97 protein-coding genes, 1 other RNA gene, 15 pseudogenes and 1 riboswitch (2 of these 114 running past the window's edge) are annotated in these 112,339 nt (G+C 64.6%); of the genes and pseudogenes, 58 read left to right on the plus strand and 55 right to left on the minus strand.

All coding sequences use genetic code 11. The features are described from left to right. Nucleotides 1-508, plus strand: a pseudogene (locus ACTGJ9_RS14630) (cation:proton antiporter domain-containing protein) (it extends 1,758 nt beyond the left edge of the window). Here ACTGJ9_RS14630 and ACTGJ9_RS14635 read toward each other — a convergent pair. Together ACTGJ9_RS14635 and ACTGJ9_RS14640 are read right to left on the minus strand one after the other, a co-directional pair. Then, nucleotides 505-3,663 carry an efflux RND transporter permease subunit gene (locus ACTGJ9_RS14635; RefSeq protein WP_456677614.1) on the minus strand — a complete coding sequence of 1,053 codons (3,159 nt, stop codon included), beginning with the start codon at nt 3,661-3,663 and terminating at the stop codon, nt 505-507. The pseudogene ACTGJ9_RS14630 and the gene ACTGJ9_RS14635 overlap by 4 nt on opposite strands. Before the next feature lie 11 nt (nt 3,664-3,674). Continuing rightward, entirely contained in the window at nt 3,675-4,868 is a 1,194-nt protein-coding gene (locus ACTGJ9_RS14640; protein WP_456677615.1) for an efflux RND transporter periplasmic adaptor subunit, read from the minus strand. Nucleotides 4,869-5,128: 260 nt separating this feature from the next. On the opposite strand from ACTGJ9_RS14640, the gene ACTGJ9_RS14645 reads away from it, so the two are divergent. From ACTGJ9_RS14645 to ACTGJ9_RS14670, 6 genes are all read left to right on the plus strand, one after another. Next, nucleotides 5,129-5,920, plus strand: coding sequence for an ABC transporter substrate-binding protein (locus ACTGJ9_RS14645; protein WP_456677616.1), 792 nt, complete (start codon nt 5,129-5,131; stop codon nt 5,918-5,920). A 66-nt stretch (nt 5,921-5,986) separates the two neighbouring features. After that, nucleotides 5,987-6,673 (plus strand): hypothetical protein, encoded by a 687-nt coding sequence (locus ACTGJ9_RS14650; protein ID WP_456677617.1) that lies wholly within the window; start codon nt 5,987-5,989, stop codon nt 6,671-6,673. Next, the gene (locus ACTGJ9_RS14655) at nt 6,661-7,212 is read left to right on the plus strand and encodes a dienelactone hydrolase family protein (protein WP_456677618.1); all 552 of its coding nucleotides are present in this window, start codon (nt 6,661-6,663) and stop codon (nt 7,210-7,212) included. Before ACTGJ9_RS14650 ends, ACTGJ9_RS14655 begins: the two co-directional genes overlap by 13 nt. A gap of 135 nt (nt 7,213-7,347) precedes the next feature. After that, the gene (locus tag ACTGJ9_RS14660; RefSeq protein ID WP_456677619.1) at nt 7,348-7,935 is read left to right on the plus strand and encodes an alkaline phosphatase family protein; all 588 of its coding nucleotides are present in this window, start codon (nt 7,348-7,350) and stop codon (nt 7,933-7,935) included. Continuing rightward, nucleotides 7,872-9,062, plus strand: coding sequence for a phospholipase C (locus ACTGJ9_RS14665; RefSeq protein WP_456677620.1), 1,191 nt, complete (start codon nt 7,872-7,874; stop codon nt 9,060-9,062). The genes ACTGJ9_RS14660 and ACTGJ9_RS14665 overlap by 64 nt, the downstream gene beginning before the upstream one ends. Before the next feature lie 17 nt (nt 9,063-9,079). Further along, nucleotides 9,080-10,453: a cytochrome-c peroxidase gene (locus ACTGJ9_RS14670; protein WP_456677621.1), complete on the plus strand. Its 1,374-nt coding sequence runs from the start codon at nt 9,080-9,082 to the stop codon at nt 10,451-10,453. Here the strand turns inward: ACTGJ9_RS14670 and ACTGJ9_RS14675 are convergent. Continuing rightward, a complete protein-coding gene (locus tag ACTGJ9_RS14675; protein WP_456677622.1) occupies nt 10,440-11,513 on the minus strand; it encodes a hypothetical protein in 1,074 nt (357 codons plus the stop codon). The two genes, ACTGJ9_RS14670 and ACTGJ9_RS14675, sit on opposite strands and share 14 nt — an antisense overlap. Before the next feature lie 316 nt (nt 11,514-11,829). Between ACTGJ9_RS14675 and ACTGJ9_RS14680 the strand changes: the two genes are divergently transcribed. Further along, entirely contained in the window at nt 11,830-13,392 is a 1,563-nt protein-coding gene (locus ACTGJ9_RS14680; RefSeq protein ID WP_456677623.1) for a TadE/TadG family type IV pilus assembly protein, read from the plus strand. A gap of 10 nt (nt 13,393-13,402) precedes the next feature. On the opposite strand, the gene ACTGJ9_RS14685 is transcribed toward ACTGJ9_RS14680, so the two are convergent. Both ACTGJ9_RS14685 and ACTGJ9_RS14690 read right to left on the minus strand, forming a co-directional pair. After that, entirely contained in the window at nt 13,403-13,852 is a 450-nt protein-coding gene (locus tag ACTGJ9_RS14685) for a cupin domain-containing protein (protein WP_456677624.1), read from the minus strand. Nucleotides 13,853-14,035: 183 nt separating this feature from the next. Continuing rightward, entirely contained in the window at nt 14,036-15,259 is a 1,224-nt protein-coding gene (locus ACTGJ9_RS14690; protein ID WP_456677625.1) for a polyhydroxyalkanoate depolymerase, read from the minus strand. Nucleotides 15,260-15,437: 178 nt separating this feature from the next. Between ACTGJ9_RS14690 and ACTGJ9_RS14695 the strand changes: the two genes are divergently transcribed. After that, nucleotides 15,438-16,094: a glutathione S-transferase family protein gene (locus ACTGJ9_RS14695; protein WP_456677626.1), complete on the plus strand. Its 657-nt coding sequence runs from the start codon at nt 15,438-15,440 to the stop codon at nt 16,092-16,094. Nucleotides 16,095-16,375: 281 nt separating this feature from the next. Here the strand turns inward: ACTGJ9_RS14695 and ACTGJ9_RS14700 are convergent, their stop codons facing one another. Beyond that, nucleotides 16,376-16,600, minus strand: coding sequence for a hypothetical protein (locus ACTGJ9_RS14700; RefSeq protein WP_456677627.1), 225 nt, complete (start codon nt 16,598-16,600; stop codon nt 16,376-16,378). A 182-nt stretch (nt 16,601-16,782) separates the two neighbouring features. Between ACTGJ9_RS14700 and ACTGJ9_RS14705 the strand changes: the two genes are divergently transcribed. The 6 genes and pseudogenes from ACTGJ9_RS14705 (at nt 16,783) to ACTGJ9_RS14730 (ending at nt 23,674) form a co-directional block, all read left to right on the plus strand. Continuing rightward, nucleotides 16,783-17,130, plus strand: coding sequence for a hypothetical protein (locus ACTGJ9_RS14705; protein WP_456677628.1), 348 nt, complete (start codon nt 16,783-16,785; stop codon nt 17,128-17,130). A gap of 221 nt (nt 17,131-17,351) precedes the next feature. Next, complete coding sequence (locus tag ACTGJ9_RS14710) at nt 17,352-18,185, plus strand: GyrI-like domain-containing protein (RefSeq protein WP_456677629.1); 834 nt, start codon at nt 17,352-17,354, stop codon at nt 18,183-18,185. Nucleotides 18,186-18,320: 135 nt separating this feature from the next. After that, nucleotides 18,321-19,247: an SMP-30/gluconolactonase/LRE family protein gene (locus tag ACTGJ9_RS14715; protein ID WP_456677630.1), complete on the plus strand. Its 927-nt coding sequence runs from the start codon at nt 18,321-18,323 to the stop codon at nt 19,245-19,247. Between the two features lie 197 nt (nt 19,248-19,444). Then, nucleotides 19,445-20,038, plus strand: a complete 594-nt coding sequence (locus ACTGJ9_RS14720; protein ID WP_456677631.1) for a GNAT family N-acetyltransferase — start codon at nt 19,445-19,447, stop codon at nt 20,036-20,038. Between the two features lie 16 nt (nt 20,039-20,054). Further along, nucleotides 20,055-21,700 (plus strand): annotated as a pseudogene (locus ACTGJ9_RS14725) (GMC family oxidoreductase). Nucleotides 21,701-22,510: 810 nt separating this feature from the next. Then, complete coding sequence (locus tag ACTGJ9_RS14730) at nt 22,511-23,674, plus strand: IS110 family RNA-guided transposase (RefSeq protein WP_456675946.1); 1,164 nt, start codon at nt 22,511-22,513, stop codon at nt 23,672-23,674. Nucleotides 23,675-24,371: 697 nt separating this feature from the next. On the opposite strand, the gene ACTGJ9_RS14735 is transcribed toward ACTGJ9_RS14730, so the two are convergent. Next, the gene (locus tag ACTGJ9_RS14735) at nt 24,372-25,214 is read right to left on the minus strand and encodes an AAA family ATPase (protein ID WP_456677632.1); all 843 of its coding nucleotides are present in this window, start codon (nt 25,212-25,214) and stop codon (nt 24,372-24,374) included. A gap of 93 nt (nt 25,215-25,307) precedes the next feature. Further along, the gene (locus ACTGJ9_RS14740; RefSeq protein ID WP_148750602.1) at nt 25,308-25,553 is read right to left on the minus strand and encodes a GlsB/YeaQ/YmgE family stress response membrane protein; all 246 of its coding nucleotides are present in this window, start codon (nt 25,551-25,553) and stop codon (nt 25,308-25,310) included. 123 nt (nt 25,554-25,676) lie between these two features. Between ACTGJ9_RS14740 and ACTGJ9_RS14745 the strand changes: the two are divergent. From ACTGJ9_RS14745 to sseA, 3 genes and pseudogenes are all read left to right on the plus strand, one after another. Then, nucleotides 25,677-26,843: pseudogene (locus tag ACTGJ9_RS14745) on the plus strand (vWA domain-containing protein); the annotation flags it as partial. A 41-nt stretch (nt 26,844-26,884) separates the two neighbouring features. Beyond that, nucleotides 26,885-27,292, plus strand: a pseudogene (locus ACTGJ9_RS14750) (rhodanese-like domain-containing protein); the annotation flags it as partial. Nucleotides 27,293-27,502: 210 nt separating this feature from the next. Continuing rightward, the gene (gene sseA, locus ACTGJ9_RS14755; protein ID WP_456677633.1) at nt 27,503-28,354 is read left to right on the plus strand and encodes a 3-mercaptopyruvate sulfurtransferase; all 852 of its coding nucleotides are present in this window, start codon (nt 27,503-27,505) and stop codon (nt 28,352-28,354) included. A gap of 2 nt (nt 28,355-28,356) precedes the next feature. Here sseA and ACTGJ9_RS14760 read toward each other — a convergent pair whose 3' ends face one another. After that, nucleotides 28,357-29,136, minus strand: coding sequence for a hypothetical protein (locus ACTGJ9_RS14760; protein ID WP_456677634.1), 780 nt, complete (start codon nt 29,134-29,136; stop codon nt 28,357-28,359). A 365-nt stretch (nt 29,137-29,501) separates the two neighbouring features. Here ACTGJ9_RS14760 and ACTGJ9_RS14765 point away from each other — a divergent pair. Beyond that, nucleotides 29,502-30,679: pseudogene (locus ACTGJ9_RS14765) on the plus strand (L,D-transpeptidase). A 144-nt stretch (nt 30,680-30,823) separates the two neighbouring features. Then, entirely contained in the window at nt 30,824-31,792 is a 969-nt protein-coding gene (locus ACTGJ9_RS14770) for an NAD-dependent epimerase/dehydratase family protein (RefSeq protein WP_456677635.1), read from the plus strand. A 4-nt stretch (nt 31,793-31,796) separates the two neighbouring features. On the opposite strand, the gene ACTGJ9_RS14775 is transcribed toward ACTGJ9_RS14770, so the two are convergent. Both ACTGJ9_RS14775 and ACTGJ9_RS14780 read right to left on the minus strand, forming a co-directional pair. After that, the gene (locus tag ACTGJ9_RS14775) at nt 31,797-32,759 is read right to left on the minus strand and encodes a D-2-hydroxyacid dehydrogenase family protein (protein ID WP_456677636.1); all 963 of its coding nucleotides are present in this window, start codon (nt 32,757-32,759) and stop codon (nt 31,797-31,799) included. A 135-nt stretch (nt 32,760-32,894) separates the two neighbouring features. After that, nucleotides 32,895-33,110 (minus strand): hypothetical protein, encoded by a 216-nt coding sequence (locus tag ACTGJ9_RS14780; protein WP_456677637.1) that lies wholly within the window; start codon nt 33,108-33,110, stop codon nt 32,895-32,897. 232 nt (nt 33,111-33,342) lie between these two features. Between ACTGJ9_RS14780 and ettA the strand changes: the two genes are divergently transcribed. Together ettA and ACTGJ9_RS14790 are read left to right on the plus strand one after the other, a co-directional pair. Then, nucleotides 33,343-34,992: an energy-dependent translational throttle protein EttA gene (gene ettA / locus ACTGJ9_RS14785; RefSeq protein WP_456677638.1), complete on the plus strand. Its 1,650-nt coding sequence runs from the start codon at nt 33,343-33,345 to the stop codon at nt 34,990-34,992. Nucleotides 34,993-34,999: 7 nt separating this feature from the next. Further along, nucleotides 35,000-36,226, plus strand: coding sequence for a lytic murein transglycosylase (locus ACTGJ9_RS14790; protein ID WP_456677639.1), 1,227 nt, complete (start codon nt 35,000-35,002; stop codon nt 36,224-36,226). Between the two features lie 83 nt (nt 36,227-36,309). On the opposite strand, the gene ACTGJ9_RS14795 is transcribed toward ACTGJ9_RS14790, so the two are convergent. The 3 genes from ACTGJ9_RS14795 to ACTGJ9_RS14805 form a co-directional block, all read right to left on the minus strand. Continuing rightward, nucleotides 36,310-36,594 (minus strand): hypothetical protein, encoded by a 285-nt coding sequence (locus ACTGJ9_RS14795; protein ID WP_456677640.1) that lies wholly within the window; start codon nt 36,592-36,594, stop codon nt 36,310-36,312. A 240-nt stretch (nt 36,595-36,834) separates the two neighbouring features. Continuing rightward, the gene (locus ACTGJ9_RS14800; protein ID WP_456677641.1) at nt 36,835-37,173 is read right to left on the minus strand and encodes a hypothetical protein; all 339 of its coding nucleotides are present in this window, start codon (nt 37,171-37,173) and stop codon (nt 36,835-36,837) included. 297 nt (nt 37,174-37,470) lie between these two features. Continuing rightward, entirely contained in the window at nt 37,471-37,632 is a 162-nt protein-coding gene (locus tag ACTGJ9_RS14805; RefSeq protein WP_456677642.1) for a hypothetical protein, read from the minus strand. Here ACTGJ9_RS14805 and ACTGJ9_RS14810 point away from each other — a divergent pair. Continuing rightward, nucleotides 37,631-37,903: a (2Fe-2S)-binding protein gene (locus ACTGJ9_RS14810; protein ID WP_456677643.1), complete on the plus strand. Its 273-nt coding sequence runs from the start codon at nt 37,631-37,633 to the stop codon at nt 37,901-37,903. The genes ACTGJ9_RS14805 and ACTGJ9_RS14810 overlap by 2 nt on opposite strands. Before the next feature lie 132 nt (nt 37,904-38,035). Beyond that, complete coding sequence (gene bfr, locus ACTGJ9_RS14815) at nt 38,036-38,524, plus strand: bacterioferritin (RefSeq protein WP_148750586.1); 489 nt, start codon at nt 38,036-38,038, stop codon at nt 38,522-38,524. Between the two features lie 61 nt (nt 38,525-38,585). Here bfr and ACTGJ9_RS14820 read toward each other — a convergent pair whose 3' ends face one another. The 3 genes and pseudogenes from ACTGJ9_RS14820 to ACTGJ9_RS14830 all read right to left on the minus strand — a co-directional run. After that, complete coding sequence (locus ACTGJ9_RS14820; RefSeq protein WP_456678526.1) at nt 38,586-39,188, minus strand: MSMEG_1061 family FMN-dependent PPOX-type flavoprotein; 603 nt, start codon at nt 39,186-39,188, stop codon at nt 38,586-38,588. Nucleotides 39,189-39,264: 76 nt separating this feature from the next. Next, on the minus strand, nt 39,265-39,609 hold the full coding sequence (locus ACTGJ9_RS14825) for a hypothetical protein (protein WP_456677644.1): 345 nt from the start codon (nt 39,607-39,609) through the stop codon (nt 39,265-39,267). A 218-nt stretch (nt 39,610-39,827) separates the two neighbouring features. Next, nucleotides 39,828-40,262 (minus strand): annotated as a pseudogene (locus ACTGJ9_RS14830) (alpha/beta fold hydrolase); the annotation flags it as partial. Nucleotides 40,263-40,389: 127 nt separating this feature from the next. On the opposite strand from ACTGJ9_RS14830, the gene ACTGJ9_RS14835 reads away from it, so the two are divergent. Then, on the plus strand, nt 40,390-40,656 hold the full coding sequence (locus tag ACTGJ9_RS14835) for a DUF2277 domain-containing protein (protein WP_456677645.1): 267 nt from the start codon (nt 40,390-40,392) through the stop codon (nt 40,654-40,656). Between the two features lie 63 nt (nt 40,657-40,719). Here the strand turns inward: ACTGJ9_RS14835 and ACTGJ9_RS14840 are convergent, their stop codons facing one another. The 3 genes from ACTGJ9_RS14840 to ACTGJ9_RS14850 form a co-directional block, all read right to left on the minus strand. Next, entirely contained in the window at nt 40,720-41,235 is a 516-nt protein-coding gene (locus tag ACTGJ9_RS14840) for a collagen-like protein (protein WP_456677646.1), read from the minus strand. 123 nt (nt 41,236-41,358) lie between these two features. Further along, nucleotides 41,359-41,607, minus strand: coding sequence for a helix-turn-helix domain-containing protein (locus tag ACTGJ9_RS14845; RefSeq protein ID WP_456677647.1), 249 nt, complete (start codon nt 41,605-41,607; stop codon nt 41,359-41,361). 201 nt (nt 41,608-41,808) lie between these two features. After that, entirely contained in the window at nt 41,809-42,576 is a 768-nt protein-coding gene (locus ACTGJ9_RS14850; protein WP_456677648.1) for an SDR family NAD(P)-dependent oxidoreductase, read from the minus strand. 111 nt (nt 42,577-42,687) lie between these two features. Here ACTGJ9_RS14850 and ACTGJ9_RS14855 point away from each other — a divergent pair, with 111 nt between their 5' ends. Continuing rightward, nucleotides 42,688-43,173: a J domain-containing protein gene (locus ACTGJ9_RS14855; protein WP_456677649.1), complete on the plus strand. Its 486-nt coding sequence runs from the start codon at nt 42,688-42,690 to the stop codon at nt 43,171-43,173. Between the two features lie 277 nt (nt 43,174-43,450). Here the strand turns inward: ACTGJ9_RS14855 and ACTGJ9_RS14860 are convergent, their stop codons facing one another. From ACTGJ9_RS14860 to ACTGJ9_RS14870, 3 genes are all read right to left on the minus strand, one after another. After that, on the minus strand, nt 43,451-43,702 hold the full coding sequence (locus ACTGJ9_RS14860) for a hypothetical protein (RefSeq protein WP_456677650.1): 252 nt from the start codon (nt 43,700-43,702) through the stop codon (nt 43,451-43,453). A gap of 219 nt (nt 43,703-43,921) precedes the next feature. Then, nucleotides 43,922-44,182, minus strand: a complete 261-nt coding sequence (locus ACTGJ9_RS14865; RefSeq protein ID WP_456677651.1) for a hypothetical protein — start codon at nt 44,180-44,182, stop codon at nt 43,922-43,924. A gap of 119 nt (nt 44,183-44,301) precedes the next feature. Continuing rightward, nucleotides 44,302-44,688 (minus strand): RidA family protein, encoded by a 387-nt coding sequence (locus ACTGJ9_RS14870; protein ID WP_456677652.1) that lies wholly within the window; start codon nt 44,686-44,688, stop codon nt 44,302-44,304. 447 nt (nt 44,689-45,135) lie between these two features. Between ACTGJ9_RS14870 and ACTGJ9_RS14875 the strand changes: the two genes are divergently transcribed. Continuing rightward, nucleotides 45,136-45,570, plus strand: coding sequence for a hypothetical protein (locus ACTGJ9_RS14875; protein ID WP_456677653.1), 435 nt, complete (start codon nt 45,136-45,138; stop codon nt 45,568-45,570). Nucleotides 45,571-45,674: 104 nt separating this feature from the next. Here ACTGJ9_RS14875 and ACTGJ9_RS14880 read toward each other — a convergent pair whose 3' ends face one another. Further along, nucleotides 45,675-46,367 carry a glutathione S-transferase family protein gene (locus tag ACTGJ9_RS14880; RefSeq protein WP_456677654.1) on the minus strand — a complete coding sequence of 231 codons (693 nt, stop codon included), beginning with the start codon at nt 46,365-46,367 and terminating at the stop codon, nt 45,675-45,677. A 10-nt stretch (nt 46,368-46,377) separates the two neighbouring features. Continuing rightward, complete coding sequence (locus ACTGJ9_RS14885) at nt 46,378-46,830, minus strand: hypothetical protein (RefSeq protein WP_456677655.1); 453 nt, start codon at nt 46,828-46,830, stop codon at nt 46,378-46,380. A 275-nt stretch (nt 46,831-47,105) separates the two neighbouring features. Here ACTGJ9_RS14885 and ACTGJ9_RS14890 point away from each other — a divergent pair, with 275 nt between their 5' ends. Further along, nucleotides 47,106-47,834 (plus strand): SDR family oxidoreductase, encoded by a 729-nt coding sequence (locus tag ACTGJ9_RS14890; RefSeq protein ID WP_456677656.1) that lies wholly within the window; start codon nt 47,106-47,108, stop codon nt 47,832-47,834. Nucleotides 47,835-47,957: 123 nt separating this feature from the next. On the opposite strand, the gene ACTGJ9_RS14895 is transcribed toward ACTGJ9_RS14890, so the two are convergent. From ACTGJ9_RS14895 to ACTGJ9_RS14930, 8 genes are all read right to left on the minus strand, one after another. Next, on the minus strand, nt 47,958-48,545 hold the full coding sequence (locus tag ACTGJ9_RS14895) for a mismatch-specific DNA-glycosylase (protein ID WP_456677657.1): 588 nt from the start codon (nt 48,543-48,545) through the stop codon (nt 47,958-47,960). A 48-nt stretch (nt 48,546-48,593) separates the two neighbouring features. After that, the gene (locus ACTGJ9_RS14900; RefSeq protein WP_456677658.1) at nt 48,594-48,884 is read right to left on the minus strand and encodes a hypothetical protein; all 291 of its coding nucleotides are present in this window, start codon (nt 48,882-48,884) and stop codon (nt 48,594-48,596) included. 219 nt (nt 48,885-49,103) lie between these two features. Beyond that, nucleotides 49,104-51,002: a phosphomethylpyrimidine synthase ThiC gene (gene thiC / locus ACTGJ9_RS14905; RefSeq protein WP_456677659.1), complete on the minus strand. Its 1,899-nt coding sequence runs from the start codon at nt 51,000-51,002 to the stop codon at nt 49,104-49,106. A 183-nt stretch (nt 51,003-51,185) separates the two neighbouring features. Next, nucleotides 51,186-51,794 carry a thiamine phosphate synthase gene (locus ACTGJ9_RS14910; protein ID WP_456677660.1) on the minus strand — a complete coding sequence of 203 codons (609 nt, stop codon included), beginning with the start codon at nt 51,792-51,794 and terminating at the stop codon, nt 51,186-51,188. Beyond that, nucleotides 51,781-52,563 carry a thiazole synthase gene (locus ACTGJ9_RS14915; RefSeq protein WP_456677661.1) on the minus strand — a complete coding sequence of 261 codons (783 nt, stop codon included), beginning with the start codon at nt 52,561-52,563 and terminating at the stop codon, nt 51,781-51,783. The genes ACTGJ9_RS14910 and ACTGJ9_RS14915 overlap by 14 nt, the downstream gene beginning before the upstream one ends. 174 nt (nt 52,564-52,737) lie before the next feature. Continuing rightward, complete coding sequence (gene thiS, locus ACTGJ9_RS14920; protein ID WP_456677662.1) at nt 52,738-52,935, minus strand: sulfur carrier protein ThiS; 198 nt, start codon at nt 52,933-52,935, stop codon at nt 52,738-52,740. A 7-nt stretch (nt 52,936-52,942) separates the two neighbouring features. After that, the gene (locus tag ACTGJ9_RS14925) at nt 52,943-53,968 is read right to left on the minus strand and encodes an FAD-dependent oxidoreductase (RefSeq protein ID WP_456677663.1); all 1,026 of its coding nucleotides are present in this window, start codon (nt 53,966-53,968) and stop codon (nt 52,943-52,945) included. Beyond that, a riboswitch (TPP riboswitch) is annotated at nt 53,956-54,083 on the minus strand. It overlaps the preceding gene by 13 nt. Before the next feature lie 54 nt (nt 54,084-54,137). After that, on the minus strand, nt 54,138-54,680 hold the full coding sequence (locus ACTGJ9_RS14930; RefSeq protein ID WP_456677664.1) for a transglycosylase SLT domain-containing protein: 543 nt from the start codon (nt 54,678-54,680) through the stop codon (nt 54,138-54,140). A 236-nt stretch (nt 54,681-54,916) separates the two neighbouring features. On the opposite strand from ACTGJ9_RS14930, the gene ACTGJ9_RS14935 reads away from it, so the two are divergent. Then, nucleotides 54,917-55,147 (plus strand): hypothetical protein, encoded by a 231-nt coding sequence (locus ACTGJ9_RS14935; protein WP_456677665.1) that lies wholly within the window; start codon nt 54,917-54,919, stop codon nt 55,145-55,147. A 2-nt stretch (nt 55,148-55,149) separates the two neighbouring features. Here ACTGJ9_RS14935 and ACTGJ9_RS14940 read toward each other — a convergent pair whose 3' ends face one another. Then, entirely contained in the window at nt 55,150-56,478 is a 1,329-nt protein-coding gene (locus tag ACTGJ9_RS14940) for an ATP-binding protein (RefSeq protein WP_456677666.1), read from the minus strand. 15 nt (nt 56,479-56,493) lie between these two features. After that, on the minus strand, nt 56,494-57,234 hold the full coding sequence (locus ACTGJ9_RS14945; RefSeq protein WP_456677667.1) for a response regulator: 741 nt from the start codon (nt 57,232-57,234) through the stop codon (nt 56,494-56,496). A gap of 180 nt (nt 57,235-57,414) precedes the next feature. On the opposite strand from ACTGJ9_RS14945, the gene ACTGJ9_RS14950 reads away from it, so the two are divergent. Beyond that, complete coding sequence (locus ACTGJ9_RS14950) at nt 57,415-57,987, plus strand: hypothetical protein (protein ID WP_456677668.1); 573 nt, start codon at nt 57,415-57,417, stop codon at nt 57,985-57,987. A gap of 214 nt (nt 57,988-58,201) precedes the next feature. Next, the gene (locus tag ACTGJ9_RS14955; protein ID WP_456677669.1) at nt 58,202-58,729 is read left to right on the plus strand and encodes a PRC-barrel domain-containing protein; all 528 of its coding nucleotides are present in this window, start codon (nt 58,202-58,204) and stop codon (nt 58,727-58,729) included. Between the two features lie 84 nt (nt 58,730-58,813). Here the strand turns inward: ACTGJ9_RS14955 and ACTGJ9_RS14960 are convergent, their stop codons facing one another. From ACTGJ9_RS14960 to ACTGJ9_RS14995, 8 genes and pseudogenes are all read right to left on the minus strand, one after another. After that, nucleotides 58,814-60,022 (minus strand): ABC transporter substrate-binding protein, encoded by a 1,209-nt coding sequence (locus ACTGJ9_RS14960; protein ID WP_456677670.1) that lies wholly within the window; start codon nt 60,020-60,022, stop codon nt 58,814-58,816. Nucleotides 60,023-60,070: 48 nt separating this feature from the next. After that, a complete protein-coding gene (locus ACTGJ9_RS14965) occupies nt 60,071-61,126 on the minus strand; it encodes an ABC transporter permease (protein WP_456677671.1) in 1,056 nt (351 codons plus the stop codon). Then, complete coding sequence (locus ACTGJ9_RS14970) at nt 61,123-62,385, minus strand: ABC transporter permease (protein WP_456677672.1); 1,263 nt, start codon at nt 62,383-62,385, stop codon at nt 61,123-61,125. The genes ACTGJ9_RS14965 and ACTGJ9_RS14970 overlap by 4 nt, the downstream gene beginning before the upstream one ends. A gap of 325 nt (nt 62,386-62,710) precedes the next feature. Next, nucleotides 62,711-63,769 carry an ABC transporter substrate-binding protein gene (locus tag ACTGJ9_RS14975; RefSeq protein WP_456677673.1) on the minus strand — a complete coding sequence of 353 codons (1,059 nt, stop codon included), beginning with the start codon at nt 63,767-63,769 and terminating at the stop codon, nt 62,711-62,713. 64 nt (nt 63,770-63,833) lie between these two features. Beyond that, on the minus strand, nt 63,834-64,943 hold the full coding sequence (locus ACTGJ9_RS14980) for an ABC transporter ATP-binding protein (RefSeq protein WP_456677674.1): 1,110 nt from the start codon (nt 64,941-64,943) through the stop codon (nt 63,834-63,836). A gap of 246 nt (nt 64,944-65,189) precedes the next feature. Beyond that, complete coding sequence (locus ACTGJ9_RS14985; RefSeq protein WP_456677675.1) at nt 65,190-66,758, minus strand: DUF4403 family protein; 1,569 nt, start codon at nt 66,756-66,758, stop codon at nt 65,190-65,192. A 145-nt stretch (nt 66,759-66,903) separates the two neighbouring features. Further along, a pseudogene (locus tag ACTGJ9_RS14990) lies at nt 66,904-67,540 on the minus strand (Vgb family protein). Between the two features lie 28 nt (nt 67,541-67,568). Then, nucleotides 67,569-68,789, minus strand: coding sequence for a helix-turn-helix domain-containing protein (locus tag ACTGJ9_RS14995; protein ID WP_456677676.1), 1,221 nt, complete (start codon nt 68,787-68,789; stop codon nt 67,569-67,571). A 99-nt stretch (nt 68,790-68,888) separates the two neighbouring features. Between ACTGJ9_RS14995 and ACTGJ9_RS15000 the strand changes: the two genes are divergently transcribed. Both ACTGJ9_RS15000 and ACTGJ9_RS15005 read left to right on the plus strand, forming a co-directional pair. After that, nucleotides 68,889-69,674 (plus strand): DUF899 domain-containing protein, encoded by a 786-nt coding sequence (locus ACTGJ9_RS15000; protein WP_456677677.1) that lies wholly within the window; start codon nt 68,889-68,891, stop codon nt 69,672-69,674. Then, nucleotides 69,671-69,928: a hypothetical protein gene (locus ACTGJ9_RS15005; RefSeq protein ID WP_456677678.1), complete on the plus strand. Its 258-nt coding sequence runs from the start codon at nt 69,671-69,673 to the stop codon at nt 69,926-69,928. Before ACTGJ9_RS15000 ends, ACTGJ9_RS15005 begins: the two co-directional genes overlap by 4 nt. A gap of 89 nt (nt 69,929-70,017) precedes the next feature. On the opposite strand, the gene ACTGJ9_RS15010 is transcribed toward ACTGJ9_RS15005, so the two are convergent. Then, nucleotides 70,018-70,722, minus strand: a complete 705-nt coding sequence (locus ACTGJ9_RS15010) for a L,D-transpeptidase (RefSeq protein ID WP_456677679.1) — start codon at nt 70,720-70,722, stop codon at nt 70,018-70,020. Between the two features lie 274 nt (nt 70,723-70,996). Here ACTGJ9_RS15010 and ACTGJ9_RS15015 point away from each other — a divergent pair, with 274 nt between their 5' ends. The 3 genes from ACTGJ9_RS15015 (at nt 70,997) to ACTGJ9_RS15025 (ending at nt 73,666) form a co-directional block, all read left to right on the plus strand. Beyond that, nucleotides 70,997-72,049, plus strand: coding sequence for a glycosyltransferase family 4 protein (locus ACTGJ9_RS15015; RefSeq protein WP_456677680.1), 1,053 nt, complete (start codon nt 70,997-70,999; stop codon nt 72,047-72,049). Between the two features lie 33 nt (nt 72,050-72,082). Continuing rightward, nucleotides 72,083-72,772 (plus strand): methyltransferase domain-containing protein, encoded by a 690-nt coding sequence (locus tag ACTGJ9_RS15020; RefSeq protein WP_456677681.1) that lies wholly within the window; start codon nt 72,083-72,085, stop codon nt 72,770-72,772. A gap of 234 nt (nt 72,773-73,006) precedes the next feature. Then, complete coding sequence (locus tag ACTGJ9_RS15025) at nt 73,007-73,666, plus strand: hypothetical protein (RefSeq protein WP_456677682.1); 660 nt, start codon at nt 73,007-73,009, stop codon at nt 73,664-73,666. 286 nt (nt 73,667-73,952) lie between these two features. Here the strand turns inward: ACTGJ9_RS15025 and ACTGJ9_RS15030 are convergent, their stop codons facing one another. Next, nucleotides 73,953-75,617 (minus strand): aminotransferase class III-fold pyridoxal phosphate-dependent enzyme, encoded by a 1,665-nt coding sequence (locus ACTGJ9_RS15030; RefSeq protein ID WP_456677683.1) that lies wholly within the window; start codon nt 75,615-75,617, stop codon nt 73,953-73,955. A 35-nt stretch (nt 75,618-75,652) separates the two neighbouring features. On the opposite strand from ACTGJ9_RS15030, the pseudogene asd reads away from it, so the two are divergent. Continuing rightward, nucleotides 75,653-76,515 (plus strand): annotated as a pseudogene (asd, locus tag ACTGJ9_RS15035) (archaetidylserine decarboxylase). A gap of 67 nt (nt 76,516-76,582) precedes the next feature. Then, nucleotides 76,583-77,150: pseudogene (locus ACTGJ9_RS15040) on the plus strand (NUDIX hydrolase). 602 nt (nt 77,151-77,752) lie between these two features. On the opposite strand, the gene ACTGJ9_RS15045 reads toward ACTGJ9_RS15040, so the two are convergent. The 3 genes and pseudogenes from ACTGJ9_RS15045 to ACTGJ9_RS15055 form a co-directional block, all read right to left on the minus strand. After that, on the minus strand, nt 77,753-78,916 hold the full coding sequence (locus ACTGJ9_RS15045) for an IS110 family RNA-guided transposase (RefSeq protein ID WP_456673537.1): 1,164 nt from the start codon (nt 78,914-78,916) through the stop codon (nt 77,753-77,755). A 113-nt stretch (nt 78,917-79,029) separates the two neighbouring features. After that, nucleotides 79,030-80,357 (minus strand): annotated as a pseudogene (locus ACTGJ9_RS15050) (FecR domain-containing protein). A gap of 145 nt (nt 80,358-80,502) precedes the next feature. After that, a pseudogene (locus tag ACTGJ9_RS15055) lies at nt 80,503-80,778 on the minus strand (DUF2147 domain-containing protein); the annotation flags it as partial. 156 nt (nt 80,779-80,934) lie between these two features. Here ACTGJ9_RS15055 and ACTGJ9_RS15060 point away from each other — a divergent pair. Beyond that, nucleotides 80,935-82,134 (plus strand): annotated as a pseudogene (locus ACTGJ9_RS15060) (extensin-like domain-containing protein). A 107-nt stretch (nt 82,135-82,241) separates the two neighbouring features. On the opposite strand, the gene ACTGJ9_RS15065 reads toward ACTGJ9_RS15060, so the two are convergent. The 3 genes from ACTGJ9_RS15065 to ACTGJ9_RS15075 are packed head-to-tail and all read right to left on the minus strand — an operon-like array spanning nt 82,242 to nt 84,466. Continuing rightward, nucleotides 82,242-83,435, minus strand: a complete 1,194-nt coding sequence (locus ACTGJ9_RS15065) for a lanthionine synthetase C family protein (RefSeq protein ID WP_456677684.1) — start codon at nt 83,433-83,435, stop codon at nt 82,242-82,244. Beyond that, entirely contained in the window at nt 83,432-83,776 is a 345-nt protein-coding gene (locus ACTGJ9_RS15070; protein ID WP_456677685.1) for a DUF6665 family protein, read from the minus strand. The genes ACTGJ9_RS15065 and ACTGJ9_RS15070 overlap by 4 nt, the downstream gene beginning before the upstream one ends. Nucleotides 83,777-83,830: 54 nt before the next feature. After that, nucleotides 83,831-84,466: a TetR/AcrR family transcriptional regulator gene (locus tag ACTGJ9_RS15075; protein WP_456677686.1), complete on the minus strand. Its 636-nt coding sequence runs from the start codon at nt 84,464-84,466 to the stop codon at nt 83,831-83,833. A 247-nt stretch (nt 84,467-84,713) separates the two neighbouring features. Between ACTGJ9_RS15075 and ACTGJ9_RS15080 the strand changes: the two genes are divergently transcribed. The 4 genes from ACTGJ9_RS15080 (at nt 84,714) to ACTGJ9_RS15095 (ending at nt 91,300) form a co-directional block, all read left to right on the plus strand. Next, on the plus strand, nt 84,714-85,958 hold the full coding sequence (locus tag ACTGJ9_RS15080) for an HlyD family efflux transporter periplasmic adaptor subunit (RefSeq protein WP_456677687.1): 1,245 nt from the start codon (nt 84,714-84,716) through the stop codon (nt 85,956-85,958). Between the two features lie 30 nt (nt 85,959-85,988). Further along, entirely contained in the window at nt 85,989-87,575 is a 1,587-nt protein-coding gene (locus ACTGJ9_RS15085) for a DHA2 family efflux MFS transporter permease subunit (protein WP_456677688.1), read from the plus strand. A 468-nt stretch (nt 87,576-88,043) separates the two neighbouring features. Further along, a complete protein-coding gene (locus ACTGJ9_RS15090) occupies nt 88,044-89,843 on the plus strand; it encodes an ABC transporter ATP-binding protein (protein WP_456677689.1) in 1,800 nt (599 codons plus the stop codon). A 53-nt stretch (nt 89,844-89,896) separates the two neighbouring features. Beyond that, nucleotides 89,897-91,300 (plus strand): MATE family efflux transporter, encoded by a 1,404-nt coding sequence (locus ACTGJ9_RS15095; protein ID WP_456677690.1) that lies wholly within the window; start codon nt 89,897-89,899, stop codon nt 91,298-91,300. 53 nt (nt 91,301-91,353) lie between these two features. Here ACTGJ9_RS15095 and ACTGJ9_RS15100 read toward each other — a convergent pair whose 3' ends face one another. Both ACTGJ9_RS15100 and ACTGJ9_RS15105 read right to left on the minus strand, forming a co-directional pair. Continuing rightward, nucleotides 91,354-92,097 carry a sulfite exporter TauE/SafE family protein gene (locus tag ACTGJ9_RS15100; protein WP_456677691.1) on the minus strand — a complete coding sequence of 248 codons (744 nt, stop codon included), beginning with the start codon at nt 92,095-92,097 and terminating at the stop codon, nt 91,354-91,356. 117 nt (nt 92,098-92,214) lie between these two features. Further along, nucleotides 92,215-93,585: an aminotransferase-like domain-containing protein gene (locus ACTGJ9_RS15105; protein WP_456677692.1), complete on the minus strand. Its 1,371-nt coding sequence runs from the start codon at nt 93,583-93,585 to the stop codon at nt 92,215-92,217. A gap of 79 nt (nt 93,586-93,664) precedes the next feature. Between ACTGJ9_RS15105 and ACTGJ9_RS15110 the strand changes: the two genes are divergently transcribed. Further along, nucleotides 93,665-94,096 carry a DUF983 domain-containing protein gene (locus ACTGJ9_RS15110; RefSeq protein ID WP_456677693.1) on the plus strand — a complete coding sequence of 144 codons (432 nt, stop codon included), beginning with the start codon at nt 93,665-93,667 and terminating at the stop codon, nt 94,094-94,096. A 75-nt stretch (nt 94,097-94,171) separates the two neighbouring features. After that, nucleotides 94,172-94,884: pseudogene (locus ACTGJ9_RS15115) on the plus strand (alpha/beta fold hydrolase). 226 nt (nt 94,885-95,110) lie between these two features. On the opposite strand, the gene rnpB reads toward ACTGJ9_RS15115, so the two are convergent. After that, an RNA gene (rnpB, locus tag ACTGJ9_RS15120) (RNase P RNA component class A) lies at nt 95,111-95,589 on the minus strand. Nucleotides 95,590-95,739: 150 nt separating this feature from the next. Here rnpB and ACTGJ9_RS15125 point away from each other — a divergent pair. The 3 genes and pseudogenes from ACTGJ9_RS15125 to ACTGJ9_RS15135 all read left to right on the plus strand — a co-directional run bounded on the left by ACTGJ9_RS15125 (nt 95,740) and on the right by ACTGJ9_RS15135 (nt 98,874). Beyond that, nucleotides 95,740-96,093 (plus strand): YciI family protein, encoded by a 354-nt coding sequence (locus tag ACTGJ9_RS15125; protein ID WP_456677694.1) that lies wholly within the window; start codon nt 95,740-95,742, stop codon nt 96,091-96,093. Continuing rightward, nucleotides 96,093-97,325, plus strand: coding sequence for an RNA polymerase sigma factor (locus ACTGJ9_RS15130; protein ID WP_456678527.1), 1,233 nt, complete (start codon nt 96,093-96,095; stop codon nt 97,323-97,325). The genes ACTGJ9_RS15125 and ACTGJ9_RS15130 overlap by 1 nt, the downstream gene beginning before the upstream one ends. A 278-nt stretch (nt 97,326-97,603) precedes the next feature. Then, nucleotides 97,604-98,874 (plus strand): annotated as a pseudogene (locus ACTGJ9_RS15135) (IS110 family RNA-guided transposase). A 152-nt stretch (nt 98,875-99,026) separates the two neighbouring features. Here ACTGJ9_RS15135 and ACTGJ9_RS15140 read toward each other — a convergent pair. Then, the gene (locus ACTGJ9_RS15140) at nt 99,027-99,809 is read right to left on the minus strand and encodes an N-acetylmuramoyl-L-alanine amidase (RefSeq protein ID WP_456677695.1); all 783 of its coding nucleotides are present in this window, start codon (nt 99,807-99,809) and stop codon (nt 99,027-99,029) included. Nucleotides 99,810-100,357: 548 nt separating this feature from the next. Between ACTGJ9_RS15140 and rsmH the strand changes: the two genes are divergently transcribed. The 10 genes and pseudogenes from rsmH to ftsW all read left to right on the plus strand — a co-directional run. After that, complete coding sequence (rsmH, locus tag ACTGJ9_RS15145; RefSeq protein WP_456677696.1) at nt 100,358-101,347, plus strand: 16S rRNA (cytosine(1402)-N(4))-methyltransferase RsmH; 990 nt, start codon at nt 100,358-100,360, stop codon at nt 101,345-101,347. 3 nt (nt 101,348-101,350) lie between these two features. Then, entirely contained in the window at nt 101,351-101,743 is a 393-nt protein-coding gene (gene ftsL / locus ACTGJ9_RS15150; protein WP_456677697.1) for a cell division protein FtsL, read from the plus strand. After that, nucleotides 101,740-103,491 carry a peptidoglycan D,D-transpeptidase FtsI family protein gene (locus tag ACTGJ9_RS15155; RefSeq protein ID WP_456677698.1) on the plus strand — a complete coding sequence of 584 codons (1,752 nt, stop codon included), beginning with the start codon at nt 101,740-101,742 and terminating at the stop codon, nt 103,489-103,491. Before ftsL ends, ACTGJ9_RS15155 begins: the two co-directional genes overlap by 4 nt. Before the next feature lie 83 nt (nt 103,492-103,574). Then, nucleotides 103,575-105,047 (plus strand): UDP-N-acetylmuramoyl-L-alanyl-D-glutamate--2,6-diaminopimelate ligase, encoded by a 1,473-nt coding sequence (locus ACTGJ9_RS15160; protein ID WP_456677699.1) that lies wholly within the window; start codon nt 103,575-103,577, stop codon nt 105,045-105,047. Continuing rightward, nucleotides 105,044-106,423, plus strand: a complete 1,380-nt coding sequence (locus ACTGJ9_RS15165; protein WP_456677700.1) for a UDP-N-acetylmuramoyl-tripeptide--D-alanyl-D-alanine ligase — start codon at nt 105,044-105,046, stop codon at nt 106,421-106,423. Before ACTGJ9_RS15160 ends, ACTGJ9_RS15165 begins: the two co-directional genes overlap by 4 nt. Before the next feature lie 185 nt (nt 106,424-106,608). Beyond that, nucleotides 106,609-107,710, plus strand: a pseudogene (mraY, locus tag ACTGJ9_RS15170) (phospho-N-acetylmuramoyl-pentapeptide-transferase). Nucleotides 107,711-107,720: 10 nt separating this feature from the next. Beyond that, complete coding sequence (gene murD, locus ACTGJ9_RS15175; protein ID WP_456677701.1) at nt 107,721-109,118, plus strand: UDP-N-acetylmuramoyl-L-alanine--D-glutamate ligase; 1,398 nt, start codon at nt 107,721-107,723, stop codon at nt 109,116-109,118. Nucleotides 109,119-109,207: 89 nt separating this feature from the next. After that, complete coding sequence (locus ACTGJ9_RS15180) at nt 109,208-109,519, plus strand: hypothetical protein (RefSeq protein WP_456677702.1); 312 nt, start codon at nt 109,208-109,210, stop codon at nt 109,517-109,519. 493 nt (nt 109,520-110,012) lie between these two features. Beyond that, nucleotides 110,013-111,599: a group II intron reverse transcriptase/maturase gene (ltrA, locus tag ACTGJ9_RS15185; protein ID WP_456677703.1), complete on the plus strand. Its 1,587-nt coding sequence runs from the start codon at nt 110,013-110,015 to the stop codon at nt 111,597-111,599. A gap of 48 nt (nt 111,600-111,647) precedes the next feature. Continuing rightward, a protein-coding gene (ftsW, locus tag ACTGJ9_RS15190) for a putative lipid II flippase FtsW (RefSeq protein ID WP_456677704.1) crosses the window boundary here: on the plus strand, nt 111,648-112,339 show its 5' portion. It continues 460 nt past the right edge of the window; 692 of the gene's 1,152 nt are visible here — the first part of the coding sequence; it begins with the start codon at nt 111,648-111,650; its stop codon lies beyond the right edge, outside the window.

Below are 112,339 nucleotides of genomic sequence, written 5' to 3' on the forward strand. Positions count from 1 at the left end.
CGCCGCAAAGTTCGACGGACCGCTCGCGATCGTGGCGGCCAGGGGCAAGCATATGAAGCAGCCGATGCCGGATGCGCTCAACATCCTCGTTCCCGTCTCCGGCAGTGGCGTCTCCAAGCGCGGCGCGGAGGTCGCGGTCGCGCTGACGCAGGCCGGATCTGGCTCGCTGCGCGTGATCTATGTCGCGACGACGCGAGACAAGGGCGCGCAGCGCGGTGCCTCGCGCGGGCTGAACCAGGAGGCCGGCATCCTCAAGGACGCCAGCGATCTCGCCGCCCGCTACGACGTCGACATCACCACCACACTACGCGTGAACCGGGCGCCGGAAGCTGCGATCCTGCGCGAGATCGACACCACCGATGTCGATCTCGTCATCATGGGCGTCGACCGCATCCAGGCCGATCACCTCTCCTTCGGCGGCGTCGCGAACGCCGTGCTCAGGCAGTCGAAAGTGTCGGTCCTGCTGGTCTCGAGCGGCGAAGCGCGGCAGACGCCGAGCGAGGCCTAGGTCTTCATCTCAGCGACCGGCTGCGTCTTCGGCGCCTTCTTCGACGCGCGCCAGTTCTCGAACCGCTGCACCACCACGAAGAAAGCCGGCACGAATAGCACCGCGAGGCAGGTCGAGGCCAGCATGCCCGAGAAGACCGTGATGCCGATCGACTTGCGCGCGCTGGCACCGGCGCCGGTCGCGATCACCAGCGGCACCACGCCAAGGATGAAGGCGAACGAGGTCATCAGGATCGGCCGGAAGCGGGCGCGCGCCGCCTCGATCGCACTTTCCAGCACCGGCTTGCCGTCGCGCCCGTGCAGTTCGAGCCCGACCTCGACGATCAGGATCGCGTTCTTGGCCGAGAGCGCGATCAAGAGGATCAGGCCGATCTGGCAATACAGGTTGTTGTCGATCTTCAAGGCATTGAGGATCAACATGGGCCCGATCAGCGACAGCGGCACGGCGAGGATCACCGAGATCGGCGCGTACCAGCTCTCGTATTGGCCAGCGAGCACGAGATAGACCAGCAACATGGCAAGGCCGAACACCCAGTAGATCTGGTTCGAGACCGCCTTCTCCTGGTACGACATCGCAGTCCATTCGAATCCGGTGCCCGGCGGCAGCGTCTTGTTGCCGATCTCTTCCATCAGCTCCAGTGATTGGCCCGACGAATAGCCCTGCGCCGGCAGGCCGACGATGGTCGAGGACGGATAGAGATTGTAGAGGCTGATCAGCGACGGGCCGGTGACTGGCGTGATGGTGGCAACGGTGCCGATCGGGACCATGTCGCCGTTCTGGTTGCGCACCTGCATATTGGCGATGTCGCGCTCGGTGACGCGGAACGCGGGATCGGCTTGCGTGTAGACCTGGAACACGCGGCCGAACTTGTTGAACTGGTTGACATAGGACGAACCAAGATAGGTCGACAGCGCGGAGAACACCGCGTCCGTCGTGACGTGCAGCGTCTGGGTCTTGACGCGGTCGATCTCGACGTTGAATTGCGGCACCGCCGAGCGGAACGAGGACGAGACGCGCTGCAGCGCGCTCTGGCTCTGGGCGTTAGAGACCATCGCGCCGGTGATGGCCTGCAGCTTGGCGAAATCGCTGTTGCCGTCGCGCAGCTCGACCTGCATCGAGAAGCCGGCGGCGTTGCCGATGCCTTGAATCGGCGGCGGCGGCAGCACCAGCGTGCGCGCCTCCATGATGGTCGCGACCTTGTCGTTCAGGCCGTACACCAGCGAGCGCAGATCCTCACCCGGGCCTTTGCGCGCCTCCCAGTCCTTCAGGATGATGTAGGCGACGCCGGCATTGGCAAGGCTCGCGCTATTGTCGAGCGCGGAGATGCCCGCAATCGTGATCACCTGCTGAACGCCGGGCGTGTCCTTGATGATATCGGCGGCCCTGTCGAGCACCTTCTGGGTTCGCTCCAGCGAGGCGCCGTCGGGCAACTGAACCGCGGCGATCAGATAGCCCTGGTCCTCGATCGGGAGGAAGCCGGTCGGCACCCGGGACAGGCCGTAGCCGCCGATCCCGATCAGCACCAGTGCGATCGCAACCGAAATCGTACTGTTCCTGCACAGCACGCCAATCAGCCGAACGTAGCCGCGCTCGACGCGGTTATAGACGGCATTGAAGCCGCGGTAGAAGAAGTTGCGCTGCTCCGGCGGCACGGTCGGCCGCAGCCAGAGTGCGCACTGGGTCGGCTTCAGCGTCGCTGCGTTGATGGCGGACAGCAGTGCGGTCGCCGCGATCACCAGCGCGAATTGCGAGTAGATGCGGCCCGTCAGGCCGGCGAGAAACGACGCCGGCAGGAACACCGAGATCAGCACCAGCGTGATGCCGACGATCGGCGCGAACAGCTGGTCCATCGCCTTGATCGCGGCGTCGTGGCCGTTCATGCCCTGCTCGATGTTGTGGGCGGCGCCTTCCACGACGACGATGGCGTCGTCGACGACGATGCCGATCGCGAGCACGATCGCAAACAGCGTCGACATGTTGATGGTGAACCCGAGCGCCGCCATCGCGGCGAAGGCGCCGATGATGGTGACCGGCACGGTCGTCGCCGGCACCAGCATCGCGCGCCAGTCCTGCAGGAACACCAGGATCACGACAAGCACCAGCAGGCCGGCCTCGATCAGGGTCATGTAGACCTCGTGCACCGAGGCCTTCACGAACTTGGTGGTGTCGAACGGCGTGTCGTATTTGATGCCTTCCGGGAACCGCTTGGCGAGCTCCGTCATCTTTTTCTCGACGACCTGCTCGACCTCGAGCGCGTTGGCGCCGGGCGACTGGAACACGCCGATGCCGACCGAGGGCTGCTTGTTGAGTGAGAAAATCTGGCTGTAGGTCTGCGCACCCAATTCGACCCAGCCGACGTCGCGCACGCGGGTGACGTCGCCACTCGTGCCGGTCTTGACGATGATGTTCTCGAACTGCGTGGTGTCGTCGAGCCGTCCATTGACGTTGAGCGTGTACTGGAACGCCTGTCCCGGCGGGGTCGGCGGCGCGCCGACCTGGCCGGCCGAGACCTGCTGGCTCTGCTGCTGGATCGCCTGGATGACGTCCTGCGGCACCAATCCGCGCGCTTGCAGTTTGTTCGGATCGAGCCATATCCGCATCGAATACTGCCCGGCGCCGAATACCGTGACGTTGCCGACGCCGGGCAAACGTGAAAGCTCGTCGCGGAGATTGATCGTGGCGTAGTTGCTCAAGTAGAGGCTGTCGAACCGGGAGTCAGGCGAGGTCAGCGTTACGAACAGCAGGATCGAAGTCGATCTCTTCTGGACGGTGACGCCCTGGTTCTGCACGGACGACGGCAGCTGCGACAGCGCGCTGGAGACGCGGTTCTGCACCAGCACCTGCGCGAAGTTGAGATCGGTGCCGATCTTGAACGTCACCGTCAGCGTATAGGTGCCGTCGGAGCCGCTGTAGGACTGCATGTAGAGCATGTCCTCGACGCCGTTGACCTGCTGCTCGATCGGCAGCGCGACGGTGTCGATCACGGTCTTGGCGCTGGCGCCGGGATAGCGTGTCGTCACCTGCACCGTCGGCGGCACCACGTCGGGATATTGCGCGATCGCGAGGTTGAACAGCGCGACGCCGCCGATCAGGATCATCAGGAGCGCGATGACGTTCGAGAGCACCGGCCGCTCGATGAAGAATTTTGAGATCATGACCGGCGCTCCTACTTGGCAGACGCCTGCGGCTGCTCGATCTTGGTCTGCTGCGGGTCAATCTTCTGGCCTGGGATCACGCGCAGAAGTCCCGAAGTGACCACGCGGTCATCCGGCTTCAGGCCGCTCTCGATCACGCGCAGGCCGTTGTCGACGGCGCCGATCTGCACCTTGCGCTGCTCGACTACATTGTCCCTGTTGGCGACCAGGAGATAGCGACCGCCCTGATCGCTGCCGAGCGCGGTGTCGGGGACGAGGAGAGCGTTCTTGTCCTGGTCGAAGGGCACGCGGACGCGGACGAAATAGCCAGGCAACAGCACCCGCTTGTCGTTGGGCACGAGGCCGCGCACGGCAAGCGTGCCGGTTGATGAATTGATGGTCGGCGCGACGTAGTCGAGGTGGCCTTCATGCGGATAGCCGGTCTCGGTCTGGAGGCCGACTTCGATCGGGAATTGCTTGAGGTCGGCGGCGGTCAGCCCGCGGCGCTGAGCCTCTGCCCTGATACGCAGCACGTCCTGTTCGTTCACGGTGAAATTCACCCAGATCGGGTCCATGGCGACGATGGTGGCGAGCTGGGTCGGCGAAGCCACGCCGACAAGCTCGCCGATCGAGACCATATGCGCGCTGACGATGCCATCGAACGGCGCGCTTATCTTGGTATAACTATAATTGAGCTCGGCGATCCCGGTGTTGGCCTGGGCCTGCTGGAGATTGGCTTGGGCGTTGTCTCTGGTCGAGGTCGAGGTATCGAGCGTGGCCTGAGAAACCGCCTGGCGCTGAACCAGATCGACCTGCCGCTTGAAATCGGCTTCAGCTTGTTTGAGAGACGCCTGTGCGCCGGCCTCGGCCGCTTGCGCCTGCTCGAGCTTGAGCTTGTAGGTTTCGGGCTCGATCGTGAATAGCTGGGTGCCCTGCTTGACGAAGGTACCGTCGGTGTAGTCGATGGATTGCAGAAAACCCTGCACGCGAGCCACAAGATCGACGCTCTTGATCGGCGCGGTGTTGCCGGTGGCCTCGACATAGCGCGTGACGGGGCGCTGCACGGGTGTGGCGACGTCCACCTTGGGCGGCGGCGGTGCGACGAAGGTGTTCTTGTCCTCGCAGCCGGCCAGCGCAATCGCGGCCGCCGCGGCAGCCAGCGCCCGCCCGACATGCCTCCATGCGCCACGAGATTGTGCTGAATAGGCGGGATACGCTGAGGTCATTCGGTGGGCCCCGATGGCTGTGTGTCGGTGCGGCAGGCTAACAACAAATAGCCGGCCGCGATACACCATAGCCATGGCAGTCACAGAGCTTGCACTGCGAACAGTCGCGTGGCGTTTGACAGTTTTGTCATGACAAATCGCTTTTCACCGGGCGCATGATCGACCAGAATTGTTTTCAAAGGCAGCGCGACCGGCGCGAAGCTGGCGGACAGACTTCAGGCAAGCGGACAGCACAAGAATAAAAGTGAGGAGAACATGACATGCCAACGCCATTCCGGTCGGCCTGCGGCGGTCTCGCTCTCGCCGCAATGGTCGCCATGCCCGCGCTAGCCGATGGCCTGAAAGACGAGATCGCACCGACCGGCAAGCTGCGGGTCGCGATCGCGATCAGCCCGGCGGGCGGGGCGTTCTGGTCGACCAAGACCGAAGCCGGTTATGCCGGCGTCCCCGTCGATCTCGGCAAGGACATGGCGGCGCAAATCGGCATCCCTGTCGAGTATGTGGTGTACCAGAATTCCGGGCAGATCACCGACGCCGCCGGCGAGGGCAGTTGGGACGTCACCTGGTTGCCGAAAGATCCCGAACGCGAGACCAGGATGATGTTCGGCCCGATCTACGAGGTCGCGGATGCCACCTATATCGTCAAGGCGGGCTCGACCGTCACCGACTTCGCCACGCTCGACCAGCCCGGAATCAAGGTTGCCGCCGTCAACGCGACGACCACAATGCGCGGCGCCGTTGCGCATCTGAAGAATGCGAAGATCACGGGCTATCAGACCTACGACGAAATCTTTGGTCTGCTGAAAAGTGGCGAGATCGACGCCTTCGCGCTGTCGCGCGACCAGCTCAACAAGATGGCGCAGAAGATCCCCGGGACCAGGGTGCTGGATGAGACGTTCAAGAAGACGGTGACGGCCGTTGCAGTCCCGCCCGGCCACAGCCAGTCGCTGGCGTTCGTCACCAAATTCATGACCGAGGCCGTGACGAACGGTACCCTGCGCAAGGCCTATGATAATAACGGACTGAAGGACACGCCGATCCGCACCGAATAGGTTTATCCTTCCGGCCACATTGATTTCGACTGGGCGCACATGCTTGGACGTTGGATTGCAGCCGCGATGGTGTCGCTGGTCTTGATGATGCAGAGCGCTCAAATCCAACCGCTGACGGTCGATCCGGAGTTTGTCGTTCCATTGCCGCCCCGGTTCGACACGGAGCCGCCGGCATCCGACGTGCCGCCCGAGATCGCGCGCTTCCAGGGCGCATGGATCGGGACCTGGCAAGACGACAGGCACATCCTCGTGGTCGAGCGCGTAAGGCCTGACGGGCATGCGGACGTCGTCTTCGCCAGGTCGGACTCGGCCTTCAACGGCATGAATCGCGAATGGTGGCGCGACCAGGCAACGGTCGTGGACGGCGTCCTGACCATGACCGGGTTTCGCATCTTCCGTTATGCCTTTGATGGCCCGGACCGATTGTACATGACGGCCACGCTCAAGAATGGCGCCGTCACCTCCGGAGCGCTGGTCCGCGCGGATCCGAGCGCCTTGCTGCAGGCGACCGGCCGAACGACTGGCCTTGGCCTGGCGCGCGCGTCCGGATTCCGCATCTCAGGCTTCGCACGCCTGATGGCACACGGCCGATCACGCTCGAAGGCACGTTCTACCCGCCGTCGGGCCCGGGGCCGGCACCGCTCGCGATCCTCACTCATGGATCCGACGTCGGTCGGAATCAGCTCAGGTCCTGGTCGTTCTCGACCGAGGCGCATTGGCTGCGCGACAATGGATTCGCGGTGCTGGTGCTGATGCGCCGCGGACGCGGCAGCTCCGAGGGCATCAATGGTGAGGAAAATTTCGGACGCGATCACGACGGCAACCTGATCGACGTCTCCGCCGGTGTCGCCGAGGCCGTCGAGGATCTCGAGTCCGCGATCGCCTATGGCCGCACGCTGCCCGGCGTCAAGCCGGGCAAGGTGTTGCTCGCCGGACAGTCGCGCGGTGGCTTTCTCGCCATGCACTATGCCGGCCTCAAGCCCGGCGAGGTCTTGGGCGTGGTGAATTTCTGCGGCGGCTGGTATCCGTACGGACCGGTGACCACGCCATATTACGCGAATGCCGGTCGCGGCGCGGGCGCCAAAGTCAAGCAACTTTGGCTCTATGCCGACAACGACCGCCTCTACAAGGAAGAGCTGATCCGCGAATATCAGCAGGCGTTCGCCGCGGCTGGCGGCAACGCGCGCTTCGAACTGCTGCACGGCATTCCCGGCGACGGCCATTTGCTGCGGCTCTATCCTGAGCGCTGGCGTGCGGTTGCCGACCAGTACCTCGCCTCACTCGATCGATAGAGACGTCGCGGCTCGCGCGCGCTTGTAAAATTTTTTATTCCAACAGCCGCGCAAAGTGTCTCTTGCGTCAAACTGACACAGCTCTGTCAAATGTGATCGCTAGGGTTGCCCCGTCATTCCTTCAGGGCACACAAAATGAAATCCAGATTTTTGACGACGGCTGCGATTTTCGTGGCCGCGACGACCCTTGCGTGCAGCATTCCGGTGCTCGCAGACGATTTCGGCCGTGATCACGATCGCGGCGGTGACCAGGACGAGCATCATCGCCATCCGCATGACATTCATACGGAAACGCCGATCAAGCATCTCGTGATCATCTTCAACGAGAACCGCTCGTTCGACCATTATTTCGCGACCTATCCGAACGCGGCCAATCCCTCGGGATCGATCCCCTTCGTGCCGAAGCCGCATACGCCCCGGGTCAACAACCTCGCCAACGCCAATTTGCTGGTGAACAACCCGAACAACAATCCGGCCAATGGCACCGGTGCGACGGACCCGTTCCGCCTCGATCGCACCCAGGCCAATACGCGCTCGCAGAACCACTCCTACACGCCCGAGCAGCAGGCCGTCGACAACGGCAAGGAAGACCTGTTTCGAAATTCACCGGCCGCGGCACGGCCGGCGGCGCCGGTGCGTTCGGCACCAACGGTCAGGTCATGGGCTATTTCGATGGCAACACCGTTACGGCGCTTTGGAACTACTCCCAGCATTTCGCCATGAGCGACAACAACTGGACCGACACGTTCGGGCCGTCCACGCCGGGCGTGCTGGAACTCGTCGCCGGCCAGACCAACGGCGTGCGGCCCGTCATCGGCACCACGGCCTCGATCGCCGACGGCCAGGGGGGCCTAACGCTGACCGGCGACACCGATCCGGGCAACGACGCCTGCTCCAGCAAGACCAGCACCATGCTGATGGGCGGCAAGAACATCGGCGACCTGCTCACCGTCGAGCAGATCAGTTGGGGCAGCTTCATGGGTGGCTTCGACCTGACCCTCAAGAATGCCAACGGCACCACCGGTTGCGCCCGCAGCACGTTCTCGACCAACGTCAACGGCACCCTCGTCGATTACATCCCGCACCACGCCTTCTTCCAGTATCACGCCTCCACGGCCAACCCGACCCATGCGCGGCCGAGCTCGGTGCATGCGATCGGCCATACGCATGACCTCAGTGGCAAGGTCGATCCGGCCAACCACAATTACGACCTCGAAGACCTGTATGCCGCGATCAAGGCCGGTAATTTCCCGGCCGTGTCCTACGTCAAGATGCCCGCCTTCCAGGACGGTCATGCCGGCAACTCCGACCCGCTCGACGAGCAAGCCGGCAATGTCGAGCTGATCAACTTCCTCCAGAAGCAGCCGGAGTGGCGCGAGACCGCGGTCATCATCACCTACGACGACTCCGACGGCTGGTACGATCACCAGTACATTGCGCCGAAGAACGCCTCGTATGATGCGACCGCCGATCAGGTCAACGGTCCCGGCCTGTGCGGCCTCGGCCCGACCAAGCAGCCGGCGCCGAACGGTCTCGGCGGCAAGCCGGTCAACGGCCGCTGCGGTCCGGGCACCCGCGTGCCGCTGATCGTGGTCTCGCCCTACGCAAAGACCAACTATGTCAGCCACACCTATACGACCCAGGCTTCGGTGGTTCGCTTCATCGAGGACAACTGGCTGCATGGCCAGCGTCTCGGCGGCGGCTCGTTCGATGCCACCTCCGGATCGATCATGGACCTGTTCGACTTCGACCACGACCACAGCCATGACTTGCGCACCGACGCGCTGTTCCTTGATCCGACCACGGGCACAGCGATGGTCAGCCCGCCGGACGAGCACCACCACCACTAGTCCAACGGGACGTCATCATGAACAGCCGCACTTTGTGGCTCCTCGGCGCCGGCCTGCTCGCCCTGGCCGGCGCCGTCTTTGCAGCCGAGACACAAGGACTTGCAGAGGCGAACCCGGTGGGCACCAACCCGAACCCGGTTCGCCTCATGCGTCCGCCCGTTGCCCCGTTATCCGCGATGGCGCAGCTCGGTAAGGAGATTTTCTACGACGCCTCGCTGTCGTCGTCCGGGGCGCTGTCTTGCGCATCCTGTCATAGCCCGGATCACGCCTATGGTCCCCCCAACGATGGCCCGGTGGTGTTCGGCGGCGCCAATCTGTCGCGGCAAGGCGCACGCGCCGTGCGGTCGTTGACCTATCTCGATCGCCAGCCGAATTTCAGCATCGGTCCCGACAAGGGCGACGACGACAACATCATCGACCTCGCGCAGATGGCTGCGGTCGGCCAGCAGGCCGCACGCACGACCAAGACCGCTGGCGGCACCGGCGCCTCGGCCAACATCGTTCCGCAGGGCGGCCTGTTCTGGGACGGCCGCGCCGACACGCTTCAGGACCAGGCGCTGTTTCCGCTGCTCGACGCCAACGAGATGGACAGCGGCAGCGCGGAGATCGTGGCCGACAAGCTGCGCGGGGCATCTTATGTCAACCGCTTCGTCGAGCTGTTCGGCGCCGGCGTGCTGAGAAACCAGCAGTTGCTGATTGCGGAGGCGATGTTTGCGGTTGCGCGCTACCAGATCGAAGAGCCGAGCTTCCATCCCTACACCAGCAAGTACGATTACTGGCTCGAGGGCAAGGCGCGGTTGTCGGAGAGTGAATTGCGCGGCCTGCAACTGTTCAACGATCCCCAGAAGGCGAATTGCGCCGGCTGCCACACCTCGGCGCCGACCCGCGACGGCCTGCCGCCGATGTTTACCGACCACCAATATGAAGCGCTCGGCGCGCCACGGAATGCCGCGCTCGCGGGCAACAAGGATCCCGGCTATTTCGATCTCGGCGTCTGCGGCCCGCATCGGACCGACATTCCCGAGCAGACGCAATATTGCGGCATGTTCCTGACGCCGACGCTGCGCAACACCGCGACGCGTCACGCCTTCTTCCACAACGGCGTCTTCAGAACCCTCGAGCAGGTGCTCGACTTCTATAATTTCCGCGACACAGATCCGGAGAAGGTGTTTCCGCGCGCAGCCGACGGCACGGTATGGAAGTATGACGACCTGCCTGAAAAATATCACGTCAATGTCGACGTCACCGATCCGCCGTTCGATCGTCACCCCGGCGACAAGCCTGCGATGACCGATCAGGACGAGGCCGACATCATCGCCTTCCTGAAGACGCTGACGGACGGCTACAAGGCGGAGAACCAGGGCGCGTCCAACAGGGCTAGCGCGGTTTGATCTCCGCGTATTTCGCCATCGCCTTCTCGAACTTGCGCTTGAACAGCCACATCGCGCCGAGAATCTCGCGGAAGCTGGCCGAGCTTCGCGCCCGGTCAGTCTTGCCGAAGGCGAAGATGCTGTTGTTGCGTAAGTGCTTCATGATGGTGGAATCGGACACCCGGTAGTTCAGCAGGTCGCCCGACTTGAGTGCTGAGCGTGTTGGTGTCGGGATGATCTGGATCAGCTCGAACAGCTTCATCTGGTCGATCGGATCGGGCAGCGTCTTCACGATCGCCGGGATCTCGGCGAACAGCTCGGCATGCGCGTTCATCAGGCCGTCGCGCACATTGGTCCAGTGATTGAAGCGGCGATCGGTGCCGCGGGATCGCGCCTCCTCCTTGTCGTCACGTGCGTTCAGTGCGGGATCGGCGGCCGCGATCGCACCCTTGATCGCCTCCCATTTGCGCTGGCCGTTACGGTCCTCGGACGGGCCGGTCTGCAGGCTGCCCATATAGGTGTTCGAGCGCGCATTGCGGACGTTCTGCTTGCCGTTGGTTTCGGCAAAGAACAGCCCGAGGCTGATGCGGGCCGCCGCGTCGGCATGAACAGGCGCAAGCCCTTTGGCGCGCGCAATCGCTGCGGCGAGATCGACGACATCCTTGAACGGCGTCGCCGAATTCTGCGCGCTCGCCGGCGGCGCCTCCATGATCTCGAACAGATCAGCATATTCGTCGACCAGCGGCTCGATTGCGGCATCGAAATAGGCCGGCGGAATTTCGAACTTGTTCGGTTTGCCGATCCGCGACGGTACGGCGTCGGTGAGATCCTTGTACGTGCTGATCACCGCGACGCGGGCAAGGTAGAGCGCCTGGCCCGGCAGGTTGGGAAGCGGCTGCTTCGCCTCGATCTGGCGGCGGCGCTCCGCAAGGACCGATTTGAAATCGCCGAGCGCGCGATCGTAGGCGGCTTGCGCCTGCGATTGCGTTGCCGTGAGCGTTTGCGCCCGGCCCGCGGCGGGCGTTGTGACGAGCAACGCAAGCGCAGCGAGCGTGGCAGCAGCATGTCGACCTGGTTCCACGCGGGCTCCATCGCCTATCGATTCGGTATCTCAGGAGATCGTAGGCATCCGCATGCTCGTAGTCGAGAAAGCCTGGCCCCAGATCTCCGTAGAACAACGGATAGGCCGGTTGAGCTTACAGGAGGCTAACCAATCGCCTTTACCCTTCAGTAGGTTCGCATCGGCACTATGGCCGCACCTCACCCGGTAGCGACGCGGGTTCTTTTGCGCGAACTTCGCCCTCTCCGCTACTTCACGTAGTACCAGCAACCAGTTTCATCGCGTCTTTGCAGTTGGTCTCAGTCATTTCATAGCAGATCTTCAAGGGGGCTTGGGCATGCCAGATTTGGGAATCCTCCATTGCATTGGCGCGCTGGTCTCGCGGCTGAAGCGCGACTCCAGCGCCAACGTTGCCGCCCTTTTTGCGATCGCGCTGGTGCCGTTGATCGCCTCGATCGGATGCGCCATTGATTACAGCATGGCGACGCGCATCAAGGCCAAGCTGCAGGGGTCGGCGGATTCGGCGGGCGTGGCCTCGATCTCGGTCAACTCGGCCGGCTACAACGCGGCGATGACGATGACGTCGAACGGGTCCGTTAGCGCCGGCGTCACGGAAGCGAATAACATCTTCTACGGAAATGCTGCGACGTACTCCAGCAGCTACACCAATCTGAGTGTGACAAGCACGGTCACCAAGACCGGCAACAAGCTCGCGTCGAACGTGCAGTTCAGCGCGGACGTGCCTGTCACCTTCATGCAGATCCTCGGCTACAGGAAGTTGACCGTGACCGGCAGCTCGTCCTCGTCCACGACACTGCCGCTGTATCTCGATTTTTACCTGACGCTGGATGTCTCGGGCTCGATGGGTCTGCCCTCGACCACGGCGGAAGCCCAGCGCATGCAGTCGATCAGTCCGGACAATTACCGGCAATATCCGACAGGCTGCACGCTCGCCTGCCATTTCTCGCCGCAGAACAGCGCCTGCACGGATTCGGGAACGCAGGGCTATCCCACCAACAATTACTGCCTCGGCTATGCGATCTCGCGCGTCAGCCAGAGCGGGTACAAGGGCCTGCTCACCAAGAAGACGTCCAACCCCATGGGGGTTCAGTTGCCGTCGTCGATCGTCTCCGGACTTCCGAACTCGCTTTATTCCAATTTGGCGACGGTGGCGAACTGTCCGACGGATGGAACCGATTCCTGCATTCAGTTGCGGCTGGACGCGGTCGGCTATGCCGTGAACCAGCTGTTCGTCACGGCGAACAGCAGCCAGAAGGTGGCGAACCAATTCCGCATCGGTCTCTATCCCTTCATCCGCTACCTCTATTCGTACTTTCCGTTGACCAGCAGCATCAACGGGTCGACGACCAATCCTTCGACCATCAACTATGCGGCCGCAGATCTCGCGACCCTGCTCGATACCAATACCAATACAGATCTCGGTTCAGGCGGCACGCATATCGACAACGCGCTGTCCGGCGTGAATACGCTGATCACGAGCGTGGGTAACGGCAGCGCATGGAACAACACGCTTCCCTACGTCTTTCTCGTGACCGATGGCGCGCAGGACCCGCAGGTGAAGGGCGTTCCGAACGGATCCTGGTCGGGCAGCAATCATGCCACGACAATTGATCCGGCCACCTCATGTACGCCGCTGAAGAACCGCGGCATCATCATCTCGGTGCTCTATATTCCTTATCAGAAGATCAATCCGGTCAATACGTCCTTTGCCGGCGACGAGGATGACTACGCCAACTGGAACATCCCGAACATTCCGGCGAGCCTGCAGAACTGCGCTTCGCCGGGCTTCTTCTACACCGCCAACACGCCGGCCGACATCACGGCGGCGTTGAACGCGATGTTCAATCATGCGGTCTCCGAGGCCCGCATCACCAATTGATATCCCGGCCCTAGTCGTTGGCCTCGGGCGGCAGGAAGTCGACCTCGTGCTGGGCCGAGATACGCACGACCTCGGCGGGGTCAGTCAGGTTGTGGAGCTGATTGAACAGCGCCTCCAGCCTTTGCATCGGCGAGACCCAGAACAGCGCGCGGGCGGGCTTGTCGGATTTGTTGAAATAGCCGTGCGGAATGCCGCGCGGCAGACGCACGAGATCGCCGGCATGGGCCTTGACCCATTGACCGTCGAGCTTGAGGTCGAGCGTGCCTTCCTGCACCAGGATGAACTCGTCCTGGGTCGGATGGATGTGCACCGGCACGAACTGGCCGGGCTCGCTGTTGGTCTCGAACGCGAAGGTGGACTCGGTGACGGCCTTGGGGAAATAGACCTGGCCCAGGATGTTCCAGGTCTTGCCGCCAAAACCCGTGCCGTTCGCGGTAATGCCTTTTTCGAGTGACGTCATGGCTCGCCTCCATTGGGACTTCCGATTGTATCGGAGTGTTGCCCAGGCCCAGTGCGGAGTCCATCCGCGCCGGCGGTCGCGGTCGGATGCATTTTTCAGCAAGAGCTCTTCGATCTCGGCCTCTGCCGAATGGGAATCGGGTCGCCTGCCGCGTCGATGGCGGTGTCGAGCGAGCGGTGCACCTCACGAATTCACGTACACGAAATCGCGCAGCAGCGGATAGATCTCGTTATTCCAGCGTTTGCCCGAGAACACGCCGTAATGGCCGACGCCGGCCTGCATGTGATGCACCCGGCGATAGGCGCGCACGCCGGTGCAGAGGTCCTGGGCGGCGAGCGTCTGGCCGATCGAGCAGATGTCGTCCTTCTCGCCCTCGACCGTCATCAGCCCCATGCGGCCGACGGCCCTGGTGTCCACGGGACGGCCGCGATGCATCAGCTTGCCCTGCGGCAGCAGGTGCTCCTGGAACACGTCGCGCACGGTCTCGATGTAGAACTCGGCCGGCAGGTCCATCACCGCGAAGTATTCGTCGTAGAAGGTCTTGATGCTCGCCGCCTTCTCCTTCTCGCCCTTGGCGATGTGGTTGGCGAGATCCATGTGCTGCTTGATGTGACGCTCCAGGTTCATCGAGACGAAAGCGGTGAGCTGCACGAAGCCGGGATAGACTTTCCGGAGCGCCCCGCGGCACTGCACCGGCACGTAGTTGATCAGGTTCTGCTCGAACCATTCGATCGGCTTGCTCTTGGCGAAGTCGTTGACCTTGGTCGGCTGGATCCGCGTGTCGATCGGCCCGGCCATCAGCGTCAGCGTCGCAGGCCGTGACGGATGATTGCCCTCGCACATGATCGCGGCGGCCGCGAGCGCCGAGACCGACGGCTGGCAGATCGCGACCATATGCGGGCGCGGGCCCAATTGCCCCAGGAAATCGATCAGATGCTCGGTGTAGTCGTCGAACCCGAAGCGGCCCTCGCTGCGCGGAATGTCGCGCGGATTGTGCCAGTCGGTGATGTAGACGTCGTGGTCCTGCAGCAAAGTCTTCACGGTGCCGCGCAGCAGCGTGGCGAAATGGCCGGACATCGGCGCGACCAGCAGCATGCGCGGCTGCTCGGTCACCCCGTCCTTCCTGAAGTGCAGCAGCGAGCCGAACGGCGTCGCGTAGGCGATCTCCTCGGTGATGCCGACTTCGCGATTGCCGACCATCACGCGGTCGATGCCGTAGGCCGGGCGGTGATAGGTGAGGGTGGAGCGCGAGATCAGCTCCAGCGCTGCCGAGAGCCGGCCGACGACCTGATCGGACACGCCCTGCGGCACCAGATTGAGGAAGTTGAGCGCGGACGAGGCGCCCGCCCGCCACGGCGCCGTCAGGTCCATCTGGTTCTGAAAAGCCTGATAATATATCGACATCATACTGAAGCGCCCACCTGTCCGATGGTGCCATGCAATATCGGAGCCAGAAGCGCGTTGGGTCGCCCTTAAAACTGGCACGTCGCTTGCTGCTCATTTCGCAGGAAGCACAGGTGACGAGCACGCCCAGGCCGGGCGGCGTGCAAGTCACTGCAAGTCAAAGGCGTGAGGGAAGGGCCCCATGGCGAACGCGACACTGACCATCAGCAGCAAGAACTACTCGTCCTGGTCACTGCGTGGCTGGCTGCTGACGAAGTTTTCGGGGCTTGATTTCGAGGAGATCGTCACCGCGCCCGACGATGCATCGGCGCGCGCCGAAATCCTGCTGCTGTCGTCCTCGATTCTGGTGCCGTGCCTGCGCCACGACGGCGCAACCGTCTGGGATACGCTCGCGATTGCCGAATATCTCAACGAGGCGATGCCGGACGCCGGGCTCTTGCCCGCCGATCGCGTCCAGCGCGCGCATTGCCGCTCGATCTGCGGCGAAATCCATTCCGGCTTCACGACGCTGCGCGCGTCGCTGCCGGTCAATCTGAAGGGACACTTCCCCGGCTTCAAGATCTGGTCGCGCGCGCAGGCCGACATCGACCGGGTCTGGTTCATCTGGCGCGACTGCCTGGCGAAATCCGGCGGCCCGTTCCTGTTCGGCGAGACCCGCACCATGGCGGATGCGATGTACGCCCCCGTGGTGACGCGCTTCGTCACCTATGACGTCAAGCTCGAGCCGCGGCTGAAGGCCTATGCCGATACCATCATGGCGATGCCCGAGATGAAGGAATGGATCGCGGCAGCGAAGGAAGAGCCGGCGGAGATCGAGGAGCTCGAGGTCGAATATTAGGCAGGCGCCGCACCGCTCTGCCTGTTTCCGGGGCGGCGGCCGCCAACGTCCTCGCCGACCCCTATGCCTTTGCCATCATTAACCTTTGGCGCCGATAATGGGTGATCGGCAGCGGTCGCGTCGCGCAGATATTGTGCGTCCCGGGAAATTCGTGCCGACATCTAGCCGTGAACAGCCGCGTACGGCGCCAAACGGCTGATTCGGACGCCATTCGTTCGGGCCGCGTTCCGTTCGTTAAGGCTGAGCGCGGCCCCGTTGCATTTTGAGACAGACAGGCGCCGTCAGGCCACGCCCGAATGCTTCATGCGCGGCATGCGCCAGCCGATGACGGTGGCTTCTACCGGGACGCCGGCCGCGTCGTTCTGCCAGCGGCCCTCGACATAGCGGCAGGCGAACGGCAATTGATACGTTCCACTGTGGTCCTCACACAACACTTCGACCGGCAGGCCAGCCGGCGGCTCTCCGGCGCCATCGAATTCCGCGAGACGTCTATCGCGCGTTGCCATTCCGAAAATCTCCCTAATCAAAGCCGCGGAAAGAGCGCCCACTTCTTCCGCGCGCGGTTCACTGCTCCCCGCCCGAGGGAACAACCCAACCTCAACGCGAGAATGCGGTACGAGTGTGGTAGCTTCGGGAAGGCGCGCTCAATCGGCGCACTTTGCCGTGATTAATTTGGTGAGGAACCGGAATGCCGCGCACGCTCGCCGCCGCTTGTTTCGCCATGTTATCGCTCGTCGGACATACGCAGGCGCGGGCGCAGGACGTCCCCGGCATCGAGATCTGCACGGTCGAGAAGACCATGGAGCGGCGCACGAGCTGTCTCCAGAGCAATGTCGATTTTCTCCAGAAGACCATCACCAAGCTCAATCTCGATCATCAGCAAAAAATAGATGCCGCCAACCGCCAGATCGATGCGCTGAAGGTGACCCTCGCCGGCTTGCAGAAGACCATCGGCGATCTTCAGGCGGCCCAGGTGAAGCAGGCCGAGGATGTGAAGAAGAAGCAGGATGCGCCGGCAGCGAAGGATGCGAAGTAGGTGGTGTCGCGTCCCGGACGCGGCGCGGCATGAAATGACGCGACGCAGAGCCGGGACCCAGGGGCCACGAGATCGCGGCAAGATAGGCCCCGGCTTGGCAGCGCACCACGCCGCGAAGCGCGGCGCGTTGCACTGCATCCGGGGCACGAGAGCAATCCTGATCAAGCGCAGCGGAGACGGCTGACGCATCATCACCCCGCTTCGAACGAGAGTCGCAACCCATGAACCCAGCCCAGCGCGCGCTCTGGTACATCGAGAGCCATCTGGCCGAGCCGATGACGCTCGACGAGATCGCCGAAATGGCTGGCGTGTCGCGGTTCCACATGGTGCGTGCGTTTGCCGCAGCCACCGGTCTGCCGGTGATGCGCTACGTGCGCGCACGGCGGCTGAGTGAGGCGGCGCGCAGTCTTGCCAAGGGCGCGCCGGACATTCTGTCGCTGGCGCTGGAGGCGGATTACGGCTCGCACGAAGCATTCACCCGCGCGTTCCGCGACCAGTTCGGCACCACACCCGAAGCGGTGCGGGCGGCGACGTGCGTCAACCAGCTCAAGCTTCAGGAGCCGATCCTCATGGAGTCCACCATGCTCGACAACCTCACAGCCCCACGTTTCGAAACCGCAAAGGCCTTCCTCGTCGCCGGCCTCGCCGAGCGCATCACCTGCGACAACGGCGCCGTCATTCCTGGCCTGTGGCAGCGTTTCCATCAGGAGGTTGCCGGCATTCCCGCGCGCATCGGGAACGTCGCCTACGGCGTTTGCTGCAACGGCGACGATTCCGGCAATTTCGATTATATCGCCGGCGTCGAGGTTGCCGACTTCTCCGATCTGCCGCGCGGGCTTGGCCGCATCCGCATTCCCGAGCAGCGCTATGCCGTGTTCACCCACACCGACCACGTCGCCGCGATCCGCCGCACCGTCAACACGATCTGGAATCAATGGCTGCCGGCCTCGGGCCTGAAGGCCGCGGACGCGCCGAACTTCGAGCGCTACGACGAGAAGTTCGATCCCGTGACCGGTAACGGCGGCTTCGAGATCTGGGTGCCCGTAAGAGAGTAGCGCTGCAACGCTGGCATACCATCCCGCTTGCTTGGCAAGGGGAGCCTACTTTGTCATAACGGCCGGCAAATCTTGCGTGCGAGGCCCGTGCCGGACATCCCGCGCAAGCCATAACAAGCAGCCGGGAGGGTCTCCATGTCCAACGTCCGCGTTCTCGCCACCGACCTCGAATTTCCGGAAGGGCCGGTCGTGATGCCGGATGGTTCGGTGGTGCTGGTGGAAATCCGCGGCCAGCGCCTGACCCGGATTTATCCCGACGGGCGCAAGGAGATCGTTGCGAAAGTGCCGGGCGGGCCGAACGGCGCGGCGCTCGGCCCCGACGGCAAGATCTACATCTGCAACAATGGCGGCTTCTCCTGGATCCCGACCCGCAACATGATCATGCCGGGCCCGCAGCCGGACGATTACCTCGGCGGCTCGATCCAGCGCGTCGACCTGCAAACCGGCAAGATCGAAACCGTCGTGACCAAATGCGGCGAGCATGATCTGCGCGGGCCGAACGATCTCGTGTTCGACAAGCACGGCGGCCTGTGGTTCTCGGACCTCGGCAAGCGTCGCGCGCGCGAGATGGATGTCGGCGGCATGTATTACCTCAAGCCCGGCATGAAGGAGATCGTCGAGGTCGTGCACGGCGTGCTGCCCGCCAACGGCATCGGGCTGTCGCCGGACGAAAACACCGTCTACATCGCAGAAACGCCGACGGGCCGGCTCTGGGCCTATGAGCTCTCGGAGCCCGGCACGCTCAAGCCTCGCGACGTGATCTATCGCGGCGAGCGGGGCAAGCCGATCTGCGGCCTCGGCGGCTACCAGATGTTCGACTCGCTTGCGGTGGAAGCGGGCGGCAATGTCTGTGTCGCCACGCTTGTCTCCGGCTGCATTTCGGTGATCGCGCCTGACGGCACCCTGGTCGAGCAGGTCCCGACCGGCGATCGCGTCACCACCAACATCGCCTTCGGCGGCCCCGAGCTCAAGACCGCCTACATCACGCTTTCAGGCAAAGGCGAACTGGTTGCCATGGACTGGCCGCGCGGCGGTTTGCCGTTGAATTTTTTGAATAAGTGAGCCAAGCCGTTATTGCAGGCGAGGCAAAGCAATCAGCAGACCCTCACCCTGAGGAGCGCGCCCTTCGCGCGTCTCGAAGGGCGAGGCCACCAGCCGGGCCTTCATCCTTCGAGACGCGCGTTCCGCGCTCCTCAGGATGAGGGACTAACAGTCTGGAGTGCCTCGCTGCGCTCGCAATAGCAAAGGAGAAAGTCCCAATGCCCTGGCCTGATCCCATCACCCTGCGTGGACAGCACGCCCGTCTCGAGCCGCTGTCGAAAGAGCATCGCGAGGGGCTGGTCGAGGCCGTGAACGACGGCGAGCTCTACACGATCTGGTACACCGCGATCCCGACGCCGGAGAACGTGGCCAAGGAGATCGACCGCCGCTTGGGCCTGCAGGCCGCGGGCTCGATGCTGCCGTTCACGGTGTTCGACGCCGGCGGCAAGATCGTCGGCCAGACCACCTACATGAACATCGATGCCGCCAACCGCCGCGTCGAGATCGGCTCGACCTGGTATGGCAAGAGCGCGCAGCGCGGCCCGCTCAACACCCAGTGCAAACTGCTGCTGCTCAGCCACGCCTTCGAAACCCTGGACTGCATTGCGGTGGAATTCCGCACGCATTTCTTCAACCACCAGAGCCGCCGCGCCATCGAGCGGCTGGGCGCCAAGCAGGACGGCATTCTGCGCAGCCACCAGGTCGCGCCGAACGGCACGTTGCGCGACACCGTCGTGTACAGCATCACCGCGGCGGAATGGCCGACGGTGAAGGCGCATCTCGAATATCAACTGAACGACAAGCCGCGCTAAAGGCGGCCGAGGCACCATGGATAGATTTGACTATGTGATCATCGGCGCGGGCTCCGCCGGCTGCGTGCTCACCAGCCGGCTCAGCGAAGATCCCAACACCAGCGTCTGCGTACTCGAGGCAGGTCCGAGCGACTGGCATCCTTACATCCATCTGCCGGCGGGTTTCATCAAGACCTTCCACATGAAGAGCATCAACTGGGCCTACCAGCAGGAGGTCGGGCCCTACACTGGCGGGCGCAGCATCTACGCGCCGCGCGGCAAGACGCTCGGCGGCTCGTCCTCGATCAACGGCCATATCTACAATCGCGGCCAGCGGATGGATTTCGACACCTGGGCGCAGATGGGCAATCGCGGCTGGGGCTATGCCGACGTGCTGCCCTATTTCCGGCGGCTCGAAAAGCGGGTCGGCGAGGGCGAGGACACCTATCGCGGCCGTGAAGGTAACCTCATCGTCACGACGATGAACTGGCGCGATCCGCTCTGCGAATCGTTCATGGAGGGCGCGGTCTCGCTCGGCATCCCGCGCAACCCCGATTACAACGGCGCGAAGCAGGAAGGCGTCTCCTACTGCCAACGCACCATCGACAAGGGCCTGCGCGTCTCCGGCTCGACCGCCTTCCTCAAGCCGGCGATGAAGCGGCCCAACGTGCATGTGCGCACGCATGCGCACGCCACCGAGATCATCTTTGAAGGCAAGCGCGCCGTCGGCGTGCGCTACATCAAGGGCGGCCGTGGCGGCACGCCGGTCGAGGTGCGCGCCAACAAGGAAGTGATCCTGTCGGGCGGGACCTACAACTCCCCGCAACTGCTTCAGCTCTCCGGCATCGGTTCGCCGGACCTGTTGCAGGCCCATGGCATCCAGGTGCGTCACGCATTGCCGGTTGGCGAAGGGCTGCAAGATCACTACGCCCCGCGCACGGTAGCGCGCGTAAAAGACATCAAGACCATCAACGAGCTTCGCCGCGGCTTCTCGCTGTGGATCGAGGCGCTGAAATGGGCGACCGCGCGCCGCGGCCTGCTCTCGCTGTCGCCGACCATGGTCTATTGCTTCTGGCATTCCGGCGAGAGCGCCGATAGTTCCGACTTGCAGCTCACTTTCACGCCGGCGAGCTACAAGGAAGGCGTGCAGGGCCAGCTCGAGGACGAGCCCGGCATGACGGTGGCGTCATGGCAGCAGCGTCCCGAGAGCCGCGGCTATGTCCGCATCCGCTCGGCCGATCCGTTCGCGCCGCCGATCATCCAGACCAACTACCTCGATGCCGAACTCGACCGCCGCGTCATCGTCGGCGGCATGAAGCTCGCGCGGCGCCTTTGAAGTCCGCGCCGTTGTCGCCCTATTACGCCTACGAGGATTTCCCGGGCCCGAACATCAACACCGACGACGAGTTCCTGGCCGCCGCCACCGAACGCGGCACCACCACCTTCCACCCTGGCTGCACCTGCCGCATGGGCCCGGCGGATTCCACCTGGGCGGTGGTCGACGACCAGCTTCGTGTCCACGGGCTCCAGGGCTTGCGCGTGATCGACGCCTCGGTGATGCCGCGCATGATCTCGGCGAACTTAAATGCCTCGACCATGATGATCGCCGACCGCGCCTCCGACCTGATCCGCGGCAAGGCGCCCATGGAAGCTGCGCGCGTGCCGGATACGGCGGTGGCGTGAGAACACGTCCTCGTAGCGGCAGGTGGGCATAGGCGTAAAGCGCCGTGCCCACCGTCGCTCCGCACTTGGATTTAACCCGTCGGGCAAAACACCCGCTACCCCGTCAATCTCTCTCCATAAAAATATTCCACTTTACCGAAATTCGGAATTGCGGCATAAGTCGAAACAGCCCGGCCCGATGAAGAGGGGCGGTTCGCGAGTCGTTCGAAACGCGGGCCGGGTTGCGGTGGACGCGGCGGCGTCGTGCGCGAGAGGCTAGGGGCGGGGCGGATTGCTCTCCGTGAGCCCGAGACTTCGTGCGGACGAGCGGCGCTGTGTGCGTACGGCAAAACCGTGTGGTCCTGGCCGTCGTTGCCACGGTCAAGCCTTGGCGGATGCGGCATTGGCGTCAACCGGCGCGATGTCGGCGACGTCTGCGAGGGCGAGGGAGGCCAGAACGAACTCGGCTCCCGGGAGAGCACGGCATAGGCCGTCCAACCACTGCGCAGGGAAGGCCGTGTGTTTGGCTTCACCTGTATGCCGCTGTGCAATTTCCTATTGCGCTACATGCGCACAGCGGACCGTGGGTGCCAGCCGGCACCCGGCCTTCCCTGCGCCCTCTTTCTTTGCGGGGCGACGGAGACAGCAAAGCTCGGGCGAAATGCGTCGCGAGAATGCGAAGATGTGTCTGCGATTCAAAGTGCGAACCGGAACAGCGAAGCTGTTGCCTCATACTCCGTCATTGCGAGCGCAGCGAAGATTCCATGGGGAGTGGATAGCAGCCAAGTCTGAGGCCAGACTGAGGTTGCTGAAACACTCAACCTGGAGACAATGATGTTGCTCGATCATCCTTCCGACGGACTGGCCGCTATCCGCACGCAGTTTGGCGCAATTTTCGTGTCATTGGAACTGAGCCGCTCGACATGGCTGGTGACCTCGCTGTCGCCCGGCAAGGGCGAGAAGATGTCGAAGCGCAGCGTGGAGGCCGGCGATCTTGCGGAACTCTTGAAGCTGTTTGCGGAGCTGAAGCGCAAGGCACAGGCGCGAACGGGTGAGAGCTATCCGATCATCACGATCCAGGAGGCGGGGCTGGACGGGTTCTGGCTGCACCGCGCCTTGCAGCAGGAAGGCATCGAGAGCCACGTGGTCGATCCGGCCTCGATTGCGACGCCGCGCCGGCGCAGGCGGGCCAAGACGGATCGGCTCGATGGCGAGACGCTGTTGCGGGCGCTTCTGGCCTATAAGCGCGGCGAGCCGCGGGTCTGCGCGATGGTGGTGGCGCCCTCTCCGGAAGCGGAGGACCGCCGCAGGCTTTGCCGCGAGCGGCGGACATTGATCGCCGAGCGGATCGAGCATGTGAACCGGATCAAGGGCGTTCTGTTCGCGCAAGGGATATTCGGCGACGTGCCGCTGCGGCGCGATCGACGGGCACGGCTCGAAGCCTTGCGGACCGGAGATGGGCGCATGCTGCCGGCGCATCTGAAGGCCCAGATCAGCCGCGAGCTCGATCGTCTCGAACTGCTGCTCGACCAGATCGCGGCGGTGGAGCGCGAGCAGGAGGCGTTGCTGGTCGTGAGCAAGCCAGCCGGGGAGAAGGCGGATCCCGTCACGATGCTGCTCGCCCTGAAGAGCATGGGCCCGAACTTCGCGGCCGTTCTCTGGACGGAGGCGTTCTGGCGGCAATTCGCCAACCGCCGTCAGGTTGCGTCCTATGCCGGTCTTGCGGCCACGCCATGGCGGAGCGGCGGCATCGAGCGCGAACAAGGGGTGTCGAAGGCCGGCAATCCGCGGCTGAGGACCACGATGATCCAGCTCGCCTGGTTGTGGATACGCCACCAGCCTCAATCGGCGCTGACCCAGTGGTTCAAGGCCAACAGCCAGCGCGGCCGCAAGCGCACGATCGTGGCGCTGGCCCGCAAGCTGCTCGTGGCCTTGTGGAAGTACGTGACCGCCGGCGTCGTGATCGAGGGAGCCGTGATGAAGACCGTCGCCTGATGCAACGCTTCCCGCAGCCTTAAAACCAATCAGCCGAGGAACGATCAGCCTCGGCCGATCCGGGGTGGACGAACCGATGGATTGCATGGCTTCAAACGCCGCAACGAAGAATGGTCCCGCCCTCTCGAGCCTGCCCGCCGCAAGCGGAATGTTGGTGCAGTCGCTACCGCGCGACGACCGGATGTGAGTTTGATCTGGCACGCAAAACCAGATTGTCAAAACCGGCTCGACCCTGAGATCGCTGAACCATAAGGAGGAGTTCGCCCGCGGCCTCCCGACCACACAAGCCTGATGGCGTGCTCGATCACGTCAAGGTCAAGCCGCTGCGCGGCGGCTCTAACGAGCCGACCTTGACGCGATCTCCGCGCGCCATCCGAAACATCCCGCGGTCGGGACGAAGAGCTGGCCTGCAATCGAACAAAGAGCTGAACAACCGCCTTGACACACCTAATCCCCATGTGAGCAATCCAGAATCCGTCCGCGCAGAGATTCTGGATTGCTTCGCTGCGCTCGCAATGACGAGCTGAGAGAGCGGTGCGTCACACCTCGCTCTCGTGCCCCGGACGCAGCGCAGCGCTTCTTCAGCGGTGCTCTGCAGAGCCGGGGCCCATATCTCCGAGCAATCCGTGTCGTCTCCTGGCTCCCGGCTCTACGCAGCAACGCTTGGGCGTTGCAGCGCATCCGGGACACGAGAAACTCACACTTCCCGTCTGCTCAGAAACGCCAGCCGCTCGAACAGATGCACGTCCTGCTCGTTCTTCAGCAGCGCGCCGTGCAGCGGCGGAATCAGTTTGCGCGGGTCGCGCTCGCGCAGTTGCTCGACGCTCATGTCTTCGTTGAGCAGCAGCTTGAGCCAGTCGAGCAGCTCCGAGGTCGAGGGCTTCTTCTTCAGGCCGGGCACCTCGCGGACCTCGAAGAAGATGCGCAGCGCTTCCTCGACCAGGCGCTTCTTGATACCGGGAAAGTGGACGTCGACGATGCGGCCCATCGTGTCGGCGTCGGGGAACTTGATATAATGGAAGAAGCAGCGGCGCAGGAAAGCGTCGGGCAGCTCCTTCTCGTTGTTGGAGGTGATCATCATGATCGGTCGCTGCTTCGCCTTGATCGTCTCGCCGGTCTCGTAGACGTGGAATTCCATCCGGTCGAGCTCGAGCAGCAAATCGTTCGGGAATTCGATGTCGGCCTTGTCGATCTCGTCGATCAGCAGGACCGGGCGCTGCTCGGCCGCGAAGGCATCCCACAGCTTGCCGCGCTTGATGTAGTTCTTGATATCGGAGACTCTGCTACCGCCGAGCTGGCTGTCGCGCAGGCGCGACACCGCGTCGTATTCGTAGAGGCCCTGCTGCGCCTTGGTGGTGGACTTGATGTGCCAGGTCAGAAGCGGCGCGTTCAGCGCTTTCGCCACTTCCTCCGCCAGCACCGTCTTGCCGGTGCCGGGCTCGCCCTTGATGAGCAGCGGGCGCTCCAGCACGATCGAGGCATTGACGGCGACCTTGAGATCGTCGGTCGCAACATAGTCCTTGGTGCCGGTAAATTTCATCGCGCGTCCTTGTTGGTCGTCGTCCCAGGCATCGCCCTGGTCCAACAAACGGAACGGCCGCTCATGGCGGCCGTTCCTGGTTCGGTCAGGCTTTCAGACCCGTTTTATCAGCGAAAGGATGACGAGCACAATCACTGCGCCGACTGTGGCGTCAATGATGGCGCCCAGCGTGCCCGTGGCCAGCGCGATGCCGAGTTGGGGCAGCACCCAGCCCGCCACCAGCGCGCCGATGATGCCGACGACGATGTTGCCGATCAGCCCAAATCCCGCCCCGTGGACAATTTTTCCGGCAAGCCAGCCGGCGATCGCGCCAATGATGAGCGCTGCGAGAATACCCATTGCAAACGTCCCCAAAACAACCCTGAGAGGCGGTCAATTCTAGAGCAAAAAGCCCACCGGTCCAGCGTGCAGCGCCGGTCTCGGCCCCTTGACGTTCGCCCCCCGACGGGCAATCTGTCACCCATGTTCCTGCAATTCTTTACGTCTCTGCGCGATGCGCAGGTCCCCGTGACGCTGCGCGAATACCTCACGCTGATCGAGGCGCTCGACGCTGATCTGTCGGACTATTCGGTCGAGAATTTCTACTATCTGTCGCGCACCTCATTGGTGAAGGACGAGCGCAACCTCGACAAGTTCGACCGCGTCTTCGGCACGGTGTTCAAGGGGCTGGAGAGCCTGCTCGACGCCATGGAGAAGGCCGAGATCCCCGAGGAGTGGCTGAAGAAGCTTGCCGAGAAATACCTCTCCGAGGAAGAGAAGAAGCAGATTGAGGCCATGGGCTGGGACAAGCTCATGGAGACCTTGAAGAAGCGGCTCGAGGAGCAGAAGGGCCGGCACCAGGGCGGCTCGAAATGGATCGGCACCGCCGGCACCTCGCCTTTCGGCGCGCACGGTTACAATCCCGAGGGCGTTCGTATCGGCCAGGAGAAGAACCGCAACAACCGTGCCGTGAAGGTGTGGGACAAGCGCGAGTTCAAAGACCTCGACGGCAATGTCGAGCTCGGCATCCGCAACATCAAGGTGGCGCTGCGGCGCCTGCGCAAGTTCGCGCGCACCGGTGCGCCGGACGAACTCGATCTCGATACCACCATTCGCGAGACCGCCAATCACGGCTATCTCGACGTTCACATGCGCCCCGAGCGGCGCAATGCGGTGAAGCTCTTGGTGTTCTTCGATATCGGCGGCTCCATGGATCTGCATATCGAGCAGGTCGAGGAGCTGTTCTCGGCGGCGAAGAGCGAGTTCAAGCACATGGAGTATTTCTACTTCCACAACTGCCTCTATGAAGGCGTGTGGAAGCAGAACAAGCGCCGCTTCACCGACCGCACGCCGACCTGGGACGTGCTGCACAAATATCCGCACGACTACAAGGTCGTGTTCGTCGGCGACGCCTCGATGTCGCCTTACGAGATCATGGTGCCCGGCGGCTCGGTCGAGCACGTCAACGAGGAGCCCGGCTCGGTCTGGCTCGACCGCATCATCCGCACCTATCCGCACACGGTGTGGCTGAATCCGGTCGCGCAGAAGCACTGGGACTATTCGGAATCGACCACCATCATCAAACGCATCTTCGCCAACCGCATGTTCCCGATCACGATCGAAGGACTTGAAGGAGCGATGAAGGAATTGACGCACCAGTTGCACGCGCGGCCGACAAGAGGGAGAACCACATGCCCCAAAACATCACCCGCGGCATCAAGGCGCTGATCGACGAGGCCAATGCCGAGATCGAGACGCTCAACGCCAAGGACGCCATCGAGATCTCGAAGAACGGCGAGGTCGTCATCGTCGACATCCGCGACCCCCGCGAGATCGAGCGCGACGGCCGCATCCCCGGCGCGTTCTCCTGCACGCGCGGCATGCTCGAGTTCTGGATCGATCCGCAGAGCCCCTACGCAAAGCCGATCTTCCAGGAAGACAAGAAGTTCGTCTTCCACTGCGCCGGTGGCCTGCGCTCCGCCCTCGCGGCCAAGACCGCAAAGGACATGGGCCTGAAGCCGGTCGCCCACATCGCCGGCGGCTACGCCGCCTGGCGCGACGCCGGTGGCCCGACGGAGCAGTGGGAGCCGAAGAAGAAGGGTGTGAGGTGCTTCGCATGGTTCGGATCTCCGGCGTCATTCCCCACGAAGGCGGGGAATCCAGTACGCCGCGGCCTCTCGGCTCAATCACAACCGCCTCTGGAATACTCGATCGCCCGGTCAAGCCGGGCGATGACAGCGGAGTTTGACGCGCGCCGCTTCAATCTCGCTCGTGCTGCGCACGCCCCGGAATGACAAGGAAAATGCCGCATGACCACCGACCCCCTCGTCTCCACCGAATGGCTCGCCGTCCACATCAAGGACCCCAACGTCAAGGTGCTCGACGCCAGCTTCAAGCTGCCGGGCGTGCTGCCGCTGCCGAAGGATGACTATCTCGCCGCGCATCTGCCGGGGGCCGCGTTCTTCGACGTCGATGCGGTCTCGGATCATTCCAATCCACTGCCGCACATGTATCCGAGCGCCGAACAGTTCGGCCGTGATATCGGCAATCTCGGTATCTCCAATGCCGATACCGTCGTGCTCTACGATGCCGGCGGCTGGGTCGCCGCACCGCGCGCATGGTGGATGTTCCTGACTTTCGGCCACAGCAATGTCCGCATCCTCAATGGTGGTCTGAAGAAGTGGCGCGCCGAGGGGCGTCCGGTCGAGAGCGGCGAGGTGAAGCCGAAGCCGGCAAGCTTCAAGGCGAGTTACGATCCCAAGCGCGTGCGCAGCATGCAGCAGCTGATCGCCAATATCGAAAGCCGCACCGAGCAGGTGATCGACGCCCGTGCCGCCGATCGTTTCGAAGGCCGCGCCCCCGAACCGCGCGCGGGCATCCGCTCCGGTCATATTCCCGGTGCGCGCAACGTGCCTTACAATCAGCTGTTCGATGCCGCGACCGGCACGATGAAGCCGCTCGACGAGCTCCGCGCGGCCTTCAGGGGCGCCGGCGTCAAGCTCGATGCGCCGATCGTGACGAGCTGCGGCTCCGGCGTCTCGGCCGGCGTGCTGACGCTCGCGCTCTATCGCCTCGGGATTACCGACACCGCGCTCTATGACGGCTCATGGTCGGAATGGGGCCAGGAGAAAGGCCCGCCGATCGCGACGGGGCCGGCCTGAGGTCAGCGCGTGCGCGTTGCGGTCGTGGCGAGCGTCTGCGGCTGCTGGCCGAACGGATCGAGTGCCTGCTGCAGCTGCTGAGGCGGCGGGCGCCGCACGATGCGGTGACGCTTCTTCGGCTTGTGCGCACGCGGCTTGCTCGCTTGCGTCGCGCTGCCGGCCTTGGACTTCGCCGGCGCGAGCTCGTTCAGCGCCGCCATTCTGGCCGCTGCTATGTCGCTCACGCGCGATGCCAGCGCGGGCGTTGCGGTGCGCGGCACGTCGGTGGCGCTCATCGACGGGGCCGGCGACGTCGTGGCGATGGGAGCCGTCGTGTCGGCCAGCGAGAGTGTGTCGGCGGGCGCAGGAGCCGCGGCCTGGATCTCGGCTTGCTCAGGGGCTGGTACCTCGGTGGGCGGAGCCGGCTCTGCAGGCGGGGCGACGACGACCTGAGGCTCGAGCTGGGGCTCAGATTGGGCTTGGGCCTCGAGTGTCACTGCGGCCATCTGCTCAGGCGCGATCTCGACCGCGGGCAGACCGATGCTCGGAACCTGGTCCTGCATTGCGGGCGCCGCCTCGTTGGTGTCAGCCGCGACCGGCTCCACGCGGAGCGCCGCGAGCACCGGCTGGGCCGGCTCGGAGGCTTGCGCGAACACCTGCTCCTGCGGGCCATTCCGCCAGGACGGGTTGCTGACATACTGCTCATGGCTCGCCCGCAGCAGTGAGGCGGCTCCCAGGCCGAACACCAGGATAGAGGCAGACAGCAGGATCGCGGCGAGCAGGAAGCGAAGGCCGGGAAGCATTGACAGGTTACGAATTTCCGCCCCGGCGGCTGGCCAGGGCCCATGAGCCATCTGAACGCGGTGACGGTACTGATTGCCGCGCTCGCCACGCTGGATCCGAGCTCAAATCGGTGGCGAATCAGGCTGATTCGACCATATCGCAACGTCTCCGTGCCGTTCCGTAAAAATTGGAGCTGATGACTTCGCCGATCTACGGCGTGATGCGATTTCCATCCCCGTGATGCAACGGAGCAACTGTGTGCGATTGCATCACAAATCGCTTCATCAGGCACAAATCAGCCGGCTATGTCTTGAATGTGCCGCGATCTTCGGTCATGTGGCCGTTAACGGCTCGGATGGGGCCTGGGGGCTATACAAGAGCGATGATGATCAAGCATTTTCTGACGATATGCGCTGCCGCAACAGTCGCTGCGGCGGGAACCTCGTTCGCACAGGCCCAGAGCTACCCGGTTCAGCAGGCGCCGAGCTACGGCGCTCCGGCCGAATATCGGCCCGGCGACCGCACCCCCAGTTTCGACGCGCTGGAAGATGACGACGACGCGATGCCGCAGGCCTCGCTGCCGCCGCCGGGTCCGGCTGACGATCCGCGTTACGGCCGTCCGGCCGGCGCTCCCCGGTCTATTCGGCTGCTCCGCCGCAGGGTCCGGTGATGTCGCCGGATGATCCGCGTTACGGCCGTCCGGCTGGCGCTCCGCCGGTCTATTCCGCCGCCCCGCCGCAGGGCCCGGTGATGTCACCCGATGATCCCCGCTACGGCCGCCCCGCCGGTCCGCCCGCGGTGATTTATGCCGACCGTCCGGGCCAGGCGCCCGGCAATGATGGCATGCGTCCGCCGGAAGCTGTCGGTGGTCCGGCCGCGACCGGCGCGGTCTCGCCGCAGCCCGGTGCAGATGGCCGGCCGATGTCGGTGGCGTCACTGCCGCCCGAGGAGCAGCCTGATGCGGCACCGGCGCAGCTGGCGCCGAACCTGCGGCGCCAGGAAGTCGCGTTCCAGACCAAGGAGCCGGCTGGCACCATCGTGGTCGATACTCCGCACACCTACCTCTATTACGTCCTCGGCAATGGCCGCGCGATCCGCTACGGCGTCCGCGTCGGCCGCGACGGCTTCACCTGGACCGGCGTGCAGAAGATCACCCGCAAGGCGGAGTGGCCGGACTGGCATCCGCCGGCGGAGATGATCGAGCGCCAGCCCTATCTGCCGCGCTTCATGGCCGGCGGCGAAGGCAATCCGCTCGGCGCCCGCGCCATGTATCTCGGCTCGACCGTCTACCGCATCCACGGCACCAACCAGCCCTCGACGATCGGCAAGTTCGTCTCCTCCGGTTGTATCGGCATGCTGAACGAGGACGTCTCGGATCTGTTCGACCGCGCCAAGGTCGGCACCCGCGTGGTGGTGATGCCGGGTAGTCCGCCGGCCGGCACCGCGACCGCATCCGCCGCGCCTGCGCCCGGTCCCGCTCCGATGGCTGCTCAGGCCGGTCCGGTCCCGGGCACGCAGCCGACGGTGGTGCCGCCGCTGCCCGCGCCGGTCACCGTGCGCTAACTATCGGCCGCAAAATTGATCTGACTGCGGCGCGTGCACTTCGGTCACGCGCCGTAGTCATTTGTCGCGCGCTTCCTGCGCACTTGAACGGCTCCGCAGCTCGATTACGTCCCAATGGGATTGCAACGAATCGAGGAGCACACGATGCGCATCTTTGTTGCGGGCGCGACCGGCGCGGTCGGGCAGCACCTTGTTCCGGCGCTGGTCGCCGCGGGTCATTCCGTGACTGGCACGACACGCAGCGCGGCAAAAACAAACCTCGTGCGTCGATTGGGCGCGGAGCCCGTCGTCGCCGACGGTCTCGATGCCGACAGCATGCGCGCGGCGGTCATTGCGGCAAAGCCCGAAATGGTCATCCACCAGATGACGGAACTCGCGGCCGCCACGGATCTGCGCCATTTCGATCGGGCTTTCGCGCGAACCAACGAGCTCCGAACGCGCGGAATCGATATTCTGCTCGCCGCCGCGCGCGAGGCCGGCGCCAGGCGCTTCATCGCGCAAAGCTTCTGTGGCTGGACCTTCAGCCGCACCGGGGGAGCGGTGAAGGCCGAGACCGATGAACTCGACCCGAATCCACCGCAAGAGCTGCGACACACGCTTGAGGCAATCCAGTATCTGGAGCGAACCGTCACTGCGTCAACGGCGCCGGAAGGCATCGTGCTGCGCTATGGATTCTTCTATGGAGCTGGTACCGGCACGCTCTCGGCGGCGATGATCGACCAGTTGCGGCACCGGCGGGTGCCGGTGATCGGCCATGGCGCCGGCACGTGGTCGTTCATTCACACCGAGGATGCCGCCTCTGCCACGCTTGCCGCGGTCGAACGCGGACGTGCCGGCGAGATCTATAACATCGTCGACGACCATCCGGCGCAGGTGAAGGACTGGCTGCCCGCGCTGGCCGAACTGCTTGGTGCCAAGCCGCCCCTCCACATTCCTGCGTGGCTCGGGCGCCTGCTTGCCGGCGAGCATATGGTTGCGATGATGACAGAGGTGCGCGGGGCATCCAACGCCAAGGCGAAGCGCGAACTCGGCTGGCTGCCGGCGCATGCCTCCTGGCGCGACGGTTTTGCCGATGCGGCGTTACAGCCCACCAGGCATCGCTCGGCGGCCTGAGGCATCAGGCGGGCCGTCGCGGCGGCTCGCTGCCTCTCGTCCAGGCGTCGATCGCTTCGACCATCTGCCCGTAATGGATACGCAGGCCATCCTCGGTCGCGTAGCCGAGATGCGGCGTCAGCACGACATTGTCGAGCTTGCGGAAGGGGTGGTCGACCGGCAGCGGCTCGACCGAGAACACGTCGATGCCGGCGCCGGCGATCTTGCGCTGCTGCAAGGCCTCGAGCAGCGCCTGCTCGTCCACGATCGGCCCGCGCGCAGTGTTGACGAGAAAGGCGGTCGGCTTCATCCGGGCGAGGTCGGCGCGGCCGACGAGGCCGCGTGAGCGCTCGCTCAGCACCACGTGGATGGTGACGATATCGGCCCTGGCGAACAGTTCCTCCTTGGTGGCGTAGCCGACGCCGGCCGCCGCGCACTTCTCCGGCGTGAGGTTCGGGCTCCAGGCGATCACGTTCATGCCGAAGGCCTTGGCGATGCCGGCCATCTTGGTGCCGAGCTTGCCCAGTCCGACGACGCCGAGCGTGAGGCCCTCGATCTCGACGCCGGCAAAAGTCTGCCAGGGCTCGCCGGCATGCATGCGCGCATTCTCGCGGCCGATGCCGCGGGTCAGTTCCAGGATCAGGCCCATGGTGAGCGGCGCGGTCGGATCGCGGGAATATTGCGTGCCGCCGATGGCGACGCCGCGCGCCTTCGCGGCCTCCATGTCGATCGCGGCATTGCGCATGCCGGAGGTGAGCAGCAGCTTCAGCTTCGGCAGGCGCTCGAACAGGCTCTTCGGAAACGCAGTGCGCTCACGCATCGCGCAGACGATCTCGAAATCGGCCAGCGCGCTGGCTGCAGCCTGCTCCGAGGTGAAGGAATGGTTGAATACGGTGACGTCGACGCGGTCGGACAGTTTCGCCCAGTCGGCGACGTCGAGGGCGAGGTTGAAATAGTCGTCGAGAATTGCACAGCGCAGCTGTGTCATCAGCGTTCATCCATGGCGAGAGGTGGCGGCATCGCCACCGTCGGAACCGCGTCATGGTTGCGCGCAATCATGCCTGCGTGCAAGCAGTCCGGGACTTCAAAAATCCGTAGGCAAAATCCGAGCGGGAGCCGCGGCTCAGAGCTTGCGGGGCTTCAGCCGGATCGGCGCATCCATACCGTGCTTGGCACGCCAGGCGGGCCCAGGGCCGCGCATGTAGTGCAGTTCGGGCCGGTAGGGGTTGAACGCCGTCGCGAAAAAGCGCTTCCAGAAACCCTTGATCTCCGCGACGAGCGCGGAGGAGCGGCCGGCTTGTGCCGGAACAGGAAGGGAATGGGTCTCGATCAGAGCCATGATGGGCCTCGCTGTGCTCTCCGTTCATTCTGAGCGGGTGGCGCTGTTTCCGCGCGAAACCGAGCTTTGGCCTGATTGATTAAAAGATAGTTTCAATTGTCCGGAATGGGGCCGGATGGTGTCTGCCGAGTATTCATCCGTGGTGAACGGAGGGAAAACATTGCCCTTTGGGGGCGGGATCGCTACATCGGCAGCAAGCAAATATCCTCAAATTGAAGGTTTCACGGGACCGATGGCGCGCCAATTTGTCTACTTCATGGACGGCCTGACCAAGAGCTACCCGACCCGCAAGGTGCTCGACAACATCCGCCTGAGCTTTTACCCGGACGCCAAGATCGGCGTTCTCGGCGTCAACGGCTCCGGTAAGTCGACCCTGCTCAAGATCATGGCGGGCCTCGACAAGGAGTACACCGGCGAGGCCTGGGTCGCCGAGGGCGCGCGCGTCGGCTATCTCGAGCAGGAGCCGCAGCTCGATCCGAAGCTGTCCGTACGCGAGAACGTCATGCTGGGCGTCGCCAAGCAGAAGGCCATCCTCGATCGCTACAACGAGCTGGCGATGAATTATTCCGAGGAGACCGCCGACGAAATGACCAAGCTGCAGGACGAGATCGAGGCCCAGGGCCTCTGGGATCTCGACAGCAAGGTCGACCAGGCGATGGATGCGCTGCGCTGCCCGCCCGACGATGCCGATGTGACGAAGCTCTCGGGCGGTGAACGCCGCCGCGTTGCTTTGTGCCGCTTGCTGCTCGACCAGCCCGAGCTTTTGCTGCTGGACGAACCGACCAACCATCTGGACGCCGAGTCGGTGTCGTGGCTCGAAGGCCATCTGCGCAGCTATCCCGGCGCGATTCTGATCGTCACCCACGATCGCTACTTCCTCGACAACGTCACGAGCTGGATTCTCGAGCTCGACCGCGGCAAGGGCATTCCCTACGAGGGCAACTATTCGTCCTGGCTGGTGCAGAAGCAGAAGCGGCTCGAGCAGGAAGGCCGCGAGGATGCCGCGCACCAGAAGACGATTGCACGCGAGCAGGAATGGGTGGCCTCGTCGCCGAAGGCCCGCCAGGCCAAGTCTAAGGCCCGCTATCAGCGCTATGAGGATCTGCTCAAGCAGGCGAGCGAGAAGCAGACCCAGACCGCGCAGATCATCATCCCCGTCGCCGAACGCCTCGGTGCCAACGTGGTCGATTTCGAAGCTATCAGCAAAGGCTACGGCGATCGCCTGCTGATCGACGATCTCACCTTCAAGCTGCCGCCCGGCGGCATTGTCGGCGTGATCGGCGCCAACGGCGCCGGCAAGACCACGCTGTTCAGGATGATTACCAAGCAGGAGCAGCCGGACAAGGGCACTATCACGGTCGGCGAGACCGTGCACCTCGGTTATGTCGACCAGTCGCGCGACGCGCTCGATGGCAGCAAGAACGTGTGGGAGGAGATTTCCGGCGGCAACGAGCTGATCCTGCTCGGCAAGAAGGAAGTGAACTCGCGCGGCTATTGCTCGTCATTCAACTTCAAGGGCGCCGACCAGCAGAAGAAGGTCGGCGCGCTCTCGGGCGGTGAACGCAACCGCGTGCATCTCGCCAAGATGCTGAAGTCCGGCGCCAACGTGCTGCTGCTCGACGAACCGACCAACGACCTCGACGTCGACACGCTGCGCGCGCTCGAAGAGGCGCTGGAAGATTTTGCCGGCTGCGCCGTCATCATCAGCCATGATCGCTGGTTCCTCGACCGCATCGCGACCCACATCCTGGCCTTCGAAGGCGACAGCCACGTCGAATGGTTCGAAGGCAACTTCCAGGACTACGAGAAGGACAAGATGCGCCGGCTCGGCCAGGACAGCGTCATTCCGCACCGCGTGAAGTACAAGAAACTGACGCGGTGATGGCGTGATGATACGGCGGACGCTCATCGCTGCGGTGATTGTGGTCACCTGCGGCTGGTCGTCAGCCCACGCCGCCGACGCTGCCTTCACGCAGTTCATCGCCTCGCTCTGGCCGGAAGCGCAACAGGCCGGCATCTCGCGCGCGACGTTCGACGAGCAGACGCGCGGGCTCGAGCCGGATTACAAGCTGCCTGATCTGATCCTGCCCGGGCGGCCCGCGACCGGCGCGCCGTCGCAGGCCGAGTTCGTGCAGGTGCCGGCGGACTATGTCAGGGAAGGCTCGATTGCGAATCTCGCGGGCGAGGGGCAGCGGTTGCTGCAGAAATACAACGCCGCGCTGACGAAGATCGAGAAGAATTCCGGCGTGCCCGCCACCGTGATGCTCGCGATCTGGGGCCGCGAGACCGATTACGGCCGCTACACGCTGCCTTACGATCTCGTCCGCGTGCTGGCGACGCAGGCCTATGTCGGCCGACGCAAGGACACCTATCGCAACGAGTTCATCCTCTCGCTGAAGATCCTCGGCGAGGGCGTGGTAACGCGCAAGGACATGCGCTCGTCCTGGGCCGGCGCCACCGGGCTCACGCAGTTCCTGCCGTCCGAGTATTACAAGCACGGCGTCGATTTCGACGGCGACGGCCGCATCGATATCTGGCACTCGGTGCCGGACGCGCTGGCCTCGGCCGCGCAGCAGCTTGTCAACAAGGGCTGGCAAAACGGCGTGCGCTGGGCCTATGAGGTGAAGGCACCGGCGAAGGTCGACTGCACCATCGGCGTGCCCAAGGTGACGAAGCCGATCGGCCAATGGCTGCGTGAAGGCTTTGTGCCGGTGCGCGGCGAGGGGCTCAGCGAGGCCGAGCTGGCGCAGCCGGCATCACTGCTGCAGCCGGAAGGCATCTATGGTCCGGCGTTCCTGACCACGAAGAACTACTTCGTCATCAAGGAATACAATTTCTCCGACCTCTATGTGCTGTTCGTCGGTCATCTCAGCGACCGCATGACGAGCCCGCTCCCGTTCGCGACGCCATGGTCCGCGTCGAAGCAATTGCGCACCAAGGACGTCGAGACGATGCAGCGCGGGCTGACGCGCGCCGGGCTCTACAAGGACAAGATCGACGGCAAGGCCGGCATGCAGACGCGTGCAGCGCTTGGCGCCTATCAGAAGTCGGCCGGGCTCAAGGTCGATTGCTGGCCGAGCGAAGAGGTGCTGCGTTCGATCCAGGCGGCGCGCTAACAACGCCGCCAAATAAGAAAAAGCCCGGCCGTTGGTCTCGGCCGGGCTTCGATCGCGGCGCTTAAGCAGGCCTTGCGATCAGATCAGTAGCAGACGCGAACCGGGCGAACGGTCCAGCCGTAACCATCCCAATAGCGCTGCCGCTGCCAGTAGCAGGGCGGGGGCGGCGGGCCGGGCTCGGCCACGTACACCGGTCCGCCGTAAGCCGGACGGCTCGACGCGATGGCGCCGCCGATGATCGCCCCGCCGAGCAGGCCGGCCGCGATGCCGACACCGACGCCGTCATGGGCCTGCGCGGACGGAGCGGCGGTCACCAGCGAACCGGCGATCGTCGCAACCGTGAGGGCGGCAACAATAGTCTTCTTCATGCTCTTGGCTCTCCCGGGAGATGGACGCACCTAGTTAGGAGCGTCCGGGTTTGAAAGGTTCACGCACACTCTAATGGAATTGGCCTTGCAGCTAGGAAGCGCGCAAATGGTCAATCCACGGTAAACGCACACAGAGCTGTGACGAGAAAAAGCGGTCTTTTTCAGGCCCGGAGATGAACGGCGCATCCGTAGTGAACCGGCTCAACTCGGTCGACTGATTCGAACCGGCTCTAACGCGCCTCAGCCACAGACTCGGACGCGACGGACGCGCCAAGCGTAGCCGTCCCAGAAGCGCTGCTTCTGCCAGACACAGCCATCGCCGTAGTAGTCGTCGGCGACGTAGCCCGGGCCCGGCGCGTAGTAGTGGGGCGGATAGTAGCCGGGGCCGTAACCCGGGCCATACGCGTAGCCCGATCCTGGTCCATAATAATACGGGGAGGCCAGTGCGCCTCCGACGATGGCGCCGCCGATGATCCCGGCGGCGACGCCGGCAGCGACACCACGCTGGGCATGGGCCGGTGTCCCTGCAGCGAAAACCAGGGTGGCGGCGGCAGCTACTGCCAGAAGCGACTTCTTCATTGGGGTGACCTTTCACAGCGAACGCGGAACTCTTGCGGCCAAAGTTCCATATTTCGTTTGAACGATCAATGAACGGCGCATTGGCCGGGTGCGACCCAACGCCCTGATCGCCGTCGCGGCCGTCGGTGTGGTCGGTTATGCGAATGGGGCGCGTCTCGCTCGGAAGCTGGTTCTCCGGCGACAGTTCCGCAAGCTTAACGGACAGCGGTAGCTGCTCCGCGAGCGATAGCGGCGGGGGTGGAGATTGCGGAGGCGGGGGCGATGGTGGGGCAGGTGGGAGCAGCGACTAGGTCCTCTTCAGGCATCATCTTGATTCAGCGCAACTCTCTTATTTAGAGCCGTTCTAGGCTGTTTCGGGGCCAGTTTGGAATAGCTTGAAATACCGGCTTTTCCTTTTGCATCCGGACGGCTCCTTAAATATCGATGATGGCGCATCACCGAAGGGCCTACCGCTTCCATGATCGTTTGTTCCTGTAACGTGCTGAGCGATGACGACATCCGCGCCGCCGTCGCCGAGTCCGACGATGCCGTGCGTCATGCCAAGCAGGTCTATGGATGCCTCGGCTGCAGTGCAGAATGCGGCCGCTGCGCCCGCACCATCAAGACCATCATCGATGAAGCGCTGGGCCCCTGTGCCCAGTCCTGCTGCTCCGGTTGCCCGCACAGCCACACCGTGGCGGCCAATGACGAGACGGCTCAGCCCGCTGAGTTCGCTCTCGCAGCCTGCTGAAGACTTCCGCAAATTTGGCTGAGCTTTCCCCGGCCGGGTCTCAGTCGCCGGTTGCCCTTGTCCGTGAACTCATTTAGAAGCATTCTAAACTCGGTTTAGGACCGGTTTGGACTGCAAGAGCTGGAGTGAACCATGCAGGGCGACGCGAAAGTTATCGACTATCTCAACAAGGCGCTGCGTCACGAACTGACTGCGATCAACCAGTACTGGCTGCACTACCGCTTCCTCGACAATTGGGGCCTCCGCGACATGGCCAAGGTCTGGCGCAAGGAATCTATCGAGGAGATGGAGCACGCCGACAAGCTCACTGAGCGGATTCTGTTCTTCGACGGTTTCCCGAACATGCAGGTGCTCGATCCGCTGCGCATCGGTCAGAACGTCAAGGAGATCATCGAGTGCGATCTCGCCGCCGAGATGAGCGCGCGGGCGCTCTACCAGGAAGCGGCGACCTACTGCCACAGCGTCAAGGACTATGTCACGCGCGACCTGTTCGAGAAGCTGATGAGCGACGAGGAGCACCATATCGACTTCCTCGAAACCCAGCTCGACCTGATCGGCCGTATCGGCCTCGAACTCTATACCCAGAAGCACGTCGGCGGGCTCGAGGGCGAGGGGCACTAAGCTCCGGCGTCAGCCGCGCACTCCAGCGTCGTCTCGCCGAAGGCCGCGACGACGCTGTGATCTAGAGCTGCGTCTTGTAGCGCTCTTCCACGATCTCCTGGCTCTCCGGCTCGCCGAGGCTGGTCTGGTCGTGGATGACCTGGCTGATGCTGGGCATCACCGAACGCTGCACCTTCTCCGGTGCCCAGAGCTTTGAGCGCATCAGCGCCTTGCCGCAGTGGAAATAGACTTCGCTGACAGCGACGCTCAGCACCGCGCGCGGCGGTTTGCCGAACTCGACCATCGAAGCGAGCAGATCCGGGGCGGCTGACAGCGTGCCGCGTCCACCGACGCGCAGCGTCTCGTCGATCCCCGGCACGAAGAACAGCAGATGCACGAAGCCCGAGCCTTCGACGACATTGCGGAAACTGTCGATGCGGTTGTTGCCGGCACGGTCGGGCATCAGCAGTTGATTGGGGCCGGCGACGTGGACGAAGCCGATCCCGCCGCCGCGCGGCGAGGCGTCGACGCTGCCGTCGGTGCCTGATGTCGCGAGCACGCAGAACGGCGACATTTCGATGAACTTCTTCGCATGCACGTCGATCGCGGGACGCGCCTTCGCAATCACGCGTGGGGTCGGCTTCGCATAGATCGTGGCGAGGTCTTCGGCGCAGAGATCGGTCAACGGCATGCCTCCGGATGAGTTCGGCGTCAAACTACCCGATCGGGGCATGTCCGCCAACGATATCCATCTTAAGACGTTAAACCGCGTCGGCGGGCACGAAGCAACTGATGATAATGGTGCCGCGGTGGTGGACGTACCACACCACGGCCTGACCGACCCGATTGCCGCGATCACGGATGATGGCGCGGTCGGGCACCTCCATCCATTGTCCCTCGATAGGAACCCAATACGTGCCTTTGCGCACGTCGTAGTCGGTGCGATGGCCATCGGAGATGTCGCAGCAAGGTATGCCGTTCGGCGCGATTACACTCTTGAACCAAGCGCGGATGTCGGGCGAAACGTTGTCGTATTGGCCGTTATCGAACGCGAACGCGGCGCCCGTCATCGCGGCGAGCCAAACGCACAGCGCAAGCCTGTGCATGCGATCCTCCTTATCGCGTGTCGATTCGTATCGTTCACGCGATTAAGCCCGAGCCGTCAGGTCATTGCATGCTCAAATAACATGCGGCGCTGAGGCGCCGCATATGATGCGTTGCGATATCGAGGCAGATCTGACGATGCCTACATCGTGCGCTGCGGCGCGGTTTGCAACAATTGCCGAACCTGCTCGCTGTAGAATTTTGCGTTGCCGGTGGTGCCGTGGCCGCCGCCGAGGCCTTCGGTCACGAGGCGATGCTGCGCCTCGACCATGTCGTCGTAATTGTATTTCGGAAAGCTCGTCTTCATGCCGTCCGACGGCTTTGACGATTTGCCGTGCCCGATCGCGTCGGGAATGATGATGTAATATTTGGATGCATCGAGCGGCTGTCCGGCGCCGAACAGCTCGCCGGCGAAGGCGGGTGTCAGCATGCTCGCGCCCGAGCCGCCGGTGCCGTGCAGCACCAGAACCGGTTGTCCGGTCGGTTCACCGACGGTGGTGTAATGCAGCTTCAGCTCCGGCATGACCTCGCCGGTGTGGAACTTGAAAGCCTTGGCGATCCAATCGCCCTGTTTCGGCGCCGGATAGTCGGCGGCGAATGCCGATGTCGAGATGCACAGCAAAACGGCCGACAGCGCCGCGCAAGAAACTTTCATGTTTATATCCCATGTGCGGCTCATGGTTCGCGGCCGCGTTGGCATGGATCTTAGCAGAAGTGTCGGGAAAGATGTAGGATTTCGGCTCCGCCGATCGTCTTATGAGGAAATCATCAGGAGAGACTGCATGTGCCGCAACATCAAGACGCTGTTCAATTTCGAGCCGCCCGCGACCGAGGACGAGATCCATGCCAGCGCGCTTCAGTTCGTGCGAAAACTCTCCGGGTTCAACAAGCCGTCGCAGGCCAATGAGGCGGCATTCGACCGCGCGGTCGCCGAGGTCTCGGAGGCTGCGCGAAGACTGCTGACGTCGTTGCACACCCATGCACCGACGCGCGACCGAGAGGTCGAGGCGGAGAAAGCGAAGGAACGTTCGCGGCTGCGCTTCGGTTAGCGGTTCCGCCCAAGCACATGGGCATGCTACCGCGGCGTGAGGATCAGGCGAAGTAGGCGCCTGCTAGTCCTTGTGGCCGCGCTTCTTTCTTTTCTTCTTTTTCTTGTGGTCGTCGCCTTCGGCTTCGTCGCTCTCGGCCTCGTCATCGGAGGATGCATCGTCCGCCTCGTGCACGGCGGCCTCTAACGCGGCGCGCTCCGCGGCCTCCCGCTCGCGCTGGCGGCGACGTTCGTCCCAGGCGTCGAACAGTTGCTCCAGCCACGGCAGCACCTGCTCGATCGACGGCAATTGCCCGGGCGGACCGGCTTCGCCGCGCGGCCCTTGAGGGCCGGCGGGGCCTTGCGGACCCACGGCGCCCTGCGGTCCGGCTGCGCCCCGCGCGCCGGCTTCGCCCGGCAGACCGGCCTTGCCCTGCGCACCGGCCTTTCCGGCCAGTCCCGGCTTGCCCTGCGGTCCCGGCTTGCCGCGTGCGCCGTCGGGGCCCCGCTTGCCCGGATGACCCTGCGGCCCCGGCCGTCCCGGCTCGCCCTGCCGTCCGCGCGGACCCTGAGGTCCCTGCCGTCGCTGATCATCTGCCACGCCGCTGCTCCTTCTGCGCACGCAAGCTACTTAGCGGCGTTTGGCGACAGCAGCAATTGCGCCCGCGCAGCAATGCCGGGTTTGGTCAACATCAATCGGCGCAGCGGGGCGCGGCCTCGCGCGTCAATCGTGATACGCCGGCACCTCGATGCCGGAGGCCGCGTACAGCCTGATCTTGTTGCGCAGCGTGCGCACCGACAGGCCGAGCACGCGCGAGGCACGCGTGCGATTGCCGTCGCAGCGCGCGAGCGTCTGGAGCACGAGCTCGCGCTCGACTTCTCCCACGGTCGAGCCGATCAGCAGTGGAACGATCTCGTTGGGTGCAAGGAATTGCGCGCCCTGCTCGGGCGCCGCGACATGAACAGTGGTCATCAACACACTCCCCGATCAACGCCCGCTTCCATCGTTGGAAGCGGATCGAGAACAAACGACCCCCAAGCCGTAGATCTACGGTGGGCGGGTTTGGTTAATGAAGGGTTAATTGCTAAACGGGCGCATCAATTGACCTTGGGAATGCCGCCGTGCCGCCGCGATTGGCACGAGATGCATAGCGATGCGGACCGACTTCGTATCTCACACCGCGCGATATCCGCCGTCGACCATTACGATCGTTCCCGTGACGTAGGATGACAGGTCCGAGGCGAGGAAGATCGCGGGGCCGACGATGTCCTCGGGCTTGCCGGTGCGGGCGAGCGGAGTGTGGTCGACGAAGGCCTGCACCAATGCGGGATTGGTCGCGCGCACATTGGCGTTGATGTTGGTCTCGATGAAACCCGGGCCGATCGCGTTGACGCGCACGCCTTCCTTGCCGAGCTCGACCGCGAGCGCCTTGGTGAAGCCGAGCACGCCGTGCTTCGAGGTGGTGTACGCCGCCGAGCTCGGCGTGCGCAGATGCACGAAAGACTGGATCGAGCCGATATTGACGATGCGGCCCTTGCTGGCGCGCAACGGCGTGAGGAAGGCCTGCGTCGTGTTGAAGACGCCGTTGAGGTTGAGCGAAATGATGTCGTTCCAGTCCTTTGCGACCGTCTCGGGCTCCGCGGTGAAGGCATTGCGGCGGGTGATGCCGGCATTGTTGACGAGGATCGTGACCTGTCCGACCTTGTCGGCGACGGTCTTTGCCAGCGCGAAGCAATCCTCGCGCCTGGTCACGTCGAGCGCAAAGCTCTCGGCCTTGCCGCCGGCCGTGCGGATCTCCTGGGCGGCCTCCGCGATCGTGTCGGCATTCACGTCGAGAAGCACGACCTGCGCGCCCTCGCGCGCATAGCCGGCGGCAATCGCCCGGCCGATGCCGGAACCGGCACCCGTGACGACAGCGATGTGGTTTGCAAGCAATGCCATGACATTTTCCTCCCGGATTCGTTTCTAAGTTTCATGAAAGGCTAACTCGAAATTAAGGGGTCGGAAACGGCCGCCTTGGCATACTCGTCTCCATTGCTAAACGTTGCGCGCATGATGGAACGACTCGAATCCTGGAAATTGGCGCTCGAGCGCCTGCGGTCGGCAGAATTCGCCGACTGGGCCGAGGCGGGGCGGCTGGTGGCCGAGATCGTGCGGATGAGCAGCGATGCCACGCTGCGGCAGGCCGCCGAGCAGGCGCTGCCCGTGCTGCGCCAGGCCGCGGACAATGACGATCACGGCATCACGCTGGCCGCCCGGCGCCGCGTCGGCGTGATCATCGATGTCGTCCATGATCTGACCGCACCGCGCTTCGGCCGCCGCAATGCCGCGCCGAAGAAATTGTCCAGCGAGGATCGCGCCCGCAAGATGCTGGGTCTGCCGCTGGCCGTGCAGCTCACTTGCGACGACATCAACCAGGCCTATCGCCGCGCCGCCAAGGGCATGCATCCCGACCAGGGCGGCAGCGCGCAGGCCTTCATCGATCTCAGCTCCGCGCGCGACATTCTCATTCATCCCGGTGCGCACAAGGACGCGTGAGGGCGCTCAGCTCTTATTGACGCAGCTCGGATAGGGCGCGGCTTCGCCCGGCATGATCGGGCAGAGATCGATCGGGCTCAGATCGCGCAGGCGGGCCCCCAGCGGTCGTCGTTGACCGGCGGCTCGATCGCGGCGAGCAGCAGCGAAGCGGTGACAGCAGCAAGCGTCGTCGTCCGTGCGCGCATCGACCTGCTCCAATAATCCGGGTTAAAAAAAGACCGGGCAAGGATGCTGGCATCGCATCCTTGCCCGGCCCTGTCGTCCGCAGATCGAATTCTTACCAGCTGCAGCGACCGGCCTTCAACGCGTGATCCTTCAGGGCGAGCGCGTCGAGGAGGGTCGGCACGGACGCACTGGCGCGATGATAGCCGGCCGGCCACGGGGTGGTCGGAAGGCTCTCGTCCCAGATCTGACACATGCCGCTGTCTTGCCAGCGGATCAGATGATAGCCGGCTTCGGCCGGGCTCGCGGCGACGAAGGCGGCAGCGGCGAGACCGGCGGCAGCGCACAGCATGGAAATACGACGCATGGATCAGCTCCTCAAATTGAAAGATGTGATGCGCCTCCCGACAATGACGGGGAGGGGTGCGGGGCGCTTCTCAGCCTGCGCCACGAACAAGATGTGAGTAGTTCCGTGTGCTGATCAGGTTCAAAGCGCGCGCGCCGGAAATGGCGGCAATCGCCAGCCAAAAAAGAAGAGGGCGGGCTGCTCGCGCAACCCGCCCTCGAACTGGATCGGCCGATCGGCTCAGAGCGTGCAGCGGCGCTCGGCGCGCAGCTTGATCTGGAGCTCGGAGGCCTGCGTGAAGGTCGGGACCGGTTTGCTGACGGCCTTGTAGGTCGACGCGCCCCACTGGAACGGCTTGTAGCGGAGATCCTCGTTCCAGACCTGGCAGATGCCGGTGTTGTCCCAGCGGATCACGTAATAGCCAGCGGCTGCCGAGGCCGGCACGGCGAACACGGACGAGGCGATGCCGGCAATTGCACAAAGGGCGAAAACGCGACGCATGAAAAATCTCCTGATGGGAACGTGACCGGAGACTGGTGCGGCAAAACTGCGCAGCTTGCAAGCCGCAGCGCGGCCGATCACGGATATGTCAGGCCGCTCCCGGTTAACTCAGCGTCGGACTATCCCTTCGCCAGCGAGGCCACCGCCTCGATCTCGATCAGCATCTTCGGATCGGGCAGCGCCTGCACCACGCAGGTGGTGCGTGCAGGAAAGGGCGGCGGGCCGAACGCGCCGGCATAGAGCGCATTCATCGCGGCAACATCCGAGGCGCGGGTCAGGAGCACGTTGACCTTGACGAGGTCGCGCATCGTGGCGCCGGCCTCGTCGAGCACGCGCTTCATGTTGACGACGACATTGGCGAACTGCGCCTCGAAGCCGTCAGGCAATGCACCGTTCGCGTCGAAGCCGGGAATGCCGGAGACGAACAAGAGGTCGCCGACGCGGGTCGCGAAGGAGAGCGGCGGCGCCTTGATATGCGGCGGGGGCGCGAAATGCTGGATCGGCATGAGGACCTCGGATGCAATGGTGATGGCTTTCGCAGGAAGCGTGGCCGTTGTTCAGAGTGTGCTCCAACAGAAAGCGCGAAAACAACCCCATGCACAGTAGAAATCATTGGATTTCGGGAATGCAGAAAATATCGCTTGACCCGTCGGGCAAAACACCGGCAGGATGGCAGGGTGGAAATGGCGTCGGTGCGCGCGCCCTCGAGCGTCAAACTCCGCTGTCATGCTCCGGCTTGACCGGGGCATCCAGGACGCCGCGGCTTCTCGGCTCAATCACAACGGCCTCTGGACTACTGGATCGCCCGGTCGAGTGCCGGGCGATGACAGCTTAATTCATCGCGGCACCTCGCACGTCACGCACCATCCCATCATGTTGCCGCCGCGATCAATCGGGTAGATTGCAGCATCTGATTCGTATTCCCCTTGAAAAATAGCCCCCGGAGACGCCCCATGAAGATTGCTTCCACTTTGCGTGCCGCGCTCGTCGCCATTGCCGCGCTGGCCGGCCTCTCGACCGCGGCGCAGGCCGATGGCGGCACCGTGGTGCTGACGATCTACAAGGCGGGCTGGATCATCGGTGGTTCGGGCGGCTCGGGCGTGCTGAACTTCCGCGGCCGCTCCTATTCGCTCTCGACCGGCGGGCTCGATTACGGGCTCGTCTTCGGCGGCTCCAAGACCGTGCTGCGCGGCCGCGTCTCCAACATCAACCGGCCCTCCGATGTCGCCGGCGTCTACGGTGCTGCCGGTGCCGGCCTCGCGGTGGGCCGCGGCGCCCGCGCCATCGTGCTCACCAACCAGAAGGGTGCGGTGCTGGAGCTGTCGGGTTACCAGACCGGCCTGATGGCGAATGCGGATCTGAGCGGGCTCGCGATCACGATGCGGTAGGGCGGGCTGCATCAACATCGTCATTGCGAGCGCAGCGAAGCGGTCCAGAATCCCACCGTGGAAGACTCTGGATTGCTTCGCTGCGCTCGCAATGACGGAACGGATTACGCGCTCACCATCGCATGAACCCGTTCGCAATGCGCGACGAGATTCTTCTGCGCATCGACGAACGCCTTCAGCGGCGTCGGAATTGGATAATAATAGATATTCGCGATAAAGCCGTAGATGCCGGCATCTACGCTGGTCGGCCGCTCGCCATCCACAAAACCGTTAGCGGGCACGATCTCGGCCAGCACCTGCAAGTCAGCTAACCCGCGCGCGTAAGCTTGCTCGGGCGCGTAGCGGCCGATGCCCTGGTAGTGGTAGCGCTGCGCATTATAGGCCTTTGCCTTCTCGAAGCCGGCGGTGTCGATCTGCGGATGCTGGGCGATGAAGCCGTCGCGAAACGCGGGATAATAACGCTCGTCCTTCCAGCGCGAATAGGACATCACCCAGTAGAGATCGTCGAGCATGCGCGTGACGAAATGATGGGTGCGGCGCTGCGCAGGCGACAGCGCGGCATCGATGGTCAGGTGATACTTTGCGATAGCGTGCGCGATGATCGTCTCGCTGTCGCCGATGGTCTCGCCGTCGTCGAGGACGTAAGGCAGCTGCCCGCGCGGTGCGGTGGAGGCGTCAAACACGTGCTCGTGCACGAACGGAACGCCGGCGAGCTTCAGGAAGGAATAGACCTTGAGCCCATAGCCGTTGTTGTCGGCGACGCCGAACAATTGCGGGTAGGAGTAGAGGGTCAGCATGCTAGGTCCCTTATTCGCGGGCAGGTGTCCTGGCCCGTTTGCCGGCGGTGGCCGCCTGCGCGCGCTTGCCGGCGCGGATCATCAGGAACGACCCGGATGTGCCCGGCAGTCGCCAGCGGCCGTCGATCTCGGTCGCCTCTCCGTTCATGATGCCGTCGTACTGGACAATGTCGAAGCCATAACCCCGCGGCTCGTAGCGTTTGACAAAGGACACGACGCTGCCGGCGCGATGGCCCGTGATCGAGGCATTGTGGGTTCGCAACGGGCAGCGCGGATTCGAGCAGGGCTCGGTGACGTGGCCTTCGAGCGCGCCGCCGGCCTCGACCAGCGTCGCGGTGAACGTGACCATTCCCGTGCCGGGTTGGATGTAAGTGCCGTCCCAGACACCGGAGAGATCGTCGCTCATGGTGGCGGCTTCCTCGATATGACCTGCGCCGGTTGCGGCTCGGCTGTTCCGTCCCACGTTCTTCCACCCCAAGTCGTATCGCCGCCGTTCCCCCTTGCAATAGTCCGCACGCGACGTCGATCGATCGGAGGATGTCCGGCCTCAACGGTGCCGTAGGGTGGGGCGAAGGCGCGCTCTTCGCGCGCCGTGCCCATCGTTTTGCCGGACTCGCGGGGACATGGTGGGCACGGCGCAAGGGCGCCTTTGCCCACCCTACGAAGCTACACAGCAGTTTACTTCGCGGCCTCGCCTCGCTTCGCTATACTACCGACCATCAGCTGGATGGTGATCTCATGAGCAACGAATTGGCGGGCAAGATTGCCGCCGTGACCGGGGCGGCGTCGGGCATCGGGTTGGCGAGTGCCGAGGCGATGGTGGCCGCGGGCGCGCGGGTGGTGATGGTCGATCGTGACGAGGCCGCGCTGAAGGCGCTCGGCGACAAGCATGGCGACGCGGTGATCCCGCTGGTCGTCGACCTCCTGGATCCCGGGGATTGTGCAACGCTGCTGCCGCGCGTCCTGGAGAAGGCAGGCCAACTCGACATTCTGCATGCCAATGCGGGCACCTATGTCGGTGGTGATCTCATCGATGCCGACAATATGGCGATCGACCGGATGCTGAATCTCAATGTCAACGTCGTAATGAAAAACGTGCACGACGCGCTGCCGCACATGATCGCGCGCGGGAGCGGCGACATCATCGTCACGAGTTCGCTTGCCGCGCATTTTCCGACGCCGTGGGAGCCGGTCTATGCGTCGTCGAAATGGGCGATCAACTGCTTTGTCCAGACGGTCCGGCGCCAGGTCTTCAAGCACGGCATTCGCGTCGGCTCGATCTCGCCCGGCCCGGTCGTCACCTCGCTGCTCGCGGACTGGCCGCCTGAGAAGCTGGCGGAAGCCAGGCAGTCGGGAAGCCTGCTCGAGGCCAGCGAAGTCGCTGACGTGGTGATGTTCATGCTGACCCGGCCGCGCGGCATGACCATTCGCGACGTGGTGATGCTGCCGACCAATTTCGATCTTTAGGGCGTGTGGGCGGAGTTACCATATCCATTCCTCATGGTGAGGAGGCGCGAAGCGCCGTCTCGAACCATGAAGGCCCGTATCCCGCCCGCGGCCATCCTTCGAGACGACCGCTTCGCGGTCTCCTCAGGATGAGGTCGGTGTATGTGGCGCGTTCAACGAGGCGACCCACTTCGCCAATTCCCGCCACGGCTCCAGCGTCCAGTGCCCGGACGCCGCACCTGAGGGCGACGGCAACACGAAGATCTCAGGCAAGCTGTCGTCGCGCGGCTGCCGCCCCAGCGCAATCCCGCTCGATGGCCGGCCATAAAACAAGCTCGCCGCCTTCTTGCTCGTGAACGCGATCGTCCGCGGCCGGTATGTTTCGATCTTGGCCCTGAAGCCGGGCACGTCGATCGTTTCAGCCGCGATCTGATGATCCATCCCGGCGCCCGACTTGGAGAGATCGGTGAAGCCGATCCCGAGTTCGAGCAGCGCCGCAAACTCGCCCGGCTGATACCGCCGCGGCGTGATGCCGGCCTCATGGATCGCGCGCCAGAACCGGTTGCCGGGATGGGCGTAGTAGTGACCAAGCTCGGCCGAACGCGTGCTGGCGGCGGTGCCGACAAAGACGAGGCGGAGGTTGGGACGGAGCTGGTCGGGGAGGCGGTGGAGAGAGACGTCGGGCAAATTGTCTATCCGCAGAGTTGTAGCTCGCATGAGCGTGAGCGACATGGGATCGGCCGCCAAATCCCGGATGTCGTTTCGCTCATCCGGGCTAGGCTAATGCGCTCCGCGCTCTTTAAGTCTATCGATCCACTCGCCGTTTAGGCCATAGAGAGCATCTTCAATCGGCCAGCCAGGAGATGTCTCGATCAAGTGAAGCAGCGACCAAGCAAGGCCGAGACAATCATCTGGCCCGAACAGCCGCACCAAAACCCTTGCCTCGTTGTCGGTAATCGGTATTTGCACTTCGCCGAGCAGAACTTCCAGCTCCCGCAATTCCGGCACAGTAGCAATACTTGAACTCGGCAACGGACCGATTTGAGCGAGCCGCTCAACGGCTGGCTGCATTATTGCTTTCTCCTCTCGTCTTCCCATCGGCTCGGAAAGGCTCGCGTCGATCGGTGCTCAAGGTTACGAAGCTCCGTTGTAGTTTCAAGTATCGTGCGGGTTCGACCTAAATTCGTAAGATCTCGATGAATGCCATCCAAAAACGAAGCCAAGCTCTCGCCCGGCTTCGTTTCTGATGGGTGCCCGGGTCAAGCGCGGGCTTGACGAGGAAGATGTTCTTCACAACACCCGATTACTCTCCTTCACCTTCTCCGCATCCAGATACACGCTCGAGCCCATCTCCTTGAACTTCGCGCTCATCTTGGCCATGCCGTCCTCGGCCGTGCCGCTCAGCGACATGCCCACGCTGTTCGGGTCATTCAGCGTCGCCGCGTAGTCCCGCACGTCCTGGGTGATCTTCATCGAGCAGAATTTCGGGCCGCACATCGAGCAGAAATGCGCGACCTTGTGGGCTTCCTTCGGCAGGGTCTCGTCGTGGAAGTTCTTGGCGGTATCGGGATCGAGGCCGAGGTTGAACTGGTCGCTCCAGCGGAAATCGAAACGGGCACGTGACAGCGCGTCATCGCGGAGTTGCGCCGCCGGGTGGCCCTTGGCGAGATCGGAGGCGTGGGCGGCGATCTTGTAGGTGATGACGCCGACCTTGACGTCGTTACGATCAGGCAGGCCGAGATGCTCCTTCGGCGTGACGTAGCAGAGCATGGCGCAGCCGAACCAGCCAATCATGGCCGCACCGATGCCCGAGGTGATATGGTCGTAGCCCGGCGCGATGTCGGTGGTCAGGGGCCCGAGCGTGTAGAACGGCGCCTCGCCGCACTCCTTGAGCTGTTTGTCCATGTTGATCTTGATCTTGTGCATCGGCACGTGGCCGGGGCCTTCGATCATGACCTGGCAGCCCTTGTCCCACGCAATCTTCGTGAGCTCGCCGAGCGTCTCCAGTTCGGCGAACTGGGCGCGGTCGTTGGCGTCGGCGATCGAGCCCGGGCGCAGGCCGTCGCCGAGCGAGAACGAGACGTCATACTTGCGCATGAGGTCGCAGATCTCGTCGAAATGGGTGTAGAGGAAGCTCTCCTTGTGATGCGCCAGGCACCACTTCGCCATGATCGAGCCGCCGCGCGACACGATGCCGGTGACGCGGTTGGCGGTGAGGTGGATGTATTGCAAGCGCACGCCGGCGTGGATGGTGAAATAGTCGACGCCCTGCTCGCACTGCTCGATCAGCGTGTCCTTGTAGAGTTCCCAGGTCAGCTGCACCGGATCGCCGTTGCACTTCTCCAGCGCCTGATAAATCGGAACGGTGCCGATCGGCACGGGCGAATTGCGCAAAATCCACTCACGCGTGGTGTGGATGTTGCGGCCGGTGGAGAGGTCCATCACGGTATCGGCGCCCCAGCGGATCGCCCACACCATCTTCTCGACCTCTTCCTCGACGGAAGATGTCACCGCCGAATTGCCGATATTGGCGTTGATCTTGGTCAGGAAGTTGCGGCCGATGATCATCGGCTCGAGCTCTGAGTGGTTGATGTTGCAGGGAATGATGGCGCGGCCGCGCGCGATCTCGGAGCGGACGAACTCCGGGGTGATAAAGGCGGGGACCGAGGCGCCAAAGCTCTCGCCATCGGCGAGGGCGGCTTCCGCGCGATCGAGTTGTTCCTTGCGGCCGAGATTTTCGCGCGCGGCGACGTAGATCATCTCCTTGGTGATGATGCCGGCACGGGCGAATTCGAGCTGGGTGATCTTGTGGCCGTCGAGGCCGCGCAGCGGCTGGTGATAGGCCGAGAAGGCGCGCGCGGCCTTGTCGGCGGAGACGCTGCCATTGTCCTCCGGCTTGATCTGGCGGCCCTGATATTCCTCGACGCCGCCGCGCTCCAGCACCCATTGCTTGCGGTTGCGGGCGAGGCCGGCGTTGACGTCGATGGTGACGGACGGATCGGTGTAGGGGCCCGAGGTGTCGTACACCGGCAGGTTCGGCTCGCCGGCGCCTTCGGACAGGATGATCTCGCGCAAGGGAACGCGCAGATCGGGCGCTGCGTCGGGCGCGGCGAAGATCTTTCGCGAAGACGGCAGCGGGCCGGTGGTGACGGCGGGGACGGTCTTGTCGGGATTGGAGCGGATGTTCATGGGATCCTCCGGTTTAATTCGTTGATGTCGCTGTGCGAGAGGCAAATTCCGCCGTCATCCCCGCGAAAGCGGGGATCCAGTACTCCGAGGCGGTGCGGTTAGAGCCGACGGGCTGCGGCGTACTGGATCGCCCGGTCAAGCCGGGCAATGACAGTGGGGCGTGGGGTGAGAGCGGAGCATGCATCACGCAGCCTCCTTCGATTGGCCGAGCCATTGGCGCACCCTTGCATCCGGGTCGGCGTTTTGGGTGACGTCGCTGACCACGGCGATGGAATCCGCACCTGCGGCAAAGATCTCCGCGGCGTGCTCGAACTTGATGCCGCCGATCGCGACCAGCGGGATGTGGCCTAAGCGCTTCTTCCATTCCGTGATCTTTGGAATGCCCTGCGGCGCGAAGCGCATCGATTTGAGCGTGGTGAAAAAGATCGGACCGAGCGCGACGTAGTCGGGCTTTGCCGCGAGCGCGGCTTCAAGCTCGGCGTCGTCATGCGTGGAGACACCGAGCGACAGGCCGGCCTCGCGGATCGCCTTGAGGTCGGCGTCCACCAGATCCTCCTGGCCGAGATGCAGGTACTTTGCGCCGGCGACGACCGCGGCACGCCAATAATCGTTCACGACGAGTTTTGCTTGCGTGCCCTTGGTGATGGCCAGCGCATCGGTGACGATCTGCAGCGCCTCGGCATCGTCGAGGTCTTTCGCGCGCAATTGAATGGTGCCGACGCCGAGTTTTGTGAGGCGCTCGACCCATTTGAGGCTGTCGACGACGGGATAAAAACGATCAGGATACGGCATGCCAGAACGGGGTCCCAACGACAGGGGTGGAGGGGGAGGCGAAATCGCGGGCGTTCATCAGCCCGGCTTCAAATGCGGTGCGGCCGGCCTCGATGCCGAGGCGGAAGGCCCTGGCCATGGCGACGGGATCGGCGGCCTTTGCGATCGCGGTGTTGAGCAGCACGGCATCATAGCCGAGCTCGAGCGCCTCGGCCGCGTGCGAGGGCGCGCCGATGCCGGCGTCCACGACCAGCGTGATGTCGGGCAGCCGCTCGCGCATCAGTTTCAGCGCGTCGCGATTGATGATTCCCTTGGCGCTGCCGATCGGCGCGGCCCACGGCATCACCACCTTGCAGCCGGCATCGACGAGACGATTGGCGACCGAGAGATCTTCGGTGCAATAGGGGAACACCTCAAAGCCGTCCCTGATCAGGATGGTGGCGGCCTCGACCAGGCCGACGACTTCGGGCTGCAGCGTGTCGTTGTCGGCGATGACTTCGAGCTTGATCCAGCTCGTGCCGAACAATTCGCGCGCGAGCTTTGCGGTGGTCACGGCTTCGCGGACGCTGCGGCAGCCGGCGGTGTTCGGCAGGACGGTGACGTCGAGCTCGCGGATCAGCTTCCAGAACGCATCGCCGGTCTTGCCGCCGGCGGATTCGCGCCGCAGCGACACCGTGACGATGTTCGAGCCGGAGGCGCGGATCGCGTCCTGCATGATGGCGGGCGAGGGATAGAGCGCGCTGCCGATGAGGAGGCGGGAGGGGAATTGTTTGCCGTAGAAGGTCACCATGTGGGAGGCGTCTCCATGATTGACGCTGTCATCTCCGCGAAGGCGGGGATCCAGAACGCCGCGGCCGCGCGGCTGGAACCGAGAAGCCGCGGCGTACTGGATCGCCCGGTCAAGCCGGGCGATGACAGCGGAGTGTGTGGCGCACGCCGAGGCGATAGATGGAGTGACATCACTTCACCCTCCCTGCCGAGGCGTGATGATCTCGATCTCGTCGCCGGCTTTCAGCGCGGTCTCGGCCCAGCGGCTCTTCGGCACCACGTCGTAGTTCAGCGCGACGGCGAAATGGGTGCCCTCGTAGTCGAGCTCGCTGAGCAGCGCATCGACGCTGGCCGCATTGATCTCGCGCTGTTCGCCGTTTACGATCACAAGCATTGGACGATCACGCGCATTGCATCACCTCATTGTCGATCTGGCCGCGCTCGACATAGCCGAGCGTCAGCTCGGCGAGCGCCGGCGCGAGCAGGAAGCCGTGGCGGTAGAGCCCGTTGACGCTGATGTTGCCGCCGCGCACGCCGATGCGCGGCAGATTGTCGGGATACGCAGGGCGCAGGCCCGAGCCGAATTCGACGATGCGGGCCTCGCCAAAGGCCGGATGGACGGCATAGGCCGCGCCCAAGAGCTCCAGCGCCGAGCGGACGCTGACGCCGGTGTCCTCGGCCTCGATCGAGGTCGCGCCCAGCATGAACAGATTGTCCTCGCGGGGGATCACGTAGAGCGGCCAGCGCGGATGGATCAGCCGCACCGGGCGCGAAAGCCTGACCTCGCCGGTCTCGATCAGGATCATCTCTCCCTTGACGCCGCGCAGCTCGGGTTGGTCCTCGCGCGCCGACAGGCCGCGGCAGTCGATCACGATGCTTTTGGGATTGAGGTTTGCGAGATCGGCGGCGCTGACATCGCTTCCGAACCTGATGGTGCCGCCGGCGGCAACGATGCGTTCGTGCAGCTTCGGCAGCACGCGGCGCGGCTCGACATGGCCTTCGGTCGGGAAGAACAGCGCATCGCGGAAGCGGCCCTCCAGCGACGGCTCGAGCGCGGCGAGGCCTGCGGCATCGAGCCGGCGGTGGCCCTCGGTCATCCGGGCAAAGCGCTCAAAATCATTGCGCTCGCGCGGATGGGCGACGACGAGCGAGCCGTTGAAGGGCGTGTCCGGCAGCTCGCGGCGCCAGATGTCGAGCGAGCGCAGGCCAAGCCGGCTGATGACGGGTTCGGCGACCTCCGCCTCGCAATAAGGCGCGAGCATGCCGCCGGCCCAATGGCTGGTGGCATCGGTCATGGCGCCGTCACTGCGCTCGTGGAGCGTCACGGCATGGCCAGCCTGTGCGAACAACAGCGCCTGCCAGGCTCCCGCGATGCCTGCACCGATGATGGATACCGGAGACTCCGGTCGCTTGGTCGTCTGCAACATCCCTGTCCCTTCGCCGGCATGACCCGGATCAGGTTCAAGGGTCACCGCGGTCCTGGGCGTTCCGGCCCATTTAGCGGTATCTCAGCTCCTCCTCGGAGCACCCCTCGGAACGGGTCTAATGTAGGCCAGCGGGGCGGGGTGGTCAACGCGTTTGGCCTGGAACAGGCGATTACTCGAGTGCCTGCGCCCGCGCGCTGCGGACGTGGTGGGCGAGCTTGCGATCGGGGAAGGGGCCGAACAGCGGCTGCGGATTGCCGTTGGGCTCCAGCTGAGGCTGGTCACTCGCGACGAAATTCGCCTGTTGCACGGCCTGCTGGCGCTGCCGCTTTGCGGCATAGTAATAGCCGCCCGCGAAATAACGCACGGCGCGGTCGTGGTCGCCATTGGCGGCGTGATAGGCGCCGGCGAGGTACTTCACGGCATAGGTGAGATTGGTGTTGGGGTCGCGCAGGCCGGCGGCGTCGCCGGTGTAGCCGAGGCCGCGGGCGGTCGCGAGCTTGATCTGCATCAGCCCGATCGTGCCGCCATGGCCGACCAGGCCGGGCTGATAGCGGCTCTCGCGCATGATGACCCGATGCACCAGCGCCTCCGGCACGCCGTTGGCGCGCGCATGCATGGCGACCATCTCGGCATATTCGGCCTGGCCTGCGAACGCGGCCTGCGGCGACACCAGTCCGGCCGCGACGAACGCGGCGACGCGTAAAATCTTCATCGGATACCCCGGAATGTCTGAGTGGCAATTTTCAAGTAGCCTGCGCCCGGCTGCCGTTAGGCCTCCCGAACGCGGCGATGATGTGACCAAGCCCCACCGCTCACGATTCCGCGGGCGCGAGCCGTCGATGCCGGCGGTCGGGTTCCCCGGGCGGGGCAAGTCGCGACAGCAAGCCTGTCTATTCGCGCGGGGCCGCGAAAGCGAGTATGAAGCCGTTGCGAAACAGGAGAGGTGCCATGACAAAAACAACCATGGTCAACACCTACGGTGGCGACATTTCAAACCACGCTATTCCAAGACAGAACCCCTGCGCCCAGTGCGGCACGCCGATCGCGCAGCCCGACTGGATCGAGCCGGGCGAGGGACGCGTCTCCTATCTCTGGAATTGCCACGCCTGCGGCTATCGCTTCGAGGCGATCGCGATCTTCGACCAGCCCGCCGCAGAGTATCCGCCGCTCGCAGCCTGAGGTTACGCAGCCAGCCGCGGCTGCTGCCATACCGGCAATTGCATCCGCACGATCAACCCGTGCGGCTGGCGGTCGTGCAGCGACAGCTCGCCGCCATGGGCGATCGCGATCGCGCGCGCGATCGACAGGCCGAGGCCGAAGCCGGTGGAATCGTCCATGGTGCGCGCATCGTCGCCGCGCACGAACGGCTCCAGCATCTCCTGCTTGCGCGTGTCCGAAATGCCGGGACCGTCATCCTCGACATCGATGACGAGCTTTGTGCCTGAGACATCGAGGCGGATCGTCACCTCGGCGCCGAAGCGGACCGCGTTCTCGACGAGGTTGGTGACGCCGCGATGCAGATCGTCGGGACGCGCCGCGGCGGTTGCCGATGCCGGGCCTTCATAGTGCACGACGTGTCCCATGTCGCCGAACTGGTCGGCGATCAGCTGCAGCGTGCTGGCGATGTCGACCAGCGTGATCGCCTCGATCTTGCGGTCGTTCCGCAGCAGCGACAGCACGCTTTCCAGCATCGAGCGCATCTGGTCGAGGTCGATCAGCATGCGCTTGCGGTTGCCCTCGTCCTCGATGAACTCGGCGCGCAGCCGCAGCCGCGTGATCGGGGTGCGCAGGTCGTGGCTGATTGCGGCGAGCATGCGGGTGCGATCCGACATCAGCCGCCCGATCCGCTCCTGCATCCGGTTGAGCGCGCGGGCGACCAGACGGATCTCCTCCGGGCCGCGCTCGGGCAGCGGCTCGGAGGTGCCGTCGAGGCTGAAATCCTCGGCGGCCTTGGCAAAGGACGACAACGGCGTGGCCAGCGCGCGCGCCGCCCACAGGCCGAGCACGCTGATGGAAATGAAGGCAGTCATCAGCGTCACCAGCCACGGCGCGCCCCAGAACCAGGGACGCGGACCGGTCTCGACATGGCCCGCGATCATGGTGCCGTCAGGCAGGACCACGCCGATGCGGCGGGCGTCGCCCTCCGGCGCGAGCTGTACCACCTTGTAGCCGCGGCCGAGATGGCGGCGGAGCCCGTGCAGGTGCTGGCTTTCGCTGTCCTCGATCGCCGTCGCCGCGGTGCCCGGCGCTGATGTCTCGATGTTGAGCTTCGGGAAGGCGCGGGCGAGATCTGCGATCAGGCGCGGACGGTCGTCCGGCTTTGCCGAGCCGAGCAGCAGCGCTGCATCCATCAATTGGGGCGCGCCGTCCGGCGGCTGGTCCGGGCGGTCGGGCCGGCTGATCAGGAACGCGGTGGTGACGACGAGATGCAGCGCGACGGTCGAGGCCAGCACCAGCGCGGCGATCTGTCCGCCGATGCCCTTGAGGTGGAAGAACCCGAACGACCTCATCGTCTCAACGTCCCGTCAGTTGCTCAGGGGCGTCGTAACCGCTTCCGTTCTGGGCGTAAACAGGTAACCGCCGGAGCGCACCGTCTTGATGATGGTGGGATCGGCCGGATTGGGCTCGATCTTGCGGCGGATGCGGCTGACCAGCACGTCGATCGAGCGTTCGAACGAGCCGGTGTTGCGGCCCTGGGTGAGGTCGAGCAGGCTGTCGCGCGAGAGCACGCGGCCGGGACGCTCGCAGAACGTCCGGAGCAGGTCGAACTCGGCGCTGGTCACCGCGACGCGCGCGCCTTCCGGATTGCGCAGCTCGCGCAGCCGCAGGTCGATGCGCCAGCCTTCGAAGGCGAGCGTGGAGGCGCCCTCGATCGAGCTTGCGGCCTGTGCCGAAGCCTGACGCCGCAGCACCGCGTTGATGCGGGCGAGCAGCTCGCGCGGATTGAACGGCTTCGGCAGATAATCGTCCGCGCCCATCTCGAGGCCGACGATGCGGTCGACGTCCTCGCCGCGCGCCGTCAGCATGATGATCGGCGTCTGTGCTTCCGCGCGCACCTTGCGGCAGAGGCTGAGACCGTCCTCGCCCGGCAGCATGACATCGAGAATGATGAGGTCGACGCGGTGGTCGGCCATGGCACGCGACATCTCGCGGCCGTCGCTCACAGCGGTAACGTTGCAGGAGTTGTTGCGGAGATATTTCGCAATCAACGTCCGGGTTTCGCGGTCGTCCTCGACGACCAGGATGTTGGGGGAAGGAATGGCCATGAGCCTTGTTTGTCCAAGATTCGGGCCAAAAGGCGAGGATTTTTGTTTCATATTGTTTCCGGACGTATGTCCGCAACACCGGGCAACGACCGCGTCCTCGTACGGCAAGGTCTCGTTAAGCCCGTTAACCATACCGTGGCGTGATCAAGCAAGAAACCCCGCAAATCCACTGGAGCCATCATGACCTCGATTTCGGCGGCCTCCGCCGGCAGTTACCAGTCGCCGCTGCAGAAGCTGCAGCAGGAATTGCAATCGGAAGTGTCGGACGGGACGATCTCGTCGTCGGACCAGTCCGCGCTCACGACCGCCCTGCAGGACATCGACACGGCGCTTCAGCAGAGCAAATCCAGCGATCAATCCAGCGGCACCAAGCCGTCGAAGGACGGCCTGAAATCGAAGATCGACGATCTCATCTCCAACGAGGTCTCGAACGGAACGCTGACGTCGGACCAGGCGGATGAACTGAAGGGCGTGTTTCAGTCCGCCTTCGCGAAGGGGCCGGGCGGTGCTCATGGTGCAGGTGGACCGCCGCCCGGTCCGCCGCCGTCGGATGACGGCTCGTCCTCGGATTCGTCGTCGACGGATTCGACGAGCAGCAGCTCGACCGACGGCAGCACGGCCAAGATCCTCGAGCAGTTCCTCCAGGCGCTGCAGCAGTCGCAGTCCTCGAACTCGTCCTACGGTGCCAATGGCGCGACGAGCTCCCCGAGCAGCACGGACATCTCCGCGCTCTTGATCGACTACAAGAGCTGACCTGAGCGACGCAGGTCGGCGCGTTCCTCGCCGCGATCGTGCTACATCCCAGGGCGCAAGATCGTCGGCGGGGAACCGCACAACGTTCCTGTGTGACGCAGGAACCTTCGTCGCAACGCAGCGCAACGCGCAACGAAATTGCCGCAGCTCAGGAACTGCGGGTGATCATGGCTGTTCTCCCCGCATAAGTTTTCTGCTGAAGGAGAGGACAACCATGTTGATGAAATCGATCGCCGCCGGTCTTGCCGGCACGGCACTGCTTGCGACCGTCGCGTTTGCGCAAAACCCGACGTCCACCACGGACAAGTCGCCAACCGCGGCAAACACCGCGACCACGACAACCACAAGCGCGTCGGGCGAATGGCGCGCATCGAAGATGGCGGGCCTGAAGATCTACAATGACGCCAACGAGAACATCGGCTCGATCAATGACCTGCTGATGGACAAGAGCGGCGCCGTCAAGATTGCCGTGATCGGCGTCGGCGGCTTCCTCGGCATGGGCGAGCATCTCGTCGCCGTTCCCTACGAGAAGCTGAAATTCGTCAATGAGGCCGTGGCCTATTCCGGCACCGGTGCGGCTCCGGGCGCCAAGCCCGCCGGCACCACGACAACGGGCGCTGCGACCGGCACCGACAAGACCACGACGGCTTCGTCGAGCTCGAAGTGGTATCCGGACCACGCCGTGTTCAACGCGACCAAGGACGACCTGAAGAAGATGCCGGAGTTCAAGTACTCGGAGTAATGGGCTTCTGAACTCCGGAACGAGGCGCGCCCGGCTTTCACCGGGCGCGCCGTCGTGTCTTTTGTCATTGTGAGAAGCGACGCTCTACTTCACCAGCGGGCAGCCGCCCTTGTCGAGCGGGCGGAAGGCTTCGTCGCCGGGCACCGTGGCGATCAGCTTGTAGAGGTCCCACTCGCCCTTGGACTCTTCCGGCTTCTTCACCTCGAACAGATACATGTCGTGAACCATGCGGCCGTCGATGCGGATCTTGCCGTTCTTGGCGAAGAAGTCGTTGACGGGCGTCTTGCGCATCTGCTCCATCACCTTGGGCGCCTCATCGGTCTTGATGGCCTCGATCGCCTTCAGGTAATGCATGGTCGCCGAATAGAGGCCGGCCTGGATCATGGTCGGCATGTGGCCGACCTTCTGGTTGAAGCGGTTCGAGAAGGCGCGGGTTTCGTCGTTCGTGTCCCAATAGAACGCATCGGTGATGATCAGGCCCTGTGTCGCCTTGATGCCGAGCGAATGAACGTCGGTGATCTCCATGAGCAGCGCGATCATCTTCTGCCCGCCTTGAGTCAGCCCGAACTCTGCCGCCTGCTTCAGCGCATTGGTGGTGTCGCCGCCGGCGTTGGCCAGCGCGACCACCTTGGCCTTCGAGGCCTGGGCCTGGAGCAAGAAGGACGAGAAATCCGATGAGTTGAGCGGATGCCGGACCTCGCCGAGAACCTTGCCGCCGCTCTCCTTGACGACATTGGCGGCGTCGCGCTGCAGCGCCATGCCGAAGGCGTAGTCTGCCGTGATGAAGAACCAGGTGTCCTCGCCGCGCTTCACCATTGCCTTGCCGGCGACGTTCGACAGTGCGTAGGTGTCGTAGGTCCAGTGCACCGTGTTGGGCGAGCAGGCGACGCCGGTGATGTCGGAGGAGCCGCCGCCGGAATTGATGTGGATCTTGTTCTTCTCGCGCGTCAGCGCCGAGATCGGCAGCGCGACCGAGGAGGTCGGGACGTCGAGGACCGCGTCCACCTTCTCGTTGTCGTACCAGTTGCGGGCGATATTGACGCCGACGTCGGGCTTGTTCTGGTGGTCGGCGGAAACGATCTGGATCGGAACGCCTGCGACCTTGCCGCCGTAATCGGCGAGCGCCATCTCGACGGCGGCGAGCGAGCCCTTGCCGGTCGCGTCGGCATAAAGGCTCGACATGTCCGTGAGCACGCCGAGCTTGACGACATTGTCGGAAATCTGCGCCTGCGCCGTCCCGCAGCTCGCGGCGATGGCAAAGCCGGCCGCGACGGCGGCGATAAGCTTCTGCATATGTTTCTCCCTGAGTCTTGTTGTTTGGGTTTTGTTGCGGAGACTGTTCTAGCGACAAACCGTCGCGGGGGCAAAGCCGAGGACAGGTGAAGAGGGGTGAGAAATAAGTAGGGGCCCTCTGTCATTCCGGGGCGCGCAATAGCGCGAGCCCGGAATCCATTCATCCACGGTCGCTGCGGCACAATGGATTCCGGGCTCGCGCTGCGCGCGCCCCGGAATGACGAGACATCTTTCTACCGGAGGTATGACGCCATTGGACTCTTGGCGCCGCTCACGCGCTACTGCCCTTGAGCCGCGTTCGTTGCGGCGGCGCAGGCCTTCCAGGGTGGCGAGGAGGATGACCGAGACGGTCGTCAGGATCACCGCGGCTGCGGTGATGGTCGGGCTGATGTTCTCGCGGATGCCGCTGAACATCTCGCGCGGCAGGGTGCGCTGTTCCGGCCCCGCCATGAACAGCACGATCACCACTTCGTCGAAGCTGGTCGCGAAGGCGAACAGCGCGCCCGACGCCAACCCCGGCAGGATCAGCGGCAGGATCACGCGGCGGAACGCTTGAAGCGGCGAGGCGCCGAGCGAGGCGGCAGCGCGCGCCAGATTGGCGTCGAAGCTTTGTAGCGTCGCGCCGACCGTGATCACCACGAAGGGCGTCGCCAGCGCGGTGTGAGCCAGGATCAAGCCGAGATAGCTGCCGGTCAGTCCGATCGGAGCGAAGAAGAAATAGAGGCCGACCGCGGTGATGACACCCGGCACGACGACCGGCGACAGCACGAAAGCCAGCACCAGCGGCTTGAACCGGCTCTTCCATTGCGCGAGCCCCAGCGCCGCCAGCGTGCCCAAAACCATCGACAGCACGGTTGAGGCGACGCCGATGATCATGCTGTTCTTCAGCGAATTCATCCAGCGCGGCGAATTGATGAAGTCGTCATACCAGCGCAAGGAGAGGCCCGGCAGCGGATAGGTGAGGTACGAGCCCGAGCTGAACGACAGCGGCATGATGGCGAGAATCGGCGCGATCAGGAAGATGAACACCAGCGTCGAGATGACGATGGTCGCGGTCCACGCGATGCGCTGGCTCGGCGTGCGGAGGGAAGCATTGTCACTCAATTCTTCATCCCTCCCGTGACCTGCTGGCCCTGCACCAGCTTGCCGTAGACGAGAGCGAGCAGAATGGTGGCCAGCAGCAGCACCGCCCCCAGCGCCGACGCGAGGCCCCAATTGGCCGTCTCGGTCGTGTAGAGCGCGATGAAGTAGCTGATCATCTGATCGGCGGCGCCGCCGACCAGTGCCGGCGTGATGTAGTAGCCGAGCGCCAGGATGAAGACGAGCAGGCTTCCCGCCCCGATGCCGGGCAAGGTTTGCGGCAGGTAGATCCGCAGGAAGGCGGTGAGGGGTGGCGCGCCGAGCGAGGCGGCGGCACGCATGTAGGCGGGCGAGATCGCCTTCATGCTGCTGTACAGCGGCAGGATCATGAACGGCAGCAGCATGTGGGTCATGGCCACGCAGACACCGAAACGGTTGTAGATCAGGCGCAACGGCTCGTCGATGATGCCGAGCCAGTGCAGGCTGTCGTTCACGACGCCGTTGCTCTGCAGCAGCACGATCCAGGCGCAGGTGCGCACCAGAAGCGAGGTCCAGAACGGCAGCAGCACGAAGATCATCAGCAGGTTCGACCGGCCGGGCGGCAGGGTTGCCAACAGATACGCGACCGGGAAGCCAAGGATCAGGCAGAGTGCGGTGACACCGAGGCTGATGAGGAACGTGCGGCCGAAAACATCGCGGTAGATGGCCTGATCCGGCGGGGCCGCGACGATCGCGCCGTCCACGTTCCGCGTCAGGTCGAGTGCTGCCAGAAGATAGAAGCCGGTGACCGGGCCACCGGCATCCTTGATCGTCGTCCAGGTGGTGCGATCGCGCCAGGCCGGGTTGATCTTGCCCAGCGTCTCCCTGGCCGTGCCGGGCTCCGGCATCGCCTTCAGATTGCGCGCGGTGCTGCTCAGGATCGTGCGAAAGCCGTTCAGGGCGTAGTTCAGCCGCTTGGCCGCGATGGCGATGGTGCCGGAGGCGCGCGCCGCCAGGACGTCGCTGGCCAGCGCCGCGTAGGCCTTTTCATCCGGCAGGTCCTTGCCATCCCAATTGGCGAGAGCCGCGACGGTTTGAGGCAACGCCTGACGCACCTCGCGGTCATCGACAGCGCGCCACAGCATGCCGGCGATCGGGCCTGCGAAGGTGAAGAGCAGAAACAGCAGCAACGGCACAACCAGTGCCAGCGCCTTGATCTGGCGCGCGCGCTCCGCTCGCTTGAGGCGACGCTTGAGCGGCACCTCACTCTGCGCATCGACGCCGGTCAGGGAAACTGCTGTCATCGGGTGAGTCTCTTTGACCGGACTTCCCCCGCCTTTTCGGGGAGCCCCATCGCATATGGCCTTTTGGAGCGGCCTGAGTGCGCGCCTCGTCCTTCGAGACGACCGCTTTGCGGTCTCCTCAGGATGAGGCTCATCGACGTCGACGCCTGTGAAATGGCTGCCGCACACTCCGTCCTCATCCTGAGGAGCCCGCCTAAAGCGGGCGTCTCGAAGGATGGCCGCAACGAAACTGCTCTCAAATGCGGTCGCCCTTCCATCTTAGGTAGGGAGTGATGCGCAGGCGAGGAGGCATTGCCACTCCGCCTGCGCCGCGCACGCCGGCGCGCTATTTCGCGGCCCATTTGTTGAAGCGCTCGGTCAGGCGGTCGATGTTCTCGAGCCAGAAGGCAACGTTGATCTCGACCGCGTTCTTGATGTTGTCGGGCGCGGTCGGCAGATCCTTCAGGACGGCCGGCTGGATCAGGGCGGCGGCGTCCTTGTTCGAAGTGCCGTAGGCAATATTCCCCGACAGTTTTGACTGGTTCTCCGCCTTGCCGGCGAAGTCCAGGAACTTGTAGGCGGCGTCCTTGTTCGGGCTGCCCTTCAATATGACCCAACTGTCGAGGGTGAAGAGCGCGCCATCCCACACCATGCCAAAGTTCTTCTTCTCGTTCTTGTTCGCGGTGTCGATGCGGCCATTGTAGACCGAGGTCATCGCCACCTCGCCGGAGGCGAGCAATTGCGGCGGCTGGGCGCCGGCCTTCCACCAGACGAGGTCGCCCTTGATGGTGTCCAGCTTCTTGAATGCACGATCGACGCCCTCGTCGGTCGCCAGCACCTTGTAGACATCCTTCGGTGCGACGCCGTCGGCCATGAGGGCGATCTCGAGCGTGGTCTTTGGGCCCTGACGCAGGGCGCGCTTGCCCGGAATCTTCTTGGTGTCGAAGAAGTCGGCCCAGCCCTTGGGCGCATCCTTCAGCTTGTCCTTGTCGTAGCCGAGCACGAAATCGTAGAGGATGGCGCCGACGCCGCAGGGATTGACTGACGGCGCTATGTAAGCGGCCTCGCCGCCGATCTTGGAATAGTCGAGCTTCTCGAACAGGCCTTCCTCGCAGCCGACCGCGAGTTCGTCGCTCTCGACCTGGACGAGGTCCCAGGTGGCGGCGCCACCCTGGACCTTGGCGCGCAACACGCCGACGCCGCCGTCCCAGGACTCGTCGTTCATGGCAATGCCGGTCGCCTTCTTGAACGGCTCGAAATAGACCTTCTTCTGGGCATCCTGATATGCGCCGCCCCATGACACGACGGTGAGGTCGCGCGCCTGCGCGACCGTGGCCAGCGCGGCGCTGGCACTGAACGCCGCGGCGAATCCCAGAGCAATCTTGCCAATCTTGCGCTTCAGCATGGTGCTTGTTCCTTCTTCATCTGCGTTTGCATTGAGGTCGATCGATCGCGGTGCATTTGTTGGATCAGACGGGATCGAGGGCGAGGCAGTCCTCGGGGCGGAAAGTGATGAATACGCTTTCGCCAGGTCTCAGGCTATCATGCGCCCCCGGCTGCAGCTTGACCATGAACTCGGCATTCCCCGAGACATCGAGCACGGCCAGCGCATGGTCGCCGAGATAGATCGTGCTCTGCACTTTGGCCGGCAGCCGGTTCGGTCCGTCGCTGGAGCTGCCATCCGGGATAAAGGCGATCCGCTCCGGCCGCACCGACAAAGAGGTCGATGCGCCTGCGCCAGACACGTTGACCGCGCGGGCCATGACGGAGCCGCCGGCCGCCAGCGCGACGCGGCAATAATCCTGCTCGATCGTCTCCACAGTGCCGGCCAGCACGTTGCTCTCGCCGACGAAGTTGGCGACGAAGCTGTTGACCGGATGCTCGTACAGCGCGTCGGGCCGGTCGATCTGCTGCACGATGCCGTCGTTGAACACCGCAATGCGGTCCGACATGGTGAGCGCTTCGCTCTGGTCGTGGGTGACGTAGACGACGGTGATGCCCATCGTCTCATGCAGCTGCTTGATCTCCAACTGCATCTGCTCGCGCAGGCGCTTGTCGAGGGCGCCGAGGGGCTCGTCCATTAGCACGATCTGCGGGTTGAAGACCAGCGCGCGGGCCAGCGCCACGCGCTGCTGCTGGCCGCCGGACAGCTGCCCGGGCCGCCGCTGCGCCAGGGTTTCCATCTTGATCATGCGCAGCGCCGCTTTGACGCGCGCCTGCGCTTCCGCCTTGTTGACCTTGCGCACGGACAGCGGAAAGGCGACGTTCTCCTCGATCGTCAGGTGCGGAAACAAGGCATAGTTCTGGAATACCATGCCGATGTCGCGCTGGTGCGGCGGCATGTTCTTGATCGGGCGGTCCGCGAGGTAGATCTCGCCCTGGGTCGGAACCTCGAAGCCGGCCAGCATCATCAGCGTGGTCGTCTTGCCCGACCCCGAGGGGCCGAGCAGGGTGATGAACTCGCCCTTCCTGATATCGAGGTCGAGGTTCTTCACCACGAGGTGCTCGCCATCATAGGTCTTCTGAATGCCGGAAAAGCGCACCAGTACCGGCGCAGGCGTGACCAGGCCGGCTTCCATGTTGTCCTCGCGTATCCCCTACAATGCCGTCGAGAAACAGCTTAGCACCCTGCGACGAGAATGCCAGCGGCTCGCGGGAGCAGGCGCGCATGGGAGCGATTCCCCTGTGGCCATCCTTCGAGACGCCCGCCGTCGGCGGCCCTCAGGATGAGGATCGAGTGTGCGGCTGTCGTTTTGACGAGCACCGATGCCGCTTGACCCTCATCCCTGAGGAGACCGCGAAGCGGTCGTCTGCGCGAAGACGCGCTACATCCCCGACAGCTTGGTCACGTACACATTGAGTGTACCGCCGGCTTCCGCGACCACGCGCAGCGTCCTGGAATCGAAGGCGATGTCGGCCAGCGTGAGGCTGCTGATATTGGCCTCGACCTTGACGCCGTCCTCGCTCTTCTGGAAGTCGGCAATAACGGCTGCGATCTTCTCGCGCGCGTTGGCGGCGATCGGCTTCAGGTCGAGTGTCGCTTTTTGCACCAGCGCCTGCTGCATTTGCGGCACCACCGCGCGGGCCGCCGCGCCGAGCAGGCCGAAGGCCGCCTCGGACTCCACCGCGAGCTGGATGTCGGCGAGCCGCAGCGTCTGCTGCGCCTGGTCGAGCATCGGCCGGCCCCAGATGTGCACGGTTGCCTCGGCGCCGAGCCCGAGCCAGCTCTTCTTCTCCTTGGCGCGCACCAGCAGCGAGATCAGAAGCCGCTCGCCGGAGGGGACGACGTTGACGCTCTTCACCGTGACCTCGACCGGACCGGAGCCGTCCTCGGGATAGGTGTGGCCGACCATCTGGGCTGAGATCAGCTTGTTGATCTCGGTGAAGGGCACGTCGATGGGAACGCCGATGTTCACGCCGGTGCCGGTCGGTGGCACGATCGAGATCTTGTCGGGGAACGGGCAGTCGGGCTTGGTCTGCATCGACGTCACGCGCGTCTCGGCCTCGAGACCGAGCAGCAGCGTCACGTTCTGCGCGTCGACGCGCGGCTGCGCCGCGATCGCACGGGTCGGCTTCATCTCGAGCCAGAGCGGCGGCAGCGCGGCCGAGGAACCGCTGCCTTGCAGCGGGATCGAGCGGCAGGCCTTGGCCCATTGCACCTTCGCGTTCTCGCGCAGGCTGGGGTCGTTGCGGATGCGCTCCGAGACGACGTTGAGCTGATCGCCGACCGTCTTGTCGATCATCGGCTTCACCTGCGCGGGAACGTTGACCTTGGCGCCGGCGACGTTGAGGTTGGTGTCGCCGAGATTGACCTGTGCGCCGAGATTGGGCTCGAGATGCCAGGCGGCCGCGAGCTTCGGGCGCGAGGTGACCACCACATTACCCTTGATCTCGGCGCTGGCGTTCAAATTCTTGATGTTGACCGCGCCGATCCGCTTCGCCGCGTCGCCCCCGAGCACGCTGCCCAGCGCATCGCCGAGCGCGCCGGTAGCCTTCGCCGACAGCGACCCCGTCACATTCAGCTTGCCGCTGATCGGCGTCGACAGCGTGAGCACGTCCTTGTCGCCGGTCGCCGACATCGGTCCGCGGACGGCGGTCCAGCCGATCTCGGCGTCCTGCAGGATCTGCGAGATCGGATTCTCCGCCTTGCCGGCGAAATTGCGCGGTGAAGCCTTCTCGGCCTGGTCCCGGATCGCCGACAGCGCGATTGCGACGGGCGCCACCACGATCGAGCTTTTCGAGACTGGCGGCAGCGGCGGCAGTTGCGCGACCGGCGGCGCCGAATTGGTCGCGCGCGGCGACAGCAAGTCCATCGCTTTCAGGCTGATGAAAAACGACGCGGCGAGCACCGCAAGGGCGATCAGGACAGTCTTCAAATTCAAGGTTAGTCGCATCAATCCCCCAAGCCGCCCCGACGGGGATTTTACAGGGCAGGCGAGCAGGGCGCTAGAGCGCACCGATGGGGTGGAATTGCGGCAAATGTGTTAACGGCTGCAGCCGTGAGGTTACCGTCTGTTCGGACCGCCCAGCGCAGCGCGGCTAGCCGCGCTTGGGACGGCGGACCGCTCACCTTGCCGGCGGCGCCGCCGCCGCAGAACAGGCGATCGCCGCCGTCGGATTCCAGACCTGAAACCATCGTCCCGGCCGGCAGGTCGAGCTGCTCGAGCACCTTGCCGGTGTCAGGATCGATCCGCCTGATGTCGCTGTCCTCACCTTCCCAGGTGCCATGCCAGAGCTCGCCGTCGACCCAGGTGACGCCGGTGACGAAGCGCTTGCTTTCGATGGTACGAAGCACCGTGCCCGTGTCCGGGTCGATCTGATGGATCTTGCGCTCGCGATATTGCCCGACCCACAGCGAGCCTTCGGCCCAGGCCAATCCGGAATCGCCACCACCGCCGGGCGCGGGGATCGTGGCGAGCAGCTTGCCTGTCGCGGCGTCGATCTTCTGGATGCGATCCTCCGCGATCTGAAACAGGTGGCGGCCGTCGAACGCCGTGCCTGCATGTGCGGCGACATCGAGCGATCGCGCGATCTTGCCGGTGGCCGGATCGAGGCCATTCAATTTGTCGCCCGATGCGAACCAGACATGGGTGCCGTCATAAGTGACGCCATGCACGGCCTCGACGTCCGGAAACGGCCCGTACTCCCTGACGATCTCTGCGGCGGAACGCTTCATTCTGCTCGATCCCTCTGAGGCGACTACCCTATGCCTTTAACAGCGGTCCGGGGAGTAACAAGCCTGTCGGGAATCCGGGGACGGGCGGGGTCATCCAGCGCCGCGCCCGTCCGTGTCCGAACGACTGCACCTTATCCGATCGCGCCAGCTCCTCGAGCGCCCGTTGCACCGTGCGCGCGCTCATGCCGAGCGCGAGCGCGAGCGCCGAGCTCGACCACGGCTCGCCATCGGCGAGAATGGCAAGGACCGCGGCGTGCTTCTCCTCGACAGGCCGGGCCAGCACGATGACGTCGCGCGTCTTCCGCGGGGCCAGCTCGAAACCCTGCTTGGTCGCGCTGATTTCGGCCAGCGGCTTGAGCTGGGTGCGCAGCCGCCCGATCTCGACGCGCAATCGCGCGCGGTGCGACTCGTCGACGTGCCTGGCCTGGAACGCGCCTGATATCAACGCCTCGCGCGAGACATCCGCGGGCCATGCCTGCGCCAGCAAACGGGCGAGTGCGAACAGCACGGGCCGCGTTCCGAGCGACACGGCGGTGCCTTGCCTGCGCACGACATGATGGAAGGTGTCGACGACGAGCGCCGTCGAGGTCGCCAGCCTCTCGACCTCGCCGAGCAGCAGCGGGTGCTCGCTGCCGCCCGCGATCAGGCGCGCGGCCGGCGTGTTCAGGATCAGGCTTGCGCTGTCGACCTCGGCGACGAGCGCCGGGATTTTGGCCAGCCGCGCTGCCTTGCCTGCGCGGTCGAGTGCTGCGCGCGCATCCCTTGTTTTCAGCCGCCTGATGGCGATGCCGGCCACCACCAGCTCGCGAACGACGAGAGAGGCGGGCGGGAGCGGGGAGACGCCGATCTCGGCCAGCGTGCGCTCGGCCTCGTCGACGCGTCCGAGCAGGAGAAGACGGCGGGCCTCGATATGGCCGGCATGGGCGGCATTGGCGAGATCGCCATGGCTTGCGAGCGTCGCCCGCGCGCTTGCGAGCGTGCGTGTCGGCCAGTTCAGGTCGCGCGAGACCAGCGCGATCTCGGCCTCGGCCACCACGCATCTGGCGCGCGCGACCGCCTCTCTCGGCCCGAATGCGCGCGCCGCGCTGCGCAGCAGTGTCTTGGCTTTCGCGAGATCGCCGAGCTGGGCCATCGCGATGCCGCGCAGCGCCAGCGACGGCGCATCGTTGCGCAGCGCGGCGCGGTTCAGCGCGCCGAGCGGATCGCCGGCTTCGAGCGCGCGGGCGGCGGCCGTGATCAGCGACTCCATGAAAATCCCGCCACACTTGTTACTCCCACTCGGCCCTCGTCCGGTGCCAGAAATCGTTGACGGCCGACAATGTGCGGTGAGCAAGAAGTTTGGAGAGCCATGATGACATCAGCTGAGAAAGCAGGAACTAACGGACAGCCCGCCATGCAAACACCGCCAGTGGTGTCGGCGCAAGACTGGGAGGCAGCCCGTCAGCAACTGCTCGTGAAGGAAAAGGCACATACCCGCGCCCGCGATGCACTCGCTGCCGAGCGCCGGCGCATGCCGTGGATGGAAGTCGACAAAACCTACGCATTCGAGACGCCGTCGGGCAAGGCCACCCTGCTCGATCTGTTCCAGGGCCGGCGGCAACTGATCCTGTACCGGGCCTTCTTCGAGCCGGGCGTGTTCGGCTGGCCCGACCATGCCTGCCGCGGCTGCTCCATGGTGGCCGACCAGGTCGCCCATGTCGCCCATTTGAACGCCCGCGACACCACGCTGGTGTTCGCCTCGCGCGCGCCGCAGGCGGATATTGCGCGGCTGAAGGCGCGGATGGGCTGGAACATCCCGTGGGTCACCATCACCGACAGCTTTGACGCCGATTTCGGCGTCGGCGAATGGCACGGCACCAACGTGTTCTACCGCGACGGGACGCGCATCTTCCGCACCTATCTGATCAAGAGCCGCGGCGACGAGCAGATGGGCGGCACCTGGAACTACCTCGACATCACCCCGCTCGGCCGCCAGGAGGTCTGGGAGGACTCGCCGGCCGGCTATCCGCAGACGGCCACCTACAAATGGTGGAATTGGCACGATAGCTACGAAGCGGGCGCGGCGCCCGACAAGAAATGGGTTGAGGTGTCCGATGCCGGAGAGATCGCGCTCCGTTCGGCGGGCGCGCAGTGACCGAGGCCCATGCCGCCGACGGCAGCCGTGACGGCAGGGAGGTCGCATCCCAACTCGTCCGATGGCTGGGTCTTGCGGCCTCACCGACGTTCGCGATCATGGCCGTGCTGACGGCCGTGCTCGGCGGCGGACCGGCGGACATGCTCTGCTCCGCCGGGCACGGGCTGTCGCCGGGCGGGATGGTGCCGATGTATTTGCTGATGAGCGCCTTTCACGCAGCGGCGTGGCTGAGACTGATCTCGGGGCGGCGGTGAGCGCCCACTGGCATCGGCCCAAACGAAAGCAGCCCCGGCATCGCCGGGGCTGTTCGCTTTTCAATTCTGCTCGCAGCCGACCGCCTGCGCTAGCGGAGTTCGGCGCGGCGCTCGGTCATCGGCAGCACGATCACCTTGGTGCCGACGTTGACGCGGGAGTAGAGGTCGGAGACGTCGTTGTTGGTCAGGCGGATGCAGCCGGAGGAGACGTGTTTGCCGATCGTGTCGGGGGCGTTGGTGCCGTGGATGCGGTAGACGGTGCCGCCGAGATACATGGCGCGGGCGCCAAGCGGGTTGCCGGGGCCGCCGGCCATGTGGCGTGGCAGATAGGGCTGGCGCTGAATCATTTCCGGCGGCGGGGTCCAGTCCGGCCATTCGGCCTTCTTGGTCACCGACTGCGTGCCGGACCAGGTGAAACCGTCGCGACCGACGCCGATGCCGTAGCGGATCGCCTGGCCGTTGCCCAGCACATAATAGAGATAGGTGTTGGGCGTATCGATGATGATCGTGCCCGGGGCTTCACGCGTCGCGTAGCTCACGGTCTGGCGGCGGAAGCGGGCCGGCGTCTCGACGAGGTCCTGATCCTCGGACGGGGCGGTCTGATAGCTCGGCGCCTGATAGGGCTGGTACGGTTGAAGCGGCTGCGGCGCGGTCATCGCCGGCAGCGGCTGGAAGAACGGAAACAGTTGCACGGGCGCAGCCTTGACCGGGCCGGCAAATGCGATTGCGATCACAGCCACTGCACCGACGGCAACGGCGCGCGAAAATGTCTTGAACGTGTCCAGATTGAACATTGGTCGCCCCTGTTTGCGTGGTGTTTTTCGGTCACCCCGGCACCGTTTCGGTGCTCCGTTGCGTCAACCAGTAACGACAAGACGTTTCGGGACGTTTGCACGTAAAACCGAAAACGGTTTCGTCGTGGCAAGGATTGTTTCATGACCGTTTCGTGGCCCGGCCACGCCGTTAACGATCAAAACAGCGCGCCGACACTTATGTGACGTCACACGCCTGAAATATCCGTGGTTGATGGTCCTAAGCCGAGAATCATCAAACTCTCGGGATTTCCCCATGCGGGTATTAATCGCGACTGACGCCTGGCATCCGCAGGTCAACGGTGTGGTCCGGACGCTGACCTCGCTGGCGGCCGCCGCCAAGGCCCTCGATGTCGAGATCGACTTCCTGACGCCGGACGGCTTCCGGTCCTGGCCGTTGCCGACCTATCCGGGCCTGCGCATCGCGCTGCCTGCGGGTAAGGAGATCGCACGGCGGATCGAGAAGGCCGCGCCCGAAGCGCTGCATATCGCAACCGAAGGCCCGATCGGGTGGGCCGCGCGCGCCTATTGCCGCCGCAACGGTCTCGCCTTCACCACCTCCTACACGACGCGCTTTCCGGAATACGTCTCGGTGCGGACCGGCATCCCCGATGCCGTAGGCTACGCCGTGCTGCGCCACTTCCACGATGCCGCCGCCATGACCATGGTGGCGACGCCGTCGCTGCGGCAGGAGCTGTCGGGGCGCGGCTTCAAGCGGCTCGGCTTCTGGGGGCGCGGCGTCAACACCGAGCTGTTCCATCCTGATTCTCCGGCCAAGCTCGACCTGCCTGGCCCGATCTTCATGACCATGGGCCGCGTCGCGGTGGAGAAGAATCTCGAGGCGTTCCTTTCGCTCGATCTGCCCGGCACCAAGGTCGTCGTCGGTGACGGCCCGCAGAAGGCCGCGCTCGAGAAGAAATATCCCGACGCCGTCTTCCTCGGCGAGAAAAAGGGCGCGGATCTGACCGCGCATCTCGCCGCCGCCGACGTTTTCGTGTTCCCGAGCCTCACCGACACGTTCGGCGTGGTGCAACTCGAAGCGCTCGCCTGCGGCACGCCGGTTGCGGCGTTTCCGGTGACCGGACCGAAGGACGTCATCGCCGATCACCCGATCGGCGCGATCGATAACGATCTGCGCGCCGCCTGTCTGCGCGCACTCACCATGTCGCGCGAGACCTGCCGCAATTTCGCGCTGGAGCGCTCCTGGGAGAACAGCGCGCGCCAGTTCGTCGGCAATCTCACCTCACTCCAGCCCAGCCGCATCCTGCGCGCCTCGCCTCGCATGGCGCGGCGGCCGGTGCGCGGCTGATCCATATTTTGACCCACAGCGAGAACCTCATCGATGGCTAAGATCATGAACCTTGACGGCGCCCAGCAGCTCGATCTCACCCGCGGCACGGTCGAGCAGGCCTATGATCGCTGGGCGCCGGTCTACGATCTCGTGTTCGGCGGTGTGTTCGCCAAGGGCCGTCAGGCCGCGATCGCAGCCACCAACAAGATCGGCGGCCGCGTGCTCGAGGTCGGTGTCGGCACCGGCATCTCGCTGCCGCTTTATGCCCCGAACTTGCGTATCTTCGGCACCGACATTTCGGAAGCGATGCTCGACAAGGCGCGCCAGCGCGTCACCGAAGGCAAGCTGAAGAACGTCGAGGGCCTCGCGGTCATGGACGCCGAGAATCTCGAATTCCCCGACAATTCCTTCGACGTCGTGATGGCGCAGTATGTCGTCACCGCCGTGCCGAATCCGGAAGTCGCGCTCGACGAATTCGCCCGCGTGCTGCGCCCGGGCGGCGAGCTCATCATCCTCACCCGCGTCAGCGCCGATACCGGCATGCGCCGCTTCATCGAGCAGAAGCTCCAGCCGGTGGTGCGCCCGCTCGGCTTCCGCACCGCCGAGTTCGCCTGGTCGCGCTATGCCAAATGGCTCGCCGGCGCCAAGGGTATCGAGCTTGCCGAGCGCCGCCTGATTCCGCCGCTGGGCCATTTCTCGCTGGTGCGCTTCCGCAAGGTCGGCGTCGCCAAGGCGGCCTGAATTGTTGTTGCCCCTCATGGTGAGGAGCGCGCCCTTGCGCGCGTCCCATGGAGGCCCGGCTGTCAGCGGGGCTCGCCCAGACGCTTGCTTCGCAAGCTCCTCAGGGTGAGGGGAGAAGGTAACCCGTGCGTCATCGTGTCGCTGCACACATCGTTACATGACAAAATGATGATGTCACACGACCTACATCGAATCCCTGTAAATCCTGAACCCGAAAGCATTTTGGGGGAGAGCATGATCAAGAATTATCTCGAGCAGCTGCGGATCCAGCGCTGGGACGACCATCGCTACTATCACCACAGCCGTATCAATCAGAGCCTGCACTTCGTCAGCGCGCTGAGCTTTCTCTTTGCCTATCTCTGGCTGTTCGTCGATCCCATGATCTCGGCGCTGGTCGGCTGGATGGTCTCGATGACCTCGCGCCAGGCCGGTCATTTCTTCTTCGAGCCGCACGATTACGACCACATCAACCAGGCGACGCACGAGTACAAGGAAGACATCAAGGTCGGCTACAACCTGCAGCGCAAGGTGGTGCTGATGGCGATCTGGGCGCTGTCGCCGCTGGTGCTGGTTGTCGATCCGACGCTGTTCGGCCTATTCACGCCGTGGGCTTCCGCGGCCGATTTCATGCGGCAGGTCGCCAAGATCTGGCTCGTGATCGGCGGCGGCGGTCTCCTGTTCCGCACCGTGCACCTGTTCTTCATCCGCGACGTCGAGACCGGTCTCGTCTGGATGACCAAGATCCTGACGGACCCCTTCCACGATCTGATGCTCTATCGCAGCGCTCCGCTCGCCTTGATGCGCGGCGAGCTGATGGATCCCGGCCTGCACCTCAACCCCGAGCACACGCTGGGCCTCATCTCCGAGCCGGCGCTCGAAGAGCAGCACGCCTGAGCGCGCCGCGCACACCGACCACTCCGATGTCTGATGGTTACGTCATGCCCGGGCCTGTCCCGGGCATCCACGTCTTGAGGGCGGTTTCTTCACCTCCCCGCGTGCGGGAGAGGTCGAATTTGCGCGCAGCGCAAATTCGGGTGAGGGGGCTCTCCACAGGGGCGTTGCCAGCAGGGTGTCCACGAACTCTAACCGCGCGCGCGGAGAGTCCCCCTCACCCGAACCCTCTCCCCGCAAGCGGGGCGAGGGAGAAGCGCGTGCGGTGTTCGGGGAGAAGGCGGCGACCTCAGCGCCCGAAGCGCTTGGCCAGCATCTCTTTCAGGATCTGCCGCTTGATGTTCTTGTTGGTGAGCGCGCCGTCGTGCCACCAGAAGCCGCCTGCCTTCATCTTTCTGGCGGCGCGGACGAAGCGGTCGGCGACCTCAGTGAAGTCGGCATCGGTGTAGTTGAGGCTGAAGATCAGCCGTCCGGTGCCGACCCAGCTCAGCGACAGGCCTTCGGCGCGCAAGTAATATTGCAGCATCCAGTTGTAGCGGGACGGCGTGGTGTATTTCACCGTCCAGATCGACGAGAAGTTGGCGAACCGGACCGGCAGGTCGGCGTCGCTCATCATCTGGTTGAGCTTTTGCGCGCGGCCGTTCCAGGTCGCATCCAGGCCATCGTAGATCGCGCGGAAGTTCGGGCTGGCGAGCCGGCTCAAGAACTCGTCCATCGCCGTCATGACGTAGGGATGCGAGTTGAAGGTGCCGCGCGCGAAGCAGATGTCGGCGGGACGATCATCGCGGAAGCGGCGCATCAACTCGCGTTTGCCGCAGACGACGCCGACCGGCAGGCCGCCGGCGAGGCTCTTGCCGTAGGTCACCATGTCGGCCTTGACGCCGAAATATTCCTGGGCGCCGCCGGCGGCGAGACGAAAGCCGACGAAGACCTCGTCGAAGATCAGCACGATGCCACGCTCGGTGCAGACCTCGCGGAGCTGCTTCAGCCATTCGGTGTAGGCCACGCGGTCGAAATTGCTGCCGCGGGAGCTGTCGACCAGCGAGGAATCGCCGGGCGCGTTGACGTTCGGGTGCAGCCCCTGCAGCGGATTGACCAGCACGCAGGCAATGTCCTTGCGCGTGCGCAGCACATGCAGCGTCTTCTCCGACATCTCGGCGAGGGTGTAGGTTTCGTGCGCGGGAATGGGATTGCCGACGCCGGGCTGCACGTCGCCCCACCAGCCGTGATAGGCGCCTGCGAAGCGAACGAGATGCGAACGCCTGGTGTGGTAGCGCGCGAGCCGCACCGTCTGCATCACCGCTTCGGTGCCGGACATGTGGAAGGAGACTTCGTCGAGACCCGAGATTCGGCAGAGCCGCTGCACGTTGTCGAGGATGACGGGATGATAGGGGCCCAGCACCGGGCCGAGCGCGTGCGCCCGCTTCTCGGAGCCTTCGATGCACTCCTTGTAGAAGTCATTGCCAAAGATGTTGACGCCGTAGGACCCGGTGAGGTCGTACGAGGTGTTGCCGTCGACATCCGTGACGGTGACGCCGCTCGAGGACTCCATGAAGGTCGAGGTGCCCAGATGTTCCCGGACGAGACGCGAGAACTGGAACGGCACGCGATAGGTCTCGGTGAAGTTGAGGTCGGAGATCGTCTCGGCCGCTTCCTTCGTCATCGCGCGGCCCTTGGGATACCGCTCGGCATAGAGCGCCGCGAGGCGGAAGAAGGCCTCCTTGCGCTGCATCACCACGTTGTCAGGCGCGCCGTCGCAGCCGAAATATTTGTCGCCTTCGAACTCGTAGAACGGCAGCAGCTTTGCCACCCGGCGCGACATCTTGGAGTGCCCGGCGAGCGAGCGGTGCTTGGCGCGGGACAATGCGATCCGCGCCGTGAGCTTCGGGAAGGCGGCGGCAGCGGAGGCTGCGGCGGCCACGGAAAATGAGAGAATCGGGAGTGTCGTTTCCATGACAACAAGCGCTAATACTGCGAGCTGACAGATTCATGACAGTCAAAGCCCTCATCGCCTCCTTCACCCAGCAGGAAGACCTCAACTTCCTGTTGACCAACCGCATCCCGCGCGCAGGCTTGACCCGCTTCATGGGCTGGTTCTCCAAGATCGAGAACCCGCTTGTCAGGGATTTCTCGATCGCGCTGTGGAAGCTGTTTTCCGACCTTGATCTGTCCGAGGCAAAGAAGGACCATTTCAGGAGTCTGCACGATTGCTTCACCCGTGAGCTCAAGCCGGGTCTGCGGCCGTTTGATCCGGATCCGTCGGTGGTCGCCAGTCCCTCGGACGGCATCGTCGGCGCCCACGGCCGGATTGCCGACACCGAACTGTTCCAGGTCAAGGGCGCGCCCTATTCGCTGCTCGACCTGCTTGGCGACCCCGCGCTGGTCGAGCAGCACCGCAACGGAAGCTTCGTCACGCTGCGGTTGACCTCGAGCATGTATCACCGCTTCCACGCACCGTTCGATGCGCATATCGAGCGCGTCACGCTGATCCATGGCGACGTCTGGAACGTCAATCCGATCGCGCTGAAGCGGGTCGAGCGTCTGTTCTGCAAGAACGAGCGTGCGGTGATCCGCACGCATCTCGCGACCGGCGAGGCGGTGACGCTGGTGCCGGTCGCCGCGATCCTGGTCGCGAGTATCCGCCTGCACTTCCTCGACATGGTGCTGAATGCGCAGACCAAGGGGCCGATCAATTTCCCCTGCGACGTCAACGTGACCAAAGGCGAGGAGCTCGGCTGGTTCGAGCACGGGTCGACCATCATCATCCTCGCGCCCGGCGATTTTACCTTTGCGACGGCATTGGCGAGGGCACGCGCATCCGTGCCGGTCAAGCGCTGCTGAGGAAAAACTAGCCTTCAATCCGCCGTCTCGGCCGCCTATATCCTCCGCCGGGACAATTCGATCGACACGGATTTTGGCATGGCACGGGCGCCGGTGATGGCGGCGGGTGGTATTGTGCTGCGGCGTGGCGACACGCCGCTGATCGCGGTCGTGCGCCAGCGCAAGCGCAATGAATGGGTGTTGCCCAAGGGCAAGCTCGACGATAGCGAGACGCCGAAGCAAGCCGCGCACCGCGAGGTGCTGGAGGAGACCGGCCATGACGTGGTCGTGCACGAGTTTCTGGGCACGATCGCCTACCAGTCCGGCGGCCCCATCAAGATCGTGCATTTCTGGCGGATGGAGGCCGGTGGCGGTCCCGTCCGCAAGCTCATGAACGACATCAAGGCGGTCGACTGGCTGACGCTGGACGACGCGCTCGCGCGCCTCGCGTGAATATGAGCGCGCGTTCCTCACCCAGGTCGGCCCGATCGCGATCGCCGCGGCCGGGCTTGCATCGTCATCCGCGCCGGAGCCGACGCCGACGCTGGCCGCCGACGAGATCGATGCGGCCTTGCAGACGCTGACGCCGGCCGAGGCTGCCTCCGTCGACGAGCTGCGGCACGGCCTGCTGCAGAAGGTGCGGGCCTGGTTGCGCGGCGAGGCGTGAGATTGCTTCGCCTCTGCCTGTAGGTGAAGGCGCGTATCCGCAAGTCAGCATGATCGTATTCGCGTCAGCTCCCACCAAGTCGTCATTGCGAGCGCAGCGAAGCAATCCAGAATCTTTTCTGCGGAGGGACTCTGGATTGCTCACATGGGGATTAGGTGTGTCAAGGCGGTTGTTCAGCTCTTTGTTCGATTGCAGGCCAGCTCTTCGTCCCGACCGCGGGATGTTTCGGATGGCGCGCGGAGATCGCGTCAAGGTCGGCTCGTTAGAGCCGCCGCGCAGCGGCTTGACCTTGACGTGATCGAGCACGCCATCAGGCTTGTGTGGTCGGGAGGCCGCGGGCGAACTCCTCCTTATGGTTCAGCGATCTCAGGGTCGAGCCGGTTTTGACAATCTGGTTTTGCGTGCCAGATCAAACTCACATCCGGTCGTCGCGCGGTAGCGACTGCACCAACATTCCGCTTGCGGCGGGCAGGCTCGAGAGGACGGGACCATTCTTCGTTGCGGCGTTTGAAGCCATGCAATCCATCGGTTCGTCCACCCCGGATCGGCCGAGGCTGATCGTTCCTCGGCTGATTGGTTTTAAGGCTGCGGGAAGCGTTGCATCAGGCGACGGTCTTCATCACGGCTCCCTCGATCACGACGCCGGCGGTCACGTACTTCCACAAGGCCACGAGCAGCTTGCGGGCCAGCGCCACGATCGTGCGCTTGCGGCCGCGCTGGCTGTTGGCCTTGAACCACTGGGTCAGCGCCGATTGAGGCTGGTGGCGTATCCACAACCAGGCGAGCTGGATCATCGTGGTCCTCAGCCGCGGATTGCCGGCCTTCGACACCCCTTGTTCGCGCTCGATGCCGCCGCTCCGCCATGGCGTGGCCGCAAGACCGGCATAGGACGCAACCTGACGGCGGTTGGCGAATTGCCGCCAGAACGCCTCCGTCCAGAGAACGGCCGCGAAGTTCGGGCCCATGCTCTTCAGGGCGAGCAGCATCGTGACGGGATCCGCCTTCTCCCCGGCTGGCTTGCTCACGACCAGCAACGCCTCCTGCTCGCGCTCCACCGCCGCGATCTGGTCGAGCAGCAGTTCGAGACGATCGAGCTCGCGGCTGATCTGGGCCTTCAGATGCGCCGGCAGCATGCGCCCATCTCCGGTCCGCAAGGCTTCGAGCCGTGCCCGTCGATCGCGCCGCAGCGGCACGTAGCCGAATATCCCTTGCGCGAACAGAACGCCCTTGATCCGGTTCACATGCTCGATCCGCTCGGCGATCAATGTCCGCCGCTCGCGGCAAAGCCTGCGGCGGTCCTCCGCTTCCGGAGAGGGCGCCACCACCATCGCGCAGACCCGCGGCTCGCCGCGCTTATAGGCCAGAAGCGCCCGCAACAGCGTCTCGCCATCGAGCCGATCCGTCTTGGCCCGCCTGCGCCGGCGCGGCGTCGCAATCGAGGCCGGATCGACCACGTGGCTCTCGATGCCTTCCTGCTGCAAAGCGCGGTGCAGCCAGAACCCGTCCAGCCCCGCCTCCTGGATCGTGATGATCGGATAGCTCTCACCCGTTCGCGCCTGTGCCTTGCGCTTCAGCTCCGCAAACAGCTTCAAGAGTTCCGCAAGATCGCCGGCCTCCACGCTGCGCTTCGACATCTTCTCGCCCTTGCCGGGCGACAGCGAGGTCACCAGCCATGTCGAGCGGCTCAGTTCCAATGACACGAAAATTGCGCCAAACTGCGTGCGGATAGCGGCCAGTCCGTCGGAAGGATGATCGAGCAACATCATTGTCTCCAGGTTGAGTGTTTCAGCAACCTCAGTCTGGCCTCAGACTTGGCTGCTATCCACTCCCCATGGAATCTTCGCTACGCTCGCAATGACGGGGAGGCACGCTCGCCAATCTATCGCTTCTTCTTTTCCCTCGGCGCCGGCGGGGCTTGCGGGGCGCGGCGGGGAGGTGCTGCTGCAAGCCGGGCTGGCGTGGCGCTGCGCCTTGTTGCGGCTGTGTTGCGGGTTGCAATCCGGTGCGCGGCGTTTGCGGCTGTGGCGTCGTGCCGGGCTGAGGCGTGACTGCTCCGGGCGCTTGCGGAGATTGTCCGCTTTGCTGTCGCTGCCTCTGCGTGCGTTGTCCGGTACGTGGCTGGGCAGCCGGCTGTCCAGTGCCCTGCTGCTGCTGACCTTGGCCTGCGCGCGGCGTGCCTGGCCGTGTCGCGCCGCGTTGCCCCTGGCGCTGCGGCTGCTGCACGCCCGGACGGTTGTTCTGACCCGGCTGGCCATTCGGCCGCTGCGGCTGCTGGTTCGGACGCAATTGCTGTTGCTGCGGCGGCTGCGCCGGTCGCGGAATGCGGCTGATCGCGGCCGGATTGGCGCGGCGGAAGTCGCGCTGCTCGGTGACGATCTGGCGACCGGTGGTCTGCGCCGCGTGCACCTGGCTGACGAAACCGCGGTCGCGCGCGATCTGCTGCGGCGGAATCGTGATCGGCACCGCGGCAAAGCGCATGCCGCCCGGGCCGGCCGCACCGGGCCGGATCGCAAAGCCGCTCGAGGCTTGCGTCAGCGCGCCGAGCCGCGTGCCGCTGGCACGGTCATTGACGTCGATATGGCCGACCCGGCCGTCGGCGTCGGGATAGAGTTTGATGTTGACGTTATTCGCGGTGTTCGCGGTCGCGTTCTCAGGCACGTCGACGACGCCGGTGGTGCCGCGAATGCCGAGCGTTGCGGTCGGGGTTGCGATCTTCATGTCGCCGGTCTTCGCTACCGCCGCCGCGACGAATGCGACCGTGCCCTTGCCGATGTCGTAGATCGCCGAGTTCTGCTTGCCGCCGTCCTCATAGACGTAATTGTCGATGGTGATCTTGGAGCCGGCGGAGAGATTGAACGTGGTGGCGTCGTTGAAGGTGATGCCGAGCGAGGAGCTCGAGGATGTCTGCACGACGTCGTTGAGATAGATGTCGTCGCGCACCTTCAGCGGGTAGGAGTTCTTGTCGCGGATCACGGTCGCGATCCCCGTCACCGTCGCGACGTTGCCGATCGGCTCGACGGCGGTGGGCTGCGCATCGGTCGCGGGCGCAGGCGAGGCGGATGGCGCGGGCGTCGGTTGTGCCTGCGGCTGCGCTTGCGCCTGGGCTTGCGCGAACTCGATTGCGTCGGACGCGCATGCCCTGTCCGCGCCGGCCAGCGGCAGCGCCAGCAGCGGCAAAGCAAATACGACGCGGCGCCAAGCCACCATCAAAGTCACAAGTGAGGTTCCGGTGAGAACACGAGGCGAGATCGGCCGATATCAGCCGGAGCTGGCTGAATGGCGGATGAACGTCTGTCGCACGGGACGGGCGAACGTTCGAACGCCAACGTATGCCGTTGCGACCGCGTCAGTTTTAGCCCACCCGCTTCCAGGTCCGACCGCCGCAGAACATGCCGCCGAAGGCGCAGCCCTGCACGCGCATCGCGTTCGGGCCCTTCATCGCGATCGTCGAGTCGTAGTTGCGGCCGGAATCGGGATCGTGGATGCGGCCGCTCCACTTGGCGCCGTCGAGCTTCATGTTGATCAGGATCCGCTCGTTGGATTTCTCGGCATAGCCGCAGAGATTGGTGCCGCACTGTTCAAGGCGGACGTTGCCCTTGTTCTCTTCGGTCGCCCACACGCCGATCGGCGCCGCCTCGCGCGCGAGCGTCATGGTTAACAGAAACTCACGGTTGGAAAAGTCAGCCCTCTGTCGTTCACCCGCGGCCGCGGACGCGTCATGGTAAAGGAAGGTTGAAATCGACACGTTGAAGAGTCTTTAAGTAAATTCACCGAACCTGCGCGCATGACGCGCGGAGTTCGTTTGTATCTCGTCGGCTCCATCGTCCTTGTTTCGCTCGCGGGTTGCGGACGCGGCTTGTTCCAGGCCGAACGTGAACCGTGGCGGGCCGAGGCCGAAGCGGCGTGCCTGAAATCGGGCGCCGTGAAGGAGAGCCCTGACATCGTCCGGATTGAGCCGATCTCCGGCCCCGGCATGTGCGGCGCCGAGTTTCCGCTGAAGGTCGCAGCGATCGGCGAGGGATCGAGCAGCTACGGTTTCGCCGATGAGGAACTGCGCCCGCCTGGCAGTATCGGCAACCAGCCGCGCTGGCCGGTGACGCAGCCGCAATCGAATTATCCGGCGTCCAGCTATCCGCAGCGGTCGAACTATCCCGAGAGCGCGGTGCGCCAGCCGTCCGGCTATGGCGCCTCGTCCGGCCCGGTGTCGCTCAGCGCGCCCGGCGTGGCCCCGCGGGACGACGAAATCGACCTGCCGCCCGAAGGCGCCGACGCCGCGGGCGCCGCGCGCTACATGAATGCGCCGAGCTATCCGGCGCGGCAGCCGGGGCCGGCACCCTATTCGCAGGCCCCGCGCAGCAGCAGCCGCCCCGGCTCGGTCCGGCGCAGGGCAATCCCGTCACCGCTGTCGGTCCCGTCGCGGTGAAGCCGACGGCGACGCTGGCCTGTCCGATCGTCTCCGAACTCGACCGCTGGTTCGCCGACAGCGTGCAACCTTCGGCGATGCGCTGGTTCGGCGCCCGCGTGGTCGAAATCAAGCAGATCTCCGCCTATTCCTGCCGCGGCATGAATGGCAATCCGCATGCCCATATTTCGGAGCACGCCTTCGGCAACGCGCTCGATGTCGCCGCCTTCGTGCTCGCCGACGGGCGCCGCATCACCGTAAAGGACGGCTGGCGCGGAATGCCGGAAGAGCAGGGATTTCTGCGCGACGTCCAGTCGGGCGCGTGCGCGCATTTCACCACCGTGCTCGCGCCGGGCTCGAACGTCTATCACTACGATCACATTCACGTCGACCTGATGCGCCGCGCCAGCCGCCGCCTGATCTGCCAGCCGGCCGCAGTCTCCGGCGAAGAGGTCGCCGCGCGCGGCGCAGCAGCGCAATCCCTATGCGAACAATCGCGATCCGTCCGTGACCGGCGCGCTCGGTGCGCGCAGGAGCAAGCACGAGAAGATCAACGAGGAAGACGAGTTCGCGGACGATTAGTCCGACACATTTCAGGCGCCCGATATCTTCCCCTATCTCACGCATCCGCAGGTGCAAATCGATCTCGCCTGGGCGCAACGCTGCACCGGGCGCCGCCACAGCTTGGATCAGAACACGTCGATTGTGGGGAAGCGCGGCTCCCCGGTGATGCAGTCCCAGAGATAGATTGCGAGCCCGACGTCGCCGGTCCAAAGCGAATAGCGTCCGCGGCCAACGACCGTCTTGGCACCGCGATACTGGACAATGGCCGTCATGGCGAATTGGCGCGCACGGTCGAGCCAGACCGGATCCTTGGTGCGGCGGTACAGCTTGAGGAATGCGTAGCCGTTCCCGCCGGTGCCGTGGCACAGGTTCGAACCCTTGGTCAGCGGTCCGGCGGCCCAGGTGAAGCGGCCGGCATCCAGCAGAAGCTCGTCAAAGTCCGGCGTCGCGAACGGCGCGTCGGCAAATGTCGTCACCATGCCGGGGGCGCCGTGGCAGTGCTGACACAAGCTCGGGGGCGTTTCGCGCTTGCTTCTCGCACCCCAATTGGTTCCGAGCTCGGACGACCACGCATTCGCGGCCAAGGTCTGCGGCACAACATCGGCCAATTGCGCCTGCTGTGCCGGCGTCAACCAGTCCCATCCACGCAGCAACGGAATGATGTTGCCGGCGAAGCCATGCACAGGTCCGAGCCAGCGGTCCTTGGCGCCGTACAGATCCTGGGTCCAGAGCCGGCCTTGCGGCGTTTCCTCCAGTTCATCCAGCAGCCGGGCGGCTTGCGTTTCGAACAGGCCACGCCATCGCGGCTCCCTTGTCATCTCGGCCATGCGGATCGCAGCCAGCATCGATCCGGGCATGCCCCACATCAGTTCACGGATCGGAAGTTCGGTATTGGCTTCGGCGCGCGCATGGACGAGATCGGCCAAGCCAGGCGTGGGATCAAGGCGCATGGCGAGAAGTGCGGCTCCCATGTCGCCAAATAGCAGCGAGCCGTGCTTGGCATAGCCGGCCGGCGAAACCCGCTCAAACCCAGCGGTTGTCCGTTCGAGAAGTTTCGGCAGCACCGCGCGAAAGTCTTTTGCGGCAGGGCTGGCGCCGACACGATGCAAATAATCGAGCGCCCAGATGACGCCGGCCGCGCCATAGTAGAAGCTGGGATTGCCGTCTCCCACCCCGTCGTCGCCGGGGTGACCGGGCCAAAATGCCTCGGGATCGAAATCAGCGCTGGCGTCGGCAACGATGTCTGCAATTGCGGTGCGGACTGCCAACTCGCTCCAGGCGTCGTGCACACGTGCGCGGTGGCGACCGGGGGTGATCATGACCTGCGTTTTCCGACGTCCGTCGACGGTGCCAGCCCCATGCATCGCTGCACCTCGGCCGGGACGTTGTAGGTCCGCATGATATGGCGGCTGTCGCGCAGGCCGGTCGCCTCGCGTTGCACCACGAACATCCAGAGCGCCTGGCCGGCGGCCATTACCAGCTTGCGCCGGGCCGGTTGCAGCGAGGCCGGTAACTCGGCGCGCGCATGCGTGGCGTCGAACGCGCGCAATTCCGCGAGGGCCTGTTCGAGCGCGCGGCCCATTCGTCCAAGCGCTGAGGCCTGTTCCTGGACTATCTCATAGTGGAGGATATCGACCGGCGGGCGAAGATCACGGGACATGGCGCTCAATATAATGCGGGGCGAACCGCATGCGCAACGCGTGGCCCGCCGCCGTTACTTCGCCTTGTACGCGGCCAGGAACATCCGCGTCGCGCTGTCGATCACGTCCATCATGCGCGCTTCCGACGGTGGCGGCGCGGCCTGGAAGACGAAAGGCAGAAAGAGCGAGGCCTTGCACAGTTCCATGAACTGCGAGGCGGCAAGGTCGCAATCGTCGATCGCGAGATCACCGGGGGCGACATGGGCTTTGAGATATTCGGAGAGCCGGCTGATGGTTTTGTCCAGCACACGGAAATAATAGCGTCGGCCGACGTCGGGCATGCGCTCGGCGATCGCCATCACGGTGCGGATCGCCGATCCGCCGCCGGGCCGGCAGAGCAGATGAAGATAGGCCGCGCCGAAATCCCTCAGCGTTGTCTCGGCGTCGCGGGCGGGGTCGAAATTGAACACGACCTGGCCGTGCTGGAGCGCTTCCTCCTCGAGGATCGCTTCGAACAGTGCGCTCTTGTCGGCGAAGTAGACGTAGAGCGTGCCCTTGGAGACGCCGGCCGCGCGCGCGATCTCACCCATGCTGGCCCCGTCAAAGCCCAAATCCATGAACACCTTGCGGGCGCCGGCAAGGATCTGGCGCCGCTTGGAGCTGTCCTCGTCCGGGAGGGCGTGCAGTTGTTCGCGCTTTGCTGCAACCATTGGTTTAGGGTCTCGAAAGGTTTTGGGTCGGCGGTCGGTCCAGGAAATGCAAATAGAGGATTCGGCCAGTAGGGTCAGCACGGGAACATTAAGTATATTGACCGAACCGTTCGGTCAATGCTATTCTGGATGGGCGAGCGGGACGGCGGCCGTGGGACGGCTGCGCCCGATCGCGTTTTTATTGGGGAGGCCTTTATGGCCACATCGAGAGACCAGGCTGCGCGCGTCCTTCGCCAGGAAGCGGTGGGTGACGACGGCGGACGGTGAAGCTGCGACCGGGACATCCGCCGAGCAGGTACGGTCTCATGTGGCTGAAGAAACCAAGCGCCGCACCAGCGAGGCGCCGGAGAAGCCCGTGACCGACAAGCCGGCCCCGACCGCACCCGCCGCTGCCGCGCCGAAATCCGGCAAGCGCAAATTCGTCATGATGGGCATCGGCCTCGTGCTGGCGCTCGCGGCGGCAGGCTATGCCGGCTATTACACGCTGGTCGGCCGCTTCTACGTGTCCACCGACGACGCTTATGTTCGCGCCAACAACACCATGCTGGGCGCGCGCGTGGCGGGCCATATCTCCTCGATCCTGGCCCGAGACAACACGCTGGTGCATGCCGGCGACACCGTGCTGCGCATCGACGATGGCGACTACAAGATCGCGGTCGACGCGGCTGCGACCCGGATCGCGACACAGCAGGCCACCATCGACCGCATCGGCCGCCAGATCGCGGCGCTCGACAGCCAGGTCGCGCAGGCCAAGGCGCAGCTCGTCTCTGCCGAGGCGGGCCTCAAGCGCGCCGATCTCGACTATGAGCGCCAGCAGGCGCTGAGCAACAAGGGCTTTGCCTCGCGCGCGACCTTCGAAACGTCGGAAGCCGGTCGCGACCAGGGCGCCGCCGCGGTCAAGGCCGCGCAGGCCGCCTACGACGTCGCGGTGAGCAATGTCGATGTCGCCAAGGCACAGCAGGCCGAAGCCCAGGCGCAGCTCGCCGAGCTCAAGACCACCCTCGCCAAGGCAGAGCGCGACCTCGCCTTCGCGGCGGTGCGCGCGCCCGTCGACGGCATCTTCTCCAACCGTCTCGTCAACGCCGGCGACTTCGTTGCCGTCGGCCAGCGCCTCGGCAATGTCGTGCCGCTCGACGACGTCTATATCGACGCCAATTTCAAGGAAACCCAGCTCAAGCGCATCCGTCCAGGCCAGCCGGTGACGATCAAGGTCGATGCCTACGGCATGCGCAAGTTCTCCGGCGTCGTCGATAGCATCGCGGCGGGCTCCGGCTCGGTGTTCACGCTGCTGCCGCCTGACAACGCCACCGGCAACTTCACCAAGATCGTGCAGCGCGTGCCGGTCCGCATCCGCGTGCCGAAGGCGGTTGCCAAGCAGAACCTGCTCCGCGCCGGCATGTCCGTCTACGCGACGGTCGACACCAACAAGGGTGCCGCCGACGCCGACAGCGAGATCGATCTCGACGATCCCACCATGGTCCATCCGCAGTAAGCGCGCGACGAGGCGCTGCGAGGTCAGACCATGGCGAATGCCACGACTGCTTCACCTGCCATGATGGCGGCCGCCGGATCGGAGCGTATCGCGCCGAAGCGGCTGATCGCTTTCATCATCATGGTGTTCGGGATGTTCATGTCGATCCTGGACATCCAGATCGTCTCGGCGTCCCTGAGCGAAATCCAGGCTGGCCTGTCGGCGAGCTCGAGCGAGGTCTCCTGGGTTCAGACCGCCTATCTGATCGCCGAAGTGATCGCGATCCCGCTGTCGGGATTCCTGTCGCGCGCTTTCGGCACGCGGCTGCTGTTCGCGATTTCGGCGGCCGGCTTCACGATTTCGAGCCTGCTCTGCGGTTTCGCCACCAGCATCGAGGAAATGATCCTCTGGCGCGCGCTCCAGGGCTTTCTCGGCGCCGGCATGATCCCGACGGTGTTCGCCTCGGCCTACACCGTGTTCCCGCGTTCGAAATTCCACATCGTCGGTCCCATCATCGGGCTTGTTGCGACCCTGGCTCCCACGATCGGCCCGACGGTCGGCGGCTACATCACCGATTTGATGTCGTGGAACTGGCTGTTCTTCATCAACGTCGTGCCGGGCATCGGCATCACCCTGGGCGTGCTGGCGCTGGTCGATTTCGACGAGCCGCATCTCGAATTGCTCGACCGCTTCGACTGGTGGGGCCTGATCTTCATGGCCGGCTTCCTCGGCACGCTGGAATACGTGCTGGAAGAAGGTCCGCAATATGAATGGCTGCAGGACACCTCGGTGGCGATCTGCGCCTGGATCGGCGCCGTCTCGGCGATTGCCTTCTTCGTGCGCGTCTTCACGGCGGCCGAGCCGATCGTCAATCTGCGCGCCTTCACCAACCGCAATTTCGCGGTCGGCTCGACGCTGCAATTCTGCATCGGCATCGGCCTCTACGGCCTGACCTACATCTATCCGCGCTATCTCGCCGAGGTGCGCGGCTACAGCGCGCTGATGATCGGCGAGACCATGTTCGTCTCGGGCATCACCATGTTCCTGGTGGCGCCGCTGGTCGGCCGGCTGATGGCGAGCCTCGACATGCGCTACATGATCGCGTTCGGCCTGATCGTGTTCGCGATCGGCTCCTACCAGATGACCTGGATCACGCGCGACTTCGATTTCTACGAGCTCTTGATCCCGCAGATCCTGCGCGGCGTCGGCATGATGTTCGCGATGGTGCCGACCAACAACATCGCGCTCGGCACGCTGCCGCCCGACAAGGTGAAGAATGCCAGCGGCCTGTTCAATTTGATGCGCAATCTCGGCGGTGCGGTCGGGCTCGCCGTGATCAACACCGTGCTCAACGCTCGCGCCGACCTGCACATCACGCGTCTGCAGGAGCGGGTGACCTGGGGCAATGCGACCGCGACCGAAACCCTGACCATGCTCCAGCAGAAGTTTCAGGGGCTTGGGGACTCGACGCTGATGGCGATGAAGCAGCTCAGCCAGATCGTGCACCGCCAGGCCGTGGTGATGAGCTTTGGCGACGCGTTCTTGATTCTGACCTTGTTCTATCTGAGCCTCAGCGTCCTGGTCACGCTGTTGAACAGGCCGGCCTCGCCATTCGGTGCCGGCGGCGACGCGCATTGAGCGAGCCACAGCCTAGCTGTCATCGCCCGGCTTGACCGGGCCGTGATTGAACCGAGACGTCGCGGCGTACTGGATGCCCCGGTCAAGCCGGGGCATGACAGTCGAGCGTGAGGCGGTCGCCGCGCCCGAAATGCAACACTCGTGCGTGATCTCGCGCGGGGCCCGTTGCAAATTGCGAATCACACATCTATAAAGCGCGCCTCATTCATTCGAACCGGGGAGAGATTTGCATGATTTCGTCGCATTCGCAGATCGCGTTTCCGCGCTCGATGGTGATCTGGCTCGGTACATATTCGGCCTGCTAGAGGCCATTTCCGCCAGCTTCGATTGGGCCAGGGTTTCGACCAAACGCCCCGATCGCTCCGCTTCCCAAGTCAAATTCAGCTTTAAGTGACGCCGTCCCGGCCCTCGCGGCCGGCCTGCGTCCATCGATGGAGCCGGCCCGCGGCAATGCGGCCGGATGACGCCATGACCGCTTTGTCAAAAAAGCCCGCGGCTATCCGCGTGGTCCTGCCCTTCGTGTTCCGGCACTGGCTGAATCAGCCGGGGCGCACGCTCGCGATTACCGTCGGTCTGCTCGGTGCGACCGTCGCCGATTTGTTCATGCCGGTGTTTTCAGGACATCTGGTCGACGCGCTGACGCGTGGCCCGACCGATCCTGCTGCCCGCCAAGCCGCGCTGGTGGCGCTGGGCGGCATCGTGGTGTTGGGCGCGGTGTCGATGGTGTTGCGCCTGACCGGGCTGCAAGTGATCGTGCCGTTCACGCTGAAGATCATGTCCGACGTGGCGCAGGACGCATTTCTGCGCGTGCAGCGCTTCTCGACCGACTGGCACGCCAACTCCTTCGCGGGTTCGACCGTGCGCAAGATCACGCGCGGCATGTGGGCGCTCGATCTGTTGAACGACACCATCCTGCTGGCACTACTGCCGTCGCTGGCCGTGCTGATCGGATCGATGATCCTGCTCGGCGCGCACTGGGCCTCACTCGGCGCGGTGATCGCGCTCGGTGCGGCTATCTATGTCACGATGACGGTGCTGTTCTCGACGCGCTACATCGCGCCGGCTGCGCGTGTGTCCAATGCCTGGGACACCAAGCTCGGCGGCACGCTGGCGGATGCGCTGACATGCAATGCGGTGGTGAAATCGTTCGGCGCGGAAGCGCGCGAGGATGCGCGGCTTGGGCGCGTCATCAAGCGCTGGCGCGTGCGGGTGCGGCGTACCTGGTTCCGCTACAACTACACCGCCATGGCGCAGCTCTCGCTACTGCTATGCCTGCGGGGCTCGGTGATCGGCGGTTCGGTGCTGCTGTGGATGTACGGGCATGCCTCGCCCGGCGACGTCACCTATGTGCTGACGAGCTACTACGTCATCCACGCTTATCTGCGTGATGTCGGCATGCACATCAACAACCTCCAGCGCTCGGTCAACGACATGGAGGAGCTGGTGGCGATCCATGACGAGCCGATCGGCATCGCCGATGCCGCCGAAGCGCGGCCGATCGCGATCGAGGGCGGCGAGATCGTGTTCGACGACGTCACGTTCCACTATGGCGGCCATCGCGCGCCGCTGTATGACGGGCTGTCGGTCAGGATCCGCGCCGGCGAGCGTGTCGGTCTCGTCGGCCGCTCCGGCTCCGGCAAGACGACGTTCGTCAAGCTGGTGCAGCGGCTCTACGACGTCACCGGCGGCCGCGTGCTGATCGACGGGCAGGATATCGCGCTGGCCACGCAGCAATCGCTGCGCAGCCAGATCGCGATCGTGCAGCAGGATCCGATCCTGTTTCACCGCTCGCTCGCCGAGAACATCGCCTATGGCCGGCCCGGTGCCAGCCTCGAGGCGATCGAGCAGGCGGCGCGGCTGGCGAACGCGCACGACTTCATCCTGCGCCTGCCGAAGGGCTACGGCACGCTGGTCGGCGAGCGTGGCGTCAAGCTGTCGGGCGGCGAGCGGCAGCGCGTGGCGCTGGCGCGCGCCTTCCTGGCCGATGCGCCGGTGCTGATCCTGGACGAGGCGACGTCGAGCCTCGATTCGGAATCAGAGGCGCTGATCCAGCAGGCGATGGAGCGGCTGATGAAAGGCCGCACCTCGATCGTGATCGCGCACCGGCTGTCGACGGTGCGCAGCCTCGATCGCATCCTGGTGTTCGACCGCGGCGAGATCGCCGAGCAGGGCACGCATGCCGTGCTCGCGGGCAAGCCTGGCGGAATCTATCGCAGCCTGTTCGAGCGCCAGGTGGTGGAGCTCGGGCATATCGCAGCAGCGGAATGACGCGTGACGGTAGGGCGAGACTCCCACCGTCACGTCGCCAAAGGTAGAATGAGATGAAGGACCTGACGCGCGGCTCCATCGTGAGCCACATCCTGAGCATGGCGCCACCGATCGTGGTCGGCATGATCACGATCATGATCTGCCAGCTGGTCGACCTGTACTTCGTGTCCGGGCTCGGCGATGCCGCTGTTGCCGGCGTCGCTGCGGCCGGCAATGCCGGCTTCCTCGTCAACGCGCTGATGCAGATGCTCGGCGTCGGCACGGTGGCGCTGGTCGCGCACGCCGTGGGCCGCAGGGATCGCGACGACGCCAATCTCGTGTTCAACCAGGCAGTCGTCCTGTCGGTGCTGTTCGGGCTATTGACGCTGCTCGCCGGCTTTGTGCTGGCGCGCCCCTATATGCGCGCGATTGCCGCCGATGAGGCCACCATCGACGCCGGCACCACCTATTTTCTCTGGTTCATGCCGGCGCTGGCGTTGCAATTCGTCACGCAGGTGATGGCGGCCGCGCTGCGGGCCACCGGCATCGTGCGGCCGAGCATGCTGGTGCAGGTGCTTGCCGTCATCATCAATATCGCGCTGGCGCCGGTCCTGATCACGGGCTGGGGCACCGGATACGCGCTCGGTGTCGCCGGAGCGGGCCTGGCAAGCACGATGGCGGTGTTCATCGCCGTGCTGATGCTGCTCTACTATTTTCGCAGGCTGGAGCGCTACGTCGCCTTCGATCCGGCGCAATGGCGTCCGCAGCTGCGACAGTGGAGGAGGATCCTCAATGTTGGCCTGCCTGCCGGCGGCGAGTTCGTGATGATCTTCATCTTCATGGCGGCGATCTATTACGTGCTGCGCGATCTCGGTCCGGCGGCCCAGGCGGGCTTTGGCATCGGGACGCGTGTCGTGGGCTTGATCCAGATGCCGGCTCTTGCCGTCTCGCTCGCGGCGGGGCCGATCGTCGGCCAGAATTTCGGTGCGGGCAATTACGAGCGGGTGCGGGAGACCTTCGTCAAGGCGGCGCTGATCGCGACCGTCGTGATGATCGCGCTGACGATCCTCGTGCAGCTCAAGCCCGGATTGCTGCTCGCCGGCTTCTCGAATGATCCGGAGACGATGCGCGTCGCGCTGCTGTTTCTGAAGATGATCTCGCTGAACATGGTGGCGCAGGGATTGATCTTCACCTGCTCCAGCATGTTCCAGGGCCTCGGCAACACCAAGCCGGTGTTGTGGAGCTCGGCGACGCGCGTCCTCACCTATTCCGTGCCGGCGATTTTTCTGTCGACGCGGCCGGGCTTTCGGATCGAGTACGTCTGGTATCTGTCGAACGCGGCGACAACGCTGCAGGCGGTCCAGAGCCTGTGGCTGCTGCGCCGTGAGTTCAGGAAGCGGCTGGTGCGTCCGAGCGAAAAAGTTGCAGAACCGGCGAGCCCTGAGCCCGTCGTGCCGCTCGCACGCGAGCCCGCGTAACGACGGCATGCTTCATCATGCAGCTCCGGCTCATTTGCCGGGCTGTCAGGCAGCTAAAGCGAGCTGATGCTGTTCCAGACGAGGGTGGCGCCCGACAGAAACAGCAGGCCGAGCACGACATCGCCGAAATGCTTGTCGCTCAGCGCGTGATAGACGCGCGCGCCGGCCCAGGCGCCGATCAGCGTGCCCGGGAATGCGACCATGGCGAGCCAGACCACCTTGAATGCGACCAGCCCTGAGGCCGTCTGCAACACCAGCGCGGCGGCGAGCACCGTGAAATTGAAGAGCTGGAAGATGCCGCGCCGCTCGTGCTTGTTCCAGCCGCGGATGTTGGCCCACAGGATCGGTAGCGGCCCCGACAGTCCGGCGAGCCCGCCCAGAATGCCGCCGGCAAAGCCGATCGCACCGTCGGCGATGCGGCCGCCGAACGCGATGGCGAATTGCTTCTTGTTGAGGTACAGCGCGCTCGAGAAGATCAGCAGCAGCACGCCGACACTGAGCTTGAACACTTTTGGATCGGCGGAGGCGACCAGCATGGTCCCGAGCGGTACCCCGATCAGTCCGCCGATCAGAAACGGCCACACCAGCGAGAGGTCGAAGCTCTTCCACATGGAGGGCAGCGTCGAGGTCTGCGCGATCACCGAGCAGATCAGCACCAGCGGCACCGCGAGCGAGGGCGGCAGCACGTAAAGCCAGATGCCGAGCGCCATCAGCGCCGTGCCGAATCCGGCCAGTCCCGAGACGAAGCCGCCGGCCAGCGCGCCGAACAGGAGCAGCGCGTAAGTGAGCGTTTCCACCAACAAATTCCTGTCGTTACCGGCGATCCCAAAGCCGCAATCGCCTCATGGCGCATAGCACAGATGCGGCGCGCGAGGTCAATTTCAAAACCGTATGCAACGTGATTCTCCGGCCTGCTAGACGATCTGCCTGATGTCGGCGGGCTTTTGCAGCGCGCGGACAAGGATGCGCACCGCCTCGGTCAATTCCGATCTGTTGCGCGCTGCGCCGAGTGAAACGCGCGCCGCGTGCGGCGACGTGCCATCGACGGTGAAGGCGTCGCCGGCAACGATGGCGAGCCCGTTGCGCAGCAGATGCGCGGCGACGTCCGGTCGCCCCTCCGGCAAGTGTAGCCACAGATGATGTGCGGCGGGCTTCGCCTGGAACTGAAAACCCCTCAACGCGCGCTGGGCCAGTTGCTGGCGGCCCACGGCCTCATTGCGGATCGCGGTGATGATGCGGTCGGCGACGCCAGTCTCGAGCCAGTGCGTTACCAGCGCCACCATCAGCGGCGCCGGCATCTGGACGGTCGCCTGGAGGTGGCCGCGCATCTGAAGCTGCGCGCCGCTGTCGGGCGAGAGCAGATAAGCCACGCGTAGCGCCGGCGCGATGCATTTTGACAGCGTGGTCGCGAGATATGTCCGCTCGGGGATGAGGTTTGCGATCGGCGATGCCGAACGATCGAGCAGCCCGTAGGCGTCGTCCTCGATCAGCACCGTATCGGCGTCGCGGACGATCTTGGCGATCGCGCTGCGCCGCTCGGGGGCAAGAGTCGCCGTGGTCGGATTGTGCAGCGTCGGGATGAGATAGACGGCCTTCGGCCCGTGCGTGCGGCAGGCCTTCGCCAGCGCATCGGGCAAAATGCCGCCGTCATCCATGGCGACGCCGACGAACTTGACGCCGAGCTGTGCCGCCGCGGCCTTGATGCCGGGAAAGGTGAGGGCCTCGGTCAGTATGACCTCGCCCGGCCGCGCGAGATGGGCGAGCAGGTTGAACAGGATCGTCTGCGCGCCGGGAAAGATCACGAGCTTGTCGGCACGCGCATGCGGGACGCGTGTGCGCATCCAGCGCGCGGCGACCTCGCGCTCATGCGCGCTGCCGCCGGGCGGCTGGTAGTTCAGGAATGCGGTCAGGCCCGATTGCGCGCGAATGGCCTCCAGGCCAGCGATGATGCGCTCGTCGAGCTGCGCTTCGAGGGGATGCGGCGGCACGTTCATCGAAAGGTCGATCGCCACCGGATGCGGCAGGTCGACCGCGCGGCGCGCGCTGGTCTCCGACACGAACGATCCCTGGCCGACGCGGGCCTCCATGATGCCGCGGCGCCGCGCCTCGGTGTAGGCGCGCGTCACCGTGGTCAAATCGACGCCAAGCGCCCTGGCAAGCGCGCGCTGTGTCGGCAATTGCTGTCCGCGCACCAGCCGGCCGGCAGCGATGTCGGCCTCCATGGCCTCGACGATGCGCTGGTAGCGCGGCCCGCTCAGCTCCGAGATTGTCGGGGTCCAATCCATGCAATTTCGGCCCGTATCCTTTGAATGTATGGATGCAAGATATTATTGTATGGATCAGCAAAACGGAAGAGGTGTCGTGATGGCGGCCGGTTCAGTTTCTGGGGCGAAGGCGATGTGGCGCGGTTTTCGCGGCAAGTGCCCGAACTGCGGCGAAGGGCATCTGTTCGGCCGCTTCCTGAAAGTGGCGGATAGCTGCGAACATTGCGGCGAGGAGTTGCTTCACCAACGCGCCGATGATTTCCCGGCCTATCTGGTGATGGTCGTGGTCGGCCATCTCGTGGTGCCGGCGATCCTCGCAGTCGAGACCGCTTATGCCCCGCCGGTCTGGCTCCAGCTCGCGGTGTGGCTCCCCGTGACGCTGTTTGCCTCGCTCGCTTTGCTGCAGCCGACCAAGGGCGCCATCGTCGGCCTGCAATGGCAGATCGGCATGCACGGCTTTGAGGCGAGCAAGTTGCGGCGGGATGCCGGTCAGCTTGCGCCCGCGCTGGTGAAAGCGCCACGCGCGGCTTGACGCCCGGCGGCGTTTACATGGCGTGGCTGCCCGCTACACTCCATCGCATCAAAACAAGAACCGATGGAAACGCCGATGGCCCCGCGCGCAAAGACCTTCCTGCTCTGTCATGGCGCGTGGTCCGGCGGATGGGCCTGGAAGAAGATGCATCCGCTGATGGCGCAGGCCGGCCACCGTCTGGTCGCGCCGACCTACACCGGACTCGGCGAGCGCTCGCATCTCGCCAGTCCCGCGATCGATCTCGAGACACATATCCAGGATATCCTCAACGTCATCAGGTTCGAAGATCTCAGTGACATCGTGCTGCTGGGCCACAGCTATGGCGGCGTGGTTGCAACGGGCGTTGCCGATCGCGCAAGAGAGCGCGTGACGCAATTGATCTATCTCGACGCCTTCGTGCCGCGCGATGGCCAGTCGCTGTTCGATCTCAACGAGGCCGGGCGCGAACCGATGCGCAAGGCGGCTAGCTCGGGCGACGGCTACCGCATCCCGCCGAACCCGCCGCCGCCGGATACGCCGCAGGCCGATCTCGACTGGCTCAACGCGCGCCGCATCAATATGCCGATCAAATGTTTTGAAACGAAGCTGAAGCTTCAAGACGGCGAACCCGCGATGCCGCGCAGCTACATCTACTGCAAGCGCATTCCGCCGGGCGATGTGTTCGGGCAATTCGCAAGACGCACGAAGAGCGAGGAGGGCTGGCGCTATTTCGAGTCGACGCGAGCCATGCACCGAATGTCACGGCACCCGAGGCGCTGATGCGTGTGTTGGAGAAGATAGTCGCCTAATTCTCTGTCGTCATTCCGGGGCTCGCGAAGCGAGAGCCCGGAATCCATTCATCCACCGACTCTGCCGCTTGATGGATTCCGGGTTCGTGCTGCGCACGCCCCGGAATGACGGCCGTTGAAAATGGTGAGGGGTCCGATGTGCTAACATCGAACCCCTCGTCGCTGCTAGTTAAGACGCGCTTTCCTGACGCGAACCGGAACTCCACTTCGCTCGAAAGCGCTTTAGAATATCAGCCGGCCTGTAAGCCGGGTTCTGTAGGGCACCGCCCGCTTGCGCGAACGATGCGTGACGGCCATTCCTCTGGGACCATGTTTGCACATGGCCTCGAGCAACCTACCCGGACGGCGGGCCTGACATCGCCCCGCGGCGTTATCGCTTGCGCGAACAGCCCGCTACGCCGTCCCTATTCGGTTTTGCTCCCGGTGGGGTTTACCATGCCGGCTCCGTTGCCGGACCCGCGGTGCGCTCTTACCGCACCTTTTCACCCTTACCCGTCTACGCAGCTTTCGCTGCTACGATGTGGCAAGCCCGGCGGGCCTGCCTCGCCGCAGCCCAAAGGGCGAAGGCGGGCGGTTCGTTCTCTGTGGCACTTTCCCTGGGGTTGCCCCCGCCGGACGTTATCCGGCACCGTATGTCAAGGGAGCCCGGACTTTCCTCCCCGGCGGCCTTTCGGCACTTGCCGGAGCGGCCGTCCGGCCGACTGACGGCTTACGCAATGGGCATTTGTGGCGGTTTCGTCAAGCGGAGATCGTCGCGCACGCGGCAGCGCAAATAATTTATCCTGAAGATGTCGTTGGGTGCGGCCCCCGTTCGACTGGATGTCGGCGATACGGCCGAACAACAGGAGTGAAGCGATGCAATATCTGCTGCTGATCTACCGGAACGAACAGAAATTGATCAATATGGACTCGACCGAGCGTCAGAAGGTGACGGCGGAGTACGGCGCTTATACGCAGTCCATTATCCAGAGCGGCCATTTCAAGGCCGGCGACGGGCTTCAGCCGACTACGACGGCGACCACTGTGCGCGTGCGCGAGGGCAAGACCCTGACGACCGACGGTCCTTTCGCGGAGACCCGCGAGCAGCTCGGCGGCTACTATCTGGTCGAGGCCAAGGATCTCGATACCGCCATTGCGCTGGCTGCGCGGATCCCCGAAGCCAGGGAAGGATCGATCGAAGTCAGGCCGGTGATGATCTATAACAAGTGATCTCCTCCTCGGACATCGACAGGATCTTTCGCGACGAGGCGGGGCGGGCGCTGGCCACCCTCATCCGCCTCGTTGGCGATTTCGATCTCGCCGAGGATGCGCTCCAGGATGCTTTCGCGGTCGCGCTGGAGCGCTGGGCGGCGGGCGGGGTTCCTGACAATCCGCGCGCCTGGCTGGTCAATGTCGGCCGCAACAAGGCAATCGACCGCGTCCGGCGGCAGGCTGTCTTCCGCGGCAAGCAGCAGGCGCTCGTGCACGAGTTCGAGCTCAACGCGCAAGCGCCCGCCGAGCCGCCGGCGACGCTCGACGACGACATGCTGCGGCTGATCTTCACCTGTTGCCATCGGGCATTCGCCGCCGAAGTCCAGGTGGCGCTGACGCTGCGCACAGTCTGCGGGCTTTCCATGGCCCAGGTCGCGCGTGCCTTCCTCATCGGCGAGGATGCGATGGCGCAGCGCCTGGTTCGCGCCAAGCAGAAGATCAGGCTCGCCGGCATTCCCTATGAAGTGCCCGAGCGCGAGGCGCTGGCGCCGCGGCTCGATGGCGTGCTCGCCGTGATCTATCTCGTCTTCACCGAAGGCTATGTCGCGACCTCCGGTGCGGACCTGATGCGGCCTGACCTTGCGATCGAGGCGATCAGGCTCGCCCGCTTGCTCGACCGGCTCATGCCGGACCGCGCGGGAATCAAGGGGCTGCTGGCGTTGATGCTGCTTCATGATGCGCGCCGTGCCGGTCGCGAGACCGCGGCGGGCGACATCGTTCTCCTGGAAGAGCAGGAACGCTCGCTGTGGGATCGCGCGCAGATCGAGGAAGGCCTGGGTCTCGTCGATGACGCGCTGCGCGTGCCGGGCCGGCCGCAGCCTTATGCGGTGCAGGCCGCGATCGCAGCGCTGCATGCCCGCGCACCGAGCTTTGAAGAGACCGACTGGCCGCAGATCGCCGGCCTCTACGGGGTGCTGCTGCGCATCACCCCGTCTCCGGTGATCGAGCTCAACCATGCCGCCGCCGTCTCGATGGTCGACGGTCCGGCGCGCGCGCTCGATCTCGTCGACGCGATCACCGCGCGCGGCGGGCTGGACGGCTATGAGATGTTGCCGGCGGTGCGTGCCGATCTGCTGCGGCGGCTCGGCCGCAAGGACGAAGCGCGCAAGGCCTACGCGGCAGCGACGGAGGCGACGCAGCTCGAGCCGTTGCGGCGGCTCTATGCGCGGCGGGTGCGGGAGCTGGGGTAGCGGCCACACACTCCGTCATTGCGAGTTGGGACCGGCTTGAGGAGCCGACGCGCGCTGAATGAAACTTTTCACGGGTGGGCGAAGGCGGTAGACTGGAGCGCCGTCGGCAAAGAGGTCGATTACTCTCTGGTGCGTGAGAGCCCGGTTGCGAGTTGGACCCGGGTTGCCTGGATGACCCACACTGGCGCGGAGGAGCCGCAAGGCTCTGGAGCACGCTTCCTAGCATTCTTTTCTGACAGGCGCCTATGCCGCCGGCGCCAAATGTTGAGGAGAGAAGCATGGATATTTTGTACGAGCGGGTGGCAGGCCTGGACGTGCACAGGGACACGGTCGTGGCCTGTGTGCGGATCATGGTCGATGGCAAGGCGCAGCGGGAGTGCCGGACCTTTTTGGCCACGACGGAGCAGCTTGTGGAACTGCGAAGGTGGCTGGAAGAATGCCGGTGCACGCATGTGGCGATGGAGGCGACGGGAGTCTACTGGATGCCGGTGTTCCGGATCCTGGGCGAAGGCGCCTTTGACCTGATCATCGCCAATGCAGCGCACATCAAGAACGTGCCGGGACGCAAGACCGACATGAACGATGCGATGTGGATTGCCGATCTGTTGGCCTGCGGGCTGATCAAGGGCAGCTTCATTCCGGAGGAGGAGGTGCAGGAGCTGCGCGCGCTGACGCGGACGCGCAAGCAACTGGTGCGCGAGCAGACGCGGCACGTGCAGCGGATCGACAAGACGCTGGCGGAAGCCAACATCAAGCTCGGCTCGGTAATCTCCGACATCATGGGCGCGAGCGGGCGGCGGATCATCCAGGCGATGATCGAGGGCGTGCGGCAGCCGAACAAGCTGGCCGAGCTTGCCGGCAAGCAGATCAAGGCGTCGCCAAAGGAGCTTTACGATGCGTTGCACGGGCGCCTGACGGATCACCACCGCTTCCTGCTCGCGCTTCATCTGCGCCAATGGGATGGTCTGGATGAAACGATTCGCAAGCTCGATGCCGAAATCGCTCAGCGGATCGAGGGCATGGAAGCGGAAATCGATGGCGGCAAAACCCCCTTTCGCCACCTGATCGAATTGCTGACCACGATTCCCGGGGTCAGCGCAGTGGCGGCGCCAGCCATTCTGTCCGAGATCGGCGCCGACATGAGCCGTTTCCAGACCGCCGGCCATCTCGTCGCCTGGGCCGGACTGTGTCCCGGGCAGAACGAGAGCGCCGGCAAGCGCAAGTCCTCGCGCCTGCGCAAGGGGCACCGTGGCTCAAGACCATGCTCGTTCAATGTGCCTGGGCCGCCAAGCGCGCAAAGAACAGCTACTACCGAGCCCAATTCTTCCGCTTGCAGGCCAAACGCGGGCCGCAAAAAGCCATCTGTGCCGTCGCCGCCTCGATCCTCACCGCCATCTATCACATCCTCAAGAACGGCACGGAGCACCATGACCTCGGCGCCGACTACTTCGACCGCCGGCCCACCGAGGTCAAAGCAAGCCGACTGGTCGCACGTCTCAAAAAGCTCGGCTTCGCCGTTCAACTCCAGCCCATAGCGGAGGCCGCCTGACGCCAAACGACCAACCGTTTCTTCCTAGCGAAGCGAAGCAATCCAGGCTGTCTCGGCGAAGACAGTCTCGACTGCTTCGTCGCATCAGCGCAAAATTGCTTTGCAGTTTTGTCGCGAGCTCCTCGCAATGACGGAGTGTGCGGCGAACGGCGTCATTTCGACGCGACGGTCGTCCCGTCCGCCGGCAGGGTCGCCAGCAGCGCCTGCAATGTCGACAGCGTCGAATGATCGGCAACACCATCCAGGCGTGCGGGGCGGAAGTGGCGCTGGAATGCGGTGATGACCTCCATCGTCGACGCATCGTATTTGCCGGTCAGCGGCACGCCATAGCCATAGCGCGCCAGCGCCTGCTGCAGGCTCAGCACCTCGTCGCTGATGGTGCCAAGCATCAGGCTTTCGCCGCGCACGACCGGCGCCGGCGTCACCCAGTGACCGACACCGGAATTGGCCAGCGAATGCCAGGGAAATTTTTCGCCGGGATCCTTCTTGCGCGCGGGCGCGACATCGGAATGACCGAGCACCCGGTGCGGCGCGACCTTGCGGCGGAGCATGATGCCGCGGCACAGTGCGATCACGGCGGCGATCTGGCGCAGCGGATATTCCGGATAGCCCCAATCATGGCCGCGATTGATGATCTCGATCCCGATCGAGCATGAATTGATATCGTCCTCGCCGGCCCAGGACGAGACGCCGGCGTGCCAGGCGCGCCGCGCTTCGGGCACGCATTGCACAATGCGGCCGTCTTCGAGCACGACATAATGGGCGGACACCTCGGTGCCGGCCGTGCACAGCCGCGCCAGCGCGCCCTCGACGTCAGGCATGCCAGTGTAGTGCAGCACGATCATGTCGGGCTGCCGTCCCTTGGCGCGCTCGCCATGATTGGCCGAGGGGATGATGTCGGAGACGATCGACGAATCCGGCTCGAACGTCCGCATGTTCGCCGCGGCCTTGGGAACCGGGAGAACGCGCTGACGCTTCGAATCAGTTCCAGACGGCGTTGACGGACCGGACGACATAAACAGCTCAAGTCGGACAGGAGAGCGGGCCAAGCCCTTCTCTTTACTATTTCTTTACTGTCCGGTCCGCGCAATCGCGCGGTGCGGTTAACGGGTGCATTTTGGGACCAGTGTGTGGATGACGCATCACCGACAGGCCGCCTTTTCGACTTATAACGAGGCGATCAACGCTTTCTTAACGCTAAGGGCCGTTACTGAGGGGTGAAGAGCCGACCCGCGTCCGGAGGCGGCCAAAAGCGTTTTTGGCTCGAAATCCCATGGCTGCCCGACATATTCCACTGGGAACACCGGGTCTGCCGCCTGGGACGACCGGGCTCGGTACGCGCGCTGGAAAGTGTGCTCGAGAAGGGTTGGGTCGTGGAACCGCCGCGACGCGGAATTATTCGAGGCGTGATGGGCTGCTTCGCCCCCGATTTCGTTTGGCCATTCACCTGGCCGTTCGCCTGCGCACCCGGCAGGCACGACGCATGAGCGACGTGCCGCACATTCCTGTGCTTGGCCGCGAGGCGATCGAGCATCTCGCGCCGCGCGAAGGCGGCATCTATGTCGATGCCACCTTCGGGGCCGGCGGCTACAGCCGCGCCATCCTGGACGTGGCGGGAACTCGCGTCATCGCGATCGACCGCGACCGCACGGCGATTGCCGGCGGCGCGGAGCTGGTTGAGCGCGCTGCGGGCCGGTTGACGCTGGTTGAAGACCGCTTCTCGAATCTCGCCGAGGTCTGCGCGGCGCAAGGCATCGATGCGGTCGACGGCGTCGTGATGGATGTCGGGGTGTCCTCGATGCAACTCGACCAGGCCGGTCGCGGCTTCTCGTTCCGCCTCGACGGTCCGCTCGACATGCGGATGGGGCAAGTCGGGCCGACGGCCGCCGATGTTGTCGCGCGCGCCTCGGAAAGCGATCTCGCCGACATCATCTATCTCTTCGGCGAGGAGCGGCATTCGCGCCGTGTCGCCCGCGCCATCGTGGCTGACCGGCAGGAAACACCGTTCACTACCACGCGCGCGCTCGCCGATCTCGTTGGCCGGGTGGTTCGCTCGAAGCCCGGCGATATTCATCCGGCGACGCGGACGTTCCAGGCGCTGCGCATCTTCGTCAATGAGGAGCTCGAGGAGCTTCAGACTGCGCTGGCCGCGGCCGAGCGCGTGCTCAAGCCCGGCGGCCGTCTGGTCGTGGTCTCGTTCCATTCGCTGGAAGACCGCATCGTCAAGAATTTCCTGAGCCTACGCGCCAAGACCGGCGGCGGCTCGCGGCATCTGCCGGAAGTGGCGCAAGGCGCGCCGAGCTTCCAGCTCTTGACGCGGCGGCCCGTGGTCGCCGGCGAGGCGGAAGTTGCGCATAATCCGCGCGCCCGTTCCGCAAAATTGCGCGCCGCCGAACGCACCTCGGCACCGGCGCGTGACGATGTCGAGCCATCGTCCTGGCCAAAACTCTCCGACGTGATGAGGGGCGGCTAGCACATGCGCTTCATCCACCTTCTCGTCATCGGCGCGCTGATCTTCGCGGCCGCCTATGTCTACCGGATCAAGATGGATTCCACCGCCCGCACCGAGACGGTGCTGCGGCTGCACGCGGAGATCCGCGAGCAGCGCGACGCGATCGCGCAGCTGCGCTCCGAATGGGCCAAGCTCGATGCGCCCCTGCGCCTGCAAGGCCTCGCCGAGCGACACCTGCCGCTCAAGCCCGTCAATGGCACGCAATATGACTCACTGAAGAACCTGCCGGACCGTCCGCCGCGGATGTTCAGGCCGGGCGAACCCGATCCGATCGGGTCCATGATCAACACCATCGAAGCCGCGAGCGATCCGGATAGCGTGACCGGCTCCGTGCCTCAGCCCGAGGACAAGCAATGAGCGCTGTTCCGGCCAAACCCACCGAGCGGCCAATTGAACCTTGGCGGCAGCGTCTGATCCGCAGCATGCTGTACGGGCGCAATGTCGATCGCGCCGCGAAGGCGCGCGCGCGCGTCGGGCTCGCAATGCTCGCCTTTGCCCTGGTCTATGCCCTGATCGGCAGCCGGCTCGTGATGTTCGCGATCGGTGCCGACGCCCACAGTGCGCGTCGTGCCGCCTCGCAGGAAGTGGTCGCGACCGCGCGGCCCGACATCGTCGACCGCAACGGCGCGATCCTGGCGACCGACGTGAAGGCGGCCAGCATGTTCGGCGAGCCGCGCCGCATCATCGACAAGGACGAGGCGATCGAGCTTCTGACCGCGACCGTACCCGACCTCGACGAGGCCGAGGTGCGCGAGCGCCTGTCGACGCGCAAGGGGTTCGTCTGGTTGAAGCGCGAGATCACGGCGAAGCAACAGCAAGACATCCACAAGCTCGGCATTCCCGGTATCGGGTTCCTGCGCGAGAACAAGCGCGTCTACCCGACCGGCAACGAAGTCGCCCACCTCATCGGCCTGGTCAACATCGACAACCAGGGCATCGCCGGCATGGAGAAGTGGCTCGACAACCAAGGGCTCGCCGATCTCCACCGCGCAGGCTTTGCCACCGACCGGCTGCAGAAGCCGGTCGAGCTGTCGGTCGATTTGCGCGTCGAGCACGCGCTGCGCGACGAGCTGCTCAAGGCCAAGGAGAAGTTCCACACCAAGGCGGCCTCCGGGCTTGTTACCAACGTCAACACCGGCGAAATCATCGCGATGGTCTCGGTGCCGGATTTCGATCCGAACAATCCGAAGGAAGCGCACGACCCCGACCGCATCAACCGCCTGACCACCGGCGTCTACGAGATGGGCTCGACCTTCAAGGCATTCACCCTCGCGATGGCGCTCGACACCGGCAAGTACGGTCTCGACTCGCTGTGGGACGCGCGCGGGCCGCTGCACTACGGCAAGTTCGCGATCCATGACGACGAGCCGAAAGGCCGTTTCCTGAACATGAAGGAGGTGTTCACGTTCTCCTCCAACGTCGGCGCGGCGCGGATTGCGTTGTCGCAGGGAGTGGAGGCGCACAAGGCGTTCCTGCGCAAGATGGGGCAGCTCGACCGGCTGCGCACCGAGCTGCCGGAGAGCGCCTCGCCGATCCTGCCGCGGCGCTGGAGCGAGCTGAACACCATCACCATCGCGTTCGGCCACGGCATGGCGGTCGCGCCGCTGCAGGCCGTGATGGGCGTCAGCGCGCTCGCGAATGGCGGCCTGCTGATTCCCCCGACCTTCCTCAAGCGCTCCGAGGAGGAGGCGCGGGCGATCGCAAAGCGCGTGATCAAGCCCGAGACCTCGGACAAGATGCGCTTCCTGATGCGGCTGAACGCCGAGATCGGCACGGCGCGCAAGGCGGATGTGAAGGGCTATTATATCGGCGGCAAGACCGGCACCGCGGAAAAGGTCGTCAACGGCCGCTACGCCAAGAAGCGGGTGCTGACCGCGTTCACCGCGATCCTGCCGGCGGACAAGCCGAAATACCAGCTCCTGATCATGCTCGACGAGCCGCAGGCCCTGAAGGAAACCTACGGCTTCATCACGTCGGGCTGGAACGCCGTTCCCACGGCAGGCAACGTCATTGCCCGCATCGGACCGCTGCTCGGCATCGAGCCCCGCTACGACCTGCCGCCCGCGGACCGCCTTATTCTTGCAGCATCCAGGACAACCCAGTAATCAACTGGGGTGGCCATCGCCGGTGCTGAGTCGGCTTTTCCTGACGATTCGGCTTTCCGGCGCGGCATGTCGACTGGAAGACCATGAAGCTGCGTGAACTCTTGGGTCAGGATGTCCTGGGCAACGATGCCGCGATCGCGCCTGCTGTCGCGGCGCTCGAGCTGAGCGGCGTTGCGCTCGACAGCCGCGTGGTCAAACCCGGCGATCTCTTCTTCGCGCTCGCCGGCAGCAAGACCGACGGCACGCGCTTCATCGATGCGGCGATTGCGGCCGGCGCCGTGGCCGTGGTCGGCGATCATGCGCCCGAAGGCTGCAAGGTGCCGTTCGTCTCTGTCGCCAATCCGCGCCGCGCGCTGGCGCTTGCTGCGGCGAGAGTCTTCCCGGCGCAGCCCGCGACAATTGCGGCGGTGACCGGAACCAGCGGCAAGACCTCGGTTGCCGCGTTCACGCGCCAGATCTGGGAGCGGCTGGGCCATGCCTCGGCCAGCATCGGCACCATCGGCCTCGTCTCGCCGAAACGCACGGTTTACGGTTCGCTGACGACGCCGGATCCGATCGCGTCGCACCGGCAGCTCGATGAGATCGCGCGCGAGGGCGTGACGCATCTCGCCTTCGAAGCATCGTCACACGGCCTCGATCAGTATCGTCTCGACGGCGTGCGCGTCTCCGCCGCAGGCTTCACCAATCTCTCGCGCGATCACATGGATTATCACCCCTCAGTCGCGCATTATCTCGCGGCAAAGCTCAGGCTGTTTCGCGAACTCGTGCCGCCCGGTGGCGCGGCGGTGATCTCGGCCGATCATGATTGCTCGGCGGAGGCGATCGATGCCGCGAGGGCGCGCGGTCTGCGTGTGATGGCGGTGGGCAGTCGCGGCGACGGGGCAGGTGAAGGCATTCGCCTCACCGACGCCGTGGTCGAAGGTTTTTCGCAAAGGCTTACGCTCGAGCATCGTGGCAAGCGCTACGCGATCCGGTTGCCGCTGGTCGGCGAATTCCAGATCGAGAATGCGCTGGTATCGGCCGGACTCGCGATCGGCACCGGCAGCGATGTGGCCCGTGTGTTTGCGAGCCTCGAACATCTCGAAGGCGCCAAGGGCCGGCTCGAGCGCGTCGGCGAGCGCAACGGCGCGCCGATCTTCGTCGACTACGCGCACAAGCCCGATGCGCTGGCGAAGGCATTGCAGGCGCTGCGGCCCTACGCCAGGCGCAGGCTTATCGTCGTGTTCGGCGCCGGCGGCGATCGCGACGCCGGCAAGCGACCGATCATGGGCGAGATCGCCGCCGAGCATGCCGATCGCGTCATCGTCACCGACGACAATCCGCGTAGCGAGAAGCCGGAAGCCATTCGCGCCGCGATTCTGGCGACCGCGAAGGGCGCGCGCGAAATCGGCGACCGCGCCGCCGCAATCCGCGCCGCGATCGAGGAACTGGAAGATGGTGACGCGCTGCTCGTCGCCGGGAAAGGCCACGAGACCGGACAGATCGTCGGCGCTGAGGTGCTGCCGTTCAGTGATCACGAAGCGGTTGCCGCCGCACTAGCATCGAGGGTCGCATGAGCGCGCCAATATGGACGGTTGCCGAGGTGGCGCGTGCGCTGGGCGTGAACGGTTCATTCCCCGATACGCCGATCGATTTCGTCACCCAGGACAGTCGCCTGGTGAAGCCGGGCAGCCTGTTCGTCGCGCTGAGCGGCACGCCGAGCGGCGGCTTCATCTCGGCCTTCGCCAGCGCGCGCGACGGCTGGGAGTTCGCGGACAAGGCGGAAGCGTCGGGCGCGGTCGCGATGATCGTGCCGCATGAGATCGCGGGCATTGGCATTCCGCAGATCGTCGTGAAGGACACGCTGATCGACGGCCTTTGGGGCCTCGCGCGCGCCGCACGCGCGCGCTTCAACCGGCCGGTGATCGGGCTGACCGGCAGTGCCGGCAAGACCAGCACCAAGGAGTTTTTGGCGGCCTATCCCAATGCCTATGCGAGCCCGTCGAGCTTCAACAATTTCTGGGGCGTGCCGCTGACGCTGTGCAACGCCCGGCCCGATGCCAGCCTCTGGGTCGTCGAGATGGGCATGAATCAGACGGGTGAGATTGCGCGCCTCAGCGAATTGACGCGGCCGACCGTCGCGCTCGTCGTCAACGTCCAACCGGTGCATCTGGAAAAGCTCGGCTCGCTCGACGCGATCCGCCGCGAGAAGGTATCGATCGCGCTCGGACTTCCGGAGAATGGCGTGCTGGTGCTGCCGGCCGGGATCAAGGCGCCCGATTGGAAGGGCAAGGTGGTACGCTTCGGCGAGAAGGCCGAGGTGCACGAAGTCGCACACGCTCCGCATGGCGAGAGCTGGCAGGTCGTGGCTGCGATCGGCAAGAAGGAGATCGCCTTCAGCCTCACGCCGGGTGCACCGCACCGCGTGCAGAATGCGCTCGCCGCCCTCGCCTCGATTCATGCCGCGCATCTCGATGTCGCGACGCTTGCGATCAAGCTCGACCGTGTCGGCATCATGACCGGCCGCGGCGTAGAGCAGGCGGTCGGAGGCATCACCGTGATCGACGACAGCTTCAATGGCAATCCGGCGAGCATCGCCGCTGCGCTCCAAAGCCTGCAAGCGCGCAATGTCACCGGCGGCCGCCGCATTGCGGTGCTCGGCGACATGCTGGAACTCGGCGACGACGCAGCAAGCTACCACACCGCGCTGGCTACACATCTCGACGGTATCGACGGCATCTATTGCGTCGGGCCGCTGATGCGGCACCTCTATGACGCGCTTCCCGCCGGCAAGGGGCTTGGTTGGCACGACGATCCCGCCACGCTGAAGCCGGGCGAGGTCGCGGGCCTGCTGAAGGCAGGCGATGTCGTGGTTGTCAAGGGCAGCAAGAAGATGTTCTGGGTCAACAAGTTTGTGCCGGGCCTAGTGGTCGCCTTGCAGGCAAAGGCGTAAACTGCTTGGAAGGCGCTGTTCCCGAATCCCACCGTTTTGCGGCGCCGAGGTGTCTTGCCTGCAGGTTTCTTGCCGGCAGGTTTCATAGAGGTCGCCCGGCCGATGATGAAGAGCCGCGAATGCGCGTGAGGCGAAATCTGCGTCTGAAAAAGCCTGCGTGCGAAAGGCGCCATAGGACCGTCTGAATGTTTTACTGGCTGATCGACCTCTCCAACACATTTCCGGGCTTCGGTGCAGTGCGCACCGTTCTGAATGTCTTTCGCTACATCACCTTCCGCACCGGCGGCGCCGTCGTCACCGGCGCGCTGTTCGTGTTCCTGTTCGGGCCCTGGATCATCGATCATCTGCGCATCCGCCAGGGCAAGGGCCAGCCGATCCGCACTGACGGTCCGCAATCGCATCTGGCCAAGAAGGGCACGCCCACCATGGGCGGGCTGATGATCCTGTCCGGCCTCACGGTCGGCACGGTGCTGTGGGCCAACCCGCTCAATCCCTATGTCTGGATCGTGCTGGCGGTGACGCTCGGGTTCGGGTTCGTCGGCTTCTATGACGATTACCTCAAGGTGACCAAGCAGACCACCAGCGGGTTCGGCGGCAAGTTGCGCCTGCTGATCGAGGCGGTCATCGCGCTGGTCGCCTGCTATGCGCTGGTGCGGTTGAACCGCGATCCGCCTCGACCGCGCTGACGATTCCTTCCTGAAGGACACGGTGCTGCATTTCGGCTGGTTCTTCGTCGTGTTCGGCGCCTTCGTCATCGTCGGCGCCGGCAATGCGGTGAACCTCACCGACGGTCTCGACGGCCTCGCCATCGTGCCCGTGATGATCGCGACCGCGAGCTTTGCGATGATCGCCTATCTCGCCGGCAACGCCGTGTTCGCAGACTATCTCCAGATCAAATATGTCGCGGGGACCGGCGAGCTCGCGGTGCTCTGCGGCGCGCTTTTGGGCGCCGGCCTCGGTTTCCTCTGGTTCAACGCGCCGCCGGCTTCCATCTTCATGGGCGACACCGGCTCGCTCGCGCTCGGCGGCATGCTGGGCGCGATTGCGGTGGCGGTGAAGCACGAGATCGTGCTCGCGGTGATCGGCGGCCTGTTCGTGCTGGAGGCGGTCTCCGTCATCGTGCAGGTGGTGTCGTTCAAGCTCACGGGCAAGCGCATCTTCCGGATGGCGCCGATCCACCACCATTTCGAGCAGCTCGGCTGGACCGAGCCGCAGATCGTGATCCGCTTCTGGATCATCTCGGTGATGCTGGCGCTTGCCGGCCTCTCCACGCTGAAGCTGCGCTGACGGTACCACGATGATCCCGGTTACATCCTTCGCCGGCAAGACGGTCGCGGTGTTCGGCCTCGGCGGCTCGGGGCTCGCCTCCTGCCACGCGCTGAAGGCCGGCGGAGCCGAGGTGATCGCCGCCGACGACAATGCCGAGAACGTCGCCAAGGCCGCGCAGGCCGGTTTCATCACCGCAGATTTGCGCAAGGTTTCCTGGGGCAATTTCGCAGCACTCGTGCTCGCGCCCGGCGTGCCGCTGACCCACCCGGTGCCGCACTGGAGCGTGCTGCAGGCGCGCGAGGCGGGCGTCGAGGTGATCGGCGACGTCGAGCTGTTCTGCCGCGAGCGCCGCCGGCATGCGCCGAACGCGCCGTTTGTCGCCATCACCGGCACCAACGGCAAGTCGACCACGACGGCGCTGATCGCGCATCTCACGAAGGTTGCGGGCTACGACACGCAGATGGGCGGCAATATCGGCACCGCGATCCTGTCGCTGGAGCCGCCGCGCATGGGCCGCGTCCACGTCATCGAGATGTCGTCCTACCAGATCGACCTCACGCCCTCGCTCGATCCCTCCGTCGGCATTCTGCTCAACGTCAGCGAGGATCACATCGATCGTCACGGCACCATCGCACACTACGCTGCGGTGAAGGAGCGCCTGGTTGCAGGCGTGCAGGCAGGCGGCACCTCGATCGTCGGCGTCGATGACGGCTATTGCCGCGACATCGCCGACCGGCTCGACCGCGCCGGCAAGAGCGTGGTGCGCATCTCCGTCAAAAATCCGCTGGCGAGCGGCATTTATGTCGAGCACGGCACGATAGTTCGTACCTCGGGCGGCGCGCGCAGCGAAATCGCGAGGCTCGGCGGCATCGGCTCGTTGCGCGGCCAGCACAATGCGCAGAACGCGGCGTGCGCGGCCGCTGCCGCGCTCGCGATGGGCATTAGCCTGGATGTGCTGCAGAACGGCCTGCGCAGCTTTCCGGGCCTGGCGCACCGCATGGAGCAGGTCGGCCGCCGCGGCAATGTGCTGTTCGTCAACGACTCCAAGGGCACCAACGCCGACGCCACCGCGCATGCGCTGTCGTCCTTTGCCGACATCTTCTGGATCGCGGGCGGCAAGCCGAAGGCGGGCGGCATCACCGGCCTCGCCGGCTTCTTCCCGCGCATCCGCAAGGCCTATCTGATCGGCGAGGCCGCGCAGGAATTTTCCGGCACGCTGGGCTCGGTCGGGCACGAGATCAGCGAGACGCTCGACGTTGCGGTCGAGCACGCGGCGCGTGACGCGGAAGCATCGGGCCTGACCGAGGCGGTCGTGCTGCTGTCGCCGGCCTGCGCCTCCTTCGACCAGTATCGCAACTTCGAAATTCGGGGCACGAAATTCCGCGAACTGGTGCAGGCGCTGCCGGGTGTGAAGCCGGTCGTCTGAGAATGTCGCGGCGACGCTGGATCGGACTTGCCGTCGCTGCTCTTGCTGTTCCGGTCGGTTTCTTCTGTGTTGTCCTCATTGACAACGTCATGCATGAATTCGGTGCTTGCCGCGTCGTTCGCCAGAGGTCGTTCGCCTCCCCAAGCGGCAGCAAGCTGGTTGTCGTGGTCTGGAAGTCTTGCGGAGCGTCGGTACCCGACAGCACCCAGGCCAGTATCGTGGCGCGGGGACGGACATTCTCGCCCGAGAACACGCCGGCTTTTCTCAGCGTGCGCGGGCATCCTGATGTCGTCGTCGCCTGGAGCAGCGAACGGGTCGTCAGGATCGGTTTCATTCCCGAGGCAGGCCAGGTCTACAAGCGCGATCATCGCTCGGGGGATATCGCGATCGAATACGAGTGAGGGCATTGGTGTGGACCGAAGCTTGCCTCCACCGTTTCCGCTGTCGTCACCCGGCTTGAACGGGCGATCCAGTAGTGTGCCGAGTATGAACGACAGCTTGGAGGTGGAAGTCCTCTATCCAGCCTGATGACGGCGAAGGATTAGCAAAGCGCAAGGGCGTCATCGCGAGGTGGGGTCTGAAGACAGCGTGGAGCAAAGCCGCGGCCCGATGAACAAACACCGGATAACGAGGCCTACCCGACCGGACGAGCGAGCTACTGATCGCGAAGTCCATAGTCATCAAGGGCCGGGGTGGTAGATCCGGCGGGCGTGCGGCGAAGGCGGTCGATCTTACCTCGGGAGGTCTGCACGGTGTCCCGGCAACGGGACTGAGGTCGCCGCAAGGCGGCCTGACCGCAGTGCAGAAGTCAGCAGAGGGCATAGTAGGCGGCGGCGCGCCGCCGAAGGCCTGAACGGTGGAAGAGGCCAGTAGAGCGGCGATCTCGTGCGAGCCATGCGGCAGAAGAATCAGGTCGAGCTGAACTTGGGCACCGGGGCGGAGGGTGAAGCCCGAAGCGCTGCCGCCCGAGAGCCTGAAGCCTGCCCGGCGGAAGCCTGTCTCGAACGCCCGGCGGTCGCGGGACCGTCGATGGAAGACGTTGTCGGGCGTGAGAACCTGAAGGCAGCGTTGGCGCGAGTGAAGCGCAATAAGGGTGCGGCAGGCGTTGACGGGATGACCGTCGGCGAACTGCCGGCCTATCTGAAGGAGCACTGGCTCACGATCCGCGTCCAGTTGCTTGACGGCACCTACAAACCGCAGCCGGTGCGGCGGGCGGAGATACCGAAGGCGTCGGGTGGCCTGCGGCCGCTCGGCATTCCGACGGTGCTCGACCGCTTCATTCAGCAGGCGGTGATGCAGGTGCTGCAGGCGGATTGGGACGGAACGTTCTCCGAGACGAGCTTCGGCTTTCGGCCGGGCCGCTCGGCGCATCAGGCGGTGGAACGAGCGCAGGCGTATATTGCGTCCGGGCACACTGTCGTCGTGGACATCGACCTGGAGAAGTTCTTCGACCGGGTCAACCACGACATCCTGATGGGGCTCATTGCCAAACGGGTTGCTGACAAGCGTCTCCTGAAGCTCATCCGCAGCTTCTTGAATGCGGGTGTGCTGGAGGGAGGATTGGTCAGTTCGACGGAAGAGGGCACGCCGCAAGGTGGACCGCTCTCGCCGCTGTTGTCGAACCTGATGCTGGATGTGCTGGACAAGGAGCTGGAGAAGCGCGGCCATCGCTTCGTGCGCTACGCCGACGACTGCAACATCTATGTGCGCAGTCAGAAGGCGGGTGAGCGGGTGCTGGCGGGCATCGAACGTTTCCTCGAAAAGCGCCTCAAGCTGAAGGTCAACAGGGCCAAGAGTGCGGTGGCCAAGCCGAGCATCCGCAAGTTCCTGGGCTTCAGCTTTACCCGCGAGCCGCTGCCACGACGGCGCATTGCGCCGCAGGCGATCGCCCGCTTCAAGGCGAGAGTTCGGGAGCTGACGCGACGCACGTGTGGCCAAAGCCTTGCGCAGACTGTCAAGGAGCTGTCACGCTATCTGATCGGATGGCGTGGCTACTTTGGCTTCTGCCAGACGCCGTCGGTGATGCGCGCACTTGACGAATGGATCAGGCGGCGGTTGCGCGCCATCGCCTGGAAGCAGTGGAAGCGTGGACCGGCTCGCTTCGCCGAGCTGCGACGCCGCGGCGTCGGCCGGGTTCTGGCGGCAAAGACCGCCGGCAGCCCACGTGGCCCTTGGCGGCTCAGCAACAGCCCCGCGCTCAACATTGCCGTGCCAAAGCTCTCTTCGGTTCGCTCGGTCTGGCTTCCATCGCGGCACAGCGGCCCGCATAATCCATCGAACCGCCGTATACGAGACCCGTACGTACGGTGGTGTGGGAGGAGGAGTCGCGAGACTCCCCTATCCCGATTTCCAGAGACCGTGCTTGAGCCGACGAACCGCGGCGTACTGGATGCCCCAGTCAAGCCGGGGCATGACAGTGAGTTGTGTGGCGGCAGTGGAGATCATCTTCAGATCATCCGCATTTCATTAACTCCCCGGTAACCAACCTCGGCGACCAATGGACCGACCTCTGTCCGAAAGCGGCCGCCCATGCTCTCCCGTGAAGAACGCACCCCCTTTACCGAGTGGTGGTGGACCGTCGACAAGCCGCTGCTCGGCGCGATCCTGGTTCTGATGCTGACCGGCGTCATCCTGTCGCTGGCGGCGAGCCTGCCGGTCGCGACCCGTATCGGGCTCGATCCCTTCCACTTCTTCAGCCGGCACGTGATGTTCCTGGCACCGTCCTTCATGGTGCTGGTCGGCGTCTCCTTCCTGTCGCCGCGCTCGATCCGGCGAAGCGCGCTGATCATCTTCACGATCAGCATCATCCTGATCGTGGTGACGCTCGCGATCGGCCCCGAGGTGAAGGGCTCGCGGCGCTGGATCACGCTGCTCGGCGTCAACATCCAGGCCTCCGAAATCGCAAAGCCGTCGTTCGTCGTCATCGCGGCCTGGCTGTTCGCGGAATCGACCAAGCGGCCGGAGATGCCGGCGACCTCGATGGCGCTGGTGCTGCTCCTGATGCTGGTGTCGCTACTGGTGATGGAGCCCGACTTCGGCCAGACCATGCTGATCCTGATGGTGTGGGGCTCGCTGTTCTTCATCGCGGGCATGCGCATGATTTGGGTGTTCGGCCTTGCCGGCGCCGCCGCCGCCGGTCTGTTCAGCGCATACCTTTTTGTTCCCCACGTTGCCGGACGCATCAAGCGCTTCATGAACCCGGCCTCCGGCGACACCTTCCA

The organism is Bradyrhizobium sp. RDM12, assembly GCF_051917485.1.
Taxonomy (GTDB): Bacteria; Pseudomonadota; Alphaproteobacteria; order Rhizobiales; family Xanthobacteraceae; genus Bradyrhizobium.

Bases quoted from the DNA above. Each gene is read 5' to 3' on its own strand.
- ACTGJ9_RS14635 (WP_456677614.1), bottom strand. From the start codon at position 3,663: ATGATCTCAAAATTCTTCATCGAGCGGCCGGTGCTCTCGAACGTCATC.
- ACTGJ9_RS14640 (WP_456677615.1), bottom strand. From the start codon at position 4,868: ATGACCTCAGCGTATCCCGCCTATTCAGCACAATCTCGTGGCGCATGG.
- ACTGJ9_RS14645 (WP_456677616.1), top strand. From the start codon at position 5,129: ATGCCAACGCCATTCCGGTCGGCCTGCGGCGGTCTCGCTCTCGCCGCA.
- ACTGJ9_RS14650 (WP_456677617.1), top strand. From the start codon at position 5,987: ATGGTGTCGCTGGTCTTGATGATGCAGAGCGCTCAAATCCAACCGCTG.
- ACTGJ9_RS14660 (WP_456677619.1), top strand. From the start codon at position 7,348: ATGAAATCCAGATTTTTGACGACGGCTGCGATTTTCGTGGCCGCGACG.
- ACTGJ9_RS14665 (WP_456677620.1), top strand. From the start codon at position 7,872: ATGGGCTATTTCGATGGCAACACCGTTACGGCGCTTTGGAACTACTCC.
- ACTGJ9_RS14670 (WP_456677621.1), top strand. From the start codon at position 9,080: ATGAACAGCCGCACTTTGTGGCTCCTCGGCGCCGGCCTGCTCGCCCTG.
- ACTGJ9_RS14680 (WP_456677623.1), top strand. From the start codon at position 11,830: ATGCCAGATTTGGGAATCCTCCATTGCATTGGCGCGCTGGTCTCGCGG.
- ACTGJ9_RS14685 (WP_456677624.1), bottom strand. From the start codon at position 13,852: ATGACGTCACTCGAAAAAGGCATTACCGCGAACGGCACGGGTTTTGGC.
- ACTGJ9_RS14690 (WP_456677625.1), bottom strand. From the start codon at position 15,259: ATGATGTCGATATATTATCAGGCTTTTCAGAACCAGATGGACCTGACG.
- ACTGJ9_RS14695 (WP_456677626.1), top strand. From the start codon at position 15,438: ATGGCGAACGCGACACTGACCATCAGCAGCAAGAACTACTCGTCCTGG.
- ACTGJ9_RS14700 (WP_456677627.1), bottom strand. From the start codon at position 16,600: ATGGCAACGCGCGATAGACGTCTCGCGGAATTCGATGGCGCCGGAGAG.
- ACTGJ9_RS14705 (WP_456677628.1), top strand. From the start codon at position 16,783: ATGCCGCGCACGCTCGCCGCCGCTTGTTTCGCCATGTTATCGCTCGTC.
- ACTGJ9_RS14710 (WP_456677629.1), top strand. From the start codon at position 17,352: ATGAACCCAGCCCAGCGCGCGCTCTGGTACATCGAGAGCCATCTGGCC.
- ACTGJ9_RS14715 (WP_456677630.1), top strand. From the start codon at position 18,321: ATGTCCAACGTCCGCGTTCTCGCCACCGACCTCGAATTTCCGGAAGGG.
- ACTGJ9_RS14720 (WP_456677631.1), top strand. From the start codon at position 19,445: ATGCCCTGGCCTGATCCCATCACCCTGCGTGGACAGCACGCCCGTCTC.
- ACTGJ9_RS14730 (WP_456675946.1), top strand. From the start codon at position 22,511: ATGATGTTGCTCGATCATCCTTCCGACGGACTGGCCGCTATCCGCACG.
- ACTGJ9_RS14735 (WP_456677632.1), bottom strand. From the start codon at position 25,214: ATGAAATTTACCGGCACCAAGGACTATGTTGCGACCGACGATCTCAAG.
- ACTGJ9_RS14740 (WP_148750602.1), bottom strand. From the start codon at position 25,553: ATGGGTATTCTCGCAGCGCTCATCATTGGCGCGATCGCCGGCTGGCTT.
- sseA (WP_456677633.1), top strand. From the start codon at position 27,503: ATGACCACCGACCCCCTCGTCTCCACCGAATGGCTCGCCGTCCACATC.
- ACTGJ9_RS14760 (WP_456677634.1), bottom strand. From the start codon at position 29,136: ATGCTTCCCGGCCTTCGCTTCCTGCTCGCCGCGATCCTGCTGTCTGCC.
- ACTGJ9_RS14770 (WP_456677635.1), top strand. From the start codon at position 30,824: ATGCGCATCTTTGTTGCGGGCGCGACCGGCGCGGTCGGGCAGCACCTT.
- ACTGJ9_RS14775 (WP_456677636.1), bottom strand. From the start codon at position 32,759: ATGACACAGCTGCGCTGTGCAATTCTCGACGACTATTTCAACCTCGCC.
- ACTGJ9_RS14780 (WP_456677637.1), bottom strand. From the start codon at position 33,110: ATGGCTCTGATCGAGACCCATTCCCTTCCTGTTCCGGCACAAGCCGGC.
- ettA (WP_456677638.1), top strand. From the start codon at position 33,343: ATGGCGCGCCAATTTGTCTACTTCATGGACGGCCTGACCAAGAGCTAC.
- ACTGJ9_RS14790 (WP_456677639.1), top strand. From the start codon at position 35,000: ATGATACGGCGGACGCTCATCGCTGCGGTGATTGTGGTCACCTGCGGC.
- ACTGJ9_RS14795 (WP_456677640.1), bottom strand. From the start codon at position 36,594: ATGAAGAAGACTATTGTTGCCGCCCTCACGGTTGCGACGATCGCCGGT.
- ACTGJ9_RS14800 (WP_456677641.1), bottom strand. From the start codon at position 37,173: ATGAAGAAGTCGCTTCTGGCAGTAGCTGCCGCCGCCACCCTGGTTTTC.
- ACTGJ9_RS14810 (WP_456677643.1), top strand. From the start codon at position 37,631: ATGATCGTTTGTTCCTGTAACGTGCTGAGCGATGACGACATCCGCGCC.
- ACTGJ9_RS14805 (WP_456677642.1), bottom strand. From the start codon at position 37,632: ATGGAAGCGGTAGGCCCTTCGGTGATGCGCCATCATCGATATTTAAGG.
- bfr (WP_148750586.1), top strand. From the start codon at position 38,036: ATGCAGGGCGACGCGAAAGTTATCGACTATCTCAACAAGGCGCTGCGT.
- ACTGJ9_RS14825 (WP_456677644.1), bottom strand. From the start codon at position 39,609: ATGCACAGGCTTGCGCTGTGCGTTTGGCTCGCCGCGATGACGGGCGCC.
- ACTGJ9_RS14835 (WP_456677645.1), top strand. From the start codon at position 40,390: ATGTGCCGCAACATCAAGACGCTGTTCAATTTCGAGCCGCCCGCGACC.
- ACTGJ9_RS14845 (WP_456677647.1), bottom strand. From the start codon at position 41,607: ATGACCACTGTTCATGTCGCGGCGCCCGAGCAGGGCGCGCAATTCCTT.
- ACTGJ9_RS14850 (WP_456677648.1), bottom strand. From the start codon at position 42,576: ATGGCATTGCTTGCAAACCACATCGCTGTCGTCACGGGTGCCGGTTCC.
- ACTGJ9_RS14855 (WP_456677649.1), top strand. From the start codon at position 42,688: ATGATGGAACGACTCGAATCCTGGAAATTGGCGCTCGAGCGCCTGCGG.
- ACTGJ9_RS14860 (WP_456677650.1), bottom strand. From the start codon at position 43,702: ATGCGTCGTATTTCCATGCTGTGCGCTGCCGCCGGTCTCGCCGCTGCC.
- ACTGJ9_RS14865 (WP_456677651.1), bottom strand. From the start codon at position 44,182: ATGCGTCGCGTTTTCGCCCTTTGTGCAATTGCCGGCATCGCCTCGTCC.
- ACTGJ9_RS14870 (WP_456677652.1), bottom strand. From the start codon at position 44,688: ATGCCGATCCAGCATTTCGCGCCCCCGCCGCATATCAAGGCGCCGCCG.
- ACTGJ9_RS14875 (WP_456677653.1), top strand. From the start codon at position 45,136: ATGAAGATTGCTTCCACTTTGCGTGCCGCGCTCGTCGCCATTGCCGCG.
- ACTGJ9_RS14880 (WP_456677654.1), bottom strand. From the start codon at position 46,367: ATGCTGACCCTCTACTCCTACCCGCAATTGTTCGGCGTCGCCGACAAC.
- ACTGJ9_RS14890 (WP_456677656.1), top strand. From the start codon at position 47,106: ATGAGCAACGAATTGGCGGGCAAGATTGCCGCCGTGACCGGGGCGGCG.
- ACTGJ9_RS14895 (WP_456677657.1), bottom strand. From the start codon at position 48,545: ATGTCGCTCACGCTCATGCGAGCTACAACTCTGCGGATAGACAATTTG.
- ACTGJ9_RS14900 (WP_456677658.1), bottom strand. From the start codon at position 48,884: ATGCAGCCAGCCGTTGAGCGGCTCGCTCAAATCGGTCCGTTGCCGAGT.
- thiC (WP_456677659.1), bottom strand. From the start codon at position 51,002: ATGAACATCCGCTCCAATCCCGACAAGACCGTCCCCGCCGTCACCACC.
- ACTGJ9_RS14910 (WP_456677660.1), bottom strand. From the start codon at position 51,794: ATGCCGTATCCTGATCGTTTTTATCCCGTCGTCGACAGCCTCAAATGG.
- ACTGJ9_RS14915 (WP_456677661.1), bottom strand. From the start codon at position 52,563: ATGGTGACCTTCTACGGCAAACAATTCCCCTCCCGCCTCCTCATCGGC.
- thiS (WP_456677662.1), bottom strand. From the start codon at position 52,935: ATGCTTGTGATCGTAAACGGCGAACAGCGCGAGATCAATGCGGCCAGC.
- ACTGJ9_RS14925 (WP_456677663.1), bottom strand. From the start codon at position 53,968: ATGTTGCAGACGACCAAGCGACCGGAGTCTCCGGTATCCATCATCGGT.
- ACTGJ9_RS14930 (WP_456677664.1), bottom strand. From the start codon at position 54,680: ATGAAGATTTTACGCGTCGCCGCGTTCGTCGCGGCCGGACTGGTGTCG.
- ACTGJ9_RS14935 (WP_456677665.1), top strand. From the start codon at position 54,917: ATGACAAAAACAACCATGGTCAACACCTACGGTGGCGACATTTCAAAC.
- ACTGJ9_RS14940 (WP_456677666.1), bottom strand. From the start codon at position 56,478: ATGAGGTCGTTCGGGTTCTTCCACCTCAAGGGCATCGGCGGACAGATC.
- ACTGJ9_RS14945 (WP_456677667.1), bottom strand. From the start codon at position 57,234: ATGGCCATTCCTTCCCCCAACATCCTGGTCGTCGAGGACGACCGCGAA.
- ACTGJ9_RS14950 (WP_456677668.1), top strand. From the start codon at position 57,415: ATGACCTCGATTTCGGCGGCCTCCGCCGGCAGTTACCAGTCGCCGCTG.
- ACTGJ9_RS14955 (WP_456677669.1), top strand. From the start codon at position 58,202: ATGTTGATGAAATCGATCGCCGCCGGTCTTGCCGGCACGGCACTGCTT.
- ACTGJ9_RS14960 (WP_456677670.1), bottom strand. From the start codon at position 60,022: ATGCAGAAGCTTATCGCCGCCGTCGCGGCCGGCTTTGCCATCGCCGCG.
- ACTGJ9_RS14970 (WP_456677672.1), bottom strand. From the start codon at position 62,385: ATGACAGCAGTTTCCCTGACCGGCGTCGATGCGCAGAGTGAGGTGCCG.
- ACTGJ9_RS14975 (WP_456677673.1), bottom strand. From the start codon at position 63,769: ATGCTGAAGCGCAAGATTGGCAAGATTGCTCTGGGATTCGCCGCGGCG.
- ACTGJ9_RS14980 (WP_456677674.1), bottom strand. From the start codon at position 64,943: ATGGAAGCCGGCCTGGTCACGCCTGCGCCGGTACTGGTGCGCTTTTCC.
- ACTGJ9_RS14985 (WP_456677675.1), bottom strand. From the start codon at position 66,758: ATGCGACTAACCTTGAATTTGAAGACTGTCCTGATCGCCCTTGCGGTG.
- ACTGJ9_RS14995 (WP_456677676.1), bottom strand. From the start codon at position 68,789: ATGGAGTCGCTGATCACGGCCGCCGCCCGCGCGCTCGAAGCCGGCGAT.
- ACTGJ9_RS15000 (WP_456677677.1), top strand. From the start codon at position 68,889: ATGATGACATCAGCTGAGAAAGCAGGAACTAACGGACAGCCCGCCATG.
- ACTGJ9_RS15010 (WP_456677679.1), bottom strand. From the start codon at position 70,722: ATGTTCAATCTGGACACGTTCAAGACATTTTCGCGCGCCGTTGCCGTC.
- ACTGJ9_RS15015 (WP_456677680.1), top strand. From the start codon at position 70,997: ATGCGGGTATTAATCGCGACTGACGCCTGGCATCCGCAGGTCAACGGT.
- ACTGJ9_RS15020 (WP_456677681.1), top strand. From the start codon at position 72,083: ATGGCTAAGATCATGAACCTTGACGGCGCCCAGCAGCTCGATCTCACC.
- ACTGJ9_RS15025 (WP_456677682.1), top strand. From the start codon at position 73,007: ATGATCAAGAATTATCTCGAGCAGCTGCGGATCCAGCGCTGGGACGAC.
- ACTGJ9_RS15030 (WP_456677683.1), bottom strand. From the start codon at position 75,617: ATGGAAACGACACTCCCGATTCTCTCATTTTCCGTGGCCGCCGCAGCC.
- ACTGJ9_RS15045 (WP_456673537.1), bottom strand. From the start codon at position 78,916: ATGATGTTGCTCGATCATCCTTCCGACGGACTGGCCGCTATCCGCACG.
- ACTGJ9_RS15065 (WP_456677684.1), bottom strand. From the start codon at position 83,435: ATGATCACCCCCGGTCGCCACCGCGCACGTGTGCACGACGCCTGGAGC.
- ACTGJ9_RS15070 (WP_456677685.1), bottom strand. From the start codon at position 83,776: ATGTCCCGTGATCTTCGCCCGCCGGTCGATATCCTCCACTATGAGATA.
- ACTGJ9_RS15075 (WP_456677686.1), bottom strand. From the start codon at position 84,466: ATGGTTGCAGCAAAGCGCGAACAACTGCACGCCCTCCCGGACGAGGAC.
- ACTGJ9_RS15085 (WP_456677688.1), top strand. From the start codon at position 85,989: ATGGCGAATGCCACGACTGCTTCACCTGCCATGATGGCGGCCGCCGGA.
- ACTGJ9_RS15090 (WP_456677689.1), top strand. From the start codon at position 88,044: ATGACCGCTTTGTCAAAAAAGCCCGCGGCTATCCGCGTGGTCCTGCCC.
- ACTGJ9_RS15095 (WP_456677690.1), top strand. From the start codon at position 89,897: ATGAAGGACCTGACGCGCGGCTCCATCGTGAGCCACATCCTGAGCATG.
- ACTGJ9_RS15105 (WP_456677692.1), bottom strand. From the start codon at position 93,585: ATGGATTGGACCCCGACAATCTCGGAGCTGAGCGGGCCGCGCTACCAG.
- ACTGJ9_RS15110 (WP_456677693.1), top strand. From the start codon at position 93,665: ATGGCGGCCGGTTCAGTTTCTGGGGCGAAGGCGATGTGGCGCGGTTTT.
- ACTGJ9_RS15125 (WP_456677694.1), top strand. From the start codon at position 95,740: ATGCAATATCTGCTGCTGATCTACCGGAACGAACAGAAATTGATCAAT.
- ACTGJ9_RS15140 (WP_456677695.1), bottom strand. From the start codon at position 99,809: ATGCGGACGTTCGAGCCGGATTCGTCGATCGTCTCCGACATCATCCCC.
- rsmH (WP_456677696.1), top strand. From the start codon at position 100,358: ATGAGCGACGTGCCGCACATTCCTGTGCTTGGCCGCGAGGCGATCGAG.
- ftsL (WP_456677697.1), top strand. From the start codon at position 101,351: ATGCGCTTCATCCACCTTCTCGTCATCGGCGCGCTGATCTTCGCGGCC.
- ACTGJ9_RS15155 (WP_456677698.1), top strand. From the start codon at position 101,740: ATGAGCGCTGTTCCGGCCAAACCCACCGAGCGGCCAATTGAACCTTGG.
- ACTGJ9_RS15160 (WP_456677699.1), top strand. From the start codon at position 103,575: ATGAAGCTGCGTGAACTCTTGGGTCAGGATGTCCTGGGCAACGATGCC.
- ACTGJ9_RS15165 (WP_456677700.1), top strand. From the start codon at position 105,044: ATGAGCGCGCCAATATGGACGGTTGCCGAGGTGGCGCGTGCGCTGGGC.
- murD (WP_456677701.1), top strand. From the start codon at position 107,721: ATGATCCCGGTTACATCCTTCGCCGGCAAGACGGTCGCGGTGTTCGGC.
- ACTGJ9_RS15180 (WP_456677702.1), top strand. From the start codon at position 109,208: ATGCATGAATTCGGTGCTTGCCGCGTCGTTCGCCAGAGGTCGTTCGCC.
- ltrA (WP_456677703.1), top strand. From the start codon at position 110,013: ATGCGGCAGAAGAATCAGGTCGAGCTGAACTTGGGCACCGGGGCGGAG.